Here is a 113,946-nt window from a genome sequence, read left to right on the forward strand (position 1 = left end):
ATGTGCTCCGCGAACGTGGTGGAGCGTCTTCCCTGATCGTCCAGCGTCGCTGCGACGGATTTCGAACTGGTTCGGTTCTCTGAGGCAATACATAGTGTGAGCACAGACAGCGAGATCATTCAGCGGTCGCTCGGGCAGCCCCGGGCGTTCGCTGAACTCTTCGACCGGCATGCCGGGACGCTGGGCGGCTATGCCGCTCGGCGTCTTGGCGCGGATGCAGGTGAGGACATCCTCAGTGAGACGTTCCTCGTCGCCTTCGCGAGGAGGGCCACGTTCGACACGTCCTGGGACTCGGCGCTTCCCTGGTTGTACGGGATCGCGTCCCGGCTGATCAGGAAGCACAGGGCGCAGGAGGCGAGGTATCTGCGGTCGGCGATCCACTCAGCGGGCCGCGAGGAGCATGTGTCGGCGGGACATGTCGAGGCGACCAATGCGCGGCTCGACGCCCAGCTCTCCACGAGGGTGCTCGCCCCCGTGATCGCCCGGCTGTCAGCGAAGGACCGCGACACGCTGCTGCTCTACGCGTGGGGCGATCTCACATATGAGGAGGTCGCCGCCGCGCTCGGCGTTCCCATCGGCACTGTCCGATCGCGGATGAACAGCATACGTCGACGACTCGACCCCGGCCGGGCCGGGGCTCGCACTCGCGTCATGAACGAGAAGGAAGGAGAGACCGATGGACGTGTTGGAGCAAGTGCGTGAGGTGAACGCGGATACTGCGCTCACCAAGGATCAGATCCGAGGAGCACGTTCTCGGCTTGTCCAGCGCATCGACGAAGGAGGCGCAGCGGCACGAACGAGGAGCGGCCATCGGCTGCTCCTCCCGATCGCCGGGCTCGTCGCGGGAGTGGCCGCAGTGACGGCGACCCTCATCGTGGTGAGCCAGCTCGGCGCGCCGACAATCCGAGTGGAGGCTGTCCCGACTGGGACGATCTCTCCTCGACCGCAGGGGGAGATCATTCCGCGCCCTGATCCGACGTCCGGTACGACAGCGACCGAGCCGTTCCCCGGAACCACGCCGCAGGCGGGGCAGTACCTGCGTGTCGTCACGACCGACGAGCGCGTCCTCTACCGAAGTCAAGGCCAGTCGTGGTTCTACGAGTGGGCTTACCGCCCAGCGCAGTCCGTTCCCCTGTCGGCTGCCGTGTACCGGAACATCGACACCCTGTACATGCCGGGAGACCGTAGCGGGGTGTGGGTCGGAAGGTACGGGCCCTCCAATGAACGCGTCACCATCTTCTCTCGCGAACAGAGCACGGATGACGGCGCGGCCTGGGATGCCATGCTCCCCTTCCGCGCCGGAGTCGAAGAGTGGACCTACACCGGGGGGATCGGCGGAGAGATACTCCCGTTGACCGGGTCGCTCGAGTCGTATGATCAGTATCCCAACGACCCAGCAGCTCTCGTCCGATGGTTCCATGACAGGGCGGTATCTTTCGGGTCGTCAGAGGAAGAGGCCGAGGAACTGGCGGCGAGCAACATCATCGACGTTCTCACGACCAACTACGCCCCTGCCGACATCAGGGCCGCCTTCGTCGAGGCGCTGCCGCTCACAGGGGAGGCGGAGCAGATCGGCTCAGTGGGCAGCGTCGTCACTTACCGTTTCCGGTTCACTCACATGAGCGATCCGTGCGCGGTGACGTTGTCGATCGATATGGCGACGGGATGGGCGGTCGAGTACACGTCTCGGTTCGACCGCATCGGAGACGCGTCCGTCGATCTGGCGCCTGCTGATGTTCCGGACATCCGGAGGACCTTCGAGGTGGGCGTGGTCGACTCGCGGCATTAGCCCGATGGGGTACCGGCTCCGCCTCGGCTCGGCCCCGGCACCGGCCTTCGGTGTCGGGGCTCCGCCGTAGACTCGAAGCATGGCATCCGACTCCTTCGTGCACCTGCATGTCCACAGCGAATACTCGATGCTGGACGGCGCTGCGAAGATCGGTGCGATGACCCAGGCGGCCGCCGACTACGGCATGCCGGCCATCGCCGTGACCGACCACGGCAACACCTTCGCGGCGTTCGAGTTCTACCGGGCGGCGCAGGCCGCGGGCGTCAAGCCGATCATCGGCCTCGAAGCCTACGTGACCCCCGGGACGCACCGCAGCGACAAGTCCCGTGTGCAGTGGGGATCCCCCGACCAGAAGAGCGACGACGTCTCCGGCTCCGGCGCCTACACCCACATGACGCTGTGGAGCCAGAGCACCCAGGGCATGCACAACCTGTTCCGGCTGAGCTCGCGCTCGAGCATGGAGGGCTACTACTTCAAGCCCCGAATGGACCGCGAGCTGCTGCAGACCTACGGCAAGGGGCTCATCGCGACGACCGGATGCCCGTCCGGCGAGGTGCAGACACGCCTTCGCCTGGGGCAGTACGACGCGGCGCGCGCGGCGGCGGCGGAATTCCAGGACATCTTCGGCAAGGAGAACTACTTCGCCGAGATCATGGATCACGGCCTCTCGATCGAGCGCAGGGTCATGACCGACCTGCTGCGGCTCTCGAAAGACCTCGGCATCCCTCTCGTCGCCACGAACGACTCTCACTACACGCACCAGCACGAGGCCGACGCGCATGCGGCTCTGCTCTGCGTGCAGTCCGGCTCCACTCTCGACGACCCGAACCGCTTCAAGTTCGACGGTGACGGCTACTACATCAAGACCGCCGCCGAGATGCGCCAGATGTTCCGCGATCACCCGGAGGCGTGCGACAACACGCTGCTGATCGCCGAGCGCTGCGAGGTCGAGTTCAACACCTCGGCCAACTTCATGCCGCGCTTCCCCGTGCCCGACGGGGAGACGGAAGACAGCTGGCTCATCAAGGAGGTCGAGAACGGCCTCCAGTACCGCTACCCCGGCGGCATCCCCGACAAGGTGCGCAAGCAGGCCGAGTACGAGACCGACATCATCCTGCAGATGGGATTCCCCGGCTACTTCCTCGTCGTCGCGGACTTCATCAACTGGGCGAAGGACAACGGCATCCGCGTCGGACCCGGGCGTGGCTCCGGTGCCGGATCGATGGTCGCCTACGCGATGAAGATCACCGACCTCGACCCTCTCGAGCACGGCCTCATCTTCGAGCGTTTCCTCAACCCCGATCGCGTCTCGATGCCCGACTTCGATGTCGACTTCGATGACCGTCGTCGTGGCGAGGTCATCGACTACGTCACGGCGAAGTACGGGTCTGAGCGCGTCGCGCAGATCGTCACCTACGGGACCATCAAGTCCAAGCAGGCGCTCAAGGATGCCGGACGCGTCCTCGGGTTCCCGTTCAGCATGGGGGAGCGGCTGACCAAGGCGATGCCGCCGCCCGTCATGGGCAAGGACATGCCGCTCGACGGCATGTTCGACTCGGCCCACCCCCGTTACAAGGAGGCCAGCGAGTTCCGCGCGCTCATCGAGACCGACCCCGAGGCGAAGACGGTCTTCGACCGCGCCCTCGGTCTCGAAGGCCTGAAGCGCCAGTGGGGTGTGCACGCGGCCGGTGTGATCATGTCGTCCGAGCCGCTGCTCGACATCATCCCGATCATGCGCCGCGAGCAGGACGGCCAGATCGTCACGCAGTTCGACTACCCGTCGTGCGAGACCCTCGGCCTCATCAAGATGGACTTCCTCGGTCTGCGCAACCTCACGATCATCTCGGATGCGCTCGACAACATCCGGATGAACCGTGGTGAGGAGCTCGACCTCGAACACCTCGCCCTCGACGATCAGGGCGCATACGACCTGCTGGCCAAGGGCGACTCGCTGGGCGTGTTCCAGCTCGACGGCGGGCCCATGCGCGCGCTGATGCGTCTCATGAAGCCCGACAGCTTCGAAGACATCTCGGCACTCATCGCGCTGTACCGACCGGGACCCATGGGTGCGAACTCGCACACGAACTACGCGCTGCGCAAGAACGGCCAGCAGCCGATCACGCCGATCCACCCGGAGTTCACAGAGTCTCTCGCCGACATCCTGGAGGAGTCCTACGGTCTGATCATCTACCAGGAGCAGGTCATGGCCATCGCACAGCGCGTGGCGGGCTTCTCTCTCGGTCAGGCAGACATCCTCCGTCGCGCGATGGGCAAGAAGAAGAAGTCCGAGCTGGACAAGCAGTTCGAGGGCTTCCAGGCGGGCATGCATGCCAACGGCTATTCGGATGCCGCGGTCAACGCGCTGTGGGAGATTCTGCTCCCGTTCTCCGATTACGCCTTCAACAAAGCGCACTCGGCTGCCTACGGTGTCGTGTCGTACTGGACCGCCTACCTCAAGGCGCACTATCCCGCCGAGTACATGGCGGCGCTCCTCACGAGCGTCGGCGACTCCAAGGACAAGATGGCCCTCTACCTCAACGAGTGCCGTCGCATGGGCATCAAGGTCCTCCCGCCCGACGTCTCGGAGTCGATCAACTTCTTCGCCGCCGTCGGCGACGACATCCGCTTCGGGCTCGGCGCCGTCCGCAACGTCGGCAGCAACGTCGTCGACGGCATCGTCCAGTCGCGCAAGGACGAGCGGTTCACATCGTTCCACCACTTCCTCGACAAGGTGCCTCTGCACGTCGCGAACAAGCGCACGGTCGAGTCCCTGATCAAGGCCGGAGCCTTCGACTCGATGGGCGACTCCCGACGAGCGCTCATGGAGATCCACGAAGACGCCGTCGAGGCCGCGGTGGACCGCAAGCGCAACGAGGCACAGGGCGCCATCGGATTCGACTTCGACAGCCTCTACGACGAGATGGAGGAGGCGCCGCCGGCGAAGGTCCCCGATCGTCCGGAGTGGATCAAGAAGGACAAGCTCGCGTTCGAGCGCGAGATGCTCGGTCTGTACGTCTCCGACCATCCCCTCGCCGGACTCGAGGTGCCGCTCGCCAAGCACGCCTCGATCTCGATCCACGACCTCAACAACTCCGAGGACATGCAGGACGGAGACCAGGTCACGGTCGCAGGACTGGTGACCAGCGTCCAGCACCGCGTCGCCAAGGCCAGCGGCAATCCGTACGGCATGATCACGGTCGAGGACTTCAACGGCGAGGTCACCGTGATGTTCATGGGCAAGACCTACACCGAGTTCCAGCACATCCTGCAGCAGGACTCGATCCTCGCGGTTCGGGGGCGCGTGTCTCGACGTGACGACGGTCTGAACCTCCATGCGCAGTCGGCGTTCGCTCCGGACATCGGCTCCTTCGACGCCGCAGGACCGCTCGCCCTGGTGCTCGCGGAACAGCGTGCGACCGAGCGGGTCATGAACGAGCTCGCCGAAGTGCTGCGCAGGCACAACGGCGAGACGGAGGTCGTGCTCCGCGTCCACCGCGGGGGGACCGCCAAGGTGTTCGACGTCCCGATGCCGGTCAAGGTGTCGGCCGACCTCTTCGGTGACCTCAAATCTCTGCTCGGACCTTCCTGTCTAGGGTGAGCGGGTAATATCGGGACGCGTTAGGCTCGCGGGTCCCCTCGCCGCGCGCCGTGACGAAAGGAACACCATGACCGATCTGCCGGAGACTCCCGAATCCGACACCCTCGACACCGACAGCGGATTCGTCGACGACGGCGTGCTGTATGACGACGACGTGACGCCGGAGTACGGCATCCTCGGATTCACCCTGCGCGAGCTGCTCATCGTGGGCGTCTGGCTGGTGACGTTCGTGCTGTCGTTCTTCCCTCTGGGATGGTCGCCGGCGCTGTGGGCGCAGGGGGTGGCCTGGATCCTCCCCATCGGCGTCCCCACTGCTGCGGTGTTCCTCATCGTCCTCCGACGCTTCTCGCCCGACGGCATCCGCCGGGTCGGATCCCTCGGGATCGACCAGTTCGCCTCAGTGGCCTTCTCCGTCGCCGCGGTGTGGTGGGTGCAGATGCTGTGGGAGTACCTCGCGACAGTGATCGCGACAGGACTCGACGCCGTCGTCTGGGTGCCGTGGGCGCAGCTCATCCTCTCCCTCGCACTCGTGGCGCTGACCGTCTTCGCGCCGATCATCCCCGGCCTGAAGGACGACTTCCACGGTCGGCTGGTCACGCTCGCGCACCGCAACGCCAACCCCGTCCGGCCCGTCATCCCGCGCCCCCGACCGGAACCGGTCGTCGCGGCCGAGCCGGCCGCGGTCGATGACGCCGAGGCAGGCGTGGAGCCCGCTGCGGCTGCTGAGGCCGAGCCCGCGCCGTCGGAATCCGTCACCGTCGCCTACTCGCCCGCTGCCGAGCTCGACGTCGAGCTCTCCGGCCAGCACGCGACCGACGAGATCGCCCGTGTCGACCTGGCCGCACAGGTGCCGCTGGCGGCCCACGCCTCGGGCGGGGGAACCGGCACGGAGCAGGTGACCGCAGACGAGGAGTACACCCCGGTCTACTCCCGTCGGTCGCGAGGCGAGGAGATCGTCTCGGACACCGACAGCATCGTCGCGCTCGTGACCCCCGACACCGACGCGGTCGAGCCGATCGCCGTCGAGCCGGTGCCGTCGCGACGGTCGGGGCGTGACGCGGATGCCGAGGCATCCGACGTGGACGTCGAGGCGACGAACCCCCGCGAGTCCTCGGCCGACAGCGCTCGGGAGGCCGCCGTCGAGCCGCAGCAGCCGTTCTGGGTCCTCGCCCCGAGCGAGCGCGATGTGCACGACGAGCGCGGTGATGTGATCTTCACGATCGGCCCGACCGCGTGGGCGCTGGTGATCGAAGACCGCGGCGGCGCATTCGTCGTGCGACATGACGACGGCCGCATCGGCTATCTGCACGACATCTCCGACATCACGAAGGGCTGACATTGCGCACGATCGATCTGCGGGGGCGCGAGCTCTCGCCGGCTGACATGCTCGCCGCCGTCCCTCGCGCCACGCAGGCGCGGGCAGAGGCACTGGACACGGCGGCACGCATCGTCGACGACGTCCGCGACCGTGGTGAGGAGGCGCTGCGCGAGCAGGCTGATCGCTTCGACCGCGTGAGCGGACACGACATCCGCGTCCCCGCCGCGCACATCGCCGAGGCGCTCGAGGTGCTCTCGGCAGACGTCCGCGCCGCGCTGGAGGAGGCGATCCGTCGCGTGCGGATCGCGTCGGCCGCACAGGTGCCGCAGACGCAGATCACCGAGATCGGCCCCGGTGCGCGCATCACGCAGCGCTGGCAGCCGGTGCAGCGCGTCGGCGTCTACATCCCCGGCGGCAAGGCCGTCTATCCGTCCAGCGTGATCATGAACGTGGTTCCGGCGCAGGTCGCCGGCGTCGAGCAGATCGCACTCGCCTCTCCTCCGCAGGAGGATCAGGGCGGCCGCATCCACCCCACGATCCTCGCCGCCGCCGGTCTCCTCGGCGTGACCGAGGTGTACGCGATGGGCGGCGCCGGCGCCATCGGCGCCTTCGCGCACGGCGTGCAGGGGATCGGCCTGGATCCCGTGGACGTGGTCTCGGGCCCCGGCAACAACTACGTCGCATCGGCCAAGCGCGCCGTCGCGGGTGTGGTGGGCACCGACTCCGAGGCCGGAGCGACCGAGATCCTCGTCGTGGCGGACGCGCCCGCGGATCCGCGTCTGATCGCGGCCGATCTGGTCAGCCAGGCGGAGCACGACGAGCAGGCCTCCGCCGTGTTCGTCACCGACTCTCCCGAGCTCGCGGAGCGCGTCGCGGTGGAGGTCTCGGAGCACGCGGCCAGGACGCGCCACTCGGCGCGCGTGTCCGCGGCCCTGGACGGCCCTCAGTCGGCGATCGTCCTCGTCGACGACCGCGCCATGGCGACCGCATTCAGCAACGCCTATGCGCCGGAGCACCTGGAGTTGCACCTGCAGGACGCGGAGGACGCAGCATCCGCCTTCACCAGCGCCGGCGCCGTCTTCGTCGGCGACCAGACCCCCGTGAGCCTCGGCGACTACATGGCCGGGAGCAACCACGTCCTGCCGACAGGTGGGCAGGCGCGCTACGCCCCTGGACTCGGGTCGTACACCTTCCTTCGGCCGCAGCAGGTGATCTCCTACGATCGCGACGCGCTCCGCGCCGTGCGGGAGGGCGTCGTCGCGCTCGCGAACACCGAAGTGCTCCCCGCGCACGGTGAGGCGATCGAGGCCAGGTTCACGGCGTAGGATCTTCAGGTGCATTGCCCCTTCTGCCGTCACCCAGACTCGCGCGTGATCGACTCCCGCACGAGCGATGACGGACTCTCCATCCGTCGTCGTCGTCAGTGCCCCGAGTGCGGCGGCCGCTTCACGACCACCGAGACGGCGAGCCTGAACGTGATCAAGCGTTCGGGTGTGATGGAGCCGTTCAGTCGCGACAAAGTGATCCTCGGCGTCCGCAAGGCGTGTCAGGGGCGTCCCGTGACCGAAGCCGACCTGGCGATCCTCGCGCAGCGCGTCGAGGAGGCCGTGCGTCAGACCGGAGTGTCCCAGCTCGACGCGAACGAGATCGGACTGGCGATCCTCGGTCCGCTCCGTGATCTGGACGAAGTCGCCTATCTGCGCTTCGCGAGCGTCTATCAGGCATTCGACTCTCTCGAGGACTTCGAGAGCGCAATCAGCGACCTCCGGGCCGATCACGCCGAGTAGGCACGGCGCCGCGCGGTAATCTGGCAGTGATGTATCCGCTGCTCTTCCGCGCTGTCCTCTCGCGCTTCGATCCCGAGTTCGCCCACCACGCAGGCATGGCGGTGATCCGCGTGCTCGGCGTACCGCCCTTCTCCTGGGCGACCCGTGCGGTCACCCGGCCCGATCCGTCGCTCTCGGTCGAGGCGCTGGGTCTGACCTTCCCCTCGCCGTTCGGGATCGCCGCCGGCTTCGACAAGAACGCGGTGGGAGTGCGCGGCCTGGCAGCGCTCGGCTTCGGACACGTCGAGGTCGGAACCGTCACGGCGATCCCGCAGGACGGCAACCCGAAGCCGCGGCTGTTCCGTCTGATCGCCGACCGAGCTGTCATCAACCGCATGGGATTCAACAACGAGGGAGCGGATGCCGCCGCTCGCCGACTCGCGACGCTGCGACGCGGCGCGCCTGACACGGTGATCGGCGTGAACATCGGCAAGAGCCGCGTCGTCGAGGTGGAGAACGCCACCGCCGACTACGTCGCATCGGCTACGCGTCTCGCCCCCCTCGCCGACTACCTCGCGGTGAACGTCTCGTCGCCGAACACCCCCGGCCTGCGCGGACTTCAGGCGGTCGAGACCCTCGCGCCGCTGCTCCGCGCGGTGAAAGCGGCATCAGGCAGCACACCTCTCCTGGTGAAGATCGCCCCCGACCTCCCCGACGACGAGATCACGGCGATCGCGCAGCTCGCGGTGGACGAGGGTCTCGCGGGGATCATCGCGCACAACACGACGATCTCCCGTGAAGGACTGCTGACGGATGCCGCCGTGGTCGAGGCGGCCGGTGCGGGCGGGCTCTCCGGAGCGCCGCTGAAGGAGCGGTCGCTGCAGGTGCTGCGGCTCGTGCGCGATGCCGTGCCCGAGGACTTCTGCGTGATCGCGGTCGGGGGAGTGGAGACCCCCTCCGACGTGCAGGAGCGTCTGGATGCCGGGGCGACTCTGGTTCAGGGTTACACGGCGTTCCTCTACCGAGGGCCCTTCTGGGGTCGCGAGATCAACCGCGGGCTCATCGCCCTCCGGCGTCGAGCCCGCTGAGCCGGCGGGTCAGGCGGGGTAGTCGCCGCGCTTGACCTGCGGCTTCGGCAGGCGCATGAAGCGCATCTGCAGCGATCGCATCGCGGCGTACCAGCCGAGACCGCGCTCGAGGCGGTCCTTGCCGAACTTCGCCGCCGCCTTGCTCTTCACGCGGATGCCGAGCAGGACCATCCCGCCGATCGCGAGCACGATGTACCCCATCATGACGAGGTACGCCCAGTACGCGATGGCGGTGACGGGGATGAGCGAGGCGACGATGACCAGCACCATGATGCCCATCACGAACTCAGCGGGGTGCCAACCGGCGTCCACGTAGTCGCGCACCCAGCGGCGCTGAGGGCCCTTGTCGCGAGCGGGGAGGTACTTCTCCTCGCCGGCGGCCAGCCCGGCCTGAGCGCGGTTGCGGCGCTCGTTGAGGTCGGCGCGGGCAGCGGCCCTGGCCTCCTTGGTGTTCGCGACGAGGGGGCGGCGTCGAGCCGCCTCCTGCTCCGCGCGGGTCGGCGTCGCGCGTCCCTTGCCGACGGCAGGCGTCTCGGGGGCGTCGTCGTTCGTCGAAGGGGAGGCGGGGTTGTTGGGCACGAGGTTCCTCGGTTCGCTTGCGGTGGATCACCTTAAGATTACTCGCATGACCTCTCCCGTTCCTCCCCGTGATAACGACTCGACGATCCTCGACGCGGTGGCCACCGGCATCCCGGCGGCTCTCAGCGATCTCGGGCACCTGGTGCGCATCCCCGGAATGGCGTGGCCGGCGTTCGACCAGTCCCAGCTCGAGCGCAGCGCGGACGCCGTCGCGGCGCTGGCGACGGCGACCGGAGTCTTCGACGAGGTGCGGGTGCTCCGAGCGGCGATCCCGGGAACGGACGAGCACGGGCAGCCCGCGGTCCTCGCGACGCGCGCGGCGCGCGGCGGCAAGCCGACGATCCTGCTCTACGCCCACCACGACGTGCAGCCCCCGGGGGACGACGCGCTGTGGGAGACTCCGCCTTTCGAGCCGACCGTCCGCGACGGACGGCTCTACGGTCGCGGCGCCGCGGACGACAAGGCAGGGATCATGGCGCACATCGCATCGATCCGCGCGGTCGCCGAGGTGCTCGGAGACGACCTCGAGCTCGGCATCGCGATGTTCATCGAGGGGGAGGAGGAGTACGGCTCCCGCTCCTTCGCGCAGTTCCTCTCCGACAACAAGGAGGCCCTGCGGGCCGACGCTATCGTCGTCGCGGACTCGGGCAACTGGGACTCGGTCACCCCCGGACTGACGGTCTCACTCCGGGGCAACGCCCGCTTCACGATGCGCGTCCGCACGCTCGACCACGCATCGCACTCCGGGATGTTCGGGGGAGCGGTGCCCGACGCGATGATGGCGACCGTCCGCCTGCTCGCGACGCTCTGGAACGAGGACGGCTCCGTCGCCGTCGGCGGGATGACCTCCAGGAATGCCGACACGCCCGAGTACTCCGAGGGGACGCTGCGCGATGAGGCAGGACTCCTGCCCGGCACCTCGCCGATCGGCGAAGGCACCATCCTCAGCCGGATCTGGAACAAGCCGTCCGTCACGGTGATCGGCATCGATGCGACGAGTGTCGCCGCGGCATCCAACACCCTTCTCCCCGAGGTCACCGTCGTGATCAGCGCTCGCGTGGCTCCCGGGCAGACGGGCGAGGAGGCCTACCGTGCGCTCGAGGAGCACCTCCGTGCGCACGCCCCGTACGGCGCAGAGCTGACCTTCTCCGACGTCGATCTCGGCAACGGATTCCTCGTCGACACCAGCGGCTGGGCCGTCTCGCTCACCCGCGACGCGATGCGCGACGGCTACGGCGTTCCGCCCGTCGACCTCGGCGTCGGAGGCTCGATCCCGTTCATCGCCGATCTCGTCCGGGAGTTCCCCGCCGCGCAGATCCTGGTCACCGGGGTCGAGGACCCGCACTCCCGCGCGCACAGCCCCAACGAGTCCCTGCACCTCGACACGTTCCGCCACGCGGTCGCCACCGAGGCGCTGATGCTGTCGCGGATGAACGAGATCACCCTCTGAACCGCCCCTCCGGACACGCCGGAGGGTAAAATCGAAGCACCTGCCGTGCGAGCGGCGCCCGTCACAAGGAGCGACATGAGCGACACCACCCTGACAGCAGCAGACACCACCCGCGCACACGGCGTGAGCCTCACCGACGCCGCGGCGACCAAGGTGAAGAACCTTCTCGAGCAGGAGGGCCGCGACGACCTGCGTCTGCGCGTCGCCGTCCAGCCGGGCGGATGCTCGGGCCTGATCTACCAGCTCTACTTCGACGAGCGCTATCTCGAGGGCGACGAGACCGTCGACTTCGACGGCGTCGAGGTCATCATCGACAACATGAGCGTGCCCTATCTGGACGGCGCCTCGATCGACTTCAAGGACACGATCTCGGAGCAGGGCTTCACGATCGACAACCCCAACGCGGCGGGCAGCTGCGCCTGCGGCGACAGCTTCCACTGACCCGATGGGCCTCGGTCAACCTGCGTGGTTGGCATGAATCAGGTGTGAGGTTGCCCTAGACTTGGGTGTGCCCTGTCCGCAATCTGAAAGGTGCATCGTGCCCTCGAAACGCCGCCTTCGTTGGGCCGCACTCCCCATGGGAGTCGTGGCAGCCGTGATCCTGGCGGGATGTACCACCACCGAGCTGAACGGCTACCTGCCGGGCTTCGTGGAGGGTGAGCCTGCGGCCACCAACCAGACCGAGCGCGTGTCGTCTCTCTGGGTCAACTCCTGGATCGTCCTGCTCGCCGTCGGCGTGATCACCTGGGGCCTGATGGCCTGGGCCGCGATCGCCTACCGTCGCCGCAAGGGCCAGACGGGTCTGCCGGTGCAGATGCGCTACAACATGCCGATCGAGATCTTCTACACGATCGTGCCGCTCATCCTCGTCCTGGGCATGTTCTTCTTCACCGCTCGTGACCAGACCGAGATCGAGACGAAGTGGGACAACCCCGACGTCGAGATCACGGCGATCGCCAAGCAGTGGGCGTGGGACTTCCAGTACGACGGCGAGAAGGAGGACAACTCCGACGCCGTCTGGACCATGGGCATCCAGGCCCAGCCCGACGCCGAGGGCAACATCGACCGCTCGACGCTGCCGACCCTGGTGCTCCCGGTCGACCAGAAGGTCACGATCAACCTCCAGTCGCGCGACGTCATCCACTCCTTCTGGATCATCGACTTCCTCTACAAGAAGGACATGTTCATCGGGAGGGACAACTCCTGGTCCTTCATCCCGACCCGCATCGGCGAGTACGACGGCAAGTGCGCAGAGCTCTGCGGCGAGTACCACTCGATGATGGTCTTCAACGTCAAGGTCGTCTCCCAGGCGGACTACGAGGCCTACCTCGAGTCCCTCAAGGAAGAGGGCAACACGGGCGACATCACCGAAGCCTACGATCGCCTGTCGAACTATCCCGGAAAGACCGGCGCGACCGGCACCGAGGAAGGAGAGGAGTAAGCCATGTCGACCACTGAAGCACCCCGCACCGACGAGGCTCCTCGCTCCCGTCCGGCTGCTGTTCCCGCGCGTCAGGCTGCTCTGATGAGCTCCTCGCGCGTCGAGCAGAAGGGCAACATCGTCGTCAAGTGGATCACCTCCACCGACCACAAGACGATCGGGTACATGTACCTCATCGCCTCCGTGCTGTTCTTCCTCCTCGGCGGCGTGATGGCTCTCGTCATCCGCGCCGAGCTGTTCGCGCCGGGCATGCAGATCATCCCGACGAAGGAGCAGTACAACCAGCTGTTCACGATGCACGGCACGATCATGCTGCTGATGTTCGCGACGCCGCTCTTCGCCGGCTTCGCGAACGCGATTCTGCCGCTGCAGATCGGCGCCCCCGACGTCGCGTTCCCGCGTCTGAACGCCTTCGCCTTCTGGCTCTTCCTGTTCGGCTCGACGATCGCCGTCGCCGGCTTCCTCACCCCGCAGGGTGCGGCCTCGTTCGGCTGGTTCGCCTATCAGCCGCTCGCGAGCGCCTCCTTCTCGCCGGGTGCGGGTGGAAACCTCTGGATGCTGGGACTCGGCATCTCCGGTTTCGGCACGATCCTCGGTGCAGTGAACTTCATCACGACGATCATCACGATGCGCGCCCCCGGTATGACCATGTGGCGCATGCCGATCTTCTCGTGGAACACGCTCATCACGAGCCTCCTGATCCTGATGGCGTTCCCCGTGCTCGCCGCGGCGATCTTCGCCGCAGGAGCCGACCGCGTCCTCGGTGCGCACATCTACGACCCGGCCAACGGCGGTGTCCTGCTCTGGCAGCACCTGTTCTGGTTCTTCGGGCACCCTGAGGTGTACATCATCGCGCTGCCGTTCTTCGGCATCGTCTCCGAGATCTTCCCGGTGTTCAGCCGCAAGCCGATCTTCGGATACAAGACCCTCGTCTACGCGACCATCGCGATCGCGGCGCTGTCCGTGGCGGTGTGGGCGCACCACATGTACGTCACAGGCTCCGTGCTCCTGCCGTTCTTCGCCGTCATGACCATGCTCATCGCGGTCCCGACCGGTGTGAAGATCTTCAACTGGATCGGCACGCTGTGGCGCGGCTCGGTGACCTTCGAGACCCCGATGGTCTTCGCCCTCGGCTTCCTCGTCTCGTTCGTCTTCGGTGGTCTGACCGGTGTCATCCTCGCGGCTCCGCCGCTGGACTTCGCCCTCTCCGACTCGTACTTCGTGGTCGCTCACTTCCACTACGTCGTCTTCGGCACCGTCGTCTTCGCGATGTTCGCCGGCTTCTACTTCTGGTGGCCGAAGTGGACCGGCCGGATGCTCAACGAGCGCCTCGGCTACATCCACTTCTGGATGCTGTTCATCGGCTTCCACATGACGTTCCTCATCCAGCACTGGCTGGGCGTCGACGGCATGCCGCGTCGTTATGCCGACTACTCGTCGTACGACAACTGGACGTGGCAGAACCAGGTCTCGACGATCGGTGCGATCATCCTCGGCGCTTCGATGCTGCCGTTCTTCCTGAACGTCTGGATCACGGCACGCAAGGCGCCCAAGGTCACGGTCAACGACCCGTGGGGCTACGGCGGATCGCTCGAGTGGGCGACCTCCTGCCCGCCGCCGCGCCACAACTTCACGTCGATCCCGCGCATCCGCAGCGAGCGTCCCGCGTTCGACCTGAACCACCCGGAGGCGGCCGACTTCCCGGTCGCGGCCGGCGAGCGAGAGGTGCACTGAGCCATGCGCGACAACGTCATCCTCTGGTGGGTCCTCACCGCGTTCTTCGCCCTCATCGGCGTGATCTACACGGGCTGGCACATCCTGGCCACGCCGTCGGACAACTTCGCCGAGCGCATCGAGTGGGTCGGCACGGTCGCCCTGTTCTTCGCGGCGTTCATGGGCGCGATGGTCGCGTTCTACCTCGACCGCACGCACCACGCACAGCAGGGCGAGCTGCCCGAAGACATCCTGACGGCCGACATCGACGACGGCGATCCCGAGCTCGGCGAGTTCAGCCCGTGGTCCTGGTGGCCGCTGGTTCTCGCGGCTTCCGCCGCTGTGTTCGTCGTCGGCCTCGCCGTCGGGCACTTCCTGCTCCCGATCGGTCTCGCGATCTTCGTGGTCGCGATCGTCGGATGGGTCTACGAGTACTACCGCGGCAACTTCGCCCGCTGATCCACATGCGGAAGGCCCCCGGAGACATCTCCGGGGGCCTTCCGCATGTGCGGGGTATGTCCCTCGCGCGTCAGGCTCGAGTGCGTACGCGCGCGATTCCCGTGAGCGGGTCGACGGGACGCCGATGGACTCCGTCTGCGTCTTCGATGGGGTAGCCCTCTCGCACCCAGTACTCGAATCCGCCGATCATCTCGCGGACCTCGTACCCGAGCTTAGAGAACTCGAGGGCCCCCTTGGCGCCGGCGTTGCAACCGGGGCTCCAGCAGTACACGACCACGGGCGCCCCCGCGGGGATCTCGGCAGGCGCGCGGGTGGCGATCTCGCTGTAGTGCATATGGACGGCTCCGGCGACACGACCCTGAGCCCATGCCTCATCGGAGCGGACGTCGATCACGTAGATCGTCTCGCCGGCCGTGCGAGCCGCGTGGACATCGCTGGCATCGGTCTCGTAGGCGAGCTTGGCGGCGTAGTAGTCGGCACGTTCGATCATGCCCTCAGCCTAGAGCGGGGTCCAGCGAGACGTCGCCGACTTTACGGACGCGCGAGCGAGGAATGCTGCCAGTCGCCGAGGCGAGCCGTCATCTGCACGCGCGGACCATGGTCGAAGAGTCCCAGAGCACGCTCCACGTCGACGAGAGACCGCAGGAAGTGCGTGTCAGGATCCGTCTCGATGAAGCCGCAGGAGGCGTAGAACGGTGCGTTCCAGGGGACGTCCGCGTAGGTGCGAAGGGTGACCTCCTCGTATCCGCGCTTCGTCGATTCATCGAGTGCCGTCTGGACCAGACGACGTCCCAGACCCTGACGCGAGAACGACGGGAGAACCGAGAGCTGCTCGAGGTGAGCATGGTCATCGATCTCCAGCACCTGCACGAATCCGACCGCCTCGGCCGTGTCCTGGTTCTCGGCGACCAGGACGAAGCCGGGAGCTGCCTCGCGCTCCGCCGCACTCGTGGCGCCTGGCCAGTCCTGAGCGGCGAAGCGGTCGATCAGGAGCGCGTCCGCAACTGCCTCGATGCGTTCGGTCGCACCGTAGTCTCGGGACTCGGCGAGGCGGATGAGGAAACTCACAGCAGCCCGTCCTTCACCGCGGCGACCGCCTCGATCTCGACGAGCTGATCCGGGTATCCCAGCACGGTCACTCCCAGCAGGGTGCTGGGGACATCGTGGTCGCCGAAAGCGGCGTGCACGACGTCCCAGGCGGCGACGAGGTCGGAGCGAGACGTGGAGGCCACGAGCACGCGCGTGCTGATCACGTCCGTGAGCTCAGCGCCTGCGGCCGTCAGGGCCTCCCTGAGGTTCGTCACACAGCGTGCGGCCTGTGCGGCATGGTCGCCGGGGGAGACGGTGGCTCCGTCGGCGTCCAGAGGGCAGGAGCCGGCGAGGAAGAGGAGCCGCGCATCCGCGGGTGCGGTGGCGGCGTAGGCATACGGAGCATCGGCGAGAGCGGGGGCGCGGAGCAGCTGGACTACAGAGGTCATCGATCCATCCTGTCAGGCCGGGGCGGCGGGGACGAAGAAGGCCCCGGTCGTGCTGAACGGATCAGCACGACCGGGGCCGGGGGAGGAGGCGAGCTTACTCGCCGTCCTCCGACTTCTTGCGAGGCTTCTTCACCGGTTCGGTGGCGATCACCGTGCTCGGCGTGTTCGGAGTCTCGTCGATGTGGGTCTCGTCGGCCGGGGCGAGCGGGGCATCCGGGAATCCGGCACGCTCATGAGCGCCCTGGATCTCGGCGGCCTCGGTCTCATCGGTGTGAGCCGTGACGTGGTGCTGGTGAGCATCGGCCTCGTCGATCTGAGCCTGCGTGAGCGGAGCCAGACGGTCCTCGAAGAACCAACGCGACATGGAGGAGCGCAGGTTCTGCGTCCACGGGATGCGGCCCTTGTCGTTCGGTCGCACGACGAGGGGCTCGTAGCCGTCGATGTCGATGAGCTTCCACCGGTCGTACGTGTCGACCGGCTGGTGCACCTCGATGAACTCGCCGCCGGGGAGGCGGACGATGCGTCCGGATTCGTAGCCGTGCAGGACGATCTCACGATCCTTCTTCTGCAGGGCGATCGCGATGCGCTTGGCGACGAAGTAGCCGAGCACCGGGCCCACGAAGAGCAGCGCCTGCAGGGTGTGGATGACACCCTCCATGGTGAGCATGAAGTGGGTCGCGATGAGGTCGGAGGACGCCGCAGCCCACAGGACCGCGTAGAAGATGACACCGGCCACGCCGATACCCGTGCGGGTCGCCGCGTTGCGGGGGCGCTGAGCGATGTGGTGCTCGCGCTTGTCGCCCGTGACCCAGGCCTCGATGAACGGGTAGATCGCCACGAGCACGATGAACAGTCCGAGGACGATCACCGGAAGCAGGATGCCGAACGACCAGGTGCGGTCGAGGAACACGACGTCGAGGTTCGACGGCGCCAGACGCAGCGCACCATCCGCGAAGCCGATGTACCAGTCAGGCTGGGTTCCGGCCGACACGGGGGACGGGTCGTACGGGCCGTAGTTCCAGATCGGGTTGATCTGGAAGAAGGTCGCGATCAGCACGATGGTGCCGAACACGATGAACAGGTAGCCGCCCATCTTCGACATGTACACCGGCATCATCGGGTAGCCGACGACGTTCTCGTTCGTGCGGCCGGGGCCGGCGAACTGGGTGTGCTTGTTGACGATCATCAGCATCAGGTGCACGACGATCAGACCGATCACCAGGAGCGGCAGCAGCAGGATGTGCAGGGTGTACAGGCGGCCGACGATCGCGGTCCCCGGGAACTCCCCGCCGAAGAGCAGGAAGGAGATCCAAGTGCCCACGAGCGGGAAGCCCTTGATCATGCCGTCGATGATGCGGAGGCCGTTGCCCGAGAGCAGGTCGTCGGGAAGCGAGTAGCCGGTGAAGCCCTCTGCCATCGCGAGGACGAACAGCACGAAGCCGATCACCCAGTTGAGCTCGCGAGGCTTGCGGAACGCGCCGGTGAAGAACACGCGGAGCATGTGCACGCCGATGCCCGCTACGAACACGAGGGCCGCCCAGTGGTGGATCTGGCGGACCAGCAGGCCACCGCGCAGGTCGAAGGAGATGTGCAGCGACGACTCGAGGGCCGCCGACATCTCGATGCCGCGCATCGGCGCATAGGCGCCCGTGTAGTGCGTGGGCACCATGGAGGCCTCGAAGAAGAACGTCAGGAAGGTTCCGGAGAGGAACACCGCGACGAAGCTCCACAGGGCGATCTCGCCGAGCATGAACGACCAGTGGTCGGGGAAGATCTTACGTCCGAGCTCCTTGACGAAGCCGGAGAGGCTGGTGCGCTCGTCGATGTAGTTCGACGCGGCACCGACGAAGCGGCCGCCGAGGGGCGCCTTGGTGTCCTTCTCGTCCTTGGACAGCGTTGCGGTGCTCAATGGCGCTCCCAGAAGCTCGGGCCGACGGGTTCGTGGAAGTCACTGCGTGCGACGAGGTAGCCCTCGTCGTCGACGGTGATGGGCAGCTGAGGCAGCGGACGTGCGGCCGGGCCGAAGATGACCTTGGCGTGATCCGTCACATCGAACTGCGACTGGTGGCAGGGGCAGAGCAGGTGGTGCGTCTGCTGCTCGTAGAGGGCGACGGGGCAGCCGACGTGGGTGCACACCTTCGAGTACGCGACGATGCCGTCGTAGGACCAGTCCTTGCGGTCATCGGCCTCGATCAGTTGCTCCGGGCGGAGGCGCATCATCAGGACGATGGCCTTGGCCTTCTCCTCGAGGTAGCCGTCGTGGTGGCTGAGCTCGGCCAGGTCCTCCGGGATGACGTGGAACGCCGAGCCGAGGGTGACGTCCGCCGCGCGGATCGGAGTGCCGTCGGGATCGCGCACGAGACGCATGCCCTTGTCCCACATGGTCTGCTTGAGCAGGGCCACGGGATCGCCCGCCTCGGGGTCGTCGGGCGTGGAGTGCGGTGCGAGACCGCGGAACAGCGTGACACCGGGGATGATCGACGCGACGATCGCTGCGAACAGCGAGTTGCGGATCATCGTGCGGCGGCCGAAGCCGGACTCCTCGTTGGCGTCGGCGAACGCCTTGACGGCGGCCTCGCGCGTCGAGTCCTTGCCCCGGGTGGGGTGGCGGTACTCGATGTGCTCCTTGTCGCTCATCAGCGCCTTCGACCAGTGGATCGCTCCGAGGCCGAGGGCGAGCAGCGCGAGAGCGATGCCCAGACCGATGAAGAGGTTGTTCTGGCGGATGTCGATCAGCGCGCCGCTCTCGATCGGGAACAGCATGTAGGCGGCGACCGCCCAGATGCTGCCCGCGAGGGAGAGGTAGAACAGGGTGTAGACCGTGCGCACTGCAGCCTTCTCGGCGCGCGGGTCCTTGTCGGTCATCCGCTCGCGGTGCGGCGGCAGCCCCGGGTTCTCCACGGGGTCGCTGACTGCGACGCCCAGCCCCGGAGAGGGCTGGTAGGCCCTGTCAAGAGCCTGCGAGTCGTCGTCGTGTGCCATGGTGCTCCTCGTACGTTCCTCTTCGATGATTAAGCGTCAGTTGGACTTCGCCGTGATCCACACGGTGATGGCGACGAGAGCGCCGATGCCGAAGATCCAGACGAACAGGCCCTCGGACACGGGGCCGAGAGACCCGAGCGTCGCGCCACCGACCTGCACGGACTGCTGCTGGAAGAGCAGCGCGGAGATGATGTCGCGCTTGTCCTCGTCCGAGAGGTTCATGTTGCCGAAGACCGGCATGTTCTGGGGTCCGGTGACCATGGCCGCGTACATGTGCAGCGCGCTGGTCTCGGTGAGCGCGGGGGCGTACTTGCCCTCGGTGAGCGCTCCACCGGCCGCGGCGACGTTGTGGCACATCGCGCAGTTGACACGGAACAGCTCGGCGCCGTGCGCGACGTCTCCCTTGCCGTCGAGGATGCGGTCCTCGGGGAAGGTGGGGCCGGGGGCCTCGGACTGGATGAAGGACGAGATCGCGAGGATCTGGTCCTCCGTGAACTGCGGCTTCTTCTGCGGGGCCTGCGGTCCCTGCATCTGCAGCGGCATGCGTCCGGTCGAGAGCTGGAACTCAGCGGCCAACTCGCCCACGCCGTACAGGCTCGGCCCGTTGGCGGTGCCCTGCATGTCGAGGCCGTGGCAGGTCGCGCAGTTGGCCTGGAACAGCTTCTCGCCGTCTTCGACGGTCAGCGTGGTGGACGCGGAAGCCTTGGTGTCGGTCGCAGCGAACGCCGCCGACGCTCCGGCGTACACGGCGCCGGTGATCATGAGGCCTGCTCCGATGAGGGCCGCGGCAGCCAGGGGACTGCGACGACCGTTCGAACGGCGCTTCTTCTCTCGTGCCATCTCGGGGATCAGCTCCGCTCTTATTTCAGGAAGTAGATAACGATGAACAGCACGATCCAGACGACGTCGACGAAGTGCCAGTAGTAGGACACCACGATCGAGGAGGTCGCCTCCTTGTGCCGGAAGTTCTTCACCGCGTACGCGCGGCCGATGACGAGGAGGAACGCGATCAGGCCACCGGTGACGTGCAGGGCGTGGAAGCCGGTCGTCAGGTAGAAGGCCGAGGCGTAGGAGTCGGCGCTGATGGGCATGCCCTCTGCGACGAGCTGCGCGTACTCCCAGACCTGGCCGGACACGAAGATCGCGCCGAGGGCGAAGGTGAGGAAGAACCACTCGACCATGCCCCAGCCGAACAGGCGGCGGCGGCCGGCCGCGTTCTTCTTGCCCTTGGCGAGGCGGTACGGCTGCAGGTCCTCCGCAGCGAACACACCCATCTGGCAGGTGAACGAGGAGAACACCAGGATGAGGGTGTTCACGAGTGCGTACGGGACGTTCAGCAGCTCGGTGCGCGCCGCCCACAGTTCGGGGGAGGTGCTGCGAAGGGTGAAGTAGATCGCGAAGAGTCCCGCGAAGAACATCACCTCACTGCCGAGCCACACAATGGTTCCGACAGCTACCGGGTTGGGCCGCTTGATCGTTCTCGCCGCCGGGGCATACGTCGCTGAGGTCGTCACCATTCCATTATGGCCGATCCGCGAGCGTGATTCTTGCACCGGGGACCGTCGTTTTGCCGTCCGCAGACTTAGGGGACCCTAAGAAAACACTGCGAATCCTCGGTGAATCCGCGGGAAACAGCGGATGCCGTCGGCATCCGCGATCGTCTCGAACCGCATGCACGTTTTCCCGACGCCGATAGGATCGCACACATGGCTGAATCCCTGACCTGGTCCGATGTGCTCACCACTCTTCTGGAGCGTCGCGATCTCAGCGTCTGGGAGTCGACCTGGGCGATGCGGCAGATCATGCGGGGCGACGTGACCCAGGCGCAGCTCGCCGGCTTCCTCGTCGCCCTCCGTGCGAAGGGCGAGACGATCGACGAGATCGTCGGCTTCCGTGATGCCATCCTCGAAGCAGCCGTGCCGCTGCCCGTGTCGCCGAACGTCCTCGACATCGTGGGGACCGGCGGCGACCGCGTCGGAACCGTGAACGTCTCCACGACCGCGGCGATCATCATCGGTGCGACCGGCATCCCGGTCGTGAAGCACGGGAACAGAGCCGCAAGCTCGGCCTCGGGCTCCTCGGACGTCCTGGGGGCACTGGGGCTGGAGCTGTCGCTCGACCCCGCCGCCGTTGCATCGATCCTCGATCGCACGGGCATCACGTTCGCGTGGGCCGGGGCGTTCCACCCCGGCTTCAAGCACGCGGGACCCGTGCGCGCCGAGCTCGGCGTGCCGACCGTGTTCAACATGCTCGGACCCCTCTGCAACCCTGCGCGTGCCGAAGCCAACGCGGTCGGAGTCGCCCAGATGGAGCGCGTCCCTCTCATCACCGGTGTGTTCCGCACGCGGGGCGCCACTGCGCTGGTCTTCCGCGGCGACGACGGGCTCGACGAGCTCACGACCACCGGACACAGCCGGATCTGGGAGGTCACCCGCGGCGACATCCACGAGCACGACCTCGACCCGCGCGATCTCGGCATCCCGATCGCCGAGCTCGCCGACCTCATCGGCGGATCCCCCGAACACAACGCGGACGTCCTGCGCCGCACGCTCTCGGGCGAGAAGGGCGCTGTGCGCGACATCGTCCTGCTCAACGCCGCAGCCGGCATCGTAGCCTTCGAACTGTCGCAGGACGCCGGACAGGTGCAGCGCCCGATCCTCGAGCGGCTCCGCGAGGGCTACGAGCGCGCGGAGGCCGCCATCGACGACGGGCGGGCCGCAGCCAAGCTCGACCAGTGGATCGGCGTGAGCCGGGAGCTGGCTTCGGCCTGAGGTCCGTCGTGGAACCGATCGCCGCGCTGCTCGAGATCGCCTCTCTGCTGGAGAGGGAGCGCGCGTCTCGCTACCGGGCGAAGGCGTTCCGTGTGGCGGCCGCGGCGCTGGAGGGCCTCCCCGATGACGTGAAGGGCGATCCCACCCGCCTTCGGGCGGTGAAGGGGATCGGCGAGTCCACCTTCGGCGTGATCAGAGAGGCGCAGTCCGGCGCGGTTCCGCGGTATCTCGTGGAGCTCAGGGGAGAGGTCGAACCGGAGATCGTCTCGACGCTCCGCCCCGCGCTTCGCGGCGACCTGCACGCGCACACGGACTGGTCGGACGGGACCACGCCGATCGCGGTGATGGCGGAGGCCGCCCGCGCGCTGGGGCACGAGTACCAGGCGATCACCGATCACTCGCCTCGACTGCGCGTCGCCCGCGGGCTGACGGCCGAGCGTCTCCGGACGCAGATCCCTCTCGTGCGAGCGGAATCGCGAGAGGGCTTCACGCTCCTCGCGGGCATCGAGGTCGACATCCTCGAGGACGGCGCGCTGGACCAGGAGGACTCCCTGCTCGGCGAGCTCGACATCGTGGTCGCCTCGGTCCACTCGAAACTGCGGATGGAAGCGCGGCCGATGACCGCGAGGATGATCGCCGCCGTCTCGCACCCGCGGGTGAACGTGCTGGGCCACTGCACGGGGCGACTCGTGGAAGGCGAGCGCGGAACCAGACCGCCGTCCTCGTTCGACGCCGCGGCCGTCTTCGCCGCGTGCGCGGAGAACGGCGTCGCCGTCGAGATCAACTCGCGACCGGAACGACAGGATCCCCCGGACGAGCTGATCTCGATCGCGCTGGAGGCGGGGTGTCTGTTCTCGATCGACTCCGATGCGCACGCGCCCGGTCAGCTGTCGCTGCTCGACCACGGCGCCCTGCGTGCGGAGCGGGCAGGAGTCCCGGCGAGTCGGATCGTCACCACCTGGGGACTCGAGCGCCTGCTCGCCTGGGCCGACTGAGTCAGCGCGACATCGTCGCGACGGCGGCGACCGCGCGCGTCATCGACCCGCCGAGGTTCCACTTCTCCGCGACGGCGGACGCCGCATCCTCCTCCGCGGGGTCGAGCGGTCGCAGGGGATCCGTCGGCGGCTCGACGTCGAGGGATCTGGCCACCTCGACCACGGTGGGGGCGACGTCGAGGTAGGCGGCCGCCGCGAGGATCTTGGCTCGGACGCCGGCGCTCATGCCTTCGCCCGCCTCAGCCGCCGCGCGGATGCCGTCGAGGTCGCCGTGCGCCTGCAGCAGCGTCGCCGCCGTCTTCTCGCCGACTCCGGCGACACCGGGGAGGCCGTCGGAGGCGTCGCCGCGCATCGTCGCGAAGTCGGCGTACTGCGAGGGGAGGACGCCATACTTCGCCACGACGACGGCATCGGTCACGATCTCGAGGTTGCTCATGCCGCGCGCCGTGTAGATGACGCGGACGTCCCTGCCGTCGTCGACGAGCTGGAACAGGTCGCGGTCACCGGTCACGATGTCGACCGGGATGGCGGACTTGGTGGCGAGGGTGCCGATCACGTCGTCGGCCTCGTGCGCGGCGACGCCCACGATCGGGATGCCGAGGAGCCCAAGGGTCTCGCGGATGAGCGGGATCTGCGCCTCGAGCGGGTCGGGGACCTCTTCGACGTCGGGGCCCGCGGCCACGACCTCGACGACGCGGTGCGTCTTGTAGCTCGGGATGAGGTCGACACGCCACTGCGGGCGCCAGTCGTCGTCCCAGCAGGCGATGATGTGCGTCGGCTCGTAGAGGGTGATCAATTTCGCGATGATGTCGAGCAGGCCGCGGGCGGCGTTGATGGGGGAGCCGTCGGGGGCGGTGACCTTGTCGGGCACTCCGTAGAACGCGCGGAAGTAGAGAGAGGCGGTGTCGAGCAGCATCAGACGATCGGTCACGGAGCACAGTCTTGCATGCGGTGCGGACAACGATGTGAGACGATCGCGGACCGCTCGACACCGGATGGGTATGAAGACCTCCGCCCGTTCCCTGTCCGTCGTCGCAGCGCTCGTCCTCGCCGCATTCGTCTCGGGCTGCGCGTCGGCGCCCGGCGCTGCGCCCACGCATCAGCCGAGCACTCCGGACGGCCAGTCGTCGAAGATCAGCCCCGAGGACGCCCCGCGCGCGGCGTGGTTGGACGCCTCCTCCTTCGTGATCGCGACGCGGGGAGACGGATGCGCACCGGAGATCAGCGATCTCGTCACCGGGGAGCAGCGCATCGAGGTGACTCTCACCGCTCCTGCCGAGGGCGCGTGCGCCGACTCGGAGACGTCGTCGACGATCCACGGCACCTACCTCGGAGTGCCCGCCGGCCTCGACTCCTCGAAGCCGCTCACGATCGCGGTCACGCAGCACGGCGGCGAGGCCACGCTGATCGAGCTCCCCGGACTTCCCCAGGGGGAGATCGCGCCGGCGGACAGGACGCCGCCGCAGCTCCCCGCAGCCGCGTGGATCGGCCAGGGGGAGCTCGCCGTCCTCACCTGGGGCTCCTCGACCTGCGTGCCGGAGTCCGGCGCCGTCGAGGGGAGCGTGCTCACCCTCGACGAGCCGAAGGACGGCGTGTGCACGATGGACCTCGTGCCGCGGATCACCTTCGTGGACGCGCCGGACGTCGCTCCCGACGCCGCGCTCACGCTGGCCGGCTACACGGGGGAGGACGGCGAGCCGATCGTGCTCGCGCTCGTCCCTCGCGCATAGAGATAACGGACCGGCATCCGTCCTCCGGGCATCCGAGATGTCTGATAGCCTGAAGTGTCACTCGTGGCGTGCCTATGCATGCCCTCGTGGCAAGGCAATCAAAATCCAACCGCTGCGAAGCATGCTGTCGGACGTGCGCGTCCGTTGCCCCGCAGCCCGAGTCTCCATTCAACAAGGACAACCCACTACATGACTACCGCAACGACCGCCCCGGCCACCAAGCAGGTCGCCATCAACGACATCGGATCTGCTGAGGACTTCCTGGCCGCGGTCGAGAAGACCCTGAAGTTCTTCAACGACGGCGACATCATCGAAGGCACGATCGTCAAGATCGACCGCGATGAGGTTCTGCTCGACGTCGGGTACAAGACCGAGGGTGTCATCCCCTCGCGCGAGCTCTCCATCAAGCACGACGTCGACCCCAACGAGGTCGTCAAGGTCGGCGACGAGGTCGAGGCTCTCGTTCTCCAGAAGGAGGACAAGGAAGGCCGTCTGATCCTCTCCAAGAAGCGTGCGCAGTACGAGCGCGCCTGGGGAGACGTCGAGAAGATCAAGGAGAACGACGGCGTCGTCACCGGTACCGTCATCGAGGTCGTCAAGGGCGGCCTCATCGTCGACATCGGCCTCCGTGGCTTCCTCCCGGCTTCGCTCATCGAGCTGCGTCGCGTCCGCGACCTCACGCCCTACCTGGGTCAGGAGATCGAGGCGAAGATCCTCGAGCTCGACAAGAACCGCAACAACGTCGTCCTCAGCCGCCGCGCGCTGCTCGAGCAGACGCAGTCGGAGTCGCGCACCACGTTCCTGAACAACCTGCACAAGGGTCAGGTCCGCAAGGGCGTCGTGTCCTCGATCGTCAACTTCGGCGCGTTCGTCGACCTGGGCGGCGTGGACGGCCTCGTGCACGTCTCCGAGCTGTCCTGGAAGCACATCGAGCACGCCTCCGAGGTCGTCGAGGTCGGCCAGGAGGTCACCGTCGAGATCCTCGAGGTCGACCTCGACCGCGAGCGCGTCTCCCTGTCGCTGAAGGCGACGCAGGAGGACCCGTGGCAGGTCTTCGCCCGCACCCACGCGATCGGTCAGGTCACGCCGGGTAAGGTCACCAAGCTCGTCCCGTTCGGTGCGTTCGTGCGCGTCGCAGACGGCATCGAGGGCCTCGTCCACATCTCCGAGCTGTCCAGCAAGCACGTCGAGCTGGCCGAGCAGGTCGTCTCCGTCGGCGAAGAGGTCTTCGTCAAGGTCATCGACATCGACCTCGAGCGTCGCCGCATCTCGCTGTCGCTCAAGCAGGCCAACGAGTCGGTCGACCCCAACGGCACCGAGTTCGACCCGGCGCTGTACGGCATGCTCGCGGAGTACGACGAGAACGGCGAGTACAAGTACCCGGAGGGCTTCGACGCCGAGACCGGTGCGTGGAAGGAAGGCTTCGACGCTCAGCGCGAGGCATGGGAGCAGGAGTACGCAGCTGCTCAGTCCCGCTGGGAGGCTCACAAGGCTCAGGTCGCCAAGGCGGCCGAGGCCGAGGCGGAGGCCGGTGCCGACTTCGGCGGCCAGTCCTTCTCCAGCGAGTCCGCCGGCGCGGGCACGCTTGCTGACGACGAGGCTCTCGCGGCTCTGCGCGAGAAGCTCTCGGGCGGCAACGCGTAAGCATTTCGCTCAGGAACGGGCCGTCACCTTTCGAGGTGGCGGCCCGTTCCGCGTATCGGGCCGACCGGCGCGCACGGGGGATGCCGACGCTCGACAGGTGCGAGGATGGACGTCATGCCCCTCATCGCGCTCACCGGCGGAATCGCGTCCGGAAAGTCGACCATCGCCCGTCGTCTCGCCGAGAAGGGCGCGGTGGTCGTCGACGCCGATCAGATCGTGCGCGACGTGCAGGCGCCGGGCTCACCCGTGCTGCGGGGCATCGAGGAGGCCTTCGGCGAAGACGTCATCGGGGCGGACGGATCACTCGACCGCCCCGCCCTCGGCGCGAAGGTGTTCGGAGACCCGGTGCTCCTCGCGAAGCTGAACGCGATCGTCCACCCCGCGGTGGGCGCCGAGTCCCGGCGCCGGTTCGAGGAAGCCCTCGCCGCGGATCCGGATGCCGTCGTGGTCTACGACGTGCCGCTTCTCGTGGAGGCACGGCCGGACGACCCCTGGGATCTGATCGTCGTCGCCCACGCGCCGGCATCCGTCCGCAGGCAGAGGCTCGTCGAGCTGCGCGGGATGGACGAGCGCGCGGCGCAGGAGCGGATCGATGCGCAGGCATCCGACGATCGGCGTCTCGCCATCGCCGACGTCGTGATCGACACCGCCGGCGACCTCGCGCACACCGAGGAGCAGACGGACGCGCTCTGGGAGCGGATCCGCGCGAAGTGACCTTCTCCGGCCACGTCCCCGGGACGCGCGAGTACCGGCGTCTCATCATCGGCCTGTTCTTCGCCGGGATCGCGACCTTCGCGCAGCTGTACTCCGCTCAGGCCGTCCTTCCGCTCATCTCCGTCGACCTCGAGGTGAGCCCCGCGACCGCGGCGATCACCGTATCGGCCGCCACCCTCGGGCTCGCCGTCGCGGTGATCCCGTGGTCATCCGTGGCGGATCGCATCGGGCGGGTGCCGGCCATGGCGATCGGCGTCCTCACCGCCACCGCGCTCGGACTCCTGGCTCCCCTGAGCGACGGGATCGTGCTGCTCCTGACTCTGCGATTCGCGGAGGGTCTGGCGCTGGGCGCCGTCCCCGCTGTCGCCCTCGCCTATCTCAGCGAGGAGGTCGAGCCCCGTCATGCGGCGGCCGCGGCCGGGAGCTACATCGCCGGCACCACCGTCGGCGGCCTGCTCGGGCGCATCGTGTCGGGAACCGTCGGTGAGGTCGCGGGCTGGCGAGCCGGCGTCTGGGCGGTCGCCGCGGTGTGCGCCGGGGCTGCGGTGCTGTTCCTCTGGCTCACACCCCGCGCGCGCGGCTTCGTCCGGGGGAGGCTGCGCAGCGAGCGCGGTCCCGGCATCCTCGAGCGTCTCCGATCGCCACTGCGCTCGTCGCGGCAGTGGGCTCTGTATGCGCAGGGCTTCCTGCTGATGGGCGCGTTCGTCGCGGTGTACAACTACCTCGGGTTCCACCTCTCGGCCGCTCCCTTCTCCCTGCCGGCGTGGCTCGTGACGCTCCTGTTCCTCGCCTATCTGGCCGGCACCGTCTCCTCGCCGTGGGCGGGTTCCTGGGCGGCCCGGATCGGCCGTTTCCCCGTGCTCGTCCTCTCGATCGCGGTCATGGCGGTCGGCGCTCTGCTGATGCTCGCGCCCTCCGCGGCGATCGTGCTCGCCGGCCTCCTCCTGTTCACGGCCGGCTTCTTCGGCGCGCACGCGATCGCCTCCGGATGGACCCCGGTCGCTGCGGGAGCGGAGAGCAGAGCACAGGCGTCGTCCCTGTACTACTTCGCCTACTACGCCGGATCGAGCCTGTTCGGCTGGGCGCTCGGGCTGGTGTTCGGAGCGGTCGCGTGGGGATGGTTCATCGTCGCCGTCGTGTCCATGTGCGCGCTGGCGGCGTCGGCCGCGGTCGCAGCGCTCAGGGCGACGCCGACGGGTCGGCCCTGACCGCGATCCTCTGCGAGCATGGAGACATGCAGACGCAGTATCTCGACGCCTACGACCGCCAGCTCCGCACAGGACCGGAGACCGCGCACGCGGAGCGGGTCGTGCAGCTCGGACCGCTGAGCCTCGCGACCTTCCACGGCGGGCGAGGCTTCATCACGTACGCGGACCTCGGGGGAGCGGATGCCGACGGCATCCGCGAGCTGGTGGAGGGAGGGCTCGCGCACTTCGCCGACAGGGCGGAGGTCGCGGAGGTGGAGTGGAAGACTCGAGGGCACGACACGGCTCCCGGTCTCCACGAGGCCCTGCTGGCAGCGGGATTCGTGCCGGAGGAGCCGGAGTCGATCATGATTGGCGAGGCCGCTCTGCTCGCCCAGGACGTCGTCATCCCCGGTGAGGTGACGATCCGCCGCGCGTTCTCGGAGGACGAGGTGCTCGCCGCCGGCGAGATGCAGGGGCGCGTCTTCGACGATGGGGACTGGCGTTCGCGCGCCGAGTCGCTGATCGAACGCATGCGGGTCGACGACACGGTGGAGCTGTGGATCGCGGTCGTCGACGGCGAGGTGGTCAGCGCGGGGCGGTTGGAGCCCGTCGTCGGAACCGAGTTCGCCGGTCTGTGGGGCGGCTCGACCCTCGAGGAGTGGCGGGGCCGCGGCATCTATCGCGCGCTCACCGCCGAGCGGGCCCGATCCGCTCTGGCCCGCGGCGTCCGCTACCTGCAGTCGGACTCGACGGAGTTCTCCCGCCCGATCCTGGAGAGATCGGGACTCGTGAAGGTCTCGACCACGACGCCCTACGTGTGGGCGCGCCCGGCGGACTGATCCGAGCGCTCCCGCCGGCGCCGTGCGCGGCGCCTCACCGCAGCCACGATGATCACGATCAGCCCGACGAGCAGCACCCCTGCGAGGACGGGGATCACGATCGCGGCGGCCGCGAGGGCGAAGGAGGCTCCGTCCTCCGCGGTGCTGAGGACGGGCGCGGCGAGTCCTCCGGTCGTGGCGTTCGCGGCGACGCGCGCCGTGGCCTTGACGACGTGGACGACGAGCGCGATCGCGATGCCGACGACGACGGGGACCCAGGTGTTCTCGGAGAAGAAGGATGCGGGGTCGTCGACGGCGATCGTCTGCGCGCTGGAGCCGGCGCCGAACGCGATGCCACCAGCCGCAGGCCGCAGGATGCTCTGGACGACGTCGTTGACCGAGTCGAGCGCGGGGATCTTGTCGGCCACGATCTCGAGCAGCAGGAGCGCTCCGATGATCCACAGTGCGAGATCGCCCGACAGCCACGACCAGGTGGCCGGGAGCTGCACCGCCGGCAGCACGCGGTCGGCGAGACCGAGCAGGAACAGCGGCATCCAGGCGTTGAGGCCGGCGGATGCCGCGAGGCTGGTGCCGATGACGAACTCGATCACCCCCTCAGACTAGGCGGAGCCGGCCTCGATGTCCGTGGTCCCGCCTACGCTGGAGGTATGCAACCCACGCGCAGTGTCCGTCCGTTCGAGGTCATCAGCGAGTACGTCCCGGCCGGTGATCAGCCGAAGGCGATCGCCGACCTCGCCGCGCGGATCAACGCGGGCGAGACCGACATCGTGCTGCTCGGCGCAACAGGCACCGGAAAGTCGGCCACGACGGCGTGGCTCATCGAGCAGGTGCAGCGTCCGACTCTCGTGCTGGCGCACAACAAGACGCTCGCGGCGCAGCTCGCCAACGAGTTCCGTGAGCTCATGCCCAACAACGCCGTCGAGTACTTCGTCTCGTACTACGACTACTACCAGCCAGAGGCCTACGTGCCGCAGACGGACACCTTCATCGAGAAGGACTCGTCGATCAACTCCGAGGTCGAGCGGCTGCGGCACTCGACGACGAACTCGCTGCTCAGCCGTCGCGACGTCGTCGTGGTGTCGACCGTGTCGTGCATCTACGGCCTCGGCGCCCCGGAGGAGTACCTCCGTGCCATGGTCGCCCTGCAGGTGGGGGAGCGCTACGACCGCGACGCCCTGATCCGCCAGTTCATCGCGATGCAGTACAACCGCAATGACGTCGACTTCTCCCGCGGCAACTTCCGGGTCCGCGGCGACACGATCGAGATCATCCCCGTGTACGAGGAGCACGCGATCCGCATCGAGCTCTTCGGCGACGAGATCGAGGCGCTGTACTCCCTGCACCCGCTCACGGGCGAGGTCATCGAGAAGCTCGACGCCGTGCCGATCTTCCCCGCATCCCACTACGTCGCCGGCACCGACGTCATCCAGCGCTCCATCGGCACGATCGAGGCGGAGCTGGAGGAGCGGCTCGCCGAGTTCGAGAAGCAGGGCAAGCTCCTCGAGGCCCAGCGCCTGCGCATGCGGACGACCTTCGACCTCGAGATGCTGCAGCAGCTCGGATTCTGCTCCGGCATCGAGAACTACTCGCGCCACATGGACGGGCGCGAGGCCGGGGAGCCGCCGCACACTCTGCTCGACTTCTTCCCCGACGATTTCCTCCTGGTCATCGACGAGTCGCACGTCACCGTGCCGCAGATCGGCGCGATGTACGAGGGCGACGCCTCGCGCAAGCGCACGCTCGTCGATCATGGCTTCCGTCTTCCGAGCGCCATGGACAACAGGCCGCTGCGGTGGGACGAGTTCAAGAACCGCATCGGTCAGACCGTCTACCTCTCGGCGACCCCGGGCAAGTACGAGATGGGCATCGCCGACGGCGTGGTCGAGCAGATCATCCGCCCCACCGGGCTCGTCGACCCGCACATCATCGTGAAGCCGTCGAAGGGGCAGATCGACGACCTCCTCGAGGAGATCAGGATCCGCGCCCAGAAGGACGAGCGTGTCCTCGTCACCACCCTCACCAAGAAGATGGCCGAGGAGCTCACCGACTTCCTGGGCGAGCACGGGGTCCGCGTGCGCTATCTGCACTCCGACGTCGACACGCTCCGACGAGTGGAGCTGCTCAGCGAGCTCAGGGCGGGCGTCTACGACGTGCTGGTCGGCATCAACCTTCTTCGCGAGGGTCTCGACCTGCCAGAAGTGTCGCTGGTCGCGATCCTCGACGCCGACAAGGAGGGCTTCCTCCGTTCGGGGACCTCCCTGATCCAGACGATCGGGCGCGCAGCCCGCAACGTCTCCGGCGAGGTGCACATGTACGCCGACAACATGACCGACTCGATGGCCAAGGCGATCGAGGAGACCGATCGGCGCCGCGACAAGCAGATCGCGTACAACACCGAGCACGGGATCGACCCGCAGCCGCTGCGCAAGCGGATCGCCGACATCACCGAGGTCCTCGCCCGCGAAGGGGCCGACACGGCCGACATGATGTCGAGTCGAGGACGAGCCACGGGCAAGGGCAAGTCGCCGACGCCGAACCTGCGACGCACGGGCATCGCCGCCGAAGGAGCGCTGCAGCTGGAGGCGACCATCCAGGATCTCTCCGATCAGATGCTGGCCGCCGCCGGAGAGCTGAAGTTCGAGCTCGCCGGGCGGCTTCGCGATGAGGTGCAGGATCTGAAGAAGGAGCTGCGCGCCATGGAGCGCGCCGGACACGCCTGATCGGCGGAGATCTGGACAGAGAGCGCGAGAGGGCACGACCTCTCGCCGGCTCGACGAGGAGAGGCACGCGATGGACGCGCCAGGAGAAGAGCTCGCCGATCGCATCCGTGCGCTCATGGGAGCGGATCCGTCGATCGAGGAGAAGCGGATGTTCGGAAGCCGGGCTTTCCTGATGGACGGCCGCATCCTGGTGGGTGCGCGCAAGGGCGGGGTGCTGCTGGTGCGGGTGTCGGAGGAGCAGGGCGCCGCGCTGGCGGTGAGGCCGGGAGTCGCCCGGGCCGTGATGGGCGCCAAGACGATGAGTGCGAGCTGGCTGGACGTCGACGCCGTCACCGTGGCCGATGACGACGCTCTCATGTTCTGGATCGACGCCGCCAGGGAGGAATCGACGGGTCGCCCGTGAACGGAACGTCCTGCGAGAGGGCGCGCGAGTTCAGGGGCAGTGCATGAGGGGCTTCGGGCCCGAGCGGTCGATCTCGTGCTCCGTCATCGGCGCGCCGCACAGCGGGCACGCACGTTCGGCGCGTTCGGCGGCGCTGGGCGGAGGCGTCTTCTCGTACGGGCCCACCGAGGCGGGGCCGGCGAAGCGGATCAGGTTCGTGTTGAACCAGGCGTAGAGACCGCCCGCCTCGCGGATGCGGGTGCGAAAGGGAGCGCGATCGGAGTTCGTTGCCATGTTCATTAGTGTACTAACTATTAGTGCCTATGTATACTCGGAGCCGTGACGGCATCCGATGACCTGCTCAAGCTCGAGAACCAACTGTGCTTCGCCGTGGTCACGGCCGCGCGCAACGTGGTGGCGATCTACCGTCCGATCCTCGAACCCCTCGGCCTCACGCACCCGCAGTATCTCGTCATGCTCGCGCTCTGGGAGCGGGCGCCTCGCACCCTCGCCGACCTCGCCGCCGATCTCGCCATGGAGCCGGCCACCGCGTCGCCGTTGGTCAAGCGCCTCGAGGCGGACGGACTCGTCACCCGACAGCGCAGCCCGCAGGACGAGAGGCGGCTGGAGATCGCGCTGACGGATGCCGGCGCCGCACTGCGGGAACGGGCTCTCGACGTTCCGCATCAGGTCATGGCCGCCGTCGACATGGACATCTCGCAGGTGTCCGTCTTGAGAGACGGCCTGTCGGCCTTCGCGGGTCGGCGCGTCACAGAGCTGTCCGGGGCCTAGCCTCGGCGGTGCTCCGCCACGGAGGAGGAGCGCACCGTGGCTGCCGGCGGAGCCGATGTCCGTGGCCCCTCGTAGACTTGACCGGTGCCTATCGTCCCGGTTGCAACCCCAGGAAAACTCAGTGTTCGCGGTGCCCGCGTGCACAACCTCAAGAACGTCGACATCGACATCCCGCGCGACTCCCTCGTCGTGTTCACCGGCCTGTCCGGCTCTGGGAAGTCCAGCCTCGCGTTCGACACGATCTTCGCAGAGGGGCAGCGTCGCTACGTCGAATCGCTGAGCGCGTACGCGCGCCAGTTCCTCGGGCAGGTGGACCGCCCAGACGTCGACTTCATCGAGGGGCTGAGCCCCGCGGTGTCGATCGACCAGAAGTCGACCAACCGCAACCCGCGCTCCACCGTCGGCACGATCACCGAGATCTACGACTACATGCGTCTGCTGTGGGCGCGCATCGGCATCCCGCACTGTCCGGAATGCGGGGAGAAGATCCAGCGTCAGACCGTGCAGCAGATCGCCGACCAGCTCATGGAGCTCCCCGAGCGCACCCGCTATCAGATCGTCGCGCCGGTCGTCTCGCAGAAGAAGGGCGAGTTCGTCGACCTGTTCCGCGAGCTGGGGGCCAAGGGCTACTCGCGCGCGATCGTCGACGGCGACCTGATCCAGCTCGCCGAGCCGCCCACGCTGAAGAAGAGCTACAAGCACGACATCGCCGTCGTCGTCGACCGCCTCGTGGCCGCCGACGACATCCTCGGCCGCGTCACGGACTCCGTCGAGACCGCCCTCGGTCTCGCCGGCGGGGTCGTGCAGGTCAACTTCGTCGACGAGGAGGGCGACGACGCCTGGCAGTCGTTCTCGGAGAAGCTCGCGTGCCCCAACGGCCACGCGATCACGCTCACCGAGATCGAGCCGCGGACCTTCTCGTTCAACGCGCCGTTCGGCGCGTGCCCCGCGTGCTCGGGGCTGGGCACGCGCATGTCGGTCGACATCGATCTGATGCTCGGCGACGAGGAGCTCTCGATCCGCGAGGGCGCCATCATCCCCTGGACCACGCAGGGCAAGGGGCTGTTCCAGTACTACGAGCGGCTTCTCGAGGGGCTCGCCTCCGACCTCAACTTCTCGCTCGACACGCCCTGGCAGGATCTGCGCGTCGACGTGCAGGATGCGATCCTCCGCGGTGAGAACTACAAGGTCACGGTCAAGTGGAAGAACCGGTACGGCCGCGAGATGCGCTACGCGTCCGGCTTCGAGGGCGTCGTGCCCTACATCGAGCGACAGTACGCGCAGGCGGAGTCCGACACGCAGCGGGCCCGCTGGGGAGAGTACCTCCGCGAAGTGCCGTGCCCGGTATGCGACGGCAACCGCCTCAAGCCCGAGGTTCTCGCGGTGCAGGTGCACGGACACTCGATCGCCGAGGTCTCCCACCTCAGCCTCGCCGATGCGCGTGAGTTCATGGGCACGCTCACACTCACCGACCGCGAGGCGAAGATCGCCGCGCAGGTGCTGCGCGAGATCCGTCTCCGCCTCGACTTCCTGCTGCAGGTCGGTCTCTCGTACCTCAACCTGAGCCGGTCCGCAGGGTCGCTCTCCGGCGGCGAGGCGCAGCGCATCCGGCTCGCGACGCAGATCGGCTCCGGCCTCACCGGCGTGCTGTACGTGCTCGACGAGCCGTCCATCGGACTGCACCAGCGCGACAACCGCCGGCTCATCGACACGCTGCTCAAGCTCCGCGATCTCGGCAACACCCTCATCGTCGTCGAGCACGATGAGGAGACCATCGAGGCGGCCGACTGGGTCGTCGACATCGGCCCCGGCGCCGGCGTCAACGGAGGAGAGGTCGTCCACTCCGGGCCGTACTCCGCGCTGCTGAGCGAGTCCGCGTCGATGACGGGGGAGTACCTCTCCGGACGCCGCGAGATCCCCGCCCCGAAGAAGCGCCGCAAGATCGACAAGAAGCGGATGCTGAGCGTCGTCGGAGCGCGGGAGAACAACCTCAAGAACGTGAACGCCGACTTCCCGCTCGGCCTCCTCACCGCCGTGACGGGCGTGAGCGGTTCGGGGAAGTCGTCGCTCGTCAACGACATCCTGTACCAGGTGCTCGCCTCGCGACTCAACGGAGCGCGCACGGTCCCCGGCAAGCACACCCGCGTCTCCGGCCTCGACAACCTCGACAAGGTCGTGCATGTCGACCAGGCGCCGATCGGGCGCACCCCGCGGTCGAACCCGGCGACGTACACGGGTGTGTTCGACCGCATCCGCACGCTGTTCAGCGAGACGCCGGAGGCGAAGGTGCGCGGCTACCAGCCCGGGCGCTTCAGCTTCAACGTCAAGGGCGGACGCTGTGACGCCTGCTCTGGCGACGGCACGATCAAGATCGAGATGAACTTCCTCCCCGACGTCTACGTCGACTGCGAGGTGTGCCACGGCAAGCGGTACAACCGCGACACCCTGGCCGTGCACTACAAGGGCAAGAACATCGCCGAGGTGCTCGAGATGCCGATCGCCGAGGCCGCCGAGTTCTTCGAGCCGATCCAGGCGATCCACCGCTACATGAAGACGCTGGTCGACGTCGGCCTCGGCTACGTGAGGCTGGGGCAGTCCGCGACCACCCTGTCGGGCGGCGAAGCGCAGCGCGTGAAGCTCGCGACCGAGCTCCAGCGTCGCAGCAACGGACGCAGCATCTACGTGCTCGACGAGCCGACGACCGGTCTGCACTTCGAAGACGTCCGCAAGCTGCTCGAGGTGCTGAACGGACTCGTCGACAAGGGGAACACGGTCATCGTCATCGAGCACAACCTCGACGTCATCAAGTCGGCGGACTGGGTCATCGACCTCGGCCCCGAGGGCGGCTCGGGCGGTGGTGAGATCCTCGCGGTCGGCACGCCGGAGCAGATCGCCCGCGTCGAGGAGAGCCACACCGGTCAGTTCCTCGCGGAGATCCTCGGCGACGGGCGGGCGGCTCGGAAGGCCAGCTGATGGCCGACGTGCTGCCCTACAAGCCGCGGACCGGTGAGATCCCCACCGACCCCGGCGTGTACAGGTTCCGCGATGCGGAGGGGCGCGTGCTCTACGTCGGCAAGGCGAAGAACCTGCGCCAGCGTCTCTCGAACTACTTCGCCCCGCTGCGCACCCTGCATGAGCGCACCAGGCGGATGGTGACGACGGCGGCGTCGGTGGAGTGGACGGTCGTGTCGACCGACGTGGACTCCCTGCAGCTGGAGTACATGTGGATCAAGGAGTTCGATCCGCCCTTCAACGTGCGCTACAAGGACGACAAGTCCTACCCCTTCATGGCGGTGACCCTCGGAGACGAAGCTCCTCGCGTGATCGTGACCCGCAACCGCAAGATCGCAGGCGCGCGCTACTTCGGTCCGTACCCCAAGGTGTGGGCCGTGCACGACACGATCGACCTGATGATCAAGGTCTTCCCCATCCGCACGTGCAGCGACGCCAGTTACAAGCGCGCCATGCAGACGGGGCGTCCCTGCTTCCCCGGGCAGATCGGCAAGTGCGGCGGACCGTGCTCGATGACGGTCACGATCGAGGAGCACCGCGCCATGGTCGACGACTTCGTCGCCTTCATGGCCGGGGGCGATGAACGGTTCACGAAGGACCTGACGGCGAGGATGCTCGCCGCATCCGCGGCCATGGACTACGAGGCCGCGGCGAAGTACCGCGACCGGCTCTCCGCGATCGAGGCCGTGCTCGGCAAGAGCGCTCTCGTGCTCTCGCCCGACGAGGACGCCGACCTGTTCGGGATCGCGGAGGACGAGCTGTCGGCGGCTGTGCAGCACTTCGTCATCAGAGGCGGTCGGGTGCGGGGCGTCAGGGCGCTGGCGCTCGACAAGGAGATCGACATCTCGGGTGCGGAACTCGTCGATCAGGTGCTGCAGCGCGCCTACGGCGATGCCCAGGACGTGCCCCGCCGCATCCTGGTGCCGACGCTGCCCGACGACGCGGCGGAGCTGGAGCTCTGGCTCAGAGAGCGCCGCGGCAAGAAGGTCGAGATCGCCGTCGCTCAGCGAGGTCAGCGCGCCGACCTCATGCGCACGGCGACGCTGAACGCGCAGCAGGCGCTCATCAGGCACAAGACCAGACGCACCAGCGACTATGTCGCCCGCACGCAGGCGCTCACCGATCTGCAGGACGCCCTGGGAATGGCGGATGCTCCGCTGCGCATCGAGTGCTACGACATCTCCCATCTGAGCGGCACGAACGTCGTGGCGTCGATGGTCGTCTTCGAGGACGGACTCCCGCGCAAGGACCAGTACCGCTCGTTCAACATCGCAGAGACGACCGACGACACCGACTCGATGTACCAGGTGCTCACCAGGCGCCTCGCCTACCTCGACAGGCCGGAGCCATTGGAGGAGACCGAGGGTGAGGAGACGACCGGGCGCAGGAAGCCGCGTTTCGCGTACCCGCCGCAGCTCCTGCTCGTCGACGGCGGCCAACCGCAGGTGGAGGCCGCCGCACGGGCGCTTCGCGACTCGGGGCACACCGAGATCGCGGTCTGCGGCATCGCCAAGCGCCTGGAGGAGATCTGGCTGCCCGGCGAGGACTTCCCGGTGATCCTCCCGCGCACGAGCGAGTCCCTGTACCTTCTCCAGCGTCTCCGCGACGAGGCGCATCGCTTCGCGATCACGCACCAGCGCAAGCGCCGTCGCAACGACATCACGACGATCCTCGCCGAGGTCCCAGGGCTCGGCGCTGCCCGCATCAAGGTGCTGCTCAAGCACTTCGGTTCGGTCACCGCGCTGCGTGCGGCGCAGCCGGGGGAGATCGAAGAGGTCCAGGGCATCGGCCCCGTGCTCGCACAGAGCATCCACACGCATCTCTCCACTCGCTAGGCTGGTGACGGCGGGGGAGAAGGAGCAATGATGGCAGACGGGGACAAGGGCGAGTTCCTCATCGTCACGGGGATGTCGGGCGCGGGGCGCACGACTGTCGCGAACGCACTCGAGGACCTCGGCTGGTACGTCGTCGACAACCTCCCACCGCAGATCCTGCGGCCCCTCCTCGACCTCACCGACATGGGCGGTGATGCGCTTCCGAAGATCGCCGCCGTGGTCGATGTCCGCGGTCGCAACCTCTTCGACGACTTCCCCGGGGTCGCGCGTGCGCTGCGCTCGCGAGGATCCGTGCGTGTGCTGTTCCTCGACGCCTCCGACGACGTGCTCGTGCGTCGATTCGAGTCGGTCCGCCGTCCGCATCCGCTGCAGGGCGACGGCACGCTGCTCGACGGCATCCGCATCGAGCGCTCGCGTCTCGCGGCGATCCGCGAGGCGGCTGATCTCGTGATCGACACGTCCTCGCTGAACATCCATCAGCTCGCGACCCAGGTGTCCGACCTGTTCTCCGAAGAGGGCGCCGCCCGCCACCGCGTGACGCTGATGAGCTTCGGCTTCAAGTACGGCCTGCCCACCGACGTCGACCTCGTCGCCGACATGCGCTTCCTGCCCAATCCGTTCTGGAACGAGGAGCTCCGCGGACAGACCGGTCAGGATGAGGCGGTGCGCGACTACGTGCTCTCGCGGGAAGGGGCGACGGAGTTCCTCGACGCCTACACCGCCGCCCTCACGCCGGTCCTCGAGGGCTACCAGCGTGAGAACAAGAGCCACTCCACCGTGGCCATCGGATGCACCGGCGGAAAGCACCGCTCGGTCGCGATGGTGGAGGAGCTCGCTCGACGCCTCGCGGCGGTCCCCGGAGTCGCCGTCAACGTGCGTCACAGAGACCTGGGCCGGGAGTAGCCGAGCCGCAAAGCCGGGTAGGCTGGAGGTTTGCGTCGCGACCCGGCGCGTGAACGTGAAGGAGTCCCGTGGCACTAACCACCGACGTCAAGGCTGAGCTGGTCAGCATCCGCAATGCACCCCCCACGGTGCGTGTCGCGGAGGTCACCGCCATCCTCCGGTTCGCCGGCGGGCTGCACTCGATCGCCGGCCGGGTGGCCGTCGAAGCCGAGGTGGATGCGGAGGTGCTCGCACAGCGCGTCGCCAGGGACCTCGCGGAGATCTATGGCGTGCGCCCGGAGATCGCCCAGGTGCAGTCGAGCACCGCGAACGACGGCGCCCGCTGGGCCGTGCGCGTGATCGCCTCGGGGGAGACCCTCGCACGCCAGACCGGTCTCCTCGACCAGCGCCGTCGCCCCGTGCGCGGCCTGCCGAACCGTCTGACCACCGGCTCCCGCGCAGAGGTCTCCGGGCTGTGGCGCGGAGCGTTCCTCGCTGCGGGCACGCTCAGCGAGCCCGGCCGTTCCGCGATGCTCGAGGTGTCCTGCCCCACGTCCGAGGCAGCCATGGCCCTCGTCGGCGCCGCACACCGTCTCGGCGTCGCCGCGAAGGCCCGCGAGGTCCGCGGGATGCCGCGCGTCGTCGTCCGCGAGGGCGAGGCGATCCGCACGATCCTCAGCGAGATGGGCGCTCAGCGCACCGCCGTCGCCTGGGAGGAGATGCGTCAGCGCCGCGAGGTGCGGGCCGGCGTGAACCGCCTCGTGAACTTCGACGACGCGAACCTCCGCCGCTCCGCGCAGGCCGCCGTCGCCGCGTGCGCGCGCGTGGAGCGCGCGCTGGAGATCCTCGCCGATGACGTGCCCGACCACCTCAAGGTCGCCGGCGAGCTGCGCCTGGCGCACCGCGATGCGAGCCTCGACGAACTCGGCCACCACGCCGAGCCTCCCATGACGAAGGATGCCGTCGCAGGGCGCATCCGCCGACTCCTCGCGATGGCCGACAAGCGCGCGCAGCAGGAGGGCATCCCCGGAACCGAGGCCGCCGTGCCGGCAGGACTCGACGTCTGATCACACGACCGACGAAAGAGAGCCGACCCCCGACGGGGTCGGCTCTCTTTCGTCATACGGCGGAAGGAACGGGTCCTTCGCCGCGTTGTCGTCAGTAGGATGAAAAGCGTCCGCTCCGCACCGCACTTCGGTGGCGCGGAGGATCGGCAAGCGCCGCGGCGCGGCGCGGATTGGATGAAAGCGAAATGGCGACCTACACGCTCCCCGACCTTCCGTACGACTTCGCAGCCCTCGAGCCGCACATCAGCGGCAAGATCATGGAGCTGCACCACGACAAGCACCACGCGGCCTACGTCGCCGGTGCCAACGCCGCGCTCGACGGTCTCGCTGAGGCCCGTGAGACCGGAAACCTCGCGAACGTGAACAAGCTCGAGAAGGACCTCGCGTTCAACCTCGGCGGTCACGTCAACCACTCCATCTTCTGGACCAACCTGTCGCCGAACGGCGGAGGCGAGCCCGAGGGCGAGCTCCGCGCCGCCATCGACGAGTTCTTCGGCTCCTTCGAGAAGTTCCAGGCGCACTTCACCGCGAACGCCCTCGGCATCCAGGGCTCCGGCTGGTCGGTGCTGAGCTGGGACTCGATCGGACAGCGACTGATCATCCAGCAGCTGTTCGACCAGCAGTCGAACACGGCTCAGGGTACGGTCCCGATCTTCCAGCTCGACATGTGGGAGCACGCCTTCTACCTCGACTACCTGAACGTGAAGGCCGACTACGTCAAGGCCGCCTGGAACATCGCGAACTGGGAGAACGTCGCACAGCGCTTCGACATCGCCCGTGAGAAGACCGCTGGCCTGCTGGTACTGTCGTAAACAAGACGGGCGTCCCGATGGACTCTTCGCCCGTCGGGACGCCGTTGTCCATGCTCTCTCTAGTTGAAACCGCGCGCGAGCGCATAAGAAATCAGGAGACCTGAGTGTCTGTCAAGATCGGTATCAACGGCTTCGGCCGCATCGGACGCAACTACTTCCGCGCGGCTCTCGCGCAGGGGGCTGACCTCGAGATCGTCGCGGTCAACGACCTCACCGACAACAAGACGCTGGCGCACCTGCTGAAGTACGACTCGGTCGGAGGCGTCCTCGACGCCGACATCAGCTACGACGACGACAGCATCACCGTCAACGGCAAGGAGATCAAGGCGTTCGCTGAGCGCGACCCCGCCAACCTCCCGTGGGGCGAGCTGGGCGTCGACATCGTCATCGAGTCGACCGGCTTCTTCACCAAGGCGGAGCTGGCCAAGAAGCACATCGAGGCCGGCGCCAAGAAGGTCCTGATCTCGGCTCCCGGCACGGGTGTCGACGGCACGTTCGTCATGGGCGTGAACGAGGACACCTACAACCCGGAGACGGATCACATCATCTCCAACGCCTCCTGCACCACCAACTGCCTCGCGCCGCTGGCTCAGGTGTTCAACGACGCGTTCGGCATCGACCGCGGCTTCATGATGACCGCGCACGCCTACACGGCCGACCAGAACCTGCAGGACGGCCCGCACGGCGACCTGCGCCGCGCACGCGCCGCAGCGATCAACATCACCCCGGCCTCCACCGGTGCCGCCAAGGCGATCGGCGAGGTGCTCCCGGAGCTCCAGGGCAAGCTGAGCGGCTCGTCGTACCGCGTTCCGGTTCCCACCGGCTCGATCGTCGACCTCACGCTGATCACCGACCGCGAGGACCTCACGGTCGACGAGGTCAACGAGGCCTACAAGAAGGCCGCTGCCGAGGGTCGCCTCGCCGGCTACCTGCAGTACAACGAGGACCAGATCGTCTCCAGCGACATCGTGCACAACCCGCACTCCTCGATCTTCGACGCGACGCTGACCAACGTCAGCGGCAACCTCGTCAAGGTCTCGAGCTGGTACGACAACGAGTGGGGCTACTCCAACCGTCTCGTCGACCTGACCGAGTACGTCGCCGAGCGTCTCTGAATCTCAGACACATGACTCTGCGCACCCTGGACTCACTGGGTTCGCTCGAGGGCAAGCGCGTCATCGTCCGTTGTGACCTGAACGTCCCCCTGCGGGACGGGGTCATAACGGACGATGGCCGTGTACGCGCCTCGCTGCCGACCCTCAACGCCCTCATCAACGCCGGCGCCCGCGTCGTCGTCTGCTCGCACCTCGGTCGTCCCGACGGTGCACCCGACCCGCAGTACAGCCTGGAGCCGGTCGCGCAGCGACTGTCCGAGCTGCTCGGCGCTCCGGTCGCGTTCGCGCGCGACACGGTCGGCGAATCCGCGAAGGATGCCGTCGCCTCGCTCGAAGACGGCGGCGTCGTCGTCATCGAGAACCTGCGGTTCAACGCGGGGGAGACCTCCAAGGACGACGAGATCCGCGGCGCGTTCGCGGCGCAGCTCGCCGAACTGGGCGACGTCCTCGTCTCCGACGGCTTCGGCGTCGTGCACCGCAAGCAGGCCAGCGTCTACGATCTCGCCGAGATCCTGCCGTCGGCCGCCGGTCTGCTGATCGCTGCCGAGCTCGATGTGCTCGACCGCCTCACCGAGAACCCGGAGCGTCCGTACGCGGTCGTCCTTGGCGGCTCGAAGGTCAGCGACAAGCTCGGCGTCATCTCGCACCTGCTCCCGCGCGTCGACCGCATCCTCGTCGGAGGCGGCATGCTGTTCACCTTCCTCAAGGCTCAGGGTCACGACGTCGCCTCGAGCCTCCTGGAGGAGGACCAGCTCGACACCGTTCGCGGATACATCGCCGAGGCGGCGGAGCGCGGAGTCGAACTCGTGCTCCCCACCGACGTCGTGGTGGCGTCGGCCTTCGCCGCGGATGCCGCGCATGAGATCGCCGCAGCCGACGCGATCGAGGACACCGCATTCGGCGCCTCGGGAATCGGCCTCGACATCGGCCCGGAGACCGCCGCGCGGTTCGCCGAGGTCGTACGCGGCTCGAAGACGGTGTTCTGGAACGGCCCGATGGGCGTGTTCGAGTTCCCCGCCTTCGCCGGTGGCACCAAGACCGTCGCCCAGGCTCTCACCGAGGTCGACGGACTCAGCGTCGTCGGCGGCGGCGACTCCGCTGCGGCCGTGCGCCAGCTCGGCTTCGCCGACGACCAGTTCGGTCACATCTCGACCGGCGGCGGCGCCAGCCTCGAATTCCTCGAGGGCAAGAAACTACCCGGACTCACCGTCCTGGGATGGGAGTGACATCGTGGCGACGAACAAGCGCACCCCGCTGATCGCGGGAAACTGGAAGATGAACCTCGACCACCTGCAGGCGGTCGCCTTCGTCCAGAAGCTGCACTGGACGCTGAAGGACGCGAAGCACGAGGACGGGTCCGTCGAGGTCGCGGTCTTCCCTCCGTTCACCGACATCCGCAGCGTGCAGACGCTGATCGACGCCGACAAGATCCCGTTCGCCCTCGGCGCGCAGGACGTCTCGGCGCACGACTCCGGCGCATACACGGGCGAGGTCTCGGGCGCGTTCCTGGCCAAGCTCGACGCGAAGTACGTCATCATCGGGCACTCCGAGCGTCGTGAGTACCACGCGGAGTCGGACGATGTCGTGGCCGCGAAGGTGAAGGCCTCGCTGAAGAACGGACTCGTTCCGGTCATCTGCGTCGGCGAGACCGCGGAGGACCTCGAGAAGTTCGGTGCGAGCGCGGTTCCGGCCGGGCAGCTGGAGGCAGCGCTCCAGGGCGTCTCGAAGGATGCCGACATCGTCGTGGCCTACGAGCCGGTCTGGGCCATCGGCTCCGGCCAGGCGGCGACGCCGCAGCAGGCGCAGGACGTCTGCGCCGCTCTGCGCGGTGTGATCGCGAAGGTCCTCGGCGACGAGGCCGCCGCGCGCACGCGCATCCTCTACGGCGGTTCGGTCAAGTCGGCGAACATCGCCAGCTTCATGCGAGAGCCCGATGTGGACGGCGCTCTGGTCGGCGGGGCGAGCCTCGTCGTCGACGAGTTCGCCGCGATCATCCGGTTCGAGAAGCACGTCGGAGTGTGAGTTGTGGCGGGGCTCCGGCCCCGCCGCACCGTATACTTGACCGTTACGGGGGCAGTCGTGCCCCAGCGAAAGGCTCTTCCTCGTGGAAATTCTCGAGTTCGTCCTGCAGGTCGTGCTGGGCATCACCAGCGTCCTGCTGACCCTCCTCATCCTGCTCCACAAGGGTCGCGGCGGCGGCCTGTCCGACATGTTCGGCGGAGGCATGTCCTCGGCGGTCGGCTCGTCCGGTCTGGCCGAGCGGAACCTCAACCGCTTCACGGTCGTCCTGGCGCTGGCCTGGTTCGTGGCGATCGTCGCGCTCGGCCTCATCACCAAGTTCGAGGTGATCTGATGGCTACCGGCGGCAACGCGATCCGAGGCACCCGGGTCGGCTCCGGCCCGATGGGCGAGCAGGACCACGGCTATCACGCAGACCGCATCGCGGTCTCCTACTGGGACGGACTCGGCAACGAGACCGTCCGCTACTTCGCCGCAGGTCTCCCCGAAGAGGAGATCCCGGAGATCATCGATCATCCGCAGTCGGGTCTGCCGGCCGGTCGAGACAAGGAGAACCCTCCTGCTCTCGCCAAGACCGAGCCCTACAAGACACACCTGGCGTACGTGAAGGAGCGACGCACCGACGAGGAAGCCGTTCAGCTCCTCGAGGACGCGCTCACCCAGCTGCGCGAGCGCCGGGGTCAGTAAGACCCCGGTTCCTTCGCGAGAGGCCGCCACGACGATCCGTCGTGGCGGCCTCTCGCGTCGTCGGGCTCGGTCCACGGTCAGGTCGGTGCAGTCACCGGCAGCCGGTGGCGGCGTCGATGTACGACTGCGGGGGATAGCCGTAGGCCCAGACCCCGTTCGCGTCGTCCGTGTACCCCATGCTGATCGCCCAGGCCGTCGCCCACTTCTCGATGCTGTCCTGGGTGGACGAGTCGTACATGTCCTCGCACTTGACGCTGATCGCGTGGCCGACCTCGTGCGCGACGAGCGACTTGCTGCTGTAGGAGGGCCACCGTTCCGCCACCGAGTTCGAGAGCTCGATCACCGCGCGTCCTGGCGTGTCCCACCACCAGGTGGTGAGTCCGCCCATGCTCCCGCTGCCTCCGGCTCCGCTGACGATGGGGTTCCAGTCGAACTCCAGGAGAACGCCGGGCGCCAGCGAGCGCGCGAACGCCTCGATCTCCAGCCGTTTCGACAGCAGTGGTCCCGCCTTCTCGGCCAGTTCGGCCTGCTCGGACGAGACGACCAGGGCGGCGGCGCTCTGCAGGGAGGCGAGCGACGTCGCGGCGCTGGCATCGATGCCGGTCGCCGCGGACGCCTTCGCCGCCGCGTCGCGGAGAGCGATCACCGCATCGTTCTTCGCCGAGGGATGCGCGGCCTCGAATCCGGCGGCGGTCGATGCCGCCGTCGTGAGCAGTGTCAGACCGGCATCCGACAGCGCGGTCTGCGCCTCGTCGATCGCGGGAGTCTCATCGGCGAGGTCATCCGCCAGATCGTCGAGACCGTCGCGGTCGTCTGCGAGCCGATCGGACGCGGCGAAGAGCTCCCAGAACCAGGCGGGCTTCTCGCCGGGCTCGGGGATGCGCGAGTCCAGGACGTCCTCCGCGTCGGATGCGGCGGCCTCCGCTCCGGACACGGCGGCGGCGAGCGCGTCTTTCGACGCGGAATCCACCAGAGTCCCGTCATCGCTCTGCATCAGCTGGTAGGCGAATCCGGTGGCCGACTGCAGGTCGCCGGTGTCCGCTCGCACCTCGGCGATGGTCTCGCGTGTCGTCTGCACGGCGGCGTCGTACCGCTCGGCGGCGTCGTCGTAGCTCAGATTCGCACCCAGCTGAGCCGCGGCGAGTCCGCCGGCGACGATGAGAGCTCCGACGACCCCGAGCACCAGTCCCGTGCGCCTTCTCCTCGGACGGGTCGGGGCGACGGGCGCACTGGAGAAGAGGAGCGGAAGCTCGTGTGCGCCGCGCAGAGGGGAGTCCGGGTCGGTCACGGCATCCCTCCCTGTAGAAAAGGTCCTCGCCGTGGGCGAGGACCTGATCAGATCGAGGGGGTGACGGGAATCGAACCCGCGCAATCAGTTTGGAAGACTGAGACTCTACCATTGAGCTACACCCCCGACGCGGTCCATTGCTGGCTCCGCACCGACTCATCGATCATAGCGGACAGTCAGGGGTGCTCTTGTCCGTTAGACTCGATGGGGCTGAATCTGCGCGCGGATTCCCCGGGGCGTAGCTCAGTTTGGTAGAGCGCCCGCTTTGGGAGCGGGAGGTCGCAGGTTCAACTCCTGTCGCCCCGACACGGCTTTCTCAAGCCTCAGCGCCGCGATTCAGCGCGGAAACTACAAGGAGAACAAACCAGCATGGCGAACAGCACCGTCGAGAAGCTGACCCCGACCCGGGTCAAGCTCAGCATCACGGTCACCCCGGAAGACCTCAAGCCCAGCATCGCCCACGCCTACGAGCACATCGCTCAGGACGTGCAGATCCCCGGCTTCCGCAAGGGCAAGGTCCCTGCTCCCATCATCGATCAGCGCATCGGCCGCGGTGCGGTCATCGAGCACGCGGTCAACGAGGGCCTCGACAAGTTCTTCCGTGACGCCACGGTCGAGCACAAGGTCCGCGTCGTCGGCCGCCCGTCGGCCGAGATCACGCAGTGGCCGAACGAGAAGGATTTCTCGGGCGACCTGCTCGTGGACATCGAGGTGGACGTCCGCCCCGAGATCGAGCTGCCCTCCTACGACGGCATCACCCTGACGGTCGACGCCGTCGAGGCCGACGACGCCGCTCTCGACGAGGAGCTCGAGAACCTGCGCGCCCGCTTCAGCACGCTCGTCCCCGTCGACCGCCCCGCAGCGAAGGGCGACTTCGTCGAGCTCGACCTGGTCGCCACGATCGACGGCGCCGAGATCGACCGCGCGGAGGGCGTCTCCTACGAGGTCGGCTCCGGCGAGCTGCTCGAGGGCATCGACGACGCGATCGAGTCGCTCACCGCCGGTGAGGACACGACCTTCCGCTCCGCCCTCGTCGGCGGCGACCACGCCGGCTCCGAGGCCGAGGTCTCCGTGACCGTCAAGGCCGTCAAGGAGCGCGAGCTCCCCGAGGCGGACGACGACTTCGCGCAGATCGCCAGCGAGTTCGACACGATCGCCGAGCTCCGCGCGAGCCTGGCCGAGCGCGTCTCGCAGCAGGGCGTCTTCACGCAGGGCTCCGCCGCTCGCGACAAGCTCGTCGAGACGCTGCTCGAGAAGATCGAGATCCCCGTGCCGCCGCAGCTCATCGAGGACGAGGTGCACAACCACCTCGAGGGCGAAGGCCGCCTCGAGGACGACGTGCACCGTGCCGAGGTCACCGAGGCGAGCGAGAAGCAGTTCCGCACGCAGGTGCTGCTCGACACCATCGCCGAGCAGGCTGACGTGCAGGTCTCGCAGGAGGAGCTCTCGCAGTACCTCGTGCAGTCCGCTGCGCAGTACGGCATGGCGCCGCAGGAGTTCGTCGAGGCGCTGCAGTCGTCGAACCAGCTGCCCGCGCTCGTCGGCGAGGTCGCCCGCAACAAGGCCCTCGCGATCGCCCTGGGCAAGGTCAAGGTCGTCGACACCAACGGCAAGGCCGTGGACCTGAGCGACTTCGTCGTCGTCGACGACGAGACTTCGGACGAGGAGACTCCCGCCGAGGAGAAGCCCGCCAAGAAGGCTCCCGCCAAGAAGGCTCCGGCCAAGAAGGCTCCGGCCGACAAGGCCGACGCCGCCGCGGAGGACAAGCCCGCCGCCAAGAAGCCGGCCGCCAAGAAGGCTCCGGCCAAGAAGGCCGCCGACAAGGCTGAGTGATCGAACGATCACGAGAAGGGGCGGATGCTGCGGCATCCGCCCCTTTTTCATCACCGGAAGGGCAGGGCATGAAGAGCTGGGACCAGCGGATCGACGACGTGTGGGATGACGCCTCGGGCGAGGAGGTCGGCGACGAGACCATCGCACGCATCGACGCACTCGCCGCGGAGCGCGGGGAGAACGATGCGCGAGCGGAGTTCGAGCGCGCGGGGGCGCGCGATTCGGCGGGGCGTCCTGCCGAAGCCGTGGTGCTCTACCGTCGCGCGCTCGAGCTCGGCCTCGATGAGGAGCACCGCCCGCAGTGCGTGATCCAGCTGGCGAGCTCTCTGCGCAACCTGGGAGAGTACGACGATGCTCTCGCCGTGATCACGGCGGAGGAGGAGCGCTCGCCCGACGGACCGTATCGGGATGCCGTGGCGACCGTGCACGCGCTCATCCTCGCGAGCGCGGGGCAGCCCGCACGGGGCCTCTCGGTGGCGCTGCTCGCCCTCGTTCCGCACCTGCCGCGCTACCACCGCTCCATGACCGCGTACGCCCACGAGATCGCCGACGCCGACACCTGATATGCCGACGGCGAACACGGCCTGAACGCCGCGTTGTCGCCGGTAGATTCGAAATCACTGAAACACGGAATCAGGAGCTGACATGGCTGCAGAACCCCTCCTCGCGACGAGCGTCTTCGACCGTCTGCTGAAGGACCGCATCATCTGGCTGGGGTCGGAGGTGCGCGACGAGAACGCCAACGAGATCTGCGCGAAGATCCTTCTTCTCGCCGCAGAGGACTCCGAGAAGGACATCTTCCTCTACGTCAACTCGCCCGGTGGCTCGATCACCGCGGGTATGGCGATCTACGACACGATGCAGTTCGTCCCGAACGACATCGTCACCGTCGGCATCGGCATGGCGGCGTCCATGGGGCAGCTGCTGCTGACCGCCGGCACCAAGGGCAAGCGGTACATCACCCCGAACGCCCGTGTGCTGCTGCACCAGCCGCACGGTGGCTTCGGCGGAACGTCGAGCGACATCCAGACGCAGGCGCAGCTCATCACCTCGATGAAGAACCGCCTCGCGGAGATCACCGCGGCGCAGACCGGCAAGTCGGTCGAGCAGATCAACGCCGACGGCGACCGTGACCGCTGGTTCACGGCTCAGGAGGCGCTCGAGTACGGCTTCGTCGACCACATCCGCGAATCGGCTTCCGACGTCATCGGCGGCGGCGGCACCGAGCAGGACTCCAAGTAAGCGGAAAGAGAAGGAATCACATGTACACCCCCACCTTCCAGTCCGCTGGCAATCTCCCGTCCAGCCGCTACGTGCTCCCGCAGTTCGAGGAGCGCACGGCCTACGGCTTCAAGCGTCAGGACCCGTACAACAAGCTGTTCGAAGACCGCGTGATCTTCCTCGGCGTGCAGGTCGACGACGCGTCCGCCGACGACGTGATGGCGCAGCTCCTCGTCCTGGAGAGCCAGGACTCCGAGCGCGACATCACGATGTACATCAACTCGCCCGGCGGATCCTTCACCGCGATGACGGCGATCTACGACACGATGCAGTACGTCGCGCCGCAGATCCAGACCGTCGTGCTCGGACAGGCGGCGTCCGCCGCGTCCGTGCTGCTCGCGGCCGGCGCCCCCGGCAAGCGTCTGGCTCTGCCGAACGCTCGTGTGCTGATCCACCAGCCGGCGATGGGCGAGGCGGGCCACGGTCAGGCGTCCGACATCGAGATCCAGGCGGCGGAGATCCTCCGCATGCGGACCTGGCTCGAGGAGACCATGGCTCACCACACCAACCGCACCGCGGAGCAGGTCAACCGCGACATCGACCGTGACAATATCCTCTCCGCCGAGCAGGCGAAGGAGTACGGCATCGTCGACCAGGTGCTCACGACGCGCAAGCGCGTCTGAGTTCCGCTCCACTCCGCAGAAGGACGCCGGTCATCAGATCGGCGTCCTTTTGCGCATCCACTCGCGCACCGGGTGCTCATATGAGCAAACGGGTGCACGAACGCAGATGACCCTCTATCCTGGTGAAGGAAGGAGGATGCCGTGGAAGAAGAGCTGGTCATGGTTCGCGTCGCCGAGCTGTACTACGACGAGGACAAGACTCAGGACGAGATCGGCGCCCTTCTCAAGATCTCCCGCTGGAAGGTCGGCCGCCTGCTCACGCAGGCTCGCGAGCGCGGCATCGTCCGCATCGAGATCGTGCATCCGCGCGCGCGTCGGCTGGGCCTCGAGCGCCAGCTGGTGGAGAAGCACGGCCTCGCCGCCGCCATCGTCGTGCCGGCGCCCGAAGGCGATGAGGGCACGCTCGAACGCGTCGCCCAGGCCGCAGCGGACTATCTCACTGCGATGCGTCCCGTGCCCCGCACGCTCGGGGTCAGCTGGGGCCGGACGCTCCGCGCGGTCGCCGAGGCGCTGCCCGACGGCTGGGCCACGGGAGTGACGGTCGTGCAGTTGAACGGGGGAGTGAGCCTCAACCGCCGTTCCGGTGGTGCGGCCGGTCTCGCGGTGACGATCGCCCAGCGGGCATCGGGACACGTGTCTCTGCTGCCGAGCCCGGCGATCCTGGAACGCGTCGAGACCAAGCAGGCGATCGAAGCCGATCGCACGGTCGCCGCAGTGCTCGAGGAGGCTGCGGAGGCGCAGGCCTTCCTCTTCACCGCCGGTCCCTGCGACGCGACATCCGCGCACGTCGAGAACGGCTACCTGACGGCATCCGATGTCGAGGAGCTGGCGCGCCGCGGAGCGGTCGGCGACGTCCTCGGCCGCTACATCGACGCCGACGGCAACATCGTCGACCCCCAGCTCGACGCCCGCACGGTGGGTGTCGAGCTCGACAGGCTCCGCGCCGCCACGAGGGCGGTCTTCGTCGCCACGGGTGCGGCGAAGCATGACATCGCGCGCACGGTCGTCACCAGCGGCCTGTGCAGCGTGATCGTGACAGATGAGAACACAGCCAGAGCATTGTTGGAGGAACAGTGACGACCAAAGAACTCAGCCGCCGATCGGCGGTGGACGTGCTGGGCGGTGAGCCCGACGACGCGACGCTCCGGCGCTTCCTGCACGGACTCCCCGGTGTGGATGCGGTGGGCCTGGAACAGCGAGCGGCCGGACTCGGCACGCGATCGATCAAGACGACGTCGAAGGCCTGGGCGCTCGACACGATCATCACGCTGATCGACCTCACCACCCTGGAGGGCGCAGACACGCCAGGCAAGGTGCGCTCCCTCGTCGCGAAGGCGAAGAATCCGGATGCGGCAGACCCGACCACGCCGCGCGTCGCCGCGGTGTGCGTGTACGGCGACATGGTCGGCGACGCGGTCACCGCTCTCGGCGACCTGCACGGCGACCCCGACGACGGCCGCATCTCGGTCGCGGCGGTGGCCACGGCGTTCCCCAGCGGGCGGTCATCCCTCGCCATCAAGCTCGCAGACACGGCGGAGGCCGTCGCCGCGGGCGCCGATGAGATCGACATGGTGATCGACCGCGGGGCGTTCCTGTCGGGTCGCTACGGTCTGGTGTTCGACCAGATCGCCCAGGTGAAGGAGGCCTGCCGTCGCGAGGACGGCAGCTATGCCTCGCTCAAGGTGATCCTGGAGACCGGCGAGCTCAACACCTACGACAACATCAAGCGCGCCTCCTGGCTCGGCATCCTCGCGGGCGGCGACTTCATCAAGACCTCCACCGGCAAGGTGCAGCCCGCTGCGACACTGCCGACCACGCTGCTCATGCTGGAGACCGTGCGCGACTGGCACCGCGGCACCGGCGAGAAGATCGGCGTCAAGCCGGCCGGCGGCATCCGCTCGTCGAAGGACGCGGTGAAGTACCTGGTGACCGTCGCCGAGACCGTCGGAGAGGAATGGCTGCAGCCGCACCTGTTCCGTTTCGGCGCATCGAGCCTCCTCAACGACGTGCTGCTGCAGCGCCAGAAGCTCGCCTCCGGCCACTACTCCGGCCCCGACTACGTCACGATCGACTGAGTGGAACCGAACATGTCATTTCTGGAATACGCCCCCGCGCCGGAGTCGAAGGCCGTCCTGAACCTCAGGGACAGCTACGGCCTGTTCATCGACGGCGAGTTCGTCGACGGATCGGGGAAGAGCTTCACGACCATCTCGCCGTCGGATGAGACCCGCATCGCGGAGATCGCCACCGCGAGCGACGAGGACGTCGACCGTGCCGTCGCCGCCGCACGTCGCGCCTACGACCGGACCTGGTCGAAGATGAGCGGTCGGGACCGCGGCAAGTACCTGTTCCGCATCGCACGTCTGGTGCAGGAGCGCGCCCGCGAGCTCGCGGTCGCCGAGAGCCTCGACAACGGCAAGCCGATCAAGGAGAGCCGCGATGTCGACGTTCCTCTCGTCGCATCCTGGTTCTTCTACTACGCCGGCTGGGCAGACAAGCTCGACTACGCCGGGCTCGGCGCCAACCCGCGCGCGCTCGGCGTCGCAGGCCAGGTCATCCCGTGGAACTTCCCGCTGCTCATGCTCGCGTGGAAGCTCGCCCCTGCGCTGGCTGCGGGGAACACCGTCGTGCTCAAGCCCGCCGAGACCACGCCCCTCACTGCGCTGATCTTCGCGGAGATCCTGCAGCAGGCTGACCTCCCCGCCGGTGTGGTGAACATCATCACCGGAGCCGGTGCGACCGGCGCGGCGCTCGTCCGCCACCCCGACGTCGACAAGGTCGCGTTCACCGGCTCCACCGGAGTCGGTCGCGACATCGCCAAGGCCGTCGCGGGAACCGGCAAGAAGCTCACGCTCGAACTCGGCGGCAAGGCGGCGAACATCGTGTTCGACGATGCGCCGATCGACCAGGCCGTCGAGGGCATCGTCAACGGGATCTTCTTCAACCAGGGGCACGTCTGCTGCGCGGGCAGCCGGCTGCTCGTGCAGGAGTCGATCCACGACGAGGTCGTCGACAGGCTCAAGAACCGCCTGTCGACGCTGCGCCTGGGCGACCCGCTCGACAAGAACACCGACATCGGCGCGATCAACTCCGCCGCTCAGCTGGCCCGCATCCGCGAGCTCAGCGACATCGGAGAGGCCGAGGGCGCCGAGCGCTGGACCGCGGACTGCGTGATCCCCGAGAAGGGCTTCTGGTTCGCTCCCACGATCTTCACCGGCGTCGAGGCGTCGCACCGGATCGCCCGCGACGAGGTGTTCGGACCAGTGCTCTCGGTGCTCACCTTCCGCACCCCGGCGGAGGCGATCGCCAAGGCCAACAACACCCCCTACGGCCTGTCCGCGGGAATCTGGTCGGACAAGGGGTCGCGGATCCTCGCCGTCGCCGACCGTCTGCGCGCCGGCGTGATCTGGGCCAACACCTTCAACCGCTTCGACCCGTCCAGCCCGTTCGGCGGCTACAAGGAGTCCGGATACGGCCGCGAAGGCGGACGTCAGGGTCTGACCGCCTACCTCCAGGGAGCAGCATCATGAGCAAGCGACTCACCGTGCCCAAGACCTACAAGCTCGCTATCGGCGGAGCGTTCCCGCGGAGCGAGTCCGGGCGCACCTACGAGGTGCTCTCCGCGAAGGGGGCGTTCCTCGCGAACGCGGCCAAGGGGTCGCGCAAGGACGCTCGGGATGCCGTCGTCGCCGCGCGCGCCGCGGTGAAGGGCTGGTCCGGTGCGACCGCCTACAACCGCGGTCAGGTGCTCTACCGTGTCGCGGAGGTCCTGGAGGGACGCCGTGCGCAGTTCGTCGACGAGATCGTCGCCCAGGAGGGCGTGTCCGCCGCCGTCGCGGGTGCACAGGTCGACGAAGCCATCGACCTCTGGGTCTGGTACGCGGGGTGGTGCGACAAGTACGCGCAGGTCGCAGGCAACGCGAACCCGGTCGCCGGCCCGTACTTCAACATCTCGGTGCCGGAGCCGACCGGCGTCGTCGCGATCGTCGCGCCGCAGGACTCCGCTCTTCTCGGCCTGGTGTCGGTCGTCGCGCCGGCGCTCGTCGCGGGAAACACGGTCGTCGTGATCGCCAGCGAACGGCATCCGCTCTCCGCGATCAGCCTGGCCGAGGTCCTCGCGACCAGCGACGTGCCAGGGGGCGTCGTGAACGTCCTCACCGGTTCGCCGGCCGAGATCGCGCCGTGGCTCGCATCCCACCAGGATGTAAACGCACTCGACCTCGCCGGAGCTGGTGACCTGGACTGGGTCGACCTGCAGATCGCCGCGGCCGAGACCCTCAAGCGGGTTCTCACCCCCGGCGCCGTCTCGGCCTCTCCCGAGCGCATCGGGGCCTTCACCGAGGTGAAGACCGTCTGGCACACGAAGAGCATGGTCTGACCCGCCGAAGCGCTTCGCCGACGCCCCAGCTGACCGTCCACGCCCCACCGGGCCGACGTCGGTCAGGTGGGGCGTCGTCGTTCAGCGGGAGGCGTCGATGCGTGCCGGAGACAATCGTGACCGCGCCAATGCGTCCCGGTGTCCGGTGCAGAGGTTAGGCTCGGATGACGATCTCGGCATCCTGAGGAGGACGCGCATGGCCCGTATCGGTGAAAGCGCTGACCTGTTCAAGTGCTCGTTCTGCGGAAAGAGCCAGAAGCAGGTGCAGCAGCTCATCGCTGGCCCCGGTGTGTACATCTGCGACGAGTGCGTCGAGCTGTGCAACGAGATCATCGAGGAGCGGATGGCGGAGTCCGCCGCCACAGGCACCGCCGACTTCGATCTGCCCAAGCCGCGCGAGATCTTCTCCTTCCTCGAGGAGTACGTGGTCGGGCAGGAGCCCGCGAAGAAGGCCCTCGCCGTCGCGGTCTACAACCATTACAAGCGCATCCGCGCGCACGGCACGCTTCAGACCGCTGAGCAGAAGGCCGAGAGCGTCGAGATCGCCAAGAGCAACATCCTGCTCATCGGCCCGACCGGCTGCGGCAAGACCTATCTCGCGCAGACGCTCGCGAAGCGCCTCAACGTCCCCTTCGCCGTCGCCGATGCGACGGCGCTGACCGAGGCAGGGTACGTCGGAGAAGACGTCGAGAACATCCTGCTCAAGCTCATCCAGGCGGCGGACTACGACGTCAAGCGCGCAGAGACCGGCATCATCTACATCGACGAGGTCGACAAGATCGCCCGCAAGGCCGAGAACCCGTCGATCACGCGCGACGTCTCCGGTGAGGGCGTGCAGCAGGCCCTGCTGAAGATCATCGAGGGCACGGTCGCATCGGTGCCGCCGCAGGGCGGTCGCAAGCACCCGCACCAGGAGTTCCTGCAGATCGACACCTCGAACGTGCTGTTCATCGTCGCGGGCGCCTTCGCCGGCCTCGAGGACATCGTCTCGGCGCGCGTCGGCAAGCACGGCATCGGCTTCGGCGCTCCGCTGCACGACAAGGGCAAGGACCTCGATCTGTTCAGCGAGGTCCTGCCCGAGGACCTGCACAAGTTCGGTCTCATCCCCGAGTTCATCGGCCGTCTTCCCGTCGTGACCTCGGTGTCGCCGCTCGACCAGAGCGCACTGATCGACATCCTCACCGGTCCGCGCAATGCGCTGGTCAAGCAGTACCAGCGCATGTTCGAGATCGACGGGGTGCAGCTCGAGTTCGAGGAGGACGCGCTCCGCTCGATCGCCGACCTCGCCGTCGAACGCAAGACCGGTGCTCGTGGTCTCCGTGCCATCCTCGAAGACGTGCTCGGACCGATCATGTTCGAGATCCCCTCGGCCGAAGACGTCGCCAAGGTCATCGTGACCCGCGCTGCCGTCGACGAGGGCGCCCCGCCCACCATCGTGATGGAGCGCAAGCGCAAGAGCGCCTGAGCGTCGAGGCGGTCTCGCCTCGACGGGAGCGTTCGTGCCCTCTCGTCGTGCTCGTCAGGCGACGGGCAGGATGAGATCCGTGCGCAAGGCGTCCGTCGCCGTGGACGGGTCGGAGACGTACACCTCGATCCAGATGCCCCTCGGATCGAGTCCCTCGGCGCGGGCTCGGTCGGACAGGCCCATCCAGCCGGCGCCGAGCTCGTCGTACGACCCCAGGACGGTCGTCGCGGCCGCCGGACCCGCCGGGAGTGCGGATGCCGTGACCTCGAGACCGTTCACGAGGATCGGCTGCTCGGGTGCGAGAACGACAGGGAAGCCGAGCTCGAGGTCGAACACGCGCATCGGATCGCCGTGGTACACGGCCACCGCGGGGCCCGCCGGCACCAGGGCACCCGAGGCGAACAACGACCCCAGTGCCGAGTAGCCCGCGTCGAACACGTCGCGGAGATCCGCGATCGTGATGCCCTCGTGGCGGATCACCGCCAGGGGCGCGGCATCCAGCTCGATGCGGTCGATCAGGCCGAAAGGGGTCTCGGGGAACGCGCTCATGCGGTCAGTCTTCCAGCCCTCGCCGCTTCAGCAAAGGGGCGATCTCGGCATCGCGACCGCGGAAGTCACGGTACGCCTCCAGGGGATCCTTCGATCCGCCGACGCCGAGGAGTCGGTTGCGGAAGCGGTCGCCGTTCTCCCGTGTGAGACCGCCGTTCTCGCGGAACCAGTCGACCGTGTCGGCGTCGAGCACCTCGCTCCAGATGTACGAGTAGTAGCCGGCGCTGTATCCGCCGGAGAACACGTGCGCGAAGTACGTCGACGAGTAGCGCGTGGGGACCACCGGGTCGTTCAGGCCGATGTCGGTGAGGGCCGCCGCCTCGAACGCGGCGACGTCGTCGACGTCGGCATCCGCACCCACCCGATGCCACGCCTGGTCCAGCCAGGCGGCGGCGAGGTACTCGCTGGTGGCGTGTCCCTGGTCGAAGGTCTCCGTGGCGCGGAGCCGGTCGACGATCGCCGGGTCGAGGGGCTCGCCGGTCTCGTGGTGCCGCGCGTAGTTGTCGAGGACCTCCGGCCAGAGGATCCACATCTCGTTGACCTGGCTGGGGAACTCGACGAAGTCGCGGTACACGTTGGTCCCGGAGAAATGGGGGTAGGTCACGACGGCGAACAGCCCGTGCAGCGCATGCCCGAACTCGTGGAACAGCGTCGTCACCTCATCGAGCGTCAGCAGAGTCGGCTCGCCGTCTCCCGGCTCCGGCACGTTGAGATTGTTGACGACGACCGGGGCGGTGCCGCGCAGACGCGACTGGCTGACGATGGGGTTCATCCACGCTCCACCGCGCTTCGAATCGCGCGTGTAGAGGTCGAGGACGTACAGCCCGAGCGCGCTGCCGTCGGCGTTGAAGACCTCGAACACCCGCGCACCGGGGTGGTACGCCGTCAGGTCGGGCCGCTCCTGGAACGTCACACCGTACAGCCGTGTGGCGGCGAAGAACATGCCGTCCTGCAGGACCCGCTCCGCCTCGAACCAGGGACGAAGCGCGCTGGTGTCGATGTCGTAGGTCGCCGCCCGCACCCGCTCGGTGTAGAACGCCCAGTCGTGCGCCTCGATCTCGAACGGCTCCGGCTCGGTCCCGTCGACGATGGCCTGCAGCGCCGCTCGCTCCGCGCGAGCATTGCGGGCCGACGGCGCCGCGAGCGCGCGCAGCATCCGTTCGACGGCGTCGGGGGTCTTCGCCGTCTCGTCTGCGGTGACGTACGCGGCGTGGGACTCGTACCCGAGCAGTGCGGCGCGTTCGGCACGGAGACGCACGATCTCGCGCAGCACGGGGCGGTTGTCGTCGGCGTTGTCGCGCGATGCCCGGCTGCGCGACGCGTCCATGATGCGGCGGCGTGCGTCGCGATCGCGCAGCTGTGCGAGGTACGGATGCCCGGTGAAGAGGGGGAGGGACACGAGGAGCTTCCCGTCGAGGCCGCGGCTCTGGGCAGCCCGTGCGGCGGCGGAGAGCTCTCCGGCGCTGAGCCCGTCGAGTTCGGACGCGGAGTCGAAGACCACCGCGAGGTCGTTCGTGTCGTTGAGGAGGTTCCGCTCGAACGTGTTGCTCAGGGTGGACAGCTGCTGATTGAGGAGCGTGAGATGCGCCTTGGCCTCGTCGTCGAGCGCCGCCCCGGCGTGGGTCATCTCGCGGAACCGCCGTTCGACCAGGTAGCCCTGCTCCGCGTCCAGGTCGAGGGAGTCCCGCTGCTCGTGCACGAGCCTGACGCGCCAGTACAGGGCGCCGTCGAGGGTGATGGCGTCGGTATGCGCGGCCATCAGCGGAGCGAGCTGTTCGTCGACGGCCTGGATCTCGGGCGTCGCATCCGCTGAGCTCACCGTGTAGAACGCGTGGGCGACCCTGTCGAGGAGCTCCCCGGAGCGCTCCAGCGCCTCGATCGTGTTCTCGAACGTCGGCATGGATCTGACCATCGTGATGCGCGCGACCTCGCCCAGCTGCTCAGCGAACGCCGCCCGGAACGCGGGCAGATAGTGCTCTGGCCTGATGCGGGCGTAGTCGGGGAGGCCGTAGGGGAGCGAAGACGGCTGCAGCAGCGGGTTGGACGCGTCGGTCATTCCTTGAGCCTAGCCATGACCCGTTCGAGCGCCTCCACGACGATCCGCACCGAGCGCCGGCGCAGGTTCTCCGGACGTGCGAGCACGTCGATGAGCCGGTGCGTGCTCACTCCGAGGAGAGGGAGTCGCACGATGTCCCGGTCGTCGACGCTGCGCGACGTGTAGCGCGGCAGCATCCCCAGCACGTCGCCGGCGGCGACGACCGCGGAGACCGCGCCGTAGTCGTTGATGCGATGCCTGATCTCGAGCGCGCGCCCCGCGACGGCGGAGACGGCCCGCAGCACGTCATCGGGGGAGTAGCCGATGCGGCTGGTCACCCACGGCTGCTCCACGACGTCGTCTGGGGTCAGGGAGTCGAGGGCGGCGAGGGGGTGGGCTGCCGCGACCGCGACGTCGAGGGGCTCGCTGACGAGCGTGAGGCTGCGGATGCCGGCTTTCGGCCAGGGCTCGGAGTGCTCCATGCGGTGAGCGAGCACGAGGTCGTAGCGCGCCGTGAGCGCGGGGAAGTCACTCTGAGCGACATCCTCATCGGTGAGCTGCACCGTCGGGGCGGCGTCGCTCTCGGACAGCTCGCGCACGAGGGATCCGAACAGCGCCTGTCCAGCGCTGTGGAATCCGCTGATGGTGACGACGCCTGTCGGCTCGCTCTCGAACTCGTCCAACGCGCTGCGTGCAGCGGCCATCGCGTCGATCGCCTCCGTGCCGGCCGCCGCGAGCACTTCTCCCGCCGGAGTGAGGGCGAGACGTCGGCCGTCTCTGCGAGTCAGCGGGGTGCGGACTCCCCGCTGCAGGGCGGAGAGGTGCTGGGATACGGCGGACGGTGTGACGTTCAAGGCCTCGGCCACGGCGGTGACGCTGCCGAGGGCTCCGAGTTCGCGCAGGATCTGCAGCTGGTGGAGTTCCATGACGTCAGTTTAGCTTTTGCTACATAGACCGTGCAGGAAGAGGCGATTGCTCTACAACGTCGTGTGCGGTGTGATCGAAGCATGAAGGCTTTGTTCAAGGCAGAACGCGCAGCAGGACTCGAGCTGGTGGAGCGCCCCGATCCGGTGGCCGCGGCGGACGAGGTCGTCATCCGCGTGCTCCGCACCGGCATCTGCGGAACCGACCTGCACATCCGCCGCTGGGACGACTGGGCCGCGTCCGCGATCGACGCGCCGCTGATCCCCGGCCACGAGTTCTACGGCGAGGTCGTGGAGGTCGGTCCGCTCGTGCGCGACATCACCGTCGGCGACCGCGTCTCCGGCGAGGGGCACATCGTGTGCGGAACCTGCCGCAACTGCCGCGCCGGCCGTCGGCAGATGTGCATCCGCACGATCGGCCTCGGACTCCAGCGCGACGGCGCCTTCGCCGAATACCTCTCCCTGCCGGCGACGAACGTCTGGGTGCACCACTCCGACGTGACGCCGGAGCTCGGGGCGATCTTCGATCCGCTCGGCAACGCGGTGCACACCGCCCTCACCTTCCCCCTCATCGGAGAGGACGTCCTCGTCACGGGATGCGGCCCGATCGGGCTGATGGCGATCGCCGTGGCACGCCATGCGGGCGCACGCTTCATCGTCGCCACGGATGTCAGCGCTCCTCGCCTCGCGATGGCGCGGCAGATGGGCGCCGACGAGGTGGTCGACGTGTCGAGGAGCGACATCCGCGACGCGCAGCGGGCGCTCGCGATGCGGGAGGGGTTCGACGTCGGCTTCGAGATGAGCGGCGCGGCCACTGCGCTGCCCGCGATGATCGACAACATGAACCACGGCGGCCGCATCGCGATGCTCGGTCTGCCGAGCGCCGGCTTCGACATCGACTGGGGCAAGCTCGTCACCCACATGCTCACGATCAAGGGCATCTACGGTCGCGAGATGTTCGAGACGTGGAACGCGATGGGTGCGATGCTGCAGAGCAGCGCGACCCTGCGCGAGTCGATCGGCCGCGTGATCGCGGAGGTGCTCCCTGCGCGTGACTGGGAGAAGGCTTTCGCCGCCGCGGAGTCGGCGGGAACGGGGAAGATCATCCTCGACTGGACGCAGCTGTAGAGCGAAGGAGTTTGCGATGTACGGGACATTCCAGAACCATGTGACGGCAGAGCTCAGCGGGATCGAGGAGGCGGGGCTCACCAAGCACGAGCGCGGCATCCGCGGACCGCAGAGCGCCGAGATCGTCGCCGACGGTGCAGAGGTGCTGAACTTCTGCGCGAACAACTACCTGGGTCTCGCCGACGACGCCCGCATCCTCGACGCCGCCAAGGGCGCGCTGGACGAGTGGGGGTACGGACTGGCGAGCGTGCGCTTCATCTGCGGCACGCAGGAGCAGCATCTCGAACTCGAACGTCGTCTCGCCGGATTCCTCGGCACCGACGACGCCATCCTCTACTCCTCCTGCTTCGATGCGAACGGGGGAGTGTTCGAGACGCTGTTCGGCGCCGAGGATGCGATCATCTCGGACGAGCTCAACCACGCATCGATCATCGACGGCATCCGCCTCTCGAAGGCCCGCCGCCTGCGCTATCGCAACCGCGACATGGCCGACCTCGAGGAGCAGCTGAAGGCGGCAGCCGACGCGCGCTTCCGCGTCGTCGTCACGGACGGCGTCTTCTCGATGGACGGCTACATCGCTCCGCTGGCGGAGATCTGCGACCTCGCGGAGCGCTACGACGCCCTCGTCTTCGTCGACGACTCCCATGCCGTCGGCTTCGTGGGCGAGAACGGACGCGGCACCCCTGAACTGTGCGGCGTCGCGGACAGAGTGGACATCTACACCGGCACGTTCGGCAAGGCGCTGGGCGGCGCGTCAGGGGGCTACGTCGCCTCGCACGCCGACATCGTCGCCCTGCTGCGTCAGCGCTCGCGCCCCTACCTCTTCTCGAACACCCTCGCGCCGGCGATCGTCGCGGGAACCCTCACGGCGCTCGACCTCGTCGAGGGGTCCGCCGATCTCCGTGCTCGGCTTCGGGAGAACGCCGCGCTGTTCCGCGAGCGGATGAGCGCAGAGGGTTTCGAGCTGCTGCCGGGGGAGCACCCCATCGTGCCGGTGATGTTCGGGGATGCCGCGCTGACCGCCCGCGTCGCGAAGGAGATGCAGGCCAGGGGCGTCTACGTCACGGCGTTCAGCTTCCCTGTCGTCCCGCGGGGTCTTGCGCGGATCCGCGTGCAGCTCTCTGCTGCGCACACGCCGCAGCAGATCGAGCGCTGCGTGGCCGCATTCGTGGCGGCGCGGGCCGCCGTGAGCTGACCTCGACAAACTTGCAAAGAAAAGCTTGCAAAGAAGTCTTTGCAAGGGTATCTTTGCATGCATGACGAACCACCCGAAGTCCCGCAGCCTCGACCCCGGTGCGCTGAAGGCGCTCGCTCATCCGCTGCGCGTGCGGATCTTCGACCTCCTCAGCGAGAGGGGCCCGCAGACGGCGAGCTCCCTCGCGGCTCTCGTCGGCGAGACGTCCGGTTCGATGAGCTATCACCTGCGGGCGCTGGCCGCGCACGACCTGATCCAGGAGGTCGAGGGGCGTGGCACGGCGCGTGAGCGCTGGTGGGAGAGGCCCAAGGGGCGCATCGATCTGCCGGGTCCCGACGACTCGATGACGCCGTCGAACCGCGCCTCCGCGCAGATCGTCACGGCCGAGTTCTTCCGCCTGCGTCACGAGGCGCTGATGGCGTACCTGAACCGCAACGAGTCCGCAATCCCGGAGGAATGGCGCGACGTCGGGATCATCATGACGACGTACCTCGACCTGACGGCGGCGCAGATGGAGGAGGTCAAGGCCGAGCTCAGCGCCGTCGTCGATCAGGTCGTCGACCGCTACCGCGGCCAGTCCGGCCCCGACGTCCGGCGCGTGACCCTGCGCGCTGAGCTCTTCGACCTGCCCACGACCACCAGTACGGAGGAATCATGACCAGCGCCGCTCTCCACCTCACCGCGCCGACGCAGGCCGAGCGCCGCCTCCTGCATCTGGCGGAGCACCTCACGGCCTACGTCGAACGCCGCATCGCCGCCAGGGCCGAGCGCCGGGAGATCGCGCTCGACCTGCTCCGCGAGCAGCAGGCCCGGAGACAGGATCCCCGGGCCGTCGAGCACCTCCTCGCCCAGGTCGGTCTTCCTCGGAGGTGAGGGCACCGCATCACCGAGAGACACGAAACGCTTCACCCGATGTCAGACATCAGGTGAAGCGTTTCGTCTCGTCGCTGCGCTTCTCGCTCGACGACCGGGCAGTCGCGAGCGGAGGTCAGTCCTCGAAAGGACGCGCCACGACGTCGCCGGACGCCGTCTGCAGCACTTCCCAGCCGGCGTCGAGCTCGGCGATCGCGCGGCCCTCGAGCCACGTGAGCGTCCAGTGGCCGTTCATACCGCGCGATTCGACCTCGGCGATGGAGGGGCGCAGCGCGGCGGGTACCGACGCCGGCGGCTCCGACCCCGTGGCCCACCGCGTGCCGAGCTGCATCACACGGCCTCGACGGGAGCGAGCTCGATCGCGGTGACCGCGAACTCGTCGCCAACGGCGAGTCCGAGCTCCGCGATGCGACCCACGGCCGACAGATCGGCGGCAGCGGCCTGAAGCGCCTCGTACTTCTCGGCGGGGGCGGTGATCATGGCGCTCGCGACGGGGGTCTTCTGCGACGCCTTCGCCTCGGTCTTCGCACGACGGATGCTGATCAGGGCCTCGCTGGCCACCGACAGCACCGCGGCGTCTCCCTCGATGCCCAGCGGCTCGGGCCAGGATGCCGTGTGCACGGAGCCCTCCTCGAACCAGGACCACACCTCTTCTGTCGCGAAGGAGAGGATCGGCGCGAGCAGTCGCAGCAGCGTCGACAGAGCAAGGCGCAGCGCGAGGGCCGCGGACGCCTGACCCACGTCGTTCTGGTTGTACGCGCGCTCCTTGACGAGCTCGAGGTAGTCGTCGCAGAAGGTCCAGAAGAAGGCCTCGGTGACTTCGAGGGCCTTGGCCTGGTCGTAGTTCTCGTAGGCCCTCGTCGCCTCGGCGATGACGCCGTCGAGCGCCGTCAGCATGGATGCGTCCAGCGCGTGCGTGACCTGCGCGCCCTCTGGCACGGGGAACGAGAGCACGAACTTCGCCGCGTTCAGCACCTTGATGGCGAGTCGGCGGCCGATCTTCACCTGCGTCGGGTTCTGCGGGTCGAAGGCGGCGTCCATGCCCAGTCGGCTCGACGCGGACCAGTAGCGCACGGCATCCGATCCGTGCGTGTCGAGGATGTCGGCGGGCGTGACCACGTTGCCCTTGGACTTCGACATCTTCTTGCGGTCGGGGTCGACGATGAAGCCGCTGATCGCGGCGTTGCGCCACGGCGAGCGGCCGTCTTCGAGGGTCGAGCGCAGCATGGTCGAGAACAGCCAGGTGCGGATGATGTCCTGACCCTGCGGGCGCAGGTCGAACGGCGCGGTGAGCTCCCAGAGCTCCTCGTCGCGCTGCCAGCCGCCGGCGAGCTGCGGGGTGAGCGAGGACGTCGCCCAGGTGTCGAGGATGTCGGCCTCGGCGTCGAAACCACCGGGCACGCCGCGCTGCTCTGCGGTGTACCCCGCCGGCACGTCGGTGGTCGGGTCGATCGGAAGAGCGGAGTGGTCGGGCGTGAGCACGCGGTCGTAATCGCGGTCACCGTTCTCGTCGAGCGCGTACCACAGCGGGATCGGCACGCCGAAGAAGCGCTGGCGGGACACGAGCCAGTCGCCCGTGAGACCGCCGACCCAGTTCTCGTAGCGCACGCGCATGAAGTCCGGGTGCCAGGCGAGCTCGGCGCCGTGGCCGATGAGCGCATCGCGCAGCTCGGCGTCACGGGCGCCGTTGCGGATGTACCACTGCCGGGTCGACACGATCTCGAGGGGACGGTCGCCCTTCTCGAAGAACTTCACCGCGTGGTTGAAGGGCTTGCCGACCGCGGTCATCGCGCCGGTCTCCTGCAGCTTCTCCACGATGGCCTTGCGCGCGGAGAACACGGTCTTGCCCGCGAGCTCCTCGGCGTACCACTGCTGCGCCGCCGCATCCGCCACCGAGGAGGGGGCGTCGGGGAGGAATCGGCCGTCGAGACCGATGGTCGTCATGTTCGGCAGGTGATCGCCCGACACGGTGCGCAGCTCGCGCCACCACACGATGTCCGTCACGTCGCCGAAGGTGCAGACCATGGCCGCGCCGGTGCCCTTGTCGGCGAGCGCGAGGTGGTGGCCGTGGATCTCGATCTCGGCGCCGAAGAACGGCGTGGTCACCTTCGTGCCGATCAGGTGCTTGTGCGGTCCCTCCGGGTGCGTCACGATCGCGATGCACGCGGGGAGGAGCTCGGGGCGCGTGGTCTCGATGGTGATCGAGCCGGAGCCGTCGGAGAACGGGAAGTCGATGGTGTGGTACGCGGCCTGCTGGTCGCGGTCCTCGAGCTCGGCCTGCGCGATCGCCGAGCGGAAGTCGATGTCCCACAGCGTCGGCGCGAGAGCTTGGTAGGCCTCGCCGCGCTCGATGTTGCGCAGGAAGGCGAGCTGGCTCTGCCGGATCGTGTCGTCGGAGATCGTCCGGTAGGTCTGGGTCCAGTCGACGCTGAGGCCGAGCTGGCGGAACAGCGCCTCGAAGTGCTTCTCGTCCTCGACCGTCAGCCGCTCGCACAGCTCGATGAAGTTGCGGCGGCTGATCGGCAGCTGGTCGGCAGCGCGCGAGGACTTGTTGTCTCCGCCCTCGAACGGCGGGGTGAAGTCGGGGTCGTAGGGGAGTGAGGGATCGCAGCGCACCCCGTAGTAGTTCTGCACCCGACGCTCGGTGGGGAGGCCGTTGTCGTCCCAGCCCATGGGGTAGAAGACGGTCTTGCCGCGCATGCGCTCGAACCGCGCCTTGATGTCGGTGTGCGTGTAGGAGAACACGTGCCCGATGTGCAGGGAGCCGGATGCCGTCGGCGGCGGGGTGTCGATCGAGTAGACGCCGTCACGCCCGGTCTGCGCGGCGCGGATGCGGTCGAACAGGTAGGTGCCCTGCTCCGCCCATGCGTCGTTCCACTTCGCTTCGAGACCTTCGAGTGCGGGCTTGTCGGGAATAGCGGACATGGGAGGTCTCCTCGAGCGATGTATGCGGCACTGTGTGAGCGTGCCTGAGTGTGGATTGTGCCTCCAGTGTACCGACCGCATAACAAGGGGGTCGTACATCGACCCCGTCCAAGAATCCGCCGTAGAATCGAAGCATCCCGATCCGTTCTTCCTGAGGAATCGCCATGCCCGCACGCTCCCTGCGTCGCCTCCTGCCCGCCGTGGCACTCGCGGCCGCCTCCGCCCTGGTTCTCAGCGCCTGCACCTCCGCCGGCAGCGGCGACGCCTCTGACGAGATCGTGTGGTCCATCGAGGGAGCCAACCTCTCGGCGGGGCACATGGATCCGCAGGTGAGCCAGCTCGACGTCTCCGGCATGGTGCAGCGCGCCGTGCTCGACTCGCTGGTGTTCCAGGAGGATGACGGCAGCTTCACCCCGTGGCTCGCGACGAAGTGGGAGGTGTCGCCCGACAGCACGGAGTACACCTTCACGCTGCGAGACGACGTCACCTTCACCGACGGCGAGAAGTTCGACGCCGCGGCCGTCAAAGCCAACTTCGACCGCATCGTCGACCCGGCGACGAAGTCCGCGCAGGCCGCGAGCATGCTCGGCGCCGACTACTACAAGGGCACCGAGGTCGTCGACGACCACACCGTGAAGGTGTCCTTCACCCAGCCCTACGCCCCCTTCCTCCAGGCGGCGAGCACTCCTCAGCTCGGGTTCTACTCGCCGAAGGTGCTGAAGGAGTCCGCCGACAAGCTCAAGGCGGGCGGCCCAGGGATCACCGTCGGAACCGGGCCGTTCGAGCTCACCGAGTACACGCCCGATCAGGAGATCGTCTACACCCGCAACGACGATTACGCCTGGGGACCGCACGACGCCACGGCGCCGAAGGTCGAGACCCTGCGCGTCGAGATCCAGCCCGAGGCGTCGGTCCGCGCCGGAGTCGTGAAGAGCGGCGAGTCCGACATCGCCAGCAACATGCCGCCGAACCTGGTGAAGGAACTGGGCGATGGCGTCACCGTGGACTCGGTCGAGTACCCTGGTCTGCCGTACTCGCTGTACCTGAACGAGAAGTACGGCGTGTTCGCCGACGAGAAGGTGCGCCAGGCGTTCTCGCGGGGCATCGACATCGACTCCGCCGTCGAGGAGATCTTCTTCGGCCAGTTCCCGCGGGCGTGGAGCATCCTCGGCTCGACGACGCCCGGGTACGACGCATCGCTCGAGGGCACCTGGCCCTACGACGAGGATGCGGCGAACGCCCTCCTCGACGAGGCCGGCTGGACGGAGCGCGACGCCGACGGCATCCGCATGAAGGACGGCACGCGCCTCTCCGTGCGCTGGATCGCCTGGACCCCGATCCCCGATGACCGGGCAGCGCTCGCGAACGCCATCCAGTCCGACCTCAAGAAGATCGGCTTCGAGGTCGTCCGGGAGACGCTCGAACCGGGCAAGTACAACGAGCAGTACGGTCCGAAGACCTTCGACCTCACGGACTGGGACTTCTCCGGAGTCGACCCGGACTTCCTGCGCAACCACCTGCACACGGACGGCTTCCAGAACGCCTCGCAGGTCTCCGACCCCGCCCTCGACGCGCTCCTCGAAGAGGCGGTCGCGACGAGCGACCAGAAGAAGCGCGACGAGCTCTACACCCAGGTGCAGCAGTGGAACGCCCAGCATGTCGCCATCGTCCCGCTCTACAGCCCCTCGGCGATCACCGCGGTGGGCGAGCGGGTCAAGGGCCTCGACTACGACCTGTACGGGCGGCCGCTGTTCTACGATGTGAGCGTCGGCTGACGCCCCTCCGCCGCCGAGGGAACGAGACGAGCGCCGTCCCGAGCGAACGGAGCGAGTCGAGGTGACGAGACGGGTGAAGGCCGTGCTGCTCCGCATCGCCGGGATCGTCGCCTCGGCCGCCGCCGTGATCTGGGGCGCCGCCACGCTGGCCTTCCTCGCCTTCCGGGTGATCCCCGGAGATCCGGTCTCGGTCATGCTCGGCCCGCAGGCCCAGGTGAGCGAGGCCGTCAAGGACTCGATCCGCGCCGAACTCGGGCTGGACCGACCGCCGCTGGAGCAGTACGGGAGCTTCATCGGGAGGCTGGCCCGCGGTGATCTGGGCGAGTCGTATCAGCTGCGTCTGCCGGTGACCGAGGTCATCGGCAGACAGCTCGGTGCGACGGTGCAGTTGGCGGCGCTCGCGCTGCTGATCGCGATCGTGCTCGCGCTCGCCGTGTCGTTCCTCGTACGCGGGCGGGCCGCTCGCGCCGTCGCGGCCGGAATCGAGCTCGTGGTGCTGTCGTCGCCGGTGTTCTGGATCGGCCTCGTGCTGCTGAGCGTGTTCGCTTTCGGACTGGGGTGGTTCCCGGTCTCCGGCACCCGCAATCCCGCCACGATCGTGCTGCCCGCCGTCACCCTCGCCCTGCCCGTGGCCGCCCTGCTCAGCCAGGTGCTGCGCGACGGGCTCGTGCAGGCGGAGCGGATGCCGTTCGCCGAGACGGTGCGCGCGCGGGGAGCGAGTCCGCTCCGGTTCACCGCACGGCACGGGCTGCGTCACGGCGCCGCCGGCGCGATCACCCTGGCCGCCTACCTCACCGGCTCCGTGCTGGGCGGGGCGGTGCTCGTGGAGACGGTGTTCGCCCGCCCGGGCCTCGGTCGCGTCACCCTCGCGGCGATCAGCGATCGCGATCTCCCCGTCATCACGGGGATCATCCTGCTCAGCGCCGTGGTGTTCGTGATCGTGAACGTGGTGGTCGAGCTGATCCATCCGTTCATCGACCCGCGTCTGCGCTCCCGATCGGCGGGTGTCCGATGAGGCGCGTGCTGCTGTGGACGGCTGTCACCATCCTGGCCGTCATCGCGTTCGCGGCACTGCTGCCCGACGTCCTCGCGACGCACGATCCGCTCCAGACCGACGTGCGCTCCGCGCTGCTGCCCCCGAGCGCCGAGCACCTCTTCGGCACCGACCAGAGCGGGCGGGACGTGTACTCGCGGGTCGTGCACGGAGCCGGGCGGTCCGTGGGCATCGGGCTGCTCGCCACCGGCATCGCCCTGGTCGTCGGCCTCGCGATCGGCTCTCTCGCCGGCGTATCGCCCCGTGGTCTCGATGTCGCGCTCATGCGGGTGAACGACGTGCTGATGGCCTTCCCGGAGTTCCTCGTCGCCCTCGTCGTGATCGCCGTGCTCGGGCCGGGACCCGTGAACATCGCGATCGCGGTGACGCTCGCCGCTGTTCCCGTCTACGTCCGACTGGCGCGGGTGCAGACCCGTACGCTTCGCCTCGCCGAGCACGTCGAGGCGGCGCGGATCCTCGGCGTCCCTCGCTTCTCGGCGTTCCTGCGGCACGTGGCGCCGGGGGTGCTCGGTTCGCTGAGCGTCCTCGCCACGATCGGCATCGGATCCAGCATCCTCGCCGCCGCAGGGCTCAGCTTCCTCGGGCTCGGCCCTGCCGAGCCGACCCCGGAATGGGGCCTCATGCTCTCGGGAGGACGCAACGTGCTCGGACAGGCCTGGTGGATCTCGGTGTTCCCCGGGGCGGCCATCACCCTGACCGTCGTCGCTGCGACCGTCGTCGGTCGCATGCTCCGAGCGCGCGCCGACGGGGTGAGGTCATGACGGCCGCGCTGGAGGTGCAGGGGCTGCGCATCGGCTTCGACGGGCCGGCGGTCGTCGACGGCGTGTCGTTCTCGGTGGCACCTGGGGAGTGCGTCGCGATCGTCGGGGAGTCCGGTGCGGGCAAATCCCTCACGGCGCGGGCGCTGCTCGGGCTGAGCGCTGGGCGCGTGCACGTCGATCGGCTGCTGATCGACGGCGAGGATGCCGCGGGCCTCGGCGAGCGCGCATGGCGACGGCTCAGGGGCGCGCGCATCGCGCTGGTGTCCCAGGATGCGCTGGTGTCGCTCGACCCGCTGCAGAGGATCGGCAGCGAGGTCGCCGAGCCGTTGCGCATCCACGGGCTCGACGCGGCACCCGAGCGCGTGCAGGAGCAGCTGCGCCGAGTGTGGATGCCCGATCCGGAGCGCCGCGCGCGCCAGTACCCGCACGAGCTCTCCGGGGGGCTCCGCCAGAGGGCGCTGATCGCCTCCGCCCTCGCGGCCGGACCGGCCGTGCTCGTGGCGGACGAGCCCACCACGGCGCTGGACGCCACGGTCCAGGCGCGCATCCTCGCACTCCTGAGGGAGATCGCCGACGCCGGCACCGCTGTGCTGTTCATCAGCCACGACTTCGCGGCGGTCCGCAGACTGGCGGACCGGGTGCTGGTCATGCGCGGGGGCATCGTCGTCGAGGAGGGGAACACGGCGGATGTGCTGGAGAACCCTCGGCACGACTACACGCGCGAGCTGATCGCCGCGACCCGTCACACGCCGAGAGAGACGGAAGAGGGAGACCCGACCCCTGTGCTCGTGGGCAGCGGGGTCGCGAAGAGCTTCGGCGGCGTGCCGGCGGTGGTCGATGCGGACTTCGCCGTGCCGGAGGGGCGCACACTCGGCGTGGTGGGGGAGTCGGGGTCGGGCAAGACGACGCTCGCTCGCATGATCGTCGGCGTGGAGACTCCGGATGCCGGGGAGCTGCGCTGGCAGGGGACCCATCGGGTGCAGCTCGTGCATCAGAATCCGCTCGGGGCCTTCGACCCCCGCTGGACGATCGGACGATCGCTGCGGGAGGCGCTCGCCGCTGGCGGGGTGCCCCGTGCGCAGCGCGCGGCGAAGACGGCGGCACTGATGGCGGAGGTCGACCTCGATCCGGGGCTCGCAGACCGGCGTCCCATGGCGCTGTCCGGCGGTCAGCGGCAGCGGGCGGCGATCGCTCGCGCGCTCGCCGCCGAGCCGGATGTGCTGGTGCTCGACGAGCCGGTCTCCGCCCTCGACCCCTCGGTCCGGGAGCGCGTGCTGCAGCTGCTGGTGCGGCTGCAGCGGACGCGCGGGCTGACCATGATCTTCGTCTCGCACGATCTCGACGTCGTCGGGGCGGTCTGCGACACGGTGCTGGTGATGCAGGACGGGCGGATCGTGGAGCAGGGGCGCGTGTCTGAGGTCTTCGCGGCCCCGCAGCACCCGTTCACGAGGGAGCTGCTGGCGGCGAGCGGTCAGTCCTTGACCTGAATGCCGATGCTCGCGGCGAGGACGGGTGCGAGCTGCTGCACCTGGAAGCCGGAGAGCGTCGTGCCGCGCAGGCTGTTCGCGTCGAGGTAGCTCAGCGCGTCGAGGCCGCGGAGATCGACGTCGACGGCGCGCATCCCCCGTGGATCGACCTCGTCGCTGGACGTGCCGCGGAAGCGCACCCTGGTGAGCTCGGACTGGGGGAGATCGACCGTGCGGATGCTGCAGTCGATGACATCGACGTCGACCGCCTTGGCGCCGCCGAGGTTCAGGTAGTCCACGCGGAGGTCGCGGAGTTCGAGCTCGTCGATCCTGGCGTCGCTGAGATCGAGGGTGCCGATTCGTCCGCCGGCGATCCGCAGGCGACGGACGCTCGCACCCCGCATGCGGAGGGAGGCGATGCGGACTCCGGTCATCTCGACGTCGAGGAGCGTGGCTCCGGTGAGATCGACGGCATCCGCATCGGCGTCGACGACGCACTGCTCGAGCGACGCGTACGCGAGATCGGACGGTCCGTCGAGGTCGAGCCGCGCTGCCACGAGGTCCACGCTGCGCGCGGGGGCGGCGTCGACGTACTCGCGGGGCAGGTCGGGGGGAGAGACGCGAGGAGCGGCGGGGGAATCGGACGAACGTGCCATGGTTCGAGGGTAGGGGGTGCCGCCGACGCTCAGTGAGCGGTGGAGCACGACGGTCCTCGACTGCTGCTGTGCCGCGTACAATGGGGGCACGAGCATCGATCCGGCCATCACCGGGGAGCTCTCGGAAGAACGCATCGACAGGCTGAGCCTGCCGGGGCCAGTAGAACCGAGCGGGGCAGGCCCGTCACAGCCGCAGTGAGAGTGGCCCCGCCGTGAGGCGCGGTAAGCGAGGTGGTACCGCGGTCCGTGAGGATCGTCCTTGCAGCAGCATCCGCCACGACGATCACTGCGAGACGACATGACCTACCCGCGTTCCTCCTTCGGCCCCGCCGCCGATCAGGCTACCTCCGTCGCACCGAGCCCCCGCTTCCCCGCCATCGAGCGCGAAGTGCTCGACTTCTGGGAGTCCGACCAGACGTTCCGCGCCTCTATCGAGCAGCGCGAGGGCGCCGACGAATGGGTCTTCTACGACGGCCCTCCGTTCGCGAACGGCCTGCCGCACTACGGCCACCTGCTCACCGGGTATGCGAAGGACGTGTTCCCGCGCTTCCAGACGATGCTCGGCAAGAAAGTCGACCGCGTCTTCGGCTGGGACACGCACGGTCTGCCGGCGGAGCTCGAGGCGATGAAGCAGCTCGGCATCACCGAGAAGAGCGAGATCGAGGACATGGGGATCGACGTCTTCAACGCGAAGGCGAAGGACTCGGTGCTCACGTACACGCGCGAGTGGCAGGACTACGTCACGCGTCAGGCGCGATGGGTCGACTTCGACCGCGGCTACAAGACGCTCGACCTCGGCTACATGGAGAGCGTGCTCTGGGCGTTCAAGACCCTGTACGACAAGGGTCTCGCCTACGAGGGCTACCGCGTGCTGCCGTACTGCTGGCGCGACGAGACGCCCCTCAGCGCCCACGAGCTGCGCATGGACGACGACGTCTACAAGGACCGTCAGGACCCGTCCGTCACGGTGTCGTTCCCGCTGATCGGCGCGGAGGCCGAGCAGCTCGACCTCGCCGGGGTGCGGGTGCTGGCCTGGACGACCACCCCGTGGACGCTCCCGACCAACCTCGCGCTCGCCGTGGGGCCCGACATCGAGTACGTCGTCGTGCCCGCGGGGCCGAACGGCGCCTCCGAGGGCGTCGACGGTGCGCGCTACCTGCTCGCCCGCGACCTGCTCGGCGGCTACGCGAAGGACCTCGGCTACGAGGATGCCGCGGCCGCTCTGGACGCCGCGAGCGGAACCGTCAAGGGGTCGCTGCTCGGCGGTCTCCGCTACGAGCCCCTGTTCTCGTACTACGCCGACACCGAGACCTACGGCACGCAGAACGCGTGGCAGATCCTCGTCGACGACTACGTCACGACCACCGACGGCACGGGCGTCGTGCACCAGGCGCCCGCCTACGGTGAGGACGACCAGCGGGTGGCCGAGGCCGCCGGCATCCCGACCATCCTGTCGCTCGACGACGGAGGGCGCTTCCTCCCGAACGTCACCGACGTCGCCGGCGAGCTGTGGATGGACGCGAACACGCCGCTGATCCGTCTGCTCCGCGCGGAGCAGCGCCTGGTCCGCGAGCAGAGCTACGTGCACTCCTACCCGCACTGCTGGCGCTGCCGGAACCCTCTGATCTACAAGGCCGTCTCGAGCTGGTTCATCCGCGTCACCGACCTCAAGGACCGGATGCTCGCGAACAACGAGCAGATCACCTGGGTGCCCGAGAACGTCAAGCACGGTCAGTTCGGGAAGTGGCTCGAAGGTGCCCGCGACTGGTCGATCAGCCGCAACCGCTACTGGGGCTCGCCCATCCCGATCTGGAAGAGCGACGACCCGGAGTACCCCCGCGTCGACGCCTACGGTTCGCTGGAGGAGCTGGAGCGGGACTTCGGCGCGCTGCCGCGCAACCCCGAGGGCGAGATCGACCTGCACCGTCCGTACATCGACGACCTCACGCGTCCGAACCCCGACGATCCCACCGGCACGAGCACGATGCGCCGCATCGAGGACGTCTTCGACGTGTGGTTCGACTCGGGGTCGATGCCGTACGCGCAGGTGCACTACCCGTTCGAGAACCAGGAGTGGTTCGATTCGCACGCCCCCGCCGACTTCATCGTCGAGTACATCGGGCAGACGCGCGGGTGGTTCTACGTGATGCACGTGCTGTCGACCGCGCTCTTCGACCGACCCGCGTTCACGGGTGTCAGCTGCCACGGCATCGTGCTGGGCAGCGACGGGTACAAGATGTCGAAGTCGCTGCGCAACTACCCGGACGTGTCGGAGGTCCTCGACCGCGACGGCTCCGACGCGATGCGCTGGTTCCTCATGTCGAGCTCCGTGCTCCGCGGCGGCAACCTCGCCGTCACCGAGGAGGGCATCCGCTCCGGCGTGCGCGAGTTCCTGCTGCCGCTGTGGAACTCCTGGTACTTCTTCGCGACCTACGCCAACGCGGCGTCCGAGGGCGGCTACGAGGCGTCGTGGCGCACCGACTCGACGGATGTGCTCGACCGCTACATCCTGGCGCGCCTCGGCGACCTCGTGCGCGACGTCCGCGTCGACCTCGAGGGACTCGACTCCACCACGGCGTCCGCTCGCCTGCGCGACTTCGCGGAGGTGCTGACCAACTGGTACATCCGCCGCTCGCGCGACCGGTTCTGGGAGGGCTCGAGCACCGAGGCGTTCGACACCCTCTACACGGTGCTCGAGACGCTGTGCCGCGTGGCGGCGCCCCTCGTGCCGCTGGTGAGCGAGCGCGTGTGGCAGGGACTCACCGGCGGGCGCAGCGTGCACCTGCAGGACTGGCCCGACGCCTCCGCGTTCCCCGCGGCCGACGAGATCCGCGATGCGATGGACGCCGTGCGTGAGCTGTCCAGCGTCGGCAACGCGCTGCGCAAGAAGGAGAAGCTGCGCGTCCGTCTGCCGCTCGCGCGCCTCACGGTCGTCTCACCGCTCGCTGCGACGCTCGGCCAGTTCGAGGACATCCTCCGCGAGGAGCTGAACGTCAAGTCCGTCGAACTGGTGCAGCAGACCGAGACCACCGCGTCCGAGTACGGCATCGACCACCGCCTCAGCGTCAACGCGCGCGCCGCCGGTCCTCGCCTGGGCAAGGACGTGCAGAAGGCGATCCAGGCCGCCCGCAGCGGCGACTGGTCGGAGACCGACGGGGTGGTGACCGCGGGCGGCATCGCCCTGGAGCCCGCCGAGTACGAGCTCGTGCTGGAGACGACGGGGCGCCCCGAGGGCGAGGCGCTCGCGATCGTGCCGACCGGCGGCTTCGTGCTGCTCGACACCCGGACCACCCCCGAGCTCGAAGCCGAGGGCCTGGCGCGCGACGTCATCCGCGCCGTGCAGGAGACCCGCAAGAACGCGGGCTTCGACGTCAGCGACCGGATCCGTCTCGACCTCCGATTCGACAGCGATGCGGACGCGGATGCCGTGGCAAGCGCGTTCGAGATCGCCGATGTCGCGGGGGAGACCCTCGCTCTCCAGCACGGCGTCCACCGCGGCGGCGCCGAACTGCCCGCCGCGGAGTTCGAGGCCGTCATCTCGACGGGCACCTACGCCAACACGGGCGACTTCACGGTCGCCGTCAGCCGGATCGGAGGCGCAGCATGAGCGCACGCGAGCGGGCGGATGCCGTCTACGAGGCTCTGCTGAGCCGGGCGGGCGAGCGCTGGGTGCAGCCGCGCAAGGAGCGCGTCGCCCGCATCCTCGCCTTCCTCGACGACCCGCAGAAGACGTACCGGGTCGTGCACATCACGGGCACGAACGGCAAGACGTCGACCGCGCGGATGATCGAGAGCCTGCTGCGGGCGCACGACCTGCGCACCGGACTGTTCACGAGCCCGCATCTGGAGCGCTTCACCGAGCGCATCATGATCGACGGCGAACCGATCTCCGACGAGGCCGTCGCCGACGCCTGGGACGAGATCGAGCCCTTCGTCGGGATCGTCGACGCCGAGCTGGAGGCCGCGGGCGATGCGCCGCTGACGTTCTTCGAGCTGCTCACCGTGCTCGCCTTCGTGGCCGTGGCGGATGCTCCGGTCGACGTGCTCGTGCTGGAGGTCGGCATGGGGGGCGAGTGGGACTCGACGAACACCGCCGACGGCGACGTCGCGGTGTTCGCGCCGATCGACATCGACCACGCCGACCGCCTGGGAGACACGATCGCCGCGATCGCCCAGGTGAAGGCGGGGATCATCAAGGAGGGCGCAGCGGTGGTCTCCGCGCAGCAGCCCGCCGAGGCGGCCGAGGTCCTCCGTCGGGTCGCCGCTGAGAAGAACGCGGACATCTCGTTCGAGGGCGAGGAGTTCGGACTCACCGAACAGAAGCTCGCCGTCGGCGGGCAGCTGCTGACGATCCGCGGGCTCGCGGGGGAGTACGCCGAGGAGTACCTGCCCCTCTACGGGGCTCACCAGGGCCACAACGCCGCCCTGGCCGTCGCGGCCGTGGAGTCGCTCATCGGGGGCGGCGCCAAGCCGATCGCGTCAGACGTGGTCACCGACGGCCTGCAGTCCGCGACCTCTCCCGGCCGCCTGCAGCTGCTCGGCATCGCTCCGACCGTGATCGTCGACGCCGCGCACAACCCGCACGGCGCCGCCGCCCTCGCGCAGGCGCTGGATGACAGCTTCGACTTCGACGAGTGGGGTGTCGTGCTCGGCGTCCTCGCCGACAAGGACGCCGCAGGGATCGTGGCGAAGCTCGCCCCGGTCGCCGCGCACGTCTTCGCGACCGCTCCCGAGTCCGATCGCGCCAGCGACGCCGACGCGATCGCGGACCTCGTCGAGCAGACGGGGCACCGTGCCACCGTGCATCCGACCCTCGCCGAGGCCGCCGACGCGGCTCGCGAGTGGGCGGCCTCGTCGGATCGGCGCGCCGTCGTGATCGCGGGCTCCGTGGTGCTCGCGGGTGAGGCGATCGCCCTCGCCGAGGAGGAGGACTGGAAGTCGGGGTGGCGCGCGTGAGCGCGGCATCCGCTCCCGCGCGCTCTCCTCGACCTCCGCGCACCCTCGTGCAGAAGCTGGCGCCGGTTGTGCTCGGCTTCGAGTCGATCGTCGTGTTCCTCGCCGGACTCACGGTGTTCGGGTTGAAGGCGCTCCCCGACGGCGTCGAGCCGTGGTGGGGGATCGTCGGCGGCGGCATCGTCGCTCTCGCCTGCATCGCCGTGGCCGGCATGATCACCCGTCCGTGGGCGATCACCGCGGGCTGGGTGATCCAGGCGGTCATCGCGCTCTCCGCGGTCCTCGTGCCCGCCATCCTGCTCGTCGTCGTGATTTTCGGCGGCATGTGGGCGTATGCGACGATCGTGGGGGCGCGCGTGGATGCACGACGTCCCGCCGACCCGCAGAACTCGACTCAGACCACGCAGACCTCAGACACAGAGAGTGAATGACATGGCCACCGAAGAAACCCTCGTCCTCGTCAAGCCGGACGGCGTCGCCCGCGGCCTCACCGGAGCGATCCTGGCGCGCATCGAGGCGAAGGGCTACGCCCTCGTCGACATCCGTCTCGTCGACCCCGACCGCGACCTCCTCGCCGCGCACTACGCCGAGCACGAGGGCAAGCCGTTCTACGAGCCGCTGCTCGAGTTCATGCTCTCCGGTCCGTCGGTCGCGATCCGTCTCGCGGGCAACCGCGTGATCGAGGGCTTCCGTTCCCTCGCGGGCACCACCGACCCGACCACGGCGGCCCCCGGGACGATCCGCGGCGACTTCGGCCGCGACTGGGGCCTCAAGGTGCAGCAGAACCTCGTGCACGGCTCGGACAGCCCCGAGTCCGCCGCCCGCGAGCTCGGCATCTGGTTCGACTGAGCCCGCCCTCCGCAACGAGAGAGCCCTCCCGCATCGTCGCGATGCGGGAGGGCTCTCTCGTCTCGGTACGAGGTTCAGAAGATGATGCGGATCATCTCGCCGATGAAGTCGATGCCCTTGAGCTGAGCCATGGCGATGATGATCGCGTAGGCCACGATCGCGGCCAGCGGGACCCACGCCATGAGGCTCCCCGCGCGCTCCTGGACCTTTTCGTTCCGGGTGAAGGTGCCGTTGCGGGTGAGATGCAGCATCGTCGCGAAGAAGGTGGGGATGGTCACGGCCCAGGTCACCATGCACCACGGGCAGAGGACGACGAGGTCGTAGATGCTCTGCGAGATCAGCCAGCAGACGAACCCGAAGGCGAAGGTGATGCCGGCGCCGAAGATCGCCCAGAACCACCGGGGGAAGCGCGCTCCGGCGAGAACGGCCACACCGATCACGAGGGGCGCCATCCAGCCGGTGAGGCCGAGGATCGGGTTCGGGAAGCCGAAGACCGATCCCTGCCAGGAGAGGAGGTTCTTGCCGCACTGGATGAACGGGCTGATATCGCAGCTGAGACTCGCCTCGGGGTTCTCCATGATCACGAACTTCTCGATCGTGAGCTGGAACGCGGCGAACCAGCCCACCACACTCGCGACGATCAACCAGATTCCGTAGCCGATGGGGCGGGTGCGCTGCTCGCTCATATGTGGATTATCACAGCGATTGCTATGCGCCCGACGAGAACGCGCCAGCGGCGCGCGAGGAGGTGGATGCCGCGAACACGCCCACATGGTGCGATAATGGCCTGTGATGCACCGCTCGGCACACGCCGTGGCACGCATCGACGCAGACTTCGGGGCCGTATGCCCCACGTGATCAGAGCCGTGAGCCGGTCACACACCGAGTGAGTTCGCGGCACCTGCGGGTGCCGCATGAGATTTCGCGAGGCACCGGGTGCCGCGCGCGAGGAGTTCGCCAGAGATGGCCGATGAGACCAATGACTACGACGCCCCTACCCTCGACTTCTCTGCGGATGCTGACGCACCCGCAGAGGTAGTCGTCGACGCTGCGGAGGACGCTGAATCCTCCGAGGCGACCGACGCCCCCGAGGTCGACGCCCCCGCCGATGCGGCCGAGGCAGACGCCCCCGAGGGGGATGCCCCGATCGCCGGCACTCCGGAGCCCGACACTGCCGAGGCCCCAGAGGGTGACGCTCCTGAGGCGGCTGACGCCGCCGAGGCCGACGCCCCGGTCGCTGACGCCCCCCGCTCGTCGAGCGAGGACGGCGGAGCCGACCGAGACGAGACGCCCGCTGCGACGGACGAGCCCGGTGCTCCGGCATCCGCTGCCGCCGACGCGGCAGACGCCCAGCCCGCCGCCGTGGAGTCCGCACCCGTCGAGGAGCCGTCTGTTCCCGCCGCGGAGCCGAAGACCGAAGAGCCTGTCGCGGTGGAGCCCGCTGCGCCCGCGCCGGTGACCGCCGTGTCGCTCGGCCTGCTGCCCGAGGTGTTCGTCTCGCAGGTGTCCACGCAGCTGCACTTCTACGCTCCCGAGTTCGTTCCGCTCCCGGCACGCCCCGGTCGCGTCTTCGACCGCATCGCCGAGCGCGACCCGCAGCGCGAGCCTGAGGAGTCGGCATCCGCACGAGGACGCCGTCGCCGCCGTGGAGGCTCCGAGGGCGATGACGAGCGGTCCGAGCCCCGTCAGCCGCGCCAGCGCGTCGTCGAGTACATCACCGAGCCGAAGGCGATCAAGGGATCGACCCGCCTGGAGGCGAAGAAGCAGCGCCGCCGCGACGGTCGCGATGCCGGTCGCCGCCGTCCCGTCGTGACCGAGGCCGAGTTCCTCGCTCGCCGCGAGTCCGTCGACCGCAAGATGGTCGTCCGCTCCAAGAACGGCCGCACCCAGATCGGAGTCCTCGAAGACGGCGTGCTCGTCGAGCACTACGTCGCCCGCAACCAGGACGCGTCGCTGATCGGCAACGTCTACCTCGGCCGCGTGCAGAACGTGCTCCCGAGCATGGAGGCCGCCTTCGTCGACATCGGCCGCGGCCGCAACGCCGTGCTGTACTCCGGCGAGGTCGACTGGGACGGCGTCGAGACCGGCAACCAGCCCCGCCGCATCGAGCTCGCGCTCAAGCCCGGCGACCGCGTGCTCGTCCAGGTCACGAAGGACCCGGTCGGCCACAAGGGCGCCCGCCTCACCAGCCAGATCTCGCTCCCCGGCCGGTACCTCGTGTACGTGCCCGGCGGATCGATGAACGGCATCAGCCGCAAGCTGCCCGACAACGAGCGCGCGCGACTCAAGCGCATCCTCAAGGAGGTGCTCCCCGAGTCCTCCGGCGTGATCGTCCGCACGGCGGCAGAGGGCGCCACCGAGGAGCAGCTGACGCGCGACGTGCAGCGCCTCACGACCCAGTGGGAGCACATCCAGAAGCAGGTGGAGAACCAGCAGGCTCCCGCGCTGCTGCACGCCGAGCCGGATCTGCTCGTCAAGATCGTCCGCGACGTCTTCAACGAGGACTTCACGAAGATGCTGATCCAGGGCGACGAGTCGCAGCGCACCATCCGCGCCTACCTGGAGAGCGTCGCCCCCGACCTGCTCGAGCGGGTGGAGTCGTACGAGGACGAGACCGACCCGTTCGACGCGTTCCGCATCACGGAGCAGATCGAGAAGGCCCTTGACCGCAAGGTCTGGCTGCCCTCCGGCGGCTCCCTCGTGATCGACCGCACCGAGGCCATGACGGTCGTCGACGTCAACACCGGAAAGTTCGTCGGCTCCGGGGGAAACCTCGAGGAGACCGTCACCAAGAACAACCTGGAGGCGGCAGAGGAGATCGTCCGTCAGCTGCGGCTGCGCGACATCGGCGGCATCATCGTCGTCGACTTCATCGACATGGTGCTGGAGTCGAACCGCGACCTCGTGCTGCGCCGTCTCATCGAGTGCCTCAGCCGGGACCGCACGAAGCACCAGGTCGCCGAGGTCACCTCGCTCGGCCTCGTGCAGATGACCCGCAAGAAGCTCGGCCTCGGCCTCCTGGAGACCTTCAGCGAGGCGTGCGAGGTCTGCGCCGGCCGCGGTGTCATCGTGCACCACGACCCCGTCGTGAAGCACCGAGCGCCGTCGAACGGGAACGGACAGCAGAACCGTCGCCAGCGCGGCAACTCCGCGCCGGCCCAGAGCGCGCCGCCGGCCCCGAACGTGACGCACAGCATCCCCGAGGGCGCGAAGTCGGCCCTCGCGCAGATCGCCGCATCGACGCTCGCCCCGAACGCGGAGGGGGCGACGGATGCCGCCGCGCCCGCCGTCGAGCAGACCGCGGCGCAGGAGCGTCCGAAGAAGGCCCGCAAGAAGCGCGGGTCCGATCGGAAGGCGCCGAAGTCGCCCGCCGAGCAGCTGCTCGACTCGGTGCTGGACGCCCTTCCCGAGCCGAAGGCGCCCGGTCAGGGCCGCGGCCGTCGTCGGGTGACCACGGCGGCTCTCACGGGCACGCCCGTATCGGTGAACTCCGAGTCGTCAGCTCCGGTCGCGGGCGGGGACGCGCAGTCCTGAGGCGATCAGCCTGCGCACCAGCTCCTTGCCGCCGACGTGCTGAGCGCCGGCGGCGATGAGCCGGGGGATCATGTCCTCCGGCACGTCGTAGTGGTCGAGGTCGAAAGCGCGCTCAGGCACGCTCAGAGACCTCGCGAAGGCGTGCAGCTCGTCCAGGCTCTCATCGCTCACGAGATGCGCCCACAGGCGCCCGTGCGCGGGCCAGAGCGGATCATCGACGAGCACGGTCATGCTGTCAGCCTACGACCGGACACACCCCGCAGGACGTTTTGCGACACCGCCCGGCATCCGGTAAAGTAGTCCCTTGGTGCGTATGCCGCCCCGTCCTCGACGGTCGGTGCGGAGAGTCTTGCGTTCGCACCCGTCGCCCCGCGATGAATGCAAGCAACAGTCTTCCCGTGAGATTCTCGGAGCACCGTGCTCCCCAACGAAACAGGTATGAAGTGGTTTACGCAGTAGTGCGCGCCGGTGGGCGGCAGGAGAAGGTCGAGGTCGGCACGATCGTTCAGCTCGACCGTGTTCAGGCTGCCCAGGGCGAGAAGATCGAGCTGCCCGCTGTGCTGCTCGTCGACGGCGCCACGGTGACCACCGACGCTGACAAGCTCGCGAAGGTCAAGGTCACGGCAGAGGTTCTCGGCAACCTCCGCGGCCCGAAGATCATCATCCAGAAGTACAAGAACAAGACCGGCTACAAGAAGCGTCAGGGCCACCGCCAGGAGCTCACGCGCGTCAAGATCACCGGCATCAAGTAAGACCGAGGAGACCCAGGACATGGCACACAAAAAGGGCGCAAGCTCCACCCGCAACGGTCGTGACTCCAACGCACAGCGACTCGGCGTCAAGCGCTTCGGCGGCCAGCAGGTCCTCGCCGGCGAGATCATCGTCCGCCAGCGCGGCACGCACTTCCACCCCGGCGTGAACGTCGGCCGTGGTGGCGACGACACGCTGTTCGCTCTCGCCGCCGGTGCGGTCGAGTTCGGCGCGAAGGGCGGCCGCAAGGTCGTCAACATCGTCGCCGCTGCTGAGTAATCGCAGCACGACACATCTACATCCGATTCGGGGCGGGCTTCGGCCCGCCCCGAATTCGTCTATGAGGAGAGAGACATGGTCACCTTCGTCGACACCGTGACGCTGCATCTGCGCGCGGGCAAGGGCGGCAACGGCTGTGTCTCCGTGCACCGCGAGAAGTTCAAGCCGCTCGGAGGCCCCGACGGCGGCAACGGCGGAGACGGCGGCGACATCGTGCTCGTCGCCGATCCGCAGACGGGCACCCTGCTGTCGTACCACCACTCGCCGCACCGCTCCTCCGGCAACGGCGGCCCCGGCATGGGCGACCACCGCTCCGGATTCCTCGGCGAGACGCTGGAGCTTCTGGTTCCGGTCGGCACCGTGGTGAAGAACCCCGCGGGCGAGGTCCTGATCGACATGATCATCCCGGGGGAGCGCTTCGTCGTCGCCGCGGGCGGACAGGGCGGTCTGGGCAATGCGGCCCTCGCCACTCCTAAGCGCAAGGCTCCGGGCTTCGCGCTCCTCGGCACTCCCGGCTACGAGGGCGATGTCGTCCTCGAGCTCAAGACCGTCGCCGACGTCGCTCTCGTGGGCTACCCGTCGGCCGGCAAGTCGAGCCTGATCGGCGCGATCTCCGCGGCGCGCCCGAAGATCGCCGACTACCCGTTCACCACGCTGCACCCCAACCTCGGCGTCGTGCAGCAGGGCGACTTCCGCTACACGGTCGCCGATGTGCCCGGTCTCATCGAGGGCGCGAGCGAGGGGCGCGGGCTCGGCCTCGAGTTCCTCCGTCACGTCGAGCGCTGCTCCGCGCTGCTGCACGTCCTCGACTGCGCCACTCTCGAACCGGGGCGCGACCCGATCTCCGATCTCGACGTCATCCTCGCCGAGCTCGCCGCGTACGAGGTCCCCGAGGGGCAGACTCCGCTCCTGGAGCGCCCGCAGCTCATCGCTCTGAACAAGGTCGACGTGCCGGAGGCCCGTGACCTCGCCGAACTCGTGCGCCCCGAGCTCGAGGCCCGCGGCTTCCGCGTTTTCGAGATCTCCACGGTCTCCCACGAGGGGCTCCGTCCGCTCACATTCGCGCTGGGCGAGATCGTCGACAAGCACCGGGCCGAGGCCGCTCTCGAGACGCCGCCGGAGCGCGTCGTCATCCGCCCTCGGGGTTCGAAGAAGGACTTCTCGATCCGCGTCGAGGGCGGCACGTACGGCAACATCTACCGCATCCTCGGCGAGAAGCCGGTGCGCTGGGTGCAGCAGACCGACTTCCAGAACGAGGAGGCCGTGGGCTTCCTCGCCGACCGACTCGAGAAGCTGGGCGTCGAGGACGAGCTGTTCCGTCTGGGCGCCGTGCAGGGCTCCACCGTCGTGATCGGCGCGGGCGACAGCATCGTCTTCGACTGGGAGCCGACGATGACCTCCGCCGCCGAGCTGATGGCGGCTCCTCGTGGCACCGACCCGCGTCTGGCGCCGAACGCGCGCCGCACCACCTCCGAGCGTCGTGAGCAGTACTACGAGCGCATGGATGCCAAGGCCGAGGCTCGTGCGGAGGTGGAGGCTCAGCGTCTCGCGGCATACCGCGAGGATGAGAAGTGACCGCCCGCACCAGGGCGGACATCGCGACGGCGTCCCGCATCGTCGTCAAGGTGGGGTCCTCGTCGATCAGCGGTGAGGCCTCGTGGCGGATCCCGGTTCTCGTGGAGGCTCTCGCCGCCGCTCACGCGCGGGGGTGCGAGGTCATCCTCGTCTCCTCCGGCGCCATCGCCACCGGCATCCCCTTCCTCCGCCTCGACGCGCGGCCGACCGACCTCGCCACGCAGCAGGCCGCAGCGGCCGTCGGGCAGAACATCCTCGTCTACCGGTATCAGGAGGCCATGCGCCCCTTCGACATCGTCGCGGGGCAGGTGCTCCTCACCACGGGCGACCTGGAGAACCCGACGTCGCGCAGCAACGCCCGACGGGCGATGGAGCGGCTTCTCGGACTGCGCATCCTCCCCATCGTGAACGAGAACGACACCGTGGCCACGCAGGAGATCCGCTTCGGCGACAACGACCGGCTGGGAGCGCTCGTCGCACAGCTGATCGAGGCCGACGCGCTCGTGCTGCTCAGCGACATCGAGTCGCTGTACACGAAGCCGCCGACCGACCCCGGTGCCGAGCCCATCGACGTCGTCGCTCCCGACGCCGACCTGTCGGGTCTGGAGTTCGGCTCGACGGTCGTCAACAGCGTCGGCACCGGGGGAGCGGCCACCAAGGTCTCCGCAGCGCGGCTCGCAGCGGCATCGGGGATCGGCGTTCTCGTGACGAGCGCCGACCTCGTCGACCAGGCCCTCGCCGGTGCCGAAATAGGGACCTGGTTCGCGCCCGCGGTCTCCTAGACTGACGGGATGACCGACCTGACCCCGCAGGTGCGCCTGGAGCGCGCCAAGGAGGCCTCCCGCGCCACCGCCGCGCTCACCAGCGACGACAAGGCCCGCGTCCTCGAATCGATCGCCGTGGCGCTCGAGCAGAACGCGCCGCGCATCATCGAGGCGAACGCCGCGGACATCGTCCGGGGTCGGGAGAGCGGCATCGGCGAATCGCTGATCGACCGACTCCGTCTCGACGAGAAGCGGGTGTCGGCTCTCGCCGCAGCCGTCCGCGAGGTCGCCGCCCTCGCCGATCCCGTCGGCGGGGTCGTCGGAGGGCATCGGATGCCGAACGGCGTCTCGCTCGAGCAGGTCAGGGTCCCGTTCGGGGTCGTCGGCGCGATCTACGAAGCGCGCCCCAACGTCACGGTCGACATCGCCGCTCTGGCGCTGCGTTCCGGCAACGCCGTCGTCCTCCGCGGCGGCAGCGCCGCCCTGGAGTCGAACACGGTCCTCGTCGCGATCATGCGCGAGGCGCTCGAGAGCGCCGGCCTCTCCGCCGAGGCCATCCAGACCGTCGACGATTTCGGTCGCGACGGCGCCAAGGCCCTCATGCACGGCCGCGGGTTCATCGACGTGCTCGTGCCCCGCGGCAGCGCCGGCCTCATCGAGACCGTCGTCACCGAGTCCACCGTCCCCGTCATCGAGACCGGCGCTGGCGTCGTGCACATCGTGCTCGACGAGAGCGCGCCCGACGACTGGGCGCGCGACATCGTCGTGAACGCGAAGGTGCAGCGTCCCAGCGTGTGCAACGCGGTCGAGACGGTGCTGGTGCACCGCCAGGCAGCCCCGCGCCTCATCCCTCTCGTCGCGAGCGCCCTGCAGAGCGAGGGCGTCGCGATCCACGGAGACGACATCGTCGCAGGGCTCGTGTCGAACGTGATTCCGGCGACCGAGGAGGACTGGGCGACCGAGTACCTCAGCCTCGACATCGCGATGAAGGTCGTCGACTCGCTCGACGACGCGCTGGAGCACATCCGGCGCTACAGCACCGGCCACACCGAGTCGATCATCTCCACCGATTCCCGCAGCATCGAGCGCTTCCTGGCGGAGGTGGACTCCGCCGTCGTGATGGCGAACGCCTCCACGCGCTTCACCGACGGCGGGGAGTTCGGGTTCGGCGCCGAGGTGGGCATCTCGACGCAGAAGCTGCACGCACGAGGTCCGATGGGGCTCGCCGAGCTGACCAGCACGAAGTGGTTGGCGCGTGGATCAGGGCAGACCCGCGGCTGAGGACTAGACTAGGGGGCGCTGTACCGCCCGAAGGTCATGAATTGGAGCCAGGATGAACCTCGTCGCACAGATCGCGATGGCCGCCGCCGAAGCCGAGCATGAGGGCAACATCCCGCTCGAGACCGTGATCTTCGGCATCGTCGCCGTGATCGTGTTCACCGCGCTCGCGCTGGTCACGCTCTCTTACAAGAACGTCGCCAACCGCCACTCGGCGAAGGCCGAGGCGTTCGCCGCGAAGCACGGCAAAGACGGCCACGAGGCAGGACACGGCCACTAGGCCCACATGAGCACCACGACCTCGCGCCCGGCGCGCATCGGCGTGATGGGCGGGACGTTCGATCCGATCCATCACGGGCACCTGGTTGCCGCCAGCGAGGTCGCGCACTCCTTCGGCCTCGACGAGGTCGTCTTCGTGCCGACGGGAGTTCCCTGGCAGAAGTCCGACGTCACGCCCAGCGAGCACCGCTATCTGATGACCGTGATCGCGACGGCATCCAACCCGCAGTTCACGGTCAGCCGGGTCGACATCGACCGGGAGGGCCCGACCTACACGATCGACACCCTGCGCGACCTCAAGCGCGACCGGCCGGATGCGGAGCTCTTCTTCATCACCGGAGCCGACGCCGTGGCGCAAATTCTCAGTTGGAGGGACCATGATGAGTTGTGGGAGCTGGCCCATTTCGTCGCGGTCTCTCGCCCAGGGCATGTCCTGAGCACAGACGGCCTCCCACCCGGTGACGTCAGCCAGCTCGAGGTTCCGGCGCTGTCGATCTCATCGACGGCCTGCCGTGAGCGGGTGCACGACGGAGAGCCGGTCTGGTACCTCGTTCCCGACGGGGTCGTTCAATACATCGCGAAGCATCATCTGTATCGGAGCAAGGCATGAGTACATCGGATCAGCAGGAGCAGGGTCCGCTGACGCGAAAGCAGCTGCGGGAGATCCGGTTGACGGGTTCGACCCCGGTCATCACGGAGGAGGAGGCCGCGGCCGCCGCCGCGGCGCCGACGATCCCCCCTGCACCGCCGCTTCCGCGTGCCGCCGAGCCCGTCGAGGTCGCGCCCGCTCCCGTCGCGGATGCCGATGGCGATCCGGGCTCCGCGCCGCTCACGCGCCGACAGGCCCGCGAGCAGGAGCGCATCAAGACCGCCTCCGTGCCGGTGATCGGCGGAGACGCCGAGAATGACAGCACTGCGGATGCCGCGGACGACGCCGTCGAGGTCGAGGCCGTCGAGGTCGAGGCCGTCGAGGAAGCTCCGGCCGAGGAGATCGTCTCAGCTGTTCCCACCTTCGCTCCGCCTGTCCCTGGCTCTTCCGACGACGACCTCGACGAGGACCTCGGCGATCAGGTCGACGTCGCCCCCGTGAGTGCGGCTGCGGCCGTCGAGACCGCCGGCGACGTGCCGATGCACGCCGACGCCGAGAGCGCTGCAGAGCCGGTGGAGATCGACCTGGGGCACGTCGATGACGATCCCGTCGTGGCCGTCGCCGCCCTCGGCATCGAGGTCGAGGAGCCAGAGGATGAGCACGACGAGGATGACGTCCTCGCCGACGCCGCGGCGGGGGATGACGACGTCATCTCCGAAGACGAGCGCCCGACCGTCAGCCCCGAGTTCGGCAGCGGACTGCTCGCCGATGACGCCGAGGCGCAGAAGCTGACCGTGCCGTCGTTCGACGAGCTGCTCACGTCGAACGACTCCAGCGGCTCCCAGCACTCCGCCTCCAACACCCTGATCTTCAACCCTCCGTCGGGGGAGGCCACGCTCGACGGTCCTGTCGCGTCCACGGGCGAGATCCTCGTCACCGGCTCCTACGAGCTGCCCCAGGGCATCGGCTCGCAGGGCCACGCACACGGCATCGCCGACGGCAAGGAGGTCGACGCCGTGCTCATCGACGGAGAACTGCCTCCTGCGTCCTCTCCCACACCGATCGCCGCCAGCTCGGCGATCAGCACCATCAAGCCCGCCGGCGAGGTCATCCGCCCGCCGGCGCCCGAAAAGGGCAACAAACTCATGCTCACCCTGATAATCGTGGCGGGTGGTCTCGCCCTCGCGGTGGGCGTCGTCGTGGTCATCGCTCTCACCACGAAACTGATCTGATCTGATGCAATCACCTGAAACCGCCGAAGAGATGCTGCAGCTCGCAGTAGACGCCGCCGTCAGCAAGGGCGGAGAGGATCTGGTCGCGCTCAACGTGTCGGAGCCGCTGCCGCTCGTCGACATCTTCCTGCTCGTCACGGGCAACAGCGAGCGCAACGTCGCCGCCATCGCCGACGAGATCGAGGACAAGCTCATCGAGTCCGGGCACAAGCGGGTCCGTCGTGAGGGACGTGCGGAGGCCCGCTGGGTGCTGCTCGACTTCGGCGACCTGATCGTGCACGTCTTCCACCAGGAGGAGCGGGTCTACTACGGCCTCGAGCGCCTGTGGAAGGACTGCCCCGTGGTCCCGTTCGAGCTCGCCGCCGACCCCGCCTGACATGGCTGCGCACCTGATCACCGGAGCGGGCTCCGGCATCGGTGCGGTGGTCGCCCGTCGGCTGCTCGACCGCGGCGACGACGTGATCCTGCTGGTCAGGGATGCCGGGCGTGCCCGTCAGCTCGTCGAGCGGTTCCCCGGTGCGTCCACGCTCGTCGGTGACCTCGCCGTTCCGGGGCGCCTGTCGTGGGCGCTGTCGAAGCAGGCTCTTCCCGATCGGCTCGACTCGCTGATCCACGTAGCGGGCGTCGTGGACCTCGGTTCCGTCGCCGACCTTCCGCCCTCGCTGTGGGAGCAACAGCTCGCGGTGAACCTGGTGGGACCGGCCGAGCTGACGAGGCTCCTCCTTCCGGTGCTGCGGGTGTCGCAGAGCCGTGTGGTGTTCGTGAACTCCGGTGCTGGGCTGCACGCCCATGCCGGGTGGTCGGCGTACGCCGCGTCCAAGCACGGTCTGAAGGCCCTGGCCGACGCTCTGCGGGCCGAAGAGGCCGAGCACGGGGTCAAGGTCACCTCGATCTACCCGGGGCGCACAGCGACGCCCATGCAGGAGCGCGTGCACCAGCAGGAGGGGCGTGAGTACGATCCCGCACGGTTCATCGCCCCCGAGTCCGTCGCCGAGACGATCCTCCTGGCGCTCGATCTCCCCGACGACGCCCACCTCACGGAGCTGACGGTCCGACCGAACGGCTGAGAGACGCTGTCTCGGAGCGGCCCGGATGTCAAGGGTCTTCCGTCGCCGCATCCGCTGGGCGAGACTCCCTCACGGGGAGAGAGTCTTGGAGGGCCCACCAGATGTCCGTCGATCCTGATCCGCGCTTCGTGCTGCATCGCCTCACGCCGTCCGAGTGGGTGATCAACGACCTGCGCTACGAGGCGGACGACACCCGGCATGTCGTCGCCTGCGTGTACGAGCTCGCCCCGACGGAGGTCGAGGTGGTGTGGCTCCGGGAGCTCCCGCTGTCGAGCACCTACGGCACCCCGTTCGAGGTGCTCGAGCAGATCGAACGGATCCAGGGGACGAGCAGAGCGACGCGGCCGGTGCCGATCCCGCACCGCCCGCCGCCTCGGGCGCGCTGACGCGGAGACGGGAAAAGCCCCTGGCGAACCAGGGGCTTTCTCGGTGGACCTGAGGGGACTCGAACCCCTGACCCCCTGCATGCCATGCAGGTGCGCTACCAGCTGCGCCACAGGCCCATCTGCTTCCCCGATCCTTCCGGGGCAACTCGAAAAGCGTACTACAGGTGTCGGCATCAGCACCAATCCGGCGCTCGATCCCGGGCGCGTCGTTCTAGGCTGGGCGCATGACGAGCATCCACGCGATCACCCCGGCCGACTTCGACGAGTGGTTCGCGCTGTGGAACGGATACCTGACGTTCTACGAGTCCGATGTGGCGGAGGAGATCTCGCGCACCACGTTCCGTCGGATCACCGAGGATCAGGAGCTCCACGGGGCGCTCGCACGCGACGACGAGGGTCGCGCGATCGGCCTGGTGCACTGGCTCACCCACGCGGCGACGTGGAGCCCCGCGGGCTACTGCTACCTCGAAGACCTCTTCGTGGCGCCCGACGTCCGCGGCGGCGGAACGGGGCGCGCTCTCATCTCGCACGTGCAGGACTGGGCGCGGGCGCACGGCTCGTCCAAGGTGTACTGGCTCACGCAGGAGGGCAACACCACCGCTCGACGGCTCTACGACAGCGTCGCGAGGCACACCGGCTACACCCACTACGAGATCGACCTCTAGGAACAACGCGGATGCTGCGGACGTTGACCTCGGCGTGAGCATCCTCGACAGCCTCGTGATCGGCGCCGGTCAGGCCGGCCTGTCGACGTCGTACCATCTGACGCGCCTCGGCATCCGTCACGTCGTGCTCGACGCCGACGATGAGCCGGGCGGAGCGTGGAGGCACCGCTGGGACGCCCTGACGATGCGTGATGTGCACGGGGTGGCCGAACTCCCCGGAGACACGCCGCCGCCGCGAGACGATCAGCGAGCCAACCAGGCGGTCCCCGCGTACTTCGCAGCGTACGAGCGGGCGCACGCGCTGCCCGTCGTGCGACCGGTCCGGGTGGACCGCGTGGACGATGAGGACGGCATCCTCGTGGTCAGAGCAGGCGATCGCGAGTGGCGGACCCGCACGCTGGTGAACGCGACCGGCACGTGGACCCACCCGTTCCTGCCTCACTACCCGGGCATGGAGACCTTCCTCGGCGAGCAGCTGCACACCGTCGACTACCCGGGTCCCGCGCATTTCGTCGGCAAGCGGGTGCTGGTCGTCGGCGGGGGAGCGTCGGCCGTGCAGTTCCTCGGCGCACTCGCCCCGCTCACCGACACCCTGTGGGCGACCCGTCGTGAGCCCGTGTGGCGCACCGACGACTTCACGCCGGAGGCGGGCGCCGCCGCTGTCGCCCTGGTGGAGCAGCGCGTGGCTCGCGGGCTCCCGCCCGAGAGTGTCGTGAGCGTCACCGGCCTCATGCTGCGACCCCAGGAGCGCGAGGCCGAGAGGCTCGGCGCCTATGCGGCTCGACGCCCGATGTTCGAGCGCATCGAGCCGGACGGCGTTCGCTGGGCCGACGGGTCCTTCGAGCGCGTCGACGTCATCCTCTGGGCGACGGGATTCCGGCCTGCGATCGGCCACCTCGCACCGCTGCACCTGCGCTCTGCGGCGGGCGGCATCCAACTGGACCGCGGCGGTCGCGGCACGACGTCCGTGGCGGATCCCCGCGTGCAGCTCGTCGGCTACGGCCCCTCCGCGAGCACCATCGGCGCGAATCGCGCAGGGCGTTCCGCCGCGAAGGGCGTCCAGCGAGTGCTCATGGCGAAGCCGGCCGAGAGCACGACCGCGCGCTGACCCAGGCGTCCCTGTACTTGTGGGCTCGCGCCGATATTCTGGGGCGATGCTGCGCATCGCGTTCCTGATCATCTGGCTGCTGCTGTCGGCCTGGCTCGTCGTGTGGACCGGTGAAGGGCTGTTCGGGGTGAACCAGCGCGAGTCGATCCTGCCCTTCTCGGGAGAGGACACGCTGGGAGGGCCGATCCTCCTCGGAGTCGCCTGGGGCCTGATCCTCACGTTCGGGGGGACGATGTCGGGTCTCGGGCGCCGCAAGCGGGTGCGCGGCGACTCGCAGATCGGCGTCGGCCGCATCGTCGAGGTGACCCGCACCGGTCTCACGGTGAACGATGTGCCGCAGTACGACATCTTCATCCGCGTGGCGCCGGGCTCCGGTGGGGAGTTCGTCAGCCAGCTGCGGATGCTCGTCGACGCGACCGACGCCGGGAGCCTGCAGGTGGGCCAGCCGATCCCGGTCCGCTACAGCCTCACCGACCAGGACACCGTCGAGCTGGCGGACATGACCGATCCCGTCGTGCGCGACGCGATGCTGACCTGGCGCATCGAGCGCGGGCTCCTCGACCCGCGTCTCGTGCGGGCGCGGACGACCGGCACGCAGGTCCCGGCATCCGTCCTGGCGATGCGGCCCACCGGCCGACGCCTCGAAGGGCAGAGCGAGCTCGCACTCACGGTGCTGATGGCGCCGGAGGGCGCGGCGACCTGGGAGGCCGACACCACCGCGTTCGTCTACCCCGAGGCGCTGTCGCACTTCCAGGTCGGCGCGCCCCTGTGGGCGTTCTACCGCCGGGAGGATCCGCAGACCGTGGCGGTCACCGTCGAGAAGGAGGCGGGGCGATGAACGTGCTGGACACCCTGATCTGGCTGGTGAACTTCCCGGCATCCCACGGCTACGCGATGGTGTTCATCGCGGGGTTCTCGATCCTCGGCCTCTTCGCCATGTCGGTGAGCGGTGCGAGCCCGGTGAGCGCGCTGCGCCGGGTCAGGGAGCGCGAAGGGCTGCTGCACGATCAGCGCCCTCCCCGTGGTCGCACCTGGGGTCGCGTCATGCGGATCGCGTTCCGCATCCTCGCCTTCCTGATGCTCGCGAACCTCGTGATCGGCATCCTGAGCCTCACCGGGGTGCCGGTGGCCCGGGCCTACATCTACGAGCACGGCGAGACCGCGCAGGCGACGAGAGACGGCGACTGGGTGACCTTCACGGCATCCAATGGGGTCGAGTACACGCTGGAGAGCAACTTCTTCACGCCCGCCGTGTACCCCGACCGCGACGTCTACCTCCCCTCCGGGGATCCGGTCACCGTGCGCTACCTGCCCGGCCATCCGCAGGCGTTCGTGATCGACAGCGCGAGAGGGCAGCGCTGACGTCGGAACACGAGCGTAGGGTGAGAGCATGTCCCGCGTCATCGTCTTCGGCGGCCACGGCCGTATCGCGCTCCTGCTCGCACCACTCCTCGTCGCCCGCGGCGATGAGGTGACCTCCGTCATCCGGAATCCCGACCACGTCGCAGAGGTCGAAGCCGGGGGAGCGCACGCCCTCGTCGCCGACGTCGAGACCCTCGACACGGCGGCCCTGGCAGAGCTCATCCGCGGGCACGACGCCGTCGTCTGGTCGGCCGGCGCCGGCGGGGGCGATCCGCAGCGCACCTACGCCGTCGACCGCGACGCGGCGATCCGCACGATGGATGCCGCGGCCATCGCCGGGGTGCGCCGATACGTGATGGTGTCCTGGCTCGGGTCGACCGCCGATCACGGCGTCCCCGAGGGAGCGGACTTCTTCCCCTATGCCGACGCGAAGTGGGCGGCAGACGAGCACCTCCGCGGCACCGAGCTGGAGGGCACGGTCCTCGCCCCGGGCACGCTGACGTTCGACGAACCCACCGGGCGGATCCGGATCGATCCCGATGGCCGAGGGGCGGTGTCGCGGGCCGACGTCGCCGCGGTGATCGTCGAGACCCTCTCCGACATGTCGACGATCGGCCGCACGATCCGCTTCGGCAACGGCACCCCCGAGGCCTCGGCGCCGATCGTCGAGGCACTGTCGAGCTGATGCGCGTGCGGCGCGCCCGGTGGCTCTCGGTCGCGGCGGCCATCCTGCTCACGGGGCTGTGCACTCCGGCGCTCGGCGCCGCCGCCTCTTCGCCTCCACCCGCGACGACGGCTCCGCCCACCGCTGTGTCCGCGCCGACCCAGGACGGACCCGGTGCGGATGCCGCTCGGACGGTCGAGGGCATGACGACCGCCGAGCAGGCGGCGAGCGTCGTCATGGGGCACATCCCCTCGACGGATGCCGCCGCGCTGACCGCCTACATGTCGCAGGGCCTCGGCGGGTTCATCCTGATGGGTGCGAACATTCCCGCGACCTCCGCCGAGCTGGAGACGCTGACGGCTGCTCTCGTCGTCGACCCGTCCCTGCCGCCGCTCATCGCCGTGGACCAGGAGGGAGGCCTGGTCTCCCGTCTCCCGGTCGACGACTACGCATCTTCACGGACGCTGAAGGGCCTCCCCGTGGCGGCGACCTCCGCCGCGTTCTCCGCCCGAGGCGCTCTCGTCGCCCAGTCGGGTATCGACGTGGACTTCGGCACGATCGCCGACGTGACCGCCGACCCCTCGTCGTTCATCTACGGGCGCGCACTCGGCACGGATCCCCAGGGCGCCGCGGAGAGGGTCTCCGCGGCGACGACCGCCCAGGAGTCGTTCGTCGCGTCGACGCTGAAGCACTTCCCGGGGCACGGGGCGGCTCCCGGGGACTCGCATCACGCTATCCCCACGACCGACGAGAGCCTCGAGCAGTGGCGGGCATCCGATGCCCTGCCCTTCATCGCCGGCGTCGACGCGGGGGCGTCCCTGCTCATGTTCGGGCACCTGGCCTACACCGCAGTCGACGCCGCGCCGGCTTCCCTCTCGGCGCGCTGGCATGAGATCGCCCGTGACGAGCTGGGTTTCCGCGGGGTGATCGTGACCGACGATCTCGGGATGCTGCAGTCCTCCGGCATCCCCGAGTACCGTGATCCCGTCGCCAACGCTGTGGCGGCCCTCGCGGCGGGCAACGACCTCGTGCTGATGGTCGCGGGCTCCACACCCGAGACCGCGGGGCAGATGGTCGCGGGCATCGTCGCCGCCGTCGAGAGCGGGACGCTCTCCGCAGAGCGCCTCGCCGACGCCGCGACGCGCGTGCTGGCCCTGCGCCTGCGACTGTCGGCGACGTCGGCCGACTGGACGCTGTGCCCTACGTGCGAACCGGTGAGCTGAGCCAGGCGTCGAGCAGGGCCGAGCGCAGCGCTGCGCCGCGCTCGGCGAATCCGCGCTGGCGTCGCACGTACTCCGTCTTGCCCTCGGCGGTCTCGATGGGCACGGGCACGACATCCCACGCCGACAGATCGTACGGGGCGGCCTCCATGTCGAGGAGCCGGATGTCGCGGGCGAGCTCGAACGCGTCGAGCAGCAGCTCTCCGGGGACGAGAGGCCCGAGCTTCATGGCCCACTTGTACAGGTCCATGCCCGCGTGCAGGCACCCCGGCTGCTCGAAGAGCGGCTGATCCTCGCGGGTGAGCGATCGGCGGTTCCGCGGTACGGCCTCGGGGGTGAAGAACCGGAACGCGTCGAAGTGCGTGCAGCGCAGATCGTGGTTCTCGACGACGGCATCCGTTCCCGCCTGTCCGAGTCGCAGCGGCACGGGGTGCCTGTGCTCCTCCTGCCGGTACACCATGGCCCACTCGTGCAGCCCGAAGCAGCCGAACTGGCCGGGTCGTGATGCAGTGCGCCGCAGCATCCGCTCGATGAGGGCCGCGAGCTCCGGCTTGTCGGCCGCGAAGGCGGACGCGTCCGGCATCAGACCCGATCCCGCGGGGGTGTACCACCGCCAGCCGACGCGCTCGGGGGCGTCATCGATGACGACGCCGGCCCCGGGGTGCCAGCGACGCAGCTGCGCGGGCTTGTAGGCGTAGTACGTGAAGAGGAAGTCCCACACCGGGTGCTTCTCGCGACGGGACGCACGATCGCGGTGCGCCGCGGTGAGGGCGTCCGCTCTCCGCTGGTGCGCCTGTTCGCGCTCCGTCCACTCGGACCGGGTGAGGGACATGTCAGTGCAGGATGCCGGCTTCGCCGAGCAGATCGCGCAGACCGGCGCCGTCCTCCGCGCTCACCCAGGGCGCGACGTGCTCGGAGTGCTCCTCCTTGCCGGTGCGTCCTCCGGCGAGGACCGCCTCGGCGGGGAGGAGTCGACGGATCGCGACGCCGGCGACGGAGTCGGGGTGCTCGTCCATGAACTCGGAGTAGATGGACTCGTCGTGCTGCCCGTCGTCGCCGATGAGCAGCCACTGCACGTGGGGGAACTCGGAGGCCAGACGGCGCAGGTTGGTGAGCTTGTGCTCGCGCCCGCTGCGGAACCACCGGTCGTGCGTCGGACCCCAGTCGGTGAGCAGCATCGAGCCCGTCGGGAACAGATGCCGCCCGAGGAAGCGGGTGAGCGTCGGAGCGACGTTCCAGGCACCGGTGGAGAGGTAGACCATGGGGGCGCCGGGATGCTGGCGCAGCAGCTGGTCGAGCAGCACCGCCATGCCCGGTACGGGGAGGCGGGCGTGCTCGTCGACGACGAAGGAGTTCCACGCGGCGATGAACGGGCGGGGGAGCGCGGTGACCATGACGGTGTCGTCCACGTCGGACACGACGCCGAAGCGGGTCTCCTCCCCGACGATGAACGCGGTGGCGTCGACGGGAGGCTGCCCCTCGACGGAGACGGTGAACGTCTGCCAGCCGGCGGGGAGGTCGGCGTCGATGACAGCGTCGATCACGCCGCCGCGGTCGGCCACCACGTCATGGGTCGCGTCTCCGATCCGCACCGTGACCTTCGCGAAGCTCACGGGGATGCTGACGAAGCTGCGCCAGCCGCGGACGCTCGCCGGTTCGCCGTCTCGTGTGCGGCGCTGCGGCGGGACGATGAGCACCCGCCCGACCACACGAACCCAGCCGGGACCCCCGTAGCCGGGGAACGGGACGATCGTGGCGGTGCGTCCCCGACGGCGCGCTCGACCCTCTCGCCACACGTGGAAGCGGTGCTCGAGACGGGCGAACCAGTGGATCCTGGGGGCCGGGGGTGCAGAGGCCATTGCCTCAGTCTTTCACGTCGGCGCCCGCGTCCGCTTCCGTGGTGTCGAGGTGACGCGCCTCGAGGCGGGTCAGCACCTTCTTGCCCACGACGATGAGTATGAGGAACAGCGCGATGACGCCGACGAAGATGTACCCCGCGAAGTGCACGCGGTCGACCATCTCGCGGAAGCTCCCCGCGGCGAGGGAGGTCACGCTCACATAGGCCGTCGCCCACAGCAGGCAGGCCGGCGCGGTCCACGCGAGGAAGCGCCGATAGGAGTAGCCGCTCATCCCCACGGTGAGCGGCACCAGGGAGTGCAGCACGGGAAGGAAGCGGGAGAGGAAGATCGCGATGCCTCCACGACGGGCGAGATAGGTCTCCGCCCTGACCCAGTTGTGCTCGCCGACCTTCCGGCCGATCCAGGACGTGCGGATGTGGGGGCCGAGCCAGCGGCCCAGCACGAAGCCGATGCTCTCGCCGATCAGCGCGCCCACCACGACGGCGATCACCATGGCGATGGCCTCGGTCGGGCTGGAGACGCCCATCGACGCGATGATCACCACGGTGTCTCCGGGGAAGATGAGCCCGATGAGGATGCTCGTCTCGAGCATGACCGCCAGTCCCGCGATCAGGGTGCGTGCGACCGGATCGATCGACTGCACGGTGTCGAGAAGCCAGAGCAGGAACCCATCCATGTCATGAGAGTACGGGAGGCACCGGGATCTAGGCTGGAAAGGTGCCCGAACGACTGACCGCCCGAGCGCTGCCCGGCGACGCGGATCCGGCGGCCCTCTTCCTCGCGCTCGAAGCCGTGTGCCCCGATGTCTTCTGGCTCGACGCCGGCGCAGCGGCGCAGGAGGGCTGGAGCTTCGTCGGAACGGGTGGGGTCTCGTCGCTGCCCGACGCCGTGCGGGTGGACGGTGCTGCGGCCTCCGGCATCCCCTTCCAGGGTGGATGGGTCGGATGGTGCGACTACGAGTCCGGTGCGCGCACGGCGGGGGCCCCGACGGCGGACGCCGAGGGCGACGCGTGGCTGCGGGTGACCAGGGCCGCAGCCTTCGAGCACGCCACAGGTCGGGTCTGGGCGCTCGCCGACGATGAGGACCTCGACGAGTGGTCGGCGTTCGTGTCGGAGCGCAGGACGCCGCCGCCCGTTCCCCCTGTCACGACGGCGCTGCGCACGGCCGAGGCCCGGCACACCCCTGGCGAGTACGCGGACCTCATCGAGCAGTGCCGAGAGCTCATCAGGGCCGGCATCGCGTATCAGCTGTGCCTCACCACGCGCTTCACCGTCAAGGGACCGCAGGACGAGGTCGGCTCCTACCTGCGGCTGCGTGCCGCGACGCCCGCCCACCACGGCGGGTTCCTGCGGATCGGCGGGCGTGCCCTGCTGAGCGCGAGTCCAGAGCAGTTCCTCCAGGCGAGCGGCGGAGTCATCCGCACCAGGCCGATCAAGGGCACCCGCCCGCGCAGCGCCGATCCGGAGACGGATGCCGCGCTCGCCGCGGAGCTGCAGGCAGACCCCAAGGAGCGCGCCGAGAACGTCATGATCGTCGACCTCATGCGCAACGACCTCTCGCGCGTGTGCGAGCCGGGGTCGATCCGCGTCGACGGACTGTGGGTCGTGGAGAGCTATCCGGCGGTGCACCAGCTCGTCAGCACGGTGAGCGGAACCGCCGCCGCGGGCACCACGGTCGGCGACCTGCTGGCCGCGACGTTCCCCGCAGGCAGCATGACCGGTGCGCCCAAGCTCTCCGCCATGACCCGGCTGCACGACCTCGAAGGCGGACCCCGCGGCGTCTACGCGGGGTGCTTCGGCTACGTCGGCGTGAACGGCGACGTCGACCTCGCGATGGTCATCCGCAGCATTCTGATCGATGATGAGAAGGCGGTGGTCGGCGCGGGCGGCGGGATCACCTGGCGCTCTGTCGCGGCATCCGAGGTGGCGGAGGTGGCGACCAAGGCGCGAGCCCCGCTGGCGGCCCTCGGCGCGGAAACGCCCGCGCTCTGGGGTTCCGATATCCTGAACTGATCCCGCTTTTTGTTCAGATTGGTTGTGCGTTCGTTTTGACTGAGAACTTCTCCACCGTTCCCGCCGACGACGAGGTCTCCTCGGCGCACGCCATCCAGGCCAAGTGGCAGAAGTACTGGGCCGACAACGAGACGTTCCTCACCGGCGGCGACGACGACACGCGTCCCCGTCGGTACGTGCTGGCGATGTTCCCCTACCCCTCCGGCGACCTGCACATGGGTCACGCGGAGAACTACCTGTACTCCGACATCGTGGCGCGTTTCTGGCGTCACCGCGGACACAACGTCCTGAACCCGATCGGGTGGGACTCCTTCGGCCTGCCCGCCGAGAACGCGGCCATCCGCCGGGGCGCCGACCCGAAGGAGTGGACCTACCAGAACATCGCCCAGCAGAAGACGGGCTTCCAGGCCTACGGCGTCTCATTCGACTGGAGTCGTGTGCTGCACACCTCCGACCCCGAGTACTACCGCTGGAACCAGTGGCTGTTCCTGAAGCTGTACGAGCGGGGTCTGGCGTACCGCAAGAAGAGCCCGGTGAACTGGTGCCCCAACGACCAGACGGTGCTCGCGAACGAGCAGGTCGTCGACGGACGCTGCGAGCGCTGCGGCGCCGAGGTCGTCAAGAAGAAGCTCACGCAGTGGTACTTCCGCATCACCGACTACGCCGACCGCCTGCTGGACGACCTGAACCAGCTGGAGGGCTTCTGGCCGTCGAAGGTGCTGCAGATGCAGCGCAACTGGATCGGCCGCTCCGTCGGCGCCGACGTCGACTTCCGCATCGAGGGCCGTGACGAGCCGGTCACGGTGTTCTCCACGCGCCCCGACACGCTGCACGGCGCGACGTTCTTCGTCGTCGCCCCCGACGGCGACCTGGCCGCCGAGCTGGCCGCCGAGGCGCCCGACGAGGTGCGCGAGCGCTTCCAGGGCTACCTGACGGAGGTGCAGAAGACCACCGACATCGATCGTCAGGCGACCGACCGCCCGAAGACCGGCGTGTTCCTGGAGCGCTACGCGATCAACCCGGTCAACGGTGAGAAGCTGCCGATCTGGGCCGCCGATTACGTGCTGGCCGACTACGGCCACGGCGCCGTCATGGCCGTGCCTGCGCACGACCAGCGCGACCTCGACTTCGCCCGCGAGTTCGGCCTGCCGATCAAGGTCGTCGTCGACACCACCGCTCCCATCACCGGCGCGATGCCCGTGATCGAGGTCGATGAGGACGGCGTGCCGATCGACACGATGCCCTCGCTCGACGACCAGCACCCGTCCGTCACCGGCACGGCGCTGACCGGCGAAGGCCGCATGATCAACTCCGGCGAGCTGAACGGACTGTCCAAGCGCAACGCGATCGCCCGCGCCATCGAGCAACTCGAGGCATCAGGAACCGGCCGCGCCGCGAAGAACTACCGCCTGCGCGACTGGCTGATCTCCCGCCAGCGCTTCTGGGGCACGCCGATCCCGATGCTGCACGCCGACGACGGCCGTATCATCCCGGTCCCCGAGGACCAGCTGCCCGTGAAGCTGCCCAGCGTCGAGGGCCTCGACCTGTCGCCGAAGGGCGCGTCGCCGCTGGGCGCCGCCGAGGGCTGGGTGCGCACGGTCGACCCGGAGTCCGGCGACCCCGTGCTGCGCGATCCCGACACGATGGACACCTTCGTCGACAGCTCGTGGTACTTCCTGCGCTTCCTGTCGCCGAACAGCGACACCGTGGCGTTCGACCCCAAGCAGGCATCCCGCTGGGCGCCGGTGGACTCCTACATCGGCGGTGTCGAGCACGCCATCCTGCACCTGCTGTACGCGCGGTTCATCACGAAGGTCCTCTTCGACATGGGGCTCATCGACTTCACCGAGCCGTTCTCGAACCTGATCAACCAGGGCATGGTCATCCTCAACGGCACCAAGATGTCGAAGAGCAAGGGCAACCTGGTCCTCTTCCAGGAGGAGCTCGACGCGCACGGCGCTGACGCGCTGCGTGTCGGCCTGGCCTTCGCCGGCCCCGTGGAAGACGACAAGGACTGGGCGGACGTCTCGACGACGGGCGCGCAGAAGTTCCTGGCGCGCGCCATGCGCATCGCCGGCGAGGTGTCGAGCCCCGTGGACGTCGTCTTCGACGGCGGGGACGCCGCGCTGCGCCGTGCCACGCACAAGCTGCTGTCCGAGGCGCCAGCGCTCGTCGAGCAGACGAAGTTCAACGTGCTGGTCGCCCGGCTGATGGAGCTGGTGAACGTCACCCGCAAGACGATCGACGGCGCCGCGGGCGCCGCCGACCCCGCCGTGCGCGAGGCCGCCGAGACCGTCGCCGTGATGCTCGACCTCATCGCTCCGCACACCGCGGAGGAGATGTGGGAGATCCTCGGTCACGAGCCCTCCGTCGGTCTGGTGACCTGGCGCTCGGCGGACTCGGCGCTGCTCGTCGAGGACACGGTCACGGCCGTGGTCCAGGTGGGCGGCAAGGTGCGCGCCCAGCTCGAGGTGCCCGCCCGTATCGGCGAGGCCGAGCTCGAGGCCCTGGCCCGCGCCGACGAGCGCGTGATCCGGTCGATCGGCGACCGGGAGATCGTGAAGGTCGTCGTGCGAGCCCCGAAGATCGTCAGCATCGTCGTCAAGGGCTGAGAGCTCGTCCACAGTCCGCGGATGCCGGCGGCTTGTCCACCGGCCCCGGTCTCACGGCTCCCGAGCATCCGTCCACGCCCCTAGCGTGGGCGGATGCCGCAGCCCACGTCGTCCTCCGCACCACGCACGCTCCGACTGAGCATCGGCGCCGCCGTCGTGCTCGGTCTCGTCGTGCTGTCGGCCGCGGTGGGCTTCGGGATCCTGCGGGGTCAGGCCGCGCCGACGGAGTCCGTTCCGGTCGCCGATGCATCCGCCGCGCCGTCCGGCGACCTCTACGTGCATGTGCTGGGGGAGGTGCAGAGCCCTGGGCTGTACGTGCTGGATCTGGATTCGCGGGTGGTCGATGCCGTGGCGGCCGCCGGGGGAACGACCGACCAGGCCGACCTCGCCGCCGTCAACCTCGCCAGGGTGCTCGCCGACGGGGAGCAGATCGTGGTGCCCTCGATCGGAGCGGGCGTCGAGGCTGGTGCCCCTGCGGCGCCGACCGATGACCGCATCGATCTGAACACGGCCGACCAGACCGCGCTGGAGACGCTGCCGCGGATCGGCCCTGCGCTGGCCGAGCGCATCATCTCCTGGAGGGAGGAGAACGGGCGATTCGGCTCGGTCGACGACCTGCTGGCGGTACCGGGGATCGGAGAGAAGCTGCTCGCCGGCATCCGCGACGGAGTCCGGGTGTGAGGCGCGACCTGCGCCTGCTGCCGGTGGCGGGTGCGACGTGGGGAGCGGCCCTCCTCGGAGTGTTCGCACCGGAGGCCGCACCCTGGGTCGCCGGAGGAGGGGTGCTCGGGGCTGTCATCGCGATGGTGCTCGGGTCGGTGCGCTCGTCGGCGAGCGGATCGGGTCTGTCGGCGGTCGTCCTCTCCGCAGCGGCAGCCGCGTCGCTGGCGGTGTGCGTCGCTCTTCCGGCCAGGGACGCCGCCGATGCATGGGACGGCAGGTTCGTCGAGGCGACCTGCGAGATCACGTCCTCCGCGTCGGTGGGTCGCGACGGGCGGCTGTGGGTGGATGCCGAGCTCACGGGCATCGGGTCACCGGGCGACGTGCGACCTGCGTCAGCGCCGGTGCGGCTCGGTCTCGACCCCGGGGAGGGATACGACCTCGGCGCCGCCGTCCGCGTACGGGGAGAGGCCGCATCGACCGACCCGGGGGAGCGCGGAGCGCTCGTGGTGTTCTCGAGCTCTGCCGCGATCGAACGTCCGGCAGCGGGGATCTTCGCGGTCGCCGCGGGCGCCAGACACGAATTCATCGCGAGGTCGGCGCGGCTGCCGGAACCCGGAGCCGGGCTGCTGCCCGGACTGGCCGTGGGGGATACGAGGGCGGTCGGCGCCGAGCTGAACGACGACATGCGGATCAGCGGACTGAGCCACCTCACCGCGGTGTCGGGCGCCAACTGCGCGATCGTGGTCGGTGCGGCGTTCTGGTTGGTGGCGCTGTGCGGGGGAGGCCGGAGGCTGCGCGTGGTCCTCGCGGCGCTCACGCTGGCCGGTTTCGTCGTGCTCGTCACACCCGAGCCGAGCGTCGTCAGAGCGGCCGTCATGGCGGGCGCGGCCATGCTGTCGGTGCTCCTGGGGCGGCCGAGCGCGGGGGCGGGGCTCCTCGCTCTCTGCGCGAGCGCGATCCTGATCGTCGATCCCTGGCTCGCGGCGACACCGGGGTTCGCGCTGTCGGTGGCGGCTTCCGGCGCTCTCATCCTGCTCGCGCCCCGGCTCGCGAGAGGAATGGCGCGATGGATGCCGCAGCCCCTCGCTCTGGCCATCGGCGTCCCGCTCTCGGCGCAGCTCGTCTGCGCCCCGATCATCGCCCTGTTCGCGGAGCAGCAGTCGCTCGTCGGCGTCGTGGCGAACATGATCGCCGATCCCGCGGCGCCCATCGCCACGGTGGTCGGGCTGCTCGCCTGTCTCGCCGCGCCGCTGCCGTTCCTGGCCGACGTGCTCGCGGCGTCGGCCTGGCTCCCCGCCGCGTGGATCGCCGCCACCGCTGAGGTGAGCGCCGAACTGCCGCTCGCCCAGGTGCCGCTCGTGCCCGGCATCGGCAGTTCCCTGCTCGTCGCCGTCCTCAGCGCCGCCGCGGCGCTGTTGCTGGTCCGGCCGAAGGAGAGGGTCGCGCTCATGCGGCCGGTGCGCTGGGCGCGAGCCGCGGCGGCCGTCGTGATCGTCGTCGCCGTCGCGCTGGGTGGAGCACAGGTTCTGCTCCGCGGACCGCTCGCGACGGCGACCAGCCCCGACGGGTGGGCGATCGCCGCGTGCGACATCGGACAGGGCGATGCCCTCGTCATCCGATCGGCGGGCAGCATGGCGCTGATCGACACGGGCCCTGATCCCGACCTGCTCAGGGATTGCCTGCGCTCTCTCGGCGTCGAGCGCGTCGACCTGCTCGTGCTCACGCACTTCGATCTCGACCATGTCGGAGGCGTCGACGCCGTGCAGGGCCGGGTGGACCGGGTGCTGCACGGACCATCCGATGCGCCTGACGACCTCCGCCTGCTCCAGCGCCTGGCCGCAGGAGGCGCCCATCTCGTCGACGCGGCGTCCGGCCTCGAGGGAATCCTCGGCGACGCATCGTGGCGCGTGCTCTGGCCGCAGCGGGGTTCGTCGGCCTTCCCCGCCGGCAACGACTCCAGCGTCGTCGTCGAGTTCGGAGGCGGTGGCGTGCCGCGATCGCTGTTCCTCGGCGATCTCTCTGCGGAGTCGCAGCGGATGCTGCAGCGCACGGCGCATCTCGGCTCGGACATGACCGTCGTGAAGGTCGCGCATCACGGAAGCGCCGATCAGGACGCCGGGCTGTACGAGGCGCTGAGGCCCGCCGTCGCCGTGATCAGCGTCGGGGAGGGGAACGACTACGGGCACCCGAGAGCGGAGATCCTCGCGATCCTGCAGGCCGTCGGGGCGCACGTCCTGCGCACCGATCAGCGGGGTCGCATCCTGATCGGCATGAAGGACGGCGCCGTCGAGGTCTGGACCGAGAGGAGCGTCGGCGGCCCCGGGTAGGCTGGAAACATGGCAGCTTCGCGTACTCCGGCCCGTGGGGGCGCCAAGCCCACCAAGATCCGTCAGGTGCCGTGGCGCGAGCCGCAACCGGCCCCGGTCGTGCTGGTCTTCGGCCCGGAGGAGGTCTGCGCCGAGCGCGCGATCGCCGGTGTGCGCGACTACCTGCGGGCGGAAGATCCCGCGCTCGAGGTCAGCGATGTCCGTGCCGACGACTACGCCCCCGGCACGCTGCTCTCCCTCACCTCTCCCTCGCTGTTCGGCGAGCCCCGGCTGGTGCGCGTGTCAGGGGTGGAGAAATGCTCGGATGCGTTCCTGCAGGAGGCCGTGTCGTACCTCGACCACCCGCAGGAGGGCGCCACGGTCATCCTCCGCCACACCGGCGCGAGCGTGCGGGGCAAGAAGCTCCTCGACGCCCTCCGCGCAGGCACGGGCGACGGCATCGAGATCGCCTGCCCCGCGATCAAGCGCGACGGCGACAGGGCCGACTTCGCGGCGGGGGAGTTCAAGGCCGCGAAGAAGCGCATCGCCCCGCCGGCGCTGCGTGCGCTGGTCTCCGCCTTCTCCGACGATCTGACCGAGCTCGCGGCGGCGTGCCAGCAGCTGATCGGTGACGTCGAGGGCGACGTCACCGAAGACGTCGTCACCAAGTACTACGGCGGGCGCGTGGAGGTCTCGGCCTTCGTGGTCGCCGACACCGCCATCTCCGGGCGATACGGAGAGGCGCTGGTCTCGCTGCGTCATGCCCTGGCCTCCGGCGCCGACCCTGTTCCGATGGTCGCCGCCTTCGCGATGAAGCTGCGCACCATGGCTCGTGTGGCGGGCAACCGTGAGCCCAGTCGGCAGCTCGCCCAGCGGCTCGGAATGAAGGACTGGCAGGTCGACAGGGCGCGTCGCGATCTCGCGGGGTGGAACGAGCGGTCGCTCGGCATGGCCATCCAGGCGACCGCGCGAGCGGATGCCGAGGTGAAGGGCGCCGCGCGCGACCCGATCTTCGCGCTGGAGCGCATGGTCACCGTCATCGCGACCCGCCAGCCGTTCGGAGAAGACGCATGAGACTCATCCTCATCCGCCATGGCCAGACCCCGAGCAACGTCATCGGCGCTCTCGACACCGGTCGCCCCGGGCCCGGTCTCACGTCACTGGGAGCGCTGCAGGCTGCGGCGATCCCGGCGGCTCTCGCAGACGAGGCGATCGATGCCGTCTACGTCTCTCCGCTGACCCGCACCGCGCTCACGGCTGAACCGCTCGCGGCTGCCCGCGGGCTCACCCCCGAGGTGGTCGAGGGGCTCGAGGAGATCAGCGCGGGCCGGTGGGAGATGCGCAGCGATCGGGAGGCCGTGCAGGCCTACGTCGGCGCGGCGCGGCGCTGGCTGACCGGGGACCCGGAGTTCGCGATCGAGGGCGGAGAGAGCGGTACGCAGTTCTTCGACCGCTACGACTCCGCCATCGCGCGAGTGGCACGGGAGAACGTCGACGGTGCAGCGGTCGTGGTCAGTCACGGTGCGGCGATCCGCGTATGGGCGGCTGCGCGGGTGGGCGGTGTCGATCTCGAGGACGCCGTGCACTGGCGCCTCTACAACACGGGCATGTGCATGCTGGACGGCGATCCCGATGCAGGGTGGAGGCTCATCCGGTGGCAGCAGGAGCCGTTGGGCGGACTCGATCTCGAAGACGCCCTCGCACAGGACGTTCCGGCCGCGCCGGTCGGAGAGCCGGGGGAGCCGATCGCCACCGCTCCGTGACATCACCGTCGGGAAGCACCCCCGTCCCACGAAGAAGGCCCGTCTCGAAGAGACGGGCCTTCTTCAGAAGCGGGGCTCAGAGAGCGGCAACCTGCTTGGCGATGGCCGACTTGCGGTTCGCAGCCTGGTTCTGGTGGATGACACCCTTGCTGACGGCCTTGTCGAGCTTGCGGGAAGCGGTCTTCAGCGCGGCCTCGGCAGCAGCCTTGTCGCCGCTGGCGACGGCGGCGCGGGTGGCGCGAACGTGCGTCTTCAGCTCGCTCTTCACGGCCTTGTTGCGCTCGTGAGCCTTCTCGTTGGTCTTGTTGCGCTTGATCTGCGACTTGATGTTTGCCACGTGTGGACGCTTTCTGTACAGGAGTTGTTTCGGAAATGCCGGCCGGAGAAGAGGGCTCCTGCGCGACGGTCGTGAGGGAAGAACCCACACGCAAGCCAAGAGTCGAGTCTAACAGCATCCGACACCATCTCCCTAAACGGGTGTCGAGTTGCGGAACTCAGTCGCGCACGGGGCGGTACTGGGTGCAGAATCATCACTATCCCGACACTGACGTCAAGGACCCTTCATGACACTCGCCCTCCCGCCGGGCCTCCGGTTCTCCGCAGCCACCTCCGCGTTCCAGATCGAAGGATCGCGAACAGCCGACGGCAGGGGGAGATCGATCTGGGATGACTTCCTGGAGCGTCCAGGGGCGATCATCGACGGCAGCACCGCTGAACCCGCGTGCGACAGCTACCGTCATCCTGAGCAGGATGTGGCTCTGGCCGCCGGCCTCGGTCTCGACCGCTACCGGTTCTCCATCCAGTGGGCGCGTATCCAGCCGGACGGCTCGGGGCCCGGGAACAGCGCGGCGCTCGACCACTACTCGCGATTCGTCGACCTCCTTCTCGATGCCGGGGTCACCCCGTTCCCTACGCTCTTCCACTGGGAGATGCCGAGCGCCGTCGAGGCCGACGGAGGCTGGTTGAACCGCGACACCGCATCGCGCTTCGCCGAGTACGCAGCACTCGTCGTCGATCGCCTCGGGGATCGGGTGAGGCACTGGTACACCCTCAACGAACCGGCCATGATGACGCTGCAGGGCTATGCCACCGGCGCTCTCGCGCCGGGGAAGCAGCTGCTGTTCGGGGCGCTCCCCACCGTCCACCACCAGCTTCTCGGGCATGCCGGAGCAGCCGCCGTGCTCCGCGCGAACGGGGCCGCGAGCGTCGGACTCGTCAACAACCACACCTGGGTCCTGCCGCTGCGCGACTCGGAGGAGGACGCGGCGGCCGCGTTCACGTACGATCTCGTCCACAACCGGGTCTTCAGCGAGCCGCTGCTCGACGGCGTCTACCCCGATCTGGAGGCGCTCGGTCTGCCGAGCATGCCCGTGCAGGACGGCGACCTCGAGCGCATCCACGGCTCCATCGACTTCTACGGCATCAACTTCTACAACCCGACCACGGTGACGACAGCGGATGCCGACAGCCCGATCCCCTTCGACATCGTGCCGACACCCGGAGTGCCGGTGACCGGCTTCGGACCGGAGTGGCCGATCATGCCGAGCGCGCTCCGCGATCTCCTGATCGATCTCAAGAGACGGCATCCGCAGCTGCCGCCGGTCATCATCGGCGAGAACGGCGCGTCGTTCCCCGAGCCGGAACGGGCGGGACGCGTCGACGACGATGACCGCATCTCGTACCTGAAGGGCCATCTGGGTGCGGTCGCCGAGGCGATCTCCGCCGGAGTCCCGGTCGAGGAGTACACCGTGTGGTCGCTGCTCGACAACTGGGAATGGGCCGACGGCTACACCCAGAGGTTCGGTCTCGTGCACGTCGACTTCGAGACGGGGGAGCGCACCCCCAAGGCCTCGTACGACTGGTATCGCGAGCTGATCGCGGTCCTCCGCCGCGGGACGGAGGAGGGGCGGTGAGCTCTTCGACGAAGGTCGGCGCCCGATGGATGTCGCTGTTCACGCTCGCCTGGCTGGCGATCTGGACGGTGCAGCTCACCCCTGTCCAGCTGCTGCTCCCGCTGCAGTTGGACACCCCGGAAGACGACTGGATCAGGGGAGTCGTCTCGTCCGGGCTCGTGCTCGGCATCGGAGGCCTGGCGGGTATCGTCGCCGGCCCCGTGGCCGGCGCCCTCTCGGATCGTGCGGGGGCAGGCCGCCGTCGCCGCCGCCCGTGGGCGCTCGGCGGCGTCTGGCTCACGGTCCTCTGCCTGGTCCTCACCGGTTTCACCGAGGGGCCGTGGGCGGTCGGAGCGGCCTGGGTTGGTGTGTCCATCGGCGTCGCCGTATCATCCGCGGCGTTCACCGCGCTGATCGCCGATCAGCTGCCGCCCACGCAGCGGGGCGCCGCATCGGCGGCAGTGGGATCGAGCCAGGCCGTCGGCATCGTGCTCGGCGTCGGACTCGTCGTGCTGCTCGGTCTCGGCATCCTCTCGGGTTATCTGTTGCTCGCCGGTATCATCGCCGTCGTGGGGACCGCCGCGGCAGTGCTGCTTCCCGACCCGCCCGCGTCTGAGGCCCTTCTGCCGACGCGTGGCGAAGGGCGGCTGCTGGCGTCGCTGCGAGATCGGGATTTCGCCTGGATGCTGTCGGGGCGCCTGGTCGCCAACGTCGGCAACGCCCTCGGCACGGCCCTGTTCCTCTTCTTCCTGCTGCACGGGCTCGGCCAGCCGAACGCCGAGGCGCAGGACAACCTCCTGCTGCTGATCGTCGTCTACACCGTGTTCGTGGTGATCGCCTCCGTGCTCACGGGCGTGATCTCCGACCGCACCGGGAACCGCCGCACTCTCACCGTGGCCTCGACCCTCGTGCAGGCGTCGTCCGGAGTGCTCATCGCTCTCGTCCCGACTTTCGAGGCGACGATGGTCGCCGCCGCGCTCATGGGGCTCGGCTACGGAGCTTTCTCGACGGTCGGCCTGGCGTTCGCCGCCGACCTGCTGCCCGACGAGAAGGACCATGCGCGGGACCTGGGCATCGTGAACGTCACCGCCGCGCTCGGACAGCTCATCGGCCCCGTGCTCGGAGCCGGTCTCGTCGCGCTCGTCGGAGGCTTCTGGCTCGTGTTCGTGATGGCAGCTGTGCTGTCCGTGGTCGGGGGGATCCTCACCGCCTTCGCGCGGCAGCGGGTGCGTCAGGCCTGAGCCTCGATCGTCGCGATCGCGAGCTGCAGCGCCGCGTTGAACACCCGTGGGCGCATCGCGGTGACCAGGTGGGTCGTCCGCGGGACCACGATGAGCTCGGCGTGCGGGGCGAGCCGCTGGAACAGCCCCTCGTTGACCCGCAGCTGGTCGTACTGGCCGTTGATGAACCACAACGGGACGCGGATCCTCTCGACGGCGGAGGCGATGTCCAGCGTGGTGAGACTGCGCAGGGCGGCATCCTGAGTGTCGAGAGCGTACCCGCCCGCGGCGAAGTCCGACCGGGTCTCCAGGGGGATCGTCGCGTCGAGGATCTTCTCGGTGAGCCAGAGGCCCCGGTCGGGGAGCGAGTTCACCGCTCCGGCGATGAGACGATAGGCCGCCAGACCCGCGCCGTGGGGGAGTGAGGTGCAGGATGCCGCGATGAGCCCCGTGACCGGCGGTGTCTGCGCGCCTCCGGTGTACGCGAGCGACAGCAGGCCGCCCATCGAATGCCCGACGAGCAGTACGGGTCCCTTCTTCGCCGCCGCCCGCACGGCGGCGTCGATCGTGTGCAGCGCCTCGTGCAGGGTGAAGTCCTCGTGCAGACGCGTTCCGTGTCCGGGGAGGTCGACGGCGGTGGCGGTCATGCCGCGCTCGTCGAGATAGGCGAGCTGTGACCGCCACATCGTCGCAGATGTGCGGATGCCGTGGACGAAGACGATCTGGACGCTCACGGGCTCAGCTTAGATAGGCCCTCCGACAACGCGAAAGCGGGGCCGGTGGATGTCCACCGGCCCCGCTCCCTTCTCTCAGATCAGAGAGTTACTTCTGCCATCCGAAGTCCTCGATCGGCGTGACGCCGAAGAGGTCCAGGCCGACGTACGGCCAAGGCGTGAGGTTCGCCAGGCCGTTCTTGACCACGTAGATCGACGGGCCGTTGTAGAGCGGGATGACGCCCCACGTCTCGTCGATGATCTTCGGCTCGAGCTTCTCCGCCGCGGCGGTCCAGCTCTTCGCGTCCTTCTGTGACTCGACGTCGTCGGCGATCTGCTTGTCGATGTCGGCGTTGCCGGTGCCCGACAGGTTCAGCTCGCTCTCCGAGCAGTAGAGCTGGCACATCCAGGCCGGTCCGAACGGGTCGGAGTCGCTGAAGCGCAGGCCGGCGATGTCCCAGTTCTTGGTCGGGAGGTCCTTGGCGAAGTCGGCGGAGGCACGCACATCGACCTTGACGTCGATGCCGATCTCCTTCTCCTGCGCCTGCAGCGACTTGGCGAGAGCCTCCTGCGTCGGGTCGGAGCCGAACACCGGGTAGACCACGCTCAGCTTGACGCCATCCTTCTCGCGGATGCCGTCAGAGCCTTCCTTCCAGCCGGCGTCGTCGAGGAGCTTCTTGGCTGCCTTGACGTCGTGCTTCAGGCCGGCCTCGGCGAACGCGTCGACGTAGCCTTCCTGGAACGCGTACATGTTCAGCGAACCGGCGGCGGGCTCTTCGTAGCCGAGGCCGTTCCAGGCGATCTGCTTCTGCTGGTCGATGTTGATGCCCAGGAAGAACGCCTTGCGGACGTTGACGTCCTCGAACTGCGGCTTGTCGCCGTCGAGCATCAGGATCGTCTTCGCGGTCTGCTGGGCGCGGCGCACGACCGTGTCCTTGACCGACTTGACCTGCTCGAGGCGGTCCTTGGAGTTCGCGCCGACCATGTCGATCTCGCCGTTCTTGAAGGCGTTGATCGCGGCGTCGGGCTCGAGCTGCTGGAAGGTCACCTTGTCGAGCAGAGGAGCGTTGCCCCACCACTCGGGGTTCGGCTTGAACGAGATGAAGCCCTTGTTGGCGTCGAACTCGTCGACGATGTACGGGCCTGCACCCCACTCGGAGTGCGGGTTGCCGATGTACGCGTTGTTGAACGTGTCGACGTCGGCGTGCTTCGGGTTCAGGACGCCACCGGTGAGGAACACCATGGACGGCCAGGCGTAGATGCCGTCGAACGTGACCACCGCGGTCTTCGCGGTGTCGCCCTGCTCGACCGACTTGACCTGCTTGTAGCCGTCGGTCGCGTTGGGGCTGTAGCCCTCGTCGGACGAGCGGTTCGCCTTCCAGGTCGCGTCGATGGCAGTCCAGTCCATGTCGGTGCCGTCGTTGAAGTGCGCCTTGTCGGTGAACGTGAAGGTGACGGTCGTGTTGCCGTCCTTCTCGCCGATCTCGTACTTGTCGAGGTAGGCGTCGTTCTTGTAGACCTCGCCCTCCGGCTTCACCAGCAGGATCTGCGGCATGTAGAAGTACCAGAGCGTCGAGGTGTCGGCGACTCCGTCGCCGTGGAAGGCGTTGAGCTGCTCGGGGATGCCGTTGATGCCGAGGTGGACTTCGCCGCCCTCCTTCATGTCGGCCCGAGCCTGGGGGTTGTAGTCGGCGGACTTGGTTTCGACCGGCTTCTCCGAACCGTTCCCGCCACCGGTGTTTCCGGATCCGCTCGCGCAACCCGCGAGGGCGAGTGCGAGGACGCCGCTGATCGCGACAGCCCCCAACAACTTCTTGTGCTTCATGGTGCTCCTTTCGCCTTTCGGCGTTTCATAAAGGGAAGAATAGTTCGCTGTTGATCACCGCACAGCGGCGGACAGTGAATACCGGCTAACCGTTATCGGACGGTGACCAGACCTCGCAGCGGCATCCGCTCAGACCGTCGCAGGCTTCGTCGACATGGTCTCCGGGTCGAACACGACGCGCTGACGCGTGCGCTCGATGTCCGGATCCGGCACCGGGATCGCCGACAGGAGAGCCTTGGTGTAGGGATGCTGCGGGTTGTCGAAGACGTCGTCGACGTCGCCGTGCTCCACGAACTCGCCGAGGTACATCACGGCGACGCGATCGGCGATGTGCCGCACGACGGACAGGTCGTGCGCGACGAACAGGTACGACAGACCCAGCTTGACCTTGAGCTCGTCCAACAGGTTGATGACGCCGGCCTGGATCGATACGTCCAGCGCCGACACCGGCTCGTCGAGCACGACGATCTTCGGGTTCGTCGACAGGGCTCTCGCGATGCCGATGCGCTGGCGCTGCCCGCCGGAGAACGCCTGCGGGAACCGGTCGCTGTGCGCGGGATTGAGGCCGACCAGGTCCATCAGCTCGTCCACGCGTCGGTGGACCTCGGCCTTGGGCGTGCCGATCGCGCGCATCGGCTCGGCGATGATGTCGGCGACGGTCATGCGCGGGTCGAGTGCGCCCATCGGGTCCTGGAACACGATCTGGATGTCGCGGCGGAGCTCGCGCTCGATCTTCCTGCTGTGCAGCTCGTTCACGCTGGTGCCCGCGATGACGATGTCACCGTCTTCCTGCTTGACCATGTCCATGATCTGCAGCAGCGTGGTGGTCTTGCCCGAGCCGGACTCGCCGACGATCGCCATCGTCTCGCCCTCGCGGACGTCGAAGCTGATGCCCTTGATCGCCTGGACCTCGCCCACCTTGCGCTTGAGGAACGCGCCCTTGAGGAGCGGGAAGGTCTTGGTGAGGTTCTTGACCTCGAGCGTCACGGGGCGCTCCTCGCGCGGTGTGCGGGTCAGGTCGCTCTCGGGGATCACCCTGGCGGGGAAGACGGGGAGGCCGCCGAGCAGACCGCCGTCCTCGATCTCCTGCGAGCGGATGCACGCGGCCAGATGACGCTCGCCCGTGCCGGTCGATACCGGCAGCAGTTCCGGTTCGCCCGTGCGGCAGGCGTCCATCGCGATCGGGCAGCGGTCGGCGAACGGGCACGCATCGGGGAGGTTGATCAGCAGCGGCGGGTTCCCCTTGATCGGGGTCAGCGGCTCCTTCTCGGCCTTGTCGACGCGGGGGATCGCCCCCAGGAGTCCGATCGAGTACGGCATCCGCGTGCGGTGGAAGAGCTCTCGGGCGGGTGCGTGCTCCACGGGCTTGCCGGCGTACATCACCATGACGTCGTCGGCGGTGCGCGCCACCACGCCCATGTCGTGGGTGATCATCATCACCGCGGCGCCGGTCTCGTCCTGCGCCTTCTCGATCAGATCGAGGATCTGCGCCTGGATCGTCACGTCGAGAGCCGTCGTCGGCTCGTCGCAGATGATGAGCTTGGGGTTGTTGGCCATCGCGATCGCGATCACGACGCGCTGGCGCATGCCACCGGAGAACTCGTGCGGGAACGACTTCATGCGCCGCTCCGGGAACGTGATACCCACGAGCGTCAGCAGCTCCACCGCGCGATCCCATGCGTCCTTCTTGGAGAGGCTGCGGTGCACCGTGAGCGCCTCGATCAGCTGGTCGCCGACCGTGAAGACGGGGGTGAGGGATGTCAGCGGGTCCTGGAAGACCATGGACATGCCGTTGCCGCGGATCACGGACAGCTGCTTGTCCGACTTGCCGATCAGCTCCTGCCCGTCGTAGACGATGGAACCGGTGACCTTCGCGTTCTCGTCGAGGAGGCCCATGATCGCGAGAGACGTGACGGACTTGCCCGAGCCGGACTCGCCGACGATCCCGAGGGTCTTGCCGGCCTCCAGATCGAAGGAGACGCCGCGCACGGCGTCGACGCGGCCGGCCTCAGAGGCGAAGCTGACCCGGAGGTCGCGGACGGAAAGGACGGTGCTCATGCGCGGCCTCCCGCTGCAGACGTGGGATCGAGGGCATCACGCAGGCCGTCGGCGACGAGCGCCATCGACACGGTGAGAAGGGTGAGGGCCGCGGCGGGGAAGTAGAACAGCCAGGGCGCGGTCGTGAGGCTGCTGGAGCCGGTGCCGATGAGCGCGCCCAGCGAGACATCGGGGATCTTGACGCCGAAGCCGAGGAAGGACAGACCCGTCTCGGTGACGACGGCGTTGACAACACCGAGGGTGAAGTTGATCACCAGGAGGGATCCGATGTTCGGCAGCAGGTGGCGGAGGACGATCCTCATGCCGCCGACGCCCATGTAGCGGGCGGCGCTGACGTACTCGCGTTCGCGCAGGGAGAGCGCCATGGTCCAAATCACCCTGGCGGGGAAGTACCAGCCGATCACGAAGATCATGATGAGCGCGATGACCCGCCAGTCGCCTCCCGACTTGTTGGAGATCATCGCGAGGATGAGGAAGCTGGGGATGACCATCATGAAGTGGATGACCAGCAGCGCGATGCGTTCGGTCCAGCCGCCGAAGTAGGCGGCCGCGGTGCCGACGAGCGCCGAGACGATCGTGACGCCGACCGAGACGCTGACGGCGATCATCAGCGAACGCTGCAGACCGAGCGCCACCTGAGCGAACAGGTCGTTGCCGGCGTTGTTCGTGCCGAACCAGTGCTCGGCGGACGGTCCCGTGCTGAGGTTGAGGAAGTCGAGCTCGACCGCGTCGTAGCGGGCGATGAGCGGCCCGAAGATCGCGAACAGCACCAGCAGGACGAAGATCACCAGGCCGGCGAGAGCGCCCTTGTTGCGGGCATAGCGGCGCCAGTAGAGAGTCCACTTGGAGAGCCGCTTGGTCGCGACACGCGTTGTCTCAGGTCCCGCGATGCCGGACGGTGGCTGGACCGTGGGGTCGATCATGTCGGTGGTCATGTCAGCTCACTCTCACTCGTGGGTCGAGCACCACGACGGCGATGTCGGCGAGGATGGCGCCGATCGCCGTGAGGACGGCGCCGAAGGCCGCGATGGCGACCGTGCCGTGGATGTCGTTCGTTCCGATGGTCTTGATGAAGTACTGACCCATGCCGTTCCAGGCGAAGATCGTCTCGGTGAGCACCGCACCGGTGAACACGCCGGGGATCGTGAAGGCCACCTGGGTCGCGACGGGGATCAGCGAGGTGCGCAGCGCGTGCTTGCGGATGGCCTGCTGCTTGGTGAGGCCCTTGGCGCGCGCCGTGCGCACGTAGTCCGCGTTGATGTTGTCCAGCAGCAGTGAGCGCTGGAGGAAGTGGATGCCGGCGTAGCCGGTGAGGACCAGGGCGATCGTCGGTAGCGTCAGATGCTGCAGCACGTCGACGAGGACGGGGAAGAACCCTTCGACGTCCTGGCTCGAT

Annotated in this window: 108 protein-coding genes and 3 tRNA genes (1 of these 111 running past the window's edge); 80 read left to right on the top strand and 31 right to left on the bottom strand. The window is 68.6% G+C overall.

The features are described 5' to 3' along the window. Window positions 1-96 precede the first annotated feature (96 nt). From LC438_RS07740 to LC438_RS07770, 7 genes are all read left to right on the top strand, one after another. Window positions 97-702: an RNA polymerase sigma factor gene (locus LC438_RS07740; RefSeq protein WP_105676444.1), complete on the top strand. Its 606-nt coding sequence runs from the start codon at window positions 97-99 to the stop codon at window positions 700-702. Then, window positions 677-1,789: a hypothetical protein gene (locus LC438_RS07745; RefSeq protein ID WP_105676443.1), complete on the top strand. Its 1,113-nt coding sequence runs from the start codon at window positions 677-679 to the stop codon at window positions 1,787-1,789. The genes LC438_RS07740 and LC438_RS07745 overlap by 26 nt, the downstream gene beginning before the upstream one ends. Window positions 1,790-1,868: 79 nt before the next feature. Continuing rightward, window positions 1,869-5,387 carry a DNA polymerase III subunit alpha gene (dnaE, locus tag LC438_RS07750; RefSeq protein ID WP_105676441.1) on the top strand — a complete coding sequence of 1,173 codons (3,519 nt, stop codon included), beginning with the start codon at window positions 1,869-1,871 and terminating at the stop codon, window positions 5,385-5,387. Between the two features lie 67 nt (window positions 5,388-5,454). Then, entirely contained in the window at window positions 5,455-6,723 is a 1,269-nt protein-coding gene (locus LC438_RS07755; protein WP_223586261.1) for a hypothetical protein, read from the top strand. A gap of 2 nt (window positions 6,724-6,725) precedes the next feature. Next, on the top strand, window positions 6,726-8,030 hold the full coding sequence (gene hisD / locus LC438_RS07760; protein WP_105676439.1) for a histidinol dehydrogenase: 1,305 nt from the start codon (window positions 6,726-6,728) through the stop codon (window positions 8,028-8,030). A 9-nt stretch (window positions 8,031-8,039) separates the two neighbouring features. After that, the gene (gene nrdR, locus LC438_RS07765; protein WP_105676437.1) at window positions 8,040-8,492 is read left to right on the top strand and encodes a transcriptional regulator NrdR; all 453 of its coding nucleotides are present in this window, start codon (window positions 8,040-8,042) and stop codon (window positions 8,490-8,492) included. A gap of 29 nt (window positions 8,493-8,521) precedes the next feature. Further along, window positions 8,522-9,559 (top strand): quinone-dependent dihydroorotate dehydrogenase, encoded by a 1,038-nt coding sequence (locus LC438_RS07770; protein WP_223586262.1) that lies wholly within the window; start codon window positions 8,522-8,524, stop codon window positions 9,557-9,559. A 9-nt stretch (window positions 9,560-9,568) separates the two neighbouring features. Here the strand turns inward: LC438_RS07770 and LC438_RS07775 are convergent, their stop codons facing one another. Further along, window positions 9,569-10,138 carry a DUF3043 domain-containing protein gene (locus LC438_RS07775; protein WP_105676433.1) on the bottom strand — a complete coding sequence of 190 codons (570 nt, stop codon included), beginning with the start codon at window positions 10,136-10,138 and terminating at the stop codon, window positions 9,569-9,571. 46 nt (window positions 10,139-10,184) lie between these two features. Between LC438_RS07775 and LC438_RS07780 the strand changes: the two genes are divergently transcribed. The 5 genes from LC438_RS07780 (at window position 10,185) to LC438_RS07800 (ending at window position 15,201) form a co-directional block, all read left to right on the top strand. Continuing rightward, complete coding sequence (locus tag LC438_RS07780) at window positions 10,185-11,588, top strand: dipeptidase (protein ID WP_223586263.1); 1,404 nt, start codon at window positions 10,185-10,187, stop codon at window positions 11,586-11,588. 75 nt (window positions 11,589-11,663) lie between these two features. Further along, entirely contained in the window at window positions 11,664-12,029 is a 366-nt protein-coding gene (erpA, locus tag LC438_RS07785; RefSeq protein ID WP_105676429.1) for an iron-sulfur cluster insertion protein ErpA, read from the top strand. Between the two features lie 97 nt (window positions 12,030-12,126). After that, complete coding sequence (gene coxB, locus LC438_RS07790) at window positions 12,127-13,029, top strand: cytochrome c oxidase subunit II (RefSeq protein ID WP_223586264.1); 903 nt, start codon at window positions 12,127-12,129, stop codon at window positions 13,027-13,029. A gap of 3 nt (window positions 13,030-13,032) precedes the next feature. Next, entirely contained in the window at window positions 13,033-14,763 is a 1,731-nt protein-coding gene (ctaD, locus tag LC438_RS07795; protein WP_223586265.1) for a cytochrome c oxidase subunit I, read from the top strand. A 3-nt stretch (window positions 14,764-14,766) separates the two neighbouring features. Next, window positions 14,767-15,201 (top strand): cytochrome c oxidase subunit 4, encoded by a 435-nt coding sequence (locus tag LC438_RS07800; RefSeq protein WP_105676426.1) that lies wholly within the window; start codon window positions 14,767-14,769, stop codon window positions 15,199-15,201. A gap of 70 nt (window positions 15,202-15,271) precedes the next feature. Here LC438_RS07800 and LC438_RS07805 read toward each other — a convergent pair whose 3' ends face one another. From LC438_RS07805 to LC438_RS07835, 7 genes are all read right to left on the bottom strand, one after another. After that, on the bottom strand, window positions 15,272-15,691 hold the full coding sequence (locus LC438_RS07805) for a rhodanese-like domain-containing protein (RefSeq protein ID WP_105676425.1): 420 nt from the start codon (window positions 15,689-15,691) through the stop codon (window positions 15,272-15,274). A 41-nt stretch (window positions 15,692-15,732) separates the two neighbouring features. Beyond that, window positions 15,733-16,269, bottom strand: a complete 537-nt coding sequence (locus LC438_RS07810; protein ID WP_223586266.1) for a GNAT family N-acetyltransferase — start codon at window positions 16,267-16,269, stop codon at window positions 15,733-15,735. After that, window positions 16,266-16,679, bottom strand: a complete 414-nt coding sequence (locus tag LC438_RS07815; protein WP_105676423.1) for a RidA family protein — start codon at window positions 16,677-16,679, stop codon at window positions 16,266-16,268. Before LC438_RS07815 ends, LC438_RS07810 begins: the two co-directional genes overlap by 4 nt. 94 nt (window positions 16,680-16,773) lie before the next feature. After that, window positions 16,774-18,588, bottom strand: a complete 1,815-nt coding sequence (locus LC438_RS07820) for a cytochrome bc complex cytochrome b subunit (RefSeq protein WP_105674382.1) — start codon at window positions 18,586-18,588, stop codon at window positions 16,774-16,776. Next, window positions 18,585-19,661, bottom strand: coding sequence for a ubiquinol-cytochrome c reductase iron-sulfur subunit (locus tag LC438_RS07825; protein ID WP_105674384.1), 1,077 nt, complete (start codon window positions 19,659-19,661; stop codon window positions 18,585-18,587). The genes LC438_RS07820 and LC438_RS07825 overlap by 4 nt, the downstream gene beginning before the upstream one ends. Before the next feature lie 36 nt (window positions 19,662-19,697). Beyond that, window positions 19,698-20,501 carry a c-type cytochrome gene (locus tag LC438_RS07830; RefSeq protein ID WP_105674386.1) on the bottom strand — a complete coding sequence of 268 codons (804 nt, stop codon included), beginning with the start codon at window positions 20,499-20,501 and terminating at the stop codon, window positions 19,698-19,700. Between the two features lie 20 nt (window positions 20,502-20,521). Next, window positions 20,522-21,178: a heme-copper oxidase subunit III gene (locus LC438_RS07835; protein WP_105674388.1), complete on the bottom strand. Its 657-nt coding sequence runs from the start codon at window positions 21,176-21,178 to the stop codon at window positions 20,522-20,524. A 189-nt stretch (window positions 21,179-21,367) separates the two neighbouring features. On the opposite strand from LC438_RS07835, the gene trpD reads away from it, so the two are divergent. Both trpD and LC438_RS07845 read left to right on the top strand, forming a co-directional pair. Continuing rightward, window positions 21,368-22,432: an anthranilate phosphoribosyltransferase gene (trpD, locus tag LC438_RS07840; RefSeq protein ID WP_105674390.1), complete on the top strand. Its 1,065-nt coding sequence runs from the start codon at window positions 21,368-21,370 to the stop codon at window positions 22,430-22,432. Between the two features lie 8 nt (window positions 22,433-22,440). Then, window positions 22,441-23,427 carry a PHP domain-containing protein gene (locus LC438_RS07845; RefSeq protein WP_105674540.1) on the top strand — a complete coding sequence of 329 codons (987 nt, stop codon included), beginning with the start codon at window positions 22,441-22,443 and terminating at the stop codon, window positions 23,425-23,427. Between the two features lies 1 nt (window position 23,428). On the opposite strand, the gene LC438_RS07850 is transcribed toward LC438_RS07845, so the two are convergent. Continuing rightward, a complete protein-coding gene (locus tag LC438_RS07850) occupies window positions 23,429-24,358 on the bottom strand; it encodes a 5'-3' exonuclease (protein ID WP_223586267.1) in 930 nt (309 codons plus the stop codon). Between the two features lie 70 nt (window positions 24,359-24,428). On the opposite strand from LC438_RS07850, the gene LC438_RS07855 reads away from it, so the two are divergent. The 5 genes from LC438_RS07855 (at window position 24,429) to LC438_RS07875 (ending at window position 29,541) form a co-directional block, all read left to right on the top strand. Continuing rightward, complete coding sequence (locus LC438_RS07855) at window positions 24,429-25,157, top strand: hypothetical protein (RefSeq protein WP_223586268.1); 729 nt, start codon at window positions 24,429-24,431, stop codon at window positions 25,155-25,157. A 189-nt stretch (window positions 25,158-25,346) separates the two neighbouring features. Further along, window positions 25,347-26,801 (top strand): 30S ribosomal protein S1, encoded by a 1,455-nt coding sequence (gene rpsA / locus LC438_RS07860; RefSeq protein ID WP_105674396.1) that lies wholly within the window; start codon window positions 25,347-25,349, stop codon window positions 26,799-26,801. A gap of 114 nt (window positions 26,802-26,915) precedes the next feature. Next, complete coding sequence (coaE, locus tag LC438_RS07865; RefSeq protein ID WP_105674398.1) at window positions 26,916-27,515, top strand: dephospho-CoA kinase; 600 nt, start codon at window positions 26,916-26,918, stop codon at window positions 27,513-27,515. Next, window positions 27,512-28,723 carry an MFS transporter gene (locus LC438_RS07870; RefSeq protein ID WP_223586269.1) on the top strand — a complete coding sequence of 404 codons (1,212 nt, stop codon included), beginning with the start codon at window positions 27,512-27,514 and terminating at the stop codon, window positions 28,721-28,723. The genes coaE and LC438_RS07870 overlap by 4 nt, the downstream gene beginning before the upstream one ends. Before the next feature lie 26 nt (window positions 28,724-28,749). Next, complete coding sequence (locus tag LC438_RS07875; protein ID WP_223586270.1) at window positions 28,750-29,541, top strand: GNAT family N-acetyltransferase; 792 nt, start codon at window positions 28,750-28,752, stop codon at window positions 29,539-29,541. Here LC438_RS07875 and LC438_RS07880 read toward each other — a convergent pair. Continuing rightward, window positions 29,514-30,131, bottom strand: coding sequence for a DUF4126 domain-containing protein (locus tag LC438_RS07880; protein ID WP_105674401.1), 618 nt, complete (start codon window positions 30,129-30,131; stop codon window positions 29,514-29,516). The two genes, LC438_RS07875 and LC438_RS07880, sit on opposite strands and share 28 nt — an antisense overlap. Before the next feature lie 57 nt (window positions 30,132-30,188). On the opposite strand from LC438_RS07880, the gene uvrB reads away from it, so the two are divergent. Further along, window positions 30,189-32,261, top strand: coding sequence for an excinuclease ABC subunit UvrB (gene uvrB, locus LC438_RS07885; protein WP_223586271.1), 2,073 nt, complete (start codon window positions 30,189-30,191; stop codon window positions 32,259-32,261). A 70-nt stretch (window positions 32,262-32,331) separates the two neighbouring features. After that, window positions 32,332-32,664 (top strand): TfoX/Sxy family protein, encoded by a 333-nt coding sequence (locus LC438_RS07890; RefSeq protein WP_223586272.1) that lies wholly within the window; start codon window positions 32,332-32,334, stop codon window positions 32,662-32,664. Between the two features lie 30 nt (window positions 32,665-32,694). On the opposite strand, the gene LC438_RS07895 is transcribed toward LC438_RS07890, so the two are convergent. Continuing rightward, window positions 32,695-32,937 carry a hypothetical protein gene (locus tag LC438_RS07895; RefSeq protein ID WP_374197874.1) on the bottom strand — a complete coding sequence of 81 codons (243 nt, stop codon included), beginning with the start codon at window positions 32,935-32,937 and terminating at the stop codon, window positions 32,695-32,697. A 45-nt stretch (window positions 32,938-32,982) separates the two neighbouring features. On the opposite strand from LC438_RS07895, the gene LC438_RS07900 reads away from it, so the two are divergent. From LC438_RS07900 to LC438_RS07950, 11 genes are all read left to right on the top strand, one after another. Beyond that, entirely contained in the window at window positions 32,983-33,435 is a 453-nt protein-coding gene (locus LC438_RS07900; protein WP_105674407.1) for a MarR family winged helix-turn-helix transcriptional regulator, read from the top strand. A gap of 84 nt (window positions 33,436-33,519) precedes the next feature. Then, window positions 33,520-36,408: an excinuclease ABC subunit UvrA gene (gene uvrA / locus LC438_RS07905; protein ID WP_105674409.1), complete on the top strand. Its 2,889-nt coding sequence runs from the start codon at window positions 33,520-33,522 to the stop codon at window positions 36,406-36,408. Further along, window positions 36,408-38,282, top strand: coding sequence for an excinuclease ABC subunit UvrC (gene uvrC / locus LC438_RS07910; RefSeq protein ID WP_105674411.1), 1,875 nt, complete (start codon window positions 36,408-36,410; stop codon window positions 38,280-38,282). The genes uvrA and uvrC overlap by 1 nt, the downstream gene beginning before the upstream one ends. A 30-nt stretch (window positions 38,283-38,312) precedes the next feature. Next, window positions 38,313-39,185, top strand: a complete 873-nt coding sequence (gene rapZ, locus LC438_RS07915; RefSeq protein ID WP_105674546.1) for an RNase adapter RapZ — start codon at window positions 38,313-38,315, stop codon at window positions 39,183-39,185. Window positions 39,186-39,253: 68 nt separating this feature from the next. Beyond that, window positions 39,254-40,231, top strand: coding sequence for a DNA-binding protein WhiA (gene whiA / locus LC438_RS07920; protein ID WP_105674413.1), 978 nt, complete (start codon window positions 39,254-39,256; stop codon window positions 40,229-40,231). A 185-nt stretch (window positions 40,232-40,416) separates the two neighbouring features. Next, on the top strand, window positions 40,417-41,043 hold the full coding sequence (locus LC438_RS07925; protein ID WP_105674415.1) for a superoxide dismutase: 627 nt from the start codon (window positions 40,417-40,419) through the stop codon (window positions 41,041-41,043). A 104-nt stretch (window positions 41,044-41,147) separates the two neighbouring features. Then, window positions 41,148-42,158 carry a type I glyceraldehyde-3-phosphate dehydrogenase gene (gap, locus tag LC438_RS07930; protein ID WP_105674417.1) on the top strand — a complete coding sequence of 337 codons (1,011 nt, stop codon included), beginning with the start codon at window positions 41,148-41,150 and terminating at the stop codon, window positions 42,156-42,158. An 11-nt stretch (window positions 42,159-42,169) separates the two neighbouring features. Beyond that, complete coding sequence (pgk, locus tag LC438_RS07935) at window positions 42,170-43,384, top strand: phosphoglycerate kinase (protein WP_105674419.1); 1,215 nt, start codon at window positions 42,170-42,172, stop codon at window positions 43,382-43,384. Between the two features lie 4 nt (window positions 43,385-43,388). After that, entirely contained in the window at window positions 43,389-44,180 is a 792-nt protein-coding gene (tpiA, locus tag LC438_RS07940; RefSeq protein WP_105674421.1) for a triose-phosphate isomerase, read from the top strand. 82 nt (window positions 44,181-44,262) lie between these two features. Beyond that, the gene (gene secG, locus LC438_RS07945; RefSeq protein WP_067352826.1) at window positions 44,263-44,511 is read left to right on the top strand and encodes a preprotein translocase subunit SecG; all 249 of its coding nucleotides are present in this window, start codon (window positions 44,263-44,265) and stop codon (window positions 44,509-44,511) included. Continuing rightward, window positions 44,511-44,864 (top strand): RNA polymerase-binding protein RbpA, encoded by a 354-nt coding sequence (locus LC438_RS07950; protein WP_105674423.1) that lies wholly within the window; start codon window positions 44,511-44,513, stop codon window positions 44,862-44,864. Before secG ends, LC438_RS07950 begins: the two co-directional genes overlap by 1 nt. A gap of 91 nt (window positions 44,865-44,955) precedes the next feature. On the opposite strand, the gene LC438_RS07955 is transcribed toward LC438_RS07950, so the two are convergent. Then, window positions 44,956-46,152: a hypothetical protein gene (locus tag LC438_RS07955; protein ID WP_223586274.1), complete on the bottom strand. Its 1,197-nt coding sequence runs from the start codon at window positions 46,150-46,152 to the stop codon at window positions 44,956-44,958. Between the two features lie 55 nt (window positions 46,153-46,207). After that, a tRNA-Gly gene (locus LC438_RS07960) sits at window positions 46,208-46,278 on the bottom strand. Window positions 46,279-46,384: 106 nt separating this feature from the next. On the opposite strand from LC438_RS07960, the gene LC438_RS07965 reads away from it, so the two are divergent. The 10 genes from LC438_RS07965 (at window position 46,385) to clpX (ending at window position 55,732) form a co-directional block, all read left to right on the top strand. Continuing rightward, window positions 46,385-46,458 (top strand) — tRNA-Pro (locus LC438_RS07965). Between the two features lie 63 nt (window positions 46,459-46,521). After that, complete coding sequence (gene tig / locus LC438_RS07970; protein WP_223586275.1) at window positions 46,522-47,985, top strand: trigger factor; 1,464 nt, start codon at window positions 46,522-46,524, stop codon at window positions 47,983-47,985. A 68-nt stretch (window positions 47,986-48,053) separates the two neighbouring features. Beyond that, entirely contained in the window at window positions 48,054-48,548 is a 495-nt protein-coding gene (locus tag LC438_RS07975) for a tetratricopeptide repeat protein (RefSeq protein ID WP_223586276.1), read from the top strand. Window positions 48,549-48,630: 82 nt separating this feature from the next. After that, on the top strand, window positions 48,631-49,227 hold the full coding sequence (locus tag LC438_RS07980; RefSeq protein ID WP_105674431.1) for an ATP-dependent Clp protease proteolytic subunit: 597 nt from the start codon (window positions 48,631-48,633) through the stop codon (window positions 49,225-49,227). Between the two features lie 20 nt (window positions 49,228-49,247). After that, window positions 49,248-49,889 (top strand): ATP-dependent Clp protease proteolytic subunit, encoded by a 642-nt coding sequence (locus LC438_RS07985; protein WP_105674433.1) that lies wholly within the window; start codon window positions 49,248-49,250, stop codon window positions 49,887-49,889. Between the two features lie 141 nt (window positions 49,890-50,030). Then, a complete protein-coding gene (locus LC438_RS07990; protein ID WP_105674435.1) occupies window positions 50,031-50,966 on the top strand; it encodes a sugar-binding transcriptional regulator in 936 nt (311 codons plus the stop codon). Then, complete coding sequence (gene deoC / locus LC438_RS07995) at window positions 50,963-51,964, top strand: deoxyribose-phosphate aldolase (protein ID WP_105674438.1); 1,002 nt, start codon at window positions 50,963-50,965, stop codon at window positions 51,962-51,964. Before LC438_RS07990 ends, deoC begins: the two co-directional genes overlap by 4 nt. Window positions 51,965-51,976: 12 nt before the next feature. Further along, window positions 51,977-53,419: an aldehyde dehydrogenase family protein gene (locus LC438_RS08000; RefSeq protein ID WP_223586277.1), complete on the top strand. Its 1,443-nt coding sequence runs from the start codon at window positions 51,977-51,979 to the stop codon at window positions 53,417-53,419. Continuing rightward, window positions 53,416-54,267 carry an aldehyde dehydrogenase family protein gene (locus LC438_RS08005; RefSeq protein ID WP_223586278.1) on the top strand — a complete coding sequence of 284 codons (852 nt, stop codon included), beginning with the start codon at window positions 53,416-53,418 and terminating at the stop codon, window positions 54,265-54,267. The genes LC438_RS08000 and LC438_RS08005 overlap by 4 nt, the downstream gene beginning before the upstream one ends. A 196-nt stretch (window positions 54,268-54,463) precedes the next feature. After that, the gene (gene clpX / locus LC438_RS08010; protein WP_105674442.1) at window positions 54,464-55,732 is read left to right on the top strand and encodes an ATP-dependent Clp protease ATP-binding subunit ClpX; all 1,269 of its coding nucleotides are present in this window, start codon (window positions 54,464-54,466) and stop codon (window positions 55,730-55,732) included. Window positions 55,733-55,786: 54 nt separating this feature from the next. On the opposite strand, the gene LC438_RS08015 is transcribed toward clpX, so the two are convergent. From LC438_RS08015 to LC438_RS08025, 3 genes are read right to left on the bottom strand one after another with little or no spacing between them, the layout of a single operon-like run. Then, window positions 55,787-56,281 (bottom strand): GyrI-like domain-containing protein, encoded by a 495-nt coding sequence (locus tag LC438_RS08015; RefSeq protein ID WP_223586279.1) that lies wholly within the window; start codon window positions 56,279-56,281, stop codon window positions 55,787-55,789. 4 nt (window positions 56,282-56,285) lie between these two features. Next, the gene (locus tag LC438_RS08020) at window positions 56,286-58,337 is read right to left on the bottom strand and encodes a M3 family metallopeptidase (protein ID WP_223586280.1); all 2,052 of its coding nucleotides are present in this window, start codon (window positions 58,335-58,337) and stop codon (window positions 56,286-56,288) included. Continuing rightward, window positions 58,334-59,242 carry a LysR family transcriptional regulator gene (locus tag LC438_RS08025; RefSeq protein WP_223586281.1) on the bottom strand — a complete coding sequence of 303 codons (909 nt, stop codon included), beginning with the start codon at window positions 59,240-59,242 and terminating at the stop codon, window positions 58,334-58,336. The genes LC438_RS08020 and LC438_RS08025 overlap by 4 nt, the downstream gene beginning before the upstream one ends. A gap of 81 nt (window positions 59,243-59,323) precedes the next feature. Between LC438_RS08025 and tdh the strand changes: the two genes are divergently transcribed. The 4 genes from tdh (at window position 59,324) to LC438_RS08045 (ending at window position 62,435) form a co-directional block, all read left to right on the top strand. Then, entirely contained in the window at window positions 59,324-60,367 is a 1,044-nt protein-coding gene (gene tdh, locus LC438_RS08030) for an L-threonine 3-dehydrogenase (RefSeq protein ID WP_223586282.1), read from the top strand. A gap of 16 nt (window positions 60,368-60,383) precedes the next feature. Next, on the top strand, window positions 60,384-61,562 hold the full coding sequence (locus LC438_RS08035; RefSeq protein WP_105674451.1) for a glycine C-acetyltransferase: 1,179 nt from the start codon (window positions 60,384-60,386) through the stop codon (window positions 61,560-61,562). Window positions 61,563-61,623: 61 nt separating this feature from the next. Continuing rightward, window positions 61,624-62,220: a transcriptional regulator gene (locus LC438_RS08040; RefSeq protein ID WP_223586283.1), complete on the top strand. Its 597-nt coding sequence runs from the start codon at window positions 61,624-61,626 to the stop codon at window positions 62,218-62,220. After that, on the top strand, window positions 62,217-62,435 hold the full coding sequence (locus tag LC438_RS08045; RefSeq protein ID WP_105674455.1) for a hypothetical protein: 219 nt from the start codon (window positions 62,217-62,219) through the stop codon (window positions 62,433-62,435). Before LC438_RS08040 ends, LC438_RS08045 begins: the two co-directional genes overlap by 4 nt. Before the next feature lie 115 nt (window positions 62,436-62,550). On the opposite strand, the gene LC438_RS08050 is transcribed toward LC438_RS08045, so the two are convergent. Then, window positions 62,551-62,766, bottom strand: a complete 216-nt coding sequence (locus tag LC438_RS08050; protein ID WP_223586284.1) for a hypothetical protein — start codon at window positions 62,764-62,766, stop codon at window positions 62,551-62,553. Beyond that, entirely contained in the window at window positions 62,766-65,360 is a 2,595-nt protein-coding gene (valS, locus tag LC438_RS08055) for a valine--tRNA ligase (protein WP_105674457.1), read from the bottom strand. The genes LC438_RS08050 and valS overlap by 1 nt, the downstream gene beginning before the upstream one ends. A 164-nt stretch (window positions 65,361-65,524) precedes the next feature. Here valS and LC438_RS08060 point away from each other — a divergent pair, with 164 nt between their 5' ends. From LC438_RS08060 to LC438_RS08075, 4 genes are all read left to right on the top strand, one after another. Further along, a complete protein-coding gene (locus tag LC438_RS08060; RefSeq protein WP_105674459.1) occupies window positions 65,525-67,135 on the top strand; it encodes an ABC transporter substrate-binding protein in 1,611 nt (536 codons plus the stop codon). 61 nt (window positions 67,136-67,196) lie between these two features. Then, complete coding sequence (locus tag LC438_RS08065; protein ID WP_223586285.1) at window positions 67,197-68,150, top strand: ABC transporter permease; 954 nt, start codon at window positions 67,197-67,199, stop codon at window positions 68,148-68,150. After that, entirely contained in the window at window positions 68,147-68,950 is an 804-nt protein-coding gene (locus LC438_RS08070; RefSeq protein WP_223586286.1) for an ABC transporter permease, read from the top strand. Before LC438_RS08065 ends, LC438_RS08070 begins: the two co-directional genes overlap by 4 nt. Further along, window positions 68,947-70,437 (top strand): ABC transporter ATP-binding protein, encoded by a 1,491-nt coding sequence (locus LC438_RS08075; RefSeq protein ID WP_223586287.1) that lies wholly within the window; start codon window positions 68,947-68,949, stop codon window positions 70,435-70,437. The genes LC438_RS08070 and LC438_RS08075 overlap by 4 nt, the downstream gene beginning before the upstream one ends. On the opposite strand, the gene LC438_RS08080 is transcribed toward LC438_RS08075, so the two are convergent. Further along, entirely contained in the window at window positions 70,422-71,072 is a 651-nt protein-coding gene (locus tag LC438_RS08080) for a pentapeptide repeat-containing protein (RefSeq protein ID WP_223586288.1), read from the bottom strand. The genes LC438_RS08075 and LC438_RS08080 overlap by 16 nt on opposite strands. Window positions 71,073-71,370: 298 nt before the next feature. Between LC438_RS08080 and ileS the strand changes: the two genes are divergently transcribed. The 4 genes from ileS to ndk are packed head-to-tail and all read left to right on the top strand — an operon-like array spanning window position 71,371 to window position 76,874. Beyond that, window positions 71,371-74,679: an isoleucine--tRNA ligase gene (gene ileS / locus LC438_RS08085; protein WP_223586289.1), complete on the top strand. Its 3,309-nt coding sequence runs from the start codon at window positions 71,371-71,373 to the stop codon at window positions 74,677-74,679. After that, window positions 74,676-76,028: a folylpolyglutamate synthase/dihydrofolate synthase family protein gene (locus LC438_RS08090; protein WP_105674469.1), complete on the top strand. Its 1,353-nt coding sequence runs from the start codon at window positions 74,676-74,678 to the stop codon at window positions 76,026-76,028. Before ileS ends, LC438_RS08090 begins: the two co-directional genes overlap by 4 nt. Beyond that, entirely contained in the window at window positions 76,016-76,456 is a 441-nt protein-coding gene (locus LC438_RS08095; protein ID WP_223586290.1) for a DUF4233 domain-containing protein, read from the top strand. Before LC438_RS08090 ends, LC438_RS08095 begins: the two co-directional genes overlap by 13 nt. Window position 76,457: 1 nt before the next feature. Further along, window positions 76,458-76,874 carry a nucleoside-diphosphate kinase gene (gene ndk / locus LC438_RS08100; protein ID WP_102192635.1) on the top strand — a complete coding sequence of 139 codons (417 nt, stop codon included), beginning with the start codon at window positions 76,458-76,460 and terminating at the stop codon, window positions 76,872-76,874. 74 nt (window positions 76,875-76,948) lie between these two features. Here ndk and LC438_RS08105 read toward each other — a convergent pair whose 3' ends face one another. Then, window positions 76,949-77,560 (bottom strand): vitamin K epoxide reductase family protein, encoded by a 612-nt coding sequence (locus tag LC438_RS08105; protein WP_105674473.1) that lies wholly within the window; start codon window positions 77,558-77,560, stop codon window positions 76,949-76,951. A 277-nt stretch (window positions 77,561-77,837) separates the two neighbouring features. On the opposite strand from LC438_RS08105, the gene LC438_RS08110 reads away from it, so the two are divergent. Then, a complete protein-coding gene (locus LC438_RS08110; protein WP_223586291.1) occupies window positions 77,838-80,408 on the top strand; it encodes an Rne/Rng family ribonuclease in 2,571 nt (856 codons plus the stop codon). Here the strand turns inward: LC438_RS08110 and LC438_RS08115 are convergent. Further along, entirely contained in the window at window positions 80,373-80,639 is a 267-nt protein-coding gene (locus tag LC438_RS08115) for a DUF4031 domain-containing protein (RefSeq protein ID WP_105674477.1), read from the bottom strand. The genes LC438_RS08110 and LC438_RS08115 overlap by 36 nt on opposite strands. 212 nt (window positions 80,640-80,851) lie before the next feature. Between LC438_RS08115 and rplU the strand changes: the two genes are divergently transcribed. From rplU to LC438_RS08170, 11 genes are all read left to right on the top strand, one after another. Further along, window positions 80,852-81,160 (top strand): 50S ribosomal protein L21, encoded by a 309-nt coding sequence (gene rplU, locus LC438_RS08120; RefSeq protein WP_181155890.1) that lies wholly within the window; start codon window positions 80,852-80,854, stop codon window positions 81,158-81,160. 19 nt (window positions 81,161-81,179) lie between these two features. Next, entirely contained in the window at window positions 81,180-81,437 is a 258-nt protein-coding gene (rpmA, locus tag LC438_RS08125) for a 50S ribosomal protein L27 (protein WP_017202370.1), read from the top strand. A 75-nt stretch (window positions 81,438-81,512) separates the two neighbouring features. Next, window positions 81,513-83,012, top strand: a complete 1,500-nt coding sequence (gene obgE, locus LC438_RS08130; protein WP_223586292.1) for a GTPase ObgE — start codon at window positions 81,513-81,515, stop codon at window positions 83,010-83,012. Continuing rightward, entirely contained in the window at window positions 83,009-83,794 is a 786-nt protein-coding gene (gene proB, locus LC438_RS08135) for a glutamate 5-kinase (RefSeq protein ID WP_105674483.1), read from the top strand. The genes obgE and proB overlap by 4 nt, the downstream gene beginning before the upstream one ends. A gap of 9 nt (window positions 83,795-83,803) precedes the next feature. Then, window positions 83,804-85,057 (top strand): glutamate-5-semialdehyde dehydrogenase, encoded by a 1,254-nt coding sequence (locus tag LC438_RS08140; RefSeq protein WP_223586293.1) that lies wholly within the window; start codon window positions 83,804-83,806, stop codon window positions 85,055-85,057. A gap of 52 nt (window positions 85,058-85,109) precedes the next feature. Then, window positions 85,110-85,334, top strand: coding sequence for a hypothetical protein (locus LC438_RS08145; RefSeq protein WP_105674487.1), 225 nt, complete (start codon window positions 85,110-85,112; stop codon window positions 85,332-85,334). Window positions 85,335-85,340: 6 nt separating this feature from the next. Continuing rightward, entirely contained in the window at window positions 85,341-85,943 is a 603-nt protein-coding gene (gene nadD, locus LC438_RS08150) for a nicotinate-nucleotide adenylyltransferase (RefSeq protein WP_105674489.1), read from the top strand. After that, window positions 85,940-87,154 (top strand): hypothetical protein, encoded by a 1,215-nt coding sequence (locus tag LC438_RS08155; RefSeq protein ID WP_223586294.1) that lies wholly within the window; start codon window positions 85,940-85,942, stop codon window positions 87,152-87,154. The genes nadD and LC438_RS08155 overlap by 4 nt, the downstream gene beginning before the upstream one ends. Window positions 87,155-87,158: 4 nt before the next feature. Further along, window positions 87,159-87,530 carry a ribosome silencing factor gene (gene rsfS, locus LC438_RS08160; protein WP_105674495.1) on the top strand — a complete coding sequence of 124 codons (372 nt, stop codon included), beginning with the start codon at window positions 87,159-87,161 and terminating at the stop codon, window positions 87,528-87,530. A 1-nt stretch (window position 87,531) separates the two neighbouring features. Next, complete coding sequence (locus LC438_RS08165; RefSeq protein WP_223586295.1) at window positions 87,532-88,221, top strand: SDR family oxidoreductase; 690 nt, start codon at window positions 87,532-87,534, stop codon at window positions 88,219-88,221. Between the two features lie 101 nt (window positions 88,222-88,322). Then, window positions 88,323-88,607: a hypothetical protein gene (locus LC438_RS08170; protein ID WP_105674499.1), complete on the top strand. Its 285-nt coding sequence runs from the start codon at window positions 88,323-88,325 to the stop codon at window positions 88,605-88,607. Between the two features lie 44 nt (window positions 88,608-88,651). Here the strand turns inward: LC438_RS08170 and LC438_RS08175 are convergent. After that, window positions 88,652-88,724: transfer RNA gene (locus LC438_RS08175), tRNA-Ala, on the bottom strand. Between the two features lie 107 nt (window positions 88,725-88,831). On the opposite strand from LC438_RS08175, the gene LC438_RS08180 reads away from it, so the two are divergent. The 6 genes from LC438_RS08180 to LC438_RS08205 are packed head-to-tail and all read left to right on the top strand — an operon-like array spanning window position 88,832 to window position 93,629. Further along, window positions 88,832-89,272, top strand: a complete 441-nt coding sequence (locus LC438_RS08180; protein ID WP_223586296.1) for a GNAT family N-acetyltransferase — start codon at window positions 88,832-88,834, stop codon at window positions 89,270-89,272. A gap of 34 nt (window positions 89,273-89,306) precedes the next feature. Then, the gene (locus LC438_RS08185; protein ID WP_223586297.1) at window positions 89,307-90,380 is read left to right on the top strand and encodes an FAD-dependent oxidoreductase; all 1,074 of its coding nucleotides are present in this window, start codon (window positions 89,307-89,309) and stop codon (window positions 90,378-90,380) included. A 46-nt stretch (window positions 90,381-90,426) separates the two neighbouring features. Further along, window positions 90,427-91,218 carry a hypothetical protein gene (locus tag LC438_RS08190; RefSeq protein ID WP_223586298.1) on the top strand — a complete coding sequence of 264 codons (792 nt, stop codon included), beginning with the start codon at window positions 90,427-90,429 and terminating at the stop codon, window positions 91,216-91,218. Continuing rightward, complete coding sequence (locus LC438_RS08195) at window positions 91,215-91,742, top strand: hypothetical protein (protein ID WP_223586299.1); 528 nt, start codon at window positions 91,215-91,217, stop codon at window positions 91,740-91,742. The genes LC438_RS08190 and LC438_RS08195 overlap by 4 nt, the downstream gene beginning before the upstream one ends. Window positions 91,743-91,770: 28 nt before the next feature. Next, the gene (locus LC438_RS08200; protein ID WP_223586300.1) at window positions 91,771-92,427 is read left to right on the top strand and encodes an SDR family oxidoreductase; all 657 of its coding nucleotides are present in this window, start codon (window positions 91,771-91,773) and stop codon (window positions 92,425-92,427) included. Further along, window positions 92,427-93,629 (top strand): glycoside hydrolase family 3 N-terminal domain-containing protein, encoded by a 1,203-nt coding sequence (locus LC438_RS08205; RefSeq protein WP_223586301.1) that lies wholly within the window; start codon window positions 92,427-92,429, stop codon window positions 93,627-93,629. The genes LC438_RS08200 and LC438_RS08205 overlap by 1 nt, the downstream gene beginning before the upstream one ends. Here the strand turns inward: LC438_RS08205 and LC438_RS08210 are convergent. From LC438_RS08210 to LC438_RS08220, 3 genes are read right to left on the bottom strand one after another with little or no spacing between them, the layout of a single operon-like run. Then, window positions 93,607-94,458 (bottom strand): 3-methyladenine DNA glycosylase, encoded by an 852-nt coding sequence (locus tag LC438_RS08210; RefSeq protein WP_223586302.1) that lies wholly within the window; start codon window positions 94,456-94,458, stop codon window positions 93,607-93,609. The two genes, LC438_RS08205 and LC438_RS08210, sit on opposite strands and share 23 nt — an antisense overlap. Window position 94,459: 1 nt before the next feature. Then, window positions 94,460-95,485, bottom strand: coding sequence for an App1 family protein (locus LC438_RS08215; RefSeq protein WP_105674515.1), 1,026 nt, complete (start codon window positions 95,483-95,485; stop codon window positions 94,460-94,462). 4 nt (window positions 95,486-95,489) lie between these two features. Then, complete coding sequence (locus tag LC438_RS08220; protein ID WP_105674517.1) at window positions 95,490-96,161, bottom strand: DedA family protein; 672 nt, start codon at window positions 96,159-96,161, stop codon at window positions 95,490-95,492. 41 nt (window positions 96,162-96,202) lie between these two features. On the opposite strand from LC438_RS08220, the gene LC438_RS08225 reads away from it, so the two are divergent. The 6 genes from LC438_RS08225 to LC438_RS08250 all read left to right on the top strand — a co-directional run bounded on the left by LC438_RS08225 (window position 96,203) and on the right by LC438_RS08250 (window position 104,842). After that, window positions 96,203-97,498, top strand: coding sequence for an anthranilate synthase component I family protein (locus LC438_RS08225; protein ID WP_105674519.1), 1,296 nt, complete (start codon window positions 96,203-96,205; stop codon window positions 97,496-97,498). A 35-nt stretch (window positions 97,499-97,533) separates the two neighbouring features. Beyond that, complete coding sequence (gene leuS, locus LC438_RS08230) at window positions 97,534-100,110, top strand: leucine--tRNA ligase (RefSeq protein WP_105674521.1); 2,577 nt, start codon at window positions 97,534-97,536, stop codon at window positions 100,108-100,110. 93 nt (window positions 100,111-100,203) lie between these two features. Then, window positions 100,204-100,791: a ComEA family DNA-binding protein gene (locus LC438_RS08235; RefSeq protein WP_223586303.1), complete on the top strand. Its 588-nt coding sequence runs from the start codon at window positions 100,204-100,206 to the stop codon at window positions 100,789-100,791. Further along, complete coding sequence (locus LC438_RS08240) at window positions 100,788-103,100, top strand: ComEC/Rec2 family competence protein (RefSeq protein ID WP_223586304.1); 2,313 nt, start codon at window positions 100,788-100,790, stop codon at window positions 103,098-103,100. Before LC438_RS08235 ends, LC438_RS08240 begins: the two co-directional genes overlap by 4 nt. Before the next feature lie 9 nt (window positions 103,101-103,109). Continuing rightward, window positions 103,110-104,153, top strand: a complete 1,044-nt coding sequence (gene holA, locus LC438_RS08245) for a DNA polymerase III subunit delta (RefSeq protein WP_223586305.1) — start codon at window positions 103,110-103,112, stop codon at window positions 104,151-104,153. Next, complete coding sequence (locus tag LC438_RS08250; RefSeq protein ID WP_223586306.1) at window positions 104,150-104,842, top strand: histidine phosphatase family protein; 693 nt, start codon at window positions 104,150-104,152, stop codon at window positions 104,840-104,842. The genes holA and LC438_RS08250 overlap by 4 nt, the downstream gene beginning before the upstream one ends. 76 nt (window positions 104,843-104,918) lie before the next feature. Here the strand turns inward: LC438_RS08250 and rpsT are convergent, their stop codons facing one another. Then, window positions 104,919-105,179, bottom strand: a complete 261-nt coding sequence (rpsT, locus tag LC438_RS08255; protein WP_105674528.1) for a 30S ribosomal protein S20 — start codon at window positions 105,177-105,179, stop codon at window positions 104,919-104,921. A gap of 226 nt (window positions 105,180-105,405) precedes the next feature. On the opposite strand from rpsT, the gene LC438_RS08260 reads away from it, so the two are divergent. Then, window positions 105,406-106,755 (top strand): GH1 family beta-glucosidase, encoded by a 1,350-nt coding sequence (locus tag LC438_RS08260; protein WP_223586307.1) that lies wholly within the window; start codon window positions 105,406-105,408, stop codon window positions 106,753-106,755. A gap of 29 nt (window positions 106,756-106,784) precedes the next feature. Continuing rightward, on the top strand, window positions 106,785-107,975 hold the full coding sequence (locus LC438_RS08265) for an MFS transporter (protein ID WP_263295031.1): 1,191 nt from the start codon (window positions 106,785-106,787) through the stop codon (window positions 107,973-107,975). Here LC438_RS08265 and LC438_RS08270 read toward each other — a convergent pair. The 5 genes from LC438_RS08270 to LC438_RS08290 form a co-directional block, all read right to left on the bottom strand. Next, a complete protein-coding gene (locus LC438_RS08270) occupies window positions 107,966-108,688 on the bottom strand; it encodes an alpha/beta fold hydrolase (RefSeq protein WP_223586309.1) in 723 nt (240 codons plus the stop codon). The genes LC438_RS08265 and LC438_RS08270 overlap by 10 nt on opposite strands. An 88-nt stretch (window positions 108,689-108,776) precedes the next feature. Continuing rightward, window positions 108,777-110,492, bottom strand: coding sequence for an ABC transporter family substrate-binding protein (locus LC438_RS08275; protein ID WP_105674536.1), 1,716 nt, complete (start codon window positions 110,490-110,492; stop codon window positions 108,777-108,779). 129 nt (window positions 110,493-110,621) lie between these two features. Continuing rightward, entirely contained in the window at window positions 110,622-112,550 is a 1,929-nt protein-coding gene (locus LC438_RS08280; RefSeq protein WP_223586310.1) for an ABC transporter ATP-binding protein, read from the bottom strand. Beyond that, window positions 112,547-113,485, bottom strand: coding sequence for an ABC transporter permease (locus LC438_RS08285; protein ID WP_223586311.1), 939 nt, complete (start codon window positions 113,483-113,485; stop codon window positions 112,547-112,549). Before LC438_RS08285 ends, LC438_RS08280 begins: the two co-directional genes overlap by 4 nt. A 1-nt stretch (window position 113,486) precedes the next feature. Next, window positions 113,487-113,946, bottom strand: partial view of an ABC transporter permease gene (locus tag LC438_RS08290; RefSeq protein WP_223586312.1) — the end only. 524 nt of this gene lie beyond the right edge of the window; only the last 460 of its 984 coding nucleotides appear in the window; the start codon falls outside the window, past its right edge; the stop codon is at window positions 113,487-113,489.

It is taken from the genome of Microbacterium sp. OVT16B, from assembly GCF_019969705.1.
In the GTDB taxonomy this organism is placed as follows: domain Bacteria; phylum Actinomycetota; class Actinomycetes; order Actinomycetales; family Microbacteriaceae; genus Microbacterium; species Microbacterium natoriense.

Excerpts from the sequence above, each read along its gene's own strand:
- nadD (WP_105674489.1), top strand. The coding sequence starts at position 85,341 with ATGAGCACCACGACCTCGCGCCCGGCGCGCATCGGCGTGATGGGCGGG.
- uvrB (WP_223586271.1), top strand. The coding sequence starts at position 30,189 with ATGCAACCCACGCGCAGTGTCCGTCCGTTCGAGGTCATCAGCGAGTAC.
- LC438_RS08260 (WP_223586307.1), top strand. The coding sequence starts at position 105,406 with ATGACACTCGCCCTCCCGCCGGGCCTCCGGTTCTCCGCAGCCACCTCC.
- LC438_RS07780 (WP_223586263.1), top strand. The coding sequence starts at position 10,185 with ATGACCTCTCCCGTTCCTCCCCGTGATAACGACTCGACGATCCTCGAC.
- LC438_RS07950 (WP_105674423.1), top strand. The coding sequence starts at position 44,511 with ATGGCTACCGGCGGCAACGCGATCCGAGGCACCCGGGTCGGCTCCGGC.
- LC438_RS08195 (WP_223586299.1), top strand. The coding sequence starts at position 91,215 with ATGAACGTGCTGGACACCCTGATCTGGCTGGTGAACTTCCCGGCATCC.
- LC438_RS08140 (WP_223586293.1), top strand. The coding sequence starts at position 83,804 with ATGACCGACCTGACCCCGCAGGTGCGCCTGGAGCGCGCCAAGGAGGCC.
- LC438_RS07815 (WP_105676423.1), bottom strand. The coding sequence starts at position 16,679 with ATGACCTCTGTAGTCCAGCTGCTCCGCGCCCCCGCTCTCGCCGATGCT.
- LC438_RS08280 (WP_223586310.1), bottom strand. The coding sequence starts at position 112,550 with ATGAGCACCGTCCTTTCCGTCCGCGACCTCCGGGTCAGCTTCGCCTCT.
- LC438_RS08015 (WP_223586279.1), bottom strand. The coding sequence starts at position 56,281 with ATGAGCGCGTTCCCCGAGACCCCTTTCGGCCTGATCGACCGCATCGAG.
- LC438_RS07800 (WP_105676426.1), top strand. The coding sequence starts at position 14,767 with ATGCGCGACAACGTCATCCTCTGGTGGGTCCTCACCGCGTTCTTCGCC.
- LC438_RS08155 (WP_223586294.1), top strand. The coding sequence starts at position 85,940 with ATGAGTACATCGGATCAGCAGGAGCAGGGTCCGCTGACGCGAAAGCAG.
- tdh (WP_223586282.1), top strand. The coding sequence starts at position 59,324 with ATGAAGGCTTTGTTCAAGGCAGAACGCGCAGCAGGACTCGAGCTGGTG.
- LC438_RS08105 (WP_105674473.1), bottom strand. The coding sequence starts at position 77,560 with ATGAGCGAGCAGCGCACCCGCCCCATCGGCTACGGAATCTGGTTGATC.
- LC438_RS08090 (WP_105674469.1), top strand. The coding sequence starts at position 74,676 with ATGAGCGCACGCGAGCGGGCGGATGCCGTCTACGAGGCTCTGCTGAGC.
- LC438_RS08005 (WP_223586278.1), top strand. The coding sequence starts at position 53,416 with ATGAGCAAGCGACTCACCGTGCCCAAGACCTACAAGCTCGCTATCGGC.
- LC438_RS07980 (WP_105674431.1), top strand. The coding sequence starts at position 48,631 with ATGGCTGCAGAACCCCTCCTCGCGACGAGCGTCTTCGACCGTCTGCTG.
- LC438_RS08250 (WP_223586306.1), top strand. The coding sequence starts at position 104,150 with ATGAGACTCATCCTCATCCGCCATGGCCAGACCCCGAGCAACGTCATC.
- LC438_RS08275 (WP_105674536.1), bottom strand. The coding sequence starts at position 110,492 with ATGAAGCACAAGAAGTTGTTGGGGGCTGTCGCGATCAGCGGCGTCCTC.
- LC438_RS08190 (WP_223586298.1), top strand. The coding sequence starts at position 90,427 with ATGCTGCGCATCGCGTTCCTGATCATCTGGCTGCTGCTGTCGGCCTGG.
- LC438_RS07875 (WP_223586270.1), top strand. The coding sequence starts at position 28,750 with ATGCAGACGCAGTATCTCGACGCCTACGACCGCCAGCTCCGCACAGGA.
- LC438_RS07825 (WP_105674384.1), bottom strand. The coding sequence starts at position 19,661 with ATGGCACACGACGACGACTCGCAGGCTCTTGACAGGGCCTACCAGCCC.
- LC438_RS07985 (WP_105674433.1), top strand. The coding sequence starts at position 49,248 with ATGTACACCCCCACCTTCCAGTCCGCTGGCAATCTCCCGTCCAGCCGC.
- holA (WP_223586305.1), top strand. The coding sequence starts at position 103,110 with ATGGCAGCTTCGCGTACTCCGGCCCGTGGGGGCGCCAAGCCCACCAAG.
- LC438_RS08050 (WP_223586284.1), bottom strand. The coding sequence starts at position 62,766 with ATGCAGCTCGGCACGCGGTGGGCCACGGGGTCGGAGCCGCCGGCGTCG.
- LC438_RS08215 (WP_105674515.1), bottom strand. The coding sequence starts at position 95,485 with ATGGCCTCTGCACCCCCGGCCCCCAGGATCCACTGGTTCGCCCGTCTC.
- LC438_RS08180 (WP_223586296.1), top strand. The coding sequence starts at position 88,832 with ATGACGAGCATCCACGCGATCACCCCGGCCGACTTCGACGAGTGGTTC.
- coaE (WP_105674398.1), top strand. The coding sequence starts at position 26,916 with ATGCCCCTCATCGCGCTCACCGGCGGAATCGCGTCCGGAAAGTCGACC.
- trpD (WP_105674390.1), top strand. The coding sequence starts at position 21,368 with ATGGCTGAATCCCTGACCTGGTCCGATGTGCTCACCACTCTTCTGGAG.
- valS (WP_105674457.1), bottom strand. The coding sequence starts at position 65,360 with ATGTCCGCTATTCCCGACAAGCCCGCACTCGAAGGTCTCGAAGCGAAG.
- obgE (WP_223586292.1), top strand. The coding sequence starts at position 81,513 with ATGGTCACCTTCGTCGACACCGTGACGCTGCATCTGCGCGCGGGCAAG.
- rpsA (WP_105674396.1), top strand. The coding sequence starts at position 25,347 with ATGACTACCGCAACGACCGCCCCGGCCACCAAGCAGGTCGCCATCAAC.
- LC438_RS08020 (WP_223586280.1), bottom strand. The coding sequence starts at position 58,337 with ATGACCGACGCGTCCAACCCGCTGCTGCAGCCGTCTTCGCTCCCCTAC.
- uvrC (WP_105674411.1), top strand. The coding sequence starts at position 36,408 with ATGGCCGACGTGCTGCCCTACAAGCCGCGGACCGGTGAGATCCCCACC.
- LC438_RS07895 (WP_374197874.1), bottom strand. The coding sequence starts at position 32,937 with ATGGCAACGAACTCCGATCGCGCTCCCTTTCGCACCCGCATCCGCGAG.
- LC438_RS08200 (WP_223586300.1), top strand. The coding sequence starts at position 91,771 with ATGTCCCGCGTCATCGTCTTCGGCGGCCACGGCCGTATCGCGCTCCTG.
- clpX (WP_105674442.1), top strand. The coding sequence starts at position 54,464 with ATGGCCCGTATCGGTGAAAGCGCTGACCTGTTCAAGTGCTCGTTCTGC.
- ctaD (WP_223586265.1), top strand. The coding sequence starts at position 13,033 with ATGTCGACCACTGAAGCACCCCGCACCGACGAGGCTCCTCGCTCCCGT.
- LC438_RS08035 (WP_105674451.1), top strand. The coding sequence starts at position 60,384 with ATGTACGGGACATTCCAGAACCATGTGACGGCAGAGCTCAGCGGGATC.
- rsfS (WP_105674495.1), top strand. The coding sequence starts at position 87,159 with ATGCAATCACCTGAAACCGCCGAAGAGATGCTGCAGCTCGCAGTAGAC.
- LC438_RS07835 (WP_105674388.1), bottom strand. The coding sequence starts at position 21,178 with ATGGTGACGACCTCAGCGACGTATGCCCCGGCGGCGAGAACGATCAAG.
- tig (WP_223586275.1), top strand. The coding sequence starts at position 46,522 with ATGGCGAACAGCACCGTCGAGAAGCTGACCCCGACCCGGGTCAAGCTC.
- LC438_RS07745 (WP_105676443.1), top strand. The coding sequence starts at position 677 with ATGGACGTGTTGGAGCAAGTGCGTGAGGTGAACGCGGATACTGCGCTC.
- LC438_RS08170 (WP_105674499.1), top strand. The coding sequence starts at position 88,323 with ATGTCCGTCGATCCTGATCCGCGCTTCGTGCTGCATCGCCTCACGCCG.
- LC438_RS07830 (WP_105674386.1), bottom strand. The coding sequence starts at position 20,501 with ATGGCACGAGAGAAGAAGCGCCGTTCGAACGGTCGTCGCAGTCCCCTG.
- LC438_RS08000 (WP_223586277.1), top strand. The coding sequence starts at position 51,977 with ATGTCATTTCTGGAATACGCCCCCGCGCCGGAGTCGAAGGCCGTCCTG.
- LC438_RS08165 (WP_223586295.1), top strand. The coding sequence starts at position 87,532 with ATGGCTGCGCACCTGATCACCGGAGCGGGCTCCGGCATCGGTGCGGTG.
- LC438_RS08235 (WP_223586303.1), top strand. The coding sequence starts at position 100,204 with ATGCCGCAGCCCACGTCGTCCTCCGCACCACGCACGCTCCGACTGAGC.
- LC438_RS08210 (WP_223586302.1), bottom strand. The coding sequence starts at position 94,458 with ATGTCCCTCACCCGGTCCGAGTGGACGGAGCGCGAACAGGCGCACCAG.
- erpA (WP_105676429.1), top strand. The coding sequence starts at position 11,664 with ATGAGCGACACCACCCTGACAGCAGCAGACACCACCCGCGCACACGGC.
- LC438_RS08285 (WP_223586311.1), bottom strand. The coding sequence starts at position 113,485 with ATGACCACCGACATGATCGACCCCACGGTCCAGCCACCGTCCGGCATC.
- LC438_RS08075 (WP_223586287.1), top strand. The coding sequence starts at position 68,947 with ATGACGGCCGCGCTGGAGGTGCAGGGGCTGCGCATCGGCTTCGACGGG.
- LC438_RS07855 (WP_223586268.1), top strand. The coding sequence starts at position 24,429 with ATGAAGACCTCCGCCCGTTCCCTGTCCGTCGTCGCAGCGCTCGTCCTC.
- LC438_RS08220 (WP_105674517.1), bottom strand. The coding sequence starts at position 96,161 with ATGGATGGGTTCCTGCTCTGGCTTCTCGACACCGTGCAGTCGATCGAT.
- LC438_RS08040 (WP_223586283.1), top strand. The coding sequence starts at position 61,624 with ATGACGAACCACCCGAAGTCCCGCAGCCTCGACCCCGGTGCGCTGAAG.
- rpmA (WP_017202370.1), top strand. The coding sequence starts at position 81,180 with ATGGCACACAAAAAGGGCGCAAGCTCCACCCGCAACGGTCGTGACTCC.
- rapZ (WP_105674546.1), top strand. The coding sequence starts at position 38,313 with ATGGCAGACGGGGACAAGGGCGAGTTCCTCATCGTCACGGGGATGTCG.
- LC438_RS07925 (WP_105674415.1), top strand. The coding sequence starts at position 40,417 with ATGGCGACCTACACGCTCCCCGACCTTCCGTACGACTTCGCAGCCCTC.
- LC438_RS08205 (WP_223586301.1), top strand. The coding sequence starts at position 92,427 with ATGCGCGTGCGGCGCGCCCGGTGGCTCTCGGTCGCGGCGGCCATCCTG.
- LC438_RS08060 (WP_105674459.1), top strand. The coding sequence starts at position 65,525 with ATGCCCGCACGCTCCCTGCGTCGCCTCCTGCCCGCCGTGGCACTCGCG.
- LC438_RS07770 (WP_223586262.1), top strand. The coding sequence starts at position 8,522 with ATGTATCCGCTGCTCTTCCGCGCTGTCCTCTCGCGCTTCGATCCCGAG.
- LC438_RS08045 (WP_105674455.1), top strand. The coding sequence starts at position 62,217 with ATGACCAGCGCCGCTCTCCACCTCACCGCGCCGACGCAGGCCGAGCGC.
- LC438_RS07805 (WP_105676425.1), bottom strand. The coding sequence starts at position 15,691 with ATGATCGAACGTGCCGACTACTACGCCGCCAAGCTCGCCTACGAGACC.
- LC438_RS07890 (WP_223586272.1), top strand. The coding sequence starts at position 32,332 with ATGGACGCGCCAGGAGAAGAGCTCGCCGATCGCATCCGTGCGCTCATG.
- LC438_RS07755 (WP_223586261.1), top strand. The coding sequence starts at position 5,455 with ATGACCGATCTGCCGGAGACTCCCGAATCCGACACCCTCGACACCGAC.
- LC438_RS08025 (WP_223586281.1), bottom strand. The coding sequence starts at position 59,242 with ATGGAACTCCACCAGCTGCAGATCCTGCGCGAACTCGGAGCCCTCGGC.
- ileS (WP_223586289.1), top strand. The coding sequence starts at position 71,371 with ATGACCTACCCGCGTTCCTCCTTCGGCCCCGCCGCCGATCAGGCTACC.
- dnaE (WP_105676441.1), top strand. The coding sequence starts at position 1,869 with ATGGCATCCGACTCCTTCGTGCACCTGCATGTCCACAGCGAATACTCG.
- LC438_RS08070 (WP_223586286.1), top strand. The coding sequence starts at position 68,147 with ATGAGGCGCGTGCTGCTGTGGACGGCTGTCACCATCCTGGCCGTCATC.
- pgk (WP_105674419.1), top strand. The coding sequence starts at position 42,170 with ATGACTCTGCGCACCCTGGACTCACTGGGTTCGCTCGAGGGCAAGCGC.
- ndk (WP_102192635.1), top strand. The coding sequence starts at position 76,458 with ATGGCCACCGAAGAAACCCTCGTCCTCGTCAAGCCGGACGGCGTCGCC.
- LC438_RS07975 (WP_223586276.1), top strand. The coding sequence starts at position 48,054 with ATGAAGAGCTGGGACCAGCGGATCGACGACGTGTGGGATGACGCCTCG.
- LC438_RS08110 (WP_223586291.1), top strand. The coding sequence starts at position 77,838 with ATGGCCGATGAGACCAATGACTACGACGCCCCTACCCTCGACTTCTCT.
- LC438_RS08080 (WP_223586288.1), bottom strand. The coding sequence starts at position 71,072 with ATGGCACGTTCGTCCGATTCCCCCGCCGCTCCTCGCGTCTCTCCCCCC.
- LC438_RS08265 (WP_263295031.1), top strand. The coding sequence starts at position 106,785 with ATGTCGCTGTTCACGCTCGCCTGGCTGGCGATCTGGACGGTGCAGCTC.
- LC438_RS08145 (WP_105674487.1), top strand. The coding sequence starts at position 85,110 with ATGAACCTCGTCGCACAGATCGCGATGGCCGCCGCCGAAGCCGAGCAT.
- LC438_RS08115 (WP_105674477.1), bottom strand. The coding sequence starts at position 80,639 with ATGACCGTGCTCGTCGATGATCCGCTCTGGCCCGCGCACGGGCGCCTG.